The following is a 115,343-nucleotide window of genomic DNA, read 5'->3' as shown; positions in this document are numbered from 1 at the left end:
CACTGTTAATGCCAGTAGAAACTGCATTACCGTTAATCAGCAATTCTGCAGCATTGATCTTGATGTCGGCACCCTGCCCTGCGGAGTAAGTTGCGGTCGATATCTGTGCGCTATTCAGGACACTCAACTTACCCTTGGCAGTGACTTCAATATTACCGGCATTGCCGGTCCCATTATTAGTGGTGCTCAAGAAACCAGTCGATGGCCCGTTAGCCTCTGCACCATCCAATACAATTTCATTGGCAGTGACGCGCACATTGCCGCCATTACCTGCTGTGTAAGTTGATGATGAAACCAGCGCACCATTCAGGATAGCGAGCTTGCCAGCTACATTGATATCAACATTCCCGGCATGGCCAGTATCTTCATTACTCTGGCTGAATATTCCGCTGAGCCTGCCCTGGCCATCCATGCTGATCGCGCCTGCATCAATTTTGATCGCACCTGCATTGCCTGCTGTGAAGGTGGAAGAAGAAATGCGCCCGCCATTTTGTATGCTGAGTTGCTGGCTGGCGGTAATCAGCATGTCGCCAGATTTGCCATTACCTTCTTTGGCATTGCTGAAAATGCCTGTGAGCTGACGGCTGTCCTGAGCATCGATCAATATCTGGCCTGCCTGCACACGTAACAGATTGCCATCCACATTATCACTGACAGTGGTATTGATACTGCCACCATTGAGGATACTCAGGCTGCCATCTGCTTTTGGCAAATCACCATTGAAACCAGCCTCGACCTTGTTTTTTCCGGTAGCGATCACGCGCACTGCGGCACCAGGGGCCAGGATAGTGGCGTCATTGATGCTGATATCACCAGCGGCAAGCGTCAATGACTGTTGAGCACGCAGGCTCAGGCTTGCGCCATCCCTGAATTCAAGAGATGTCGAGTTATTCCCCAGAAAACCGAAAGCCTCTGGTGCCGCAGCGGACAAGGTACTAGCTTTTGCAGTATCAACATAGAAATTACCATCGGAAAATTTAACATAGTCAGCCGTGCTGATATGCAAACCAGCAGGCACATCAACTGCTGCGCCCACACCAAAAATCACACCAGCGGGGTTGATGAAATAAAAATGTGGCTGGCTGCCTGAAGCTACATTCAACTTCAGCAATCCGTTGATATTCGAGGCACTGCCGCCAGTGACGCGGGCAATCACATTTTGCAAGGCAGTCGTGGTGGTAAAAGTGGCTGACTCGCCACTCTCTATACTGAAGTTCTTGAAGCTGTGAAATAAATTGCCGCCTTTTGTTGTTCCCAGATTTTGCGGGACGACAAAATTACCATTGAGATTTTGCACGGGGCCGACAGTACCGTCAGTGACAGCACCCGCCCATGCGACTGCAGACATGTTTCCAAAGGCCAGCAAAATACTTAATTTAAGCACGCCGACAGAATGTGATCGTGATGTGATCATAACCAGCTCCCTACCATGATGAATGGAGCCCAATAAAAAGGGTGATTGAAATTATTATTCTTCATCAACATCAACTGGGCCTTTTGCAATGCCTGCGACTTGCTCGTTGCTGGCTCTGCCAGGTTGCGATAAAACTGTCCCATTAACAGAGTAGCAGCATCATCAGATACTGGCCAGAGTGAACCGAGGGCGCTCCTAGCCCTGGCTTTCAGTGCAGCACCGCTCAGACCCAATGGTGCCCTGTCATCGCCCTCGGCGGTTTCACAGGCGGACAGGGTTAGCAATTCCAGTTCCCGGCTTTTCAGACTGCCTGCTCTCAGGAATAACTGCAGATTATCCATGGTGATGACATCATCATGCGCCATGACAAAAGTGGTATCGGCAGTCCCACCAAAAACCCCATGTGACGCAATATGCACGATCTGGTAATCGCCAGTTTTTACTTTCTGGCTAAAGGCAGCAACGGTAAAGCCTGCGTTGAGGAGAGTCTGGCTGCTGGTGAGTTTTTCCAGTGTACGGATTTCTTCATCAACACCGGCCAGCGCCAGCATTTGCTGCAATTGCTGATGCTGGCCTGGTTTGCTGGTAGCAGATTGCGCTAACTTCCCGGTAATAACTGCATCTGCAGATTTGGGTATATTGCGCAAGCTGCGGGTCAGAACGGCTCTCGCTACTTGTCGCTCATTGATGACGCCGGTCTGCTGGCTGGCACTCAACAATTGCTCGACCATGGCCGTCGGCAGTTTATCTACCACCGCGCCAGGTTCACTCATGCCCGCCAATAAAGTCTTGAAACCACTGGTTTGATGACTGCGGGCATCGGTATTGGTCAGGCTCAAAGCGGGCACGACCGCAATGGCATATTTTTCTATGGCAAAACGCTGCCCGTCATGCAAGGCGGCAAAGGGTAATAAGCGCAAAGCGCCATCGGGCACGATGACCAGGGTGCGTATGTCTTGTTGCGCCAGCTCGGCATCGACTGGTGTCAGCAGGGCTTGATACAGCCGTTTTGCCTGGGGCTGGAACGACAAATTATCTTTCAGGGTGTTACCAAAATCAATGACATCCGCACGCAGCTTGGTTGCTGACATGGGCAAACTGTGGCGATACATGCCCTTGCCGGTTTCCAGCAAAAGTTCCAGCCGGTCCGGCAAAATAATCGGATACAGTATTGCGGTGTCGCTGGCTATGATGGTGCTTTTGCGATTTGCCCTGGCGGTATCGACCGCACAACGGTCGCCGAGATAATCCTGCAACTCGGTTTGTTTCAGCAACTCCAGCACATCGCGGGCGCGGCGCAATTGTGTATTTTTTTGTGAGACATCGAGCTTGTCAGAAGTCTGCAATAACAAATCTGCCAGACCCAGATAAACCGGCTCCAGCGTTTCTCGGAAAGAAGAGCGGCCATCCTGGTATTCCACCGGTATGTCGGCACGTATCGCTTCTATATGCTCAACCGCTCGCTGATAGGCAGCAATGGCCTCGTCAGCTTTGGCCAGTTGTCGCAACACGCGGCCATGACGCCACTCAATATTGATGAGCAAGTCATGTGCTTCCAGACCTTGCGCTACCAGCAGGGCTTGATCTGTCAGCAGCAAAGTATCATCAAAGCGGCGCGCATCTTCGTACAACTGAACCAGTTGATCGATAGCCTCCAGCTGCAATCGGGTCTGGTTTTGTTTGGCAGCCACAACACGCGCATGCTCAAAAGCCTGGAACGCCAATGCCTGCCCGGCTGCGCCCAGCGCTTTGGCTTGTGCACCCAGATTCAAACTATAGCGTGCTGCTTGCGTGCTATTTCCAGCTTGCTGCAAACGCAGCCACAATGTTTGCAGCTTCTTTAACTGCTCAGCAGCAGGCTGTTTTTTTGCATACAGCTTATGCTGATTGAGTTCTGCGCTGATGGCGATTGCCGCATCATTTCCAGCCAGCTTCAATGCATTATCGTAATAATAAGCTGCCTGTTCTATATGGCCCTGTTGCTGCTGCCAGTTTCCAAAGTCTATCGCATAAGCAGCTTTATCGATTTTATTGTCTGCTTTTTCAAAAGCGAAACGCAAATAAGGCTCAGCTCTGGCAGCCTGGTGCGTTTGCCTGTAGCTTTGAGCCAGGGCAGATGCAGCCCTGACTTTATCGCTGTCGGTTCCTGCCTGGGCATAAGCTGTTTGCAAGCTAATCAGTGCCTGGTTGTAATTACCACTGGCACAGTCACGCAAACCCTGCTCTAGCGAACGTTCGCTGGCAAAAGCAACGGGGTTGACGCAACACAGGGCAAACAGGCCAAGCTTCAACATGTGCTTGAAAGCTGGGGCAAAATTCGTTGTCATATGCCGCACTCTCAAAATAGATGGTAAGTTAATTGAAAATGCAGGCCGTGGTCTTGCAAATTGCCGCTATTTTCTCCAGGTAGGCTGATGAGTTTTTTTGCCAGGAACAGGTCTGCACTCCACTTTTGTCTATGCCAGTTCACACCTGCCCCTATGGATGCCAGTCTTTGGGCAGACTCATCCTTGTTGCTGGCGCTTGCCATATCAGTGTATGCAATGAGTTTGAACTGCCCGACATCTTGCCAGGCAGGCAGAGGGTAATGGTATTCCATATTCACTAGCCAGGCACGGTCACGTACGACTGCATTTTCACGGTAGCCACGCACGCTGGCGACGCCACCCAGAGAAAATCGCTCCAGCGGTAACAAACGATCCGGTGTTTGCTGAGCCGATGCCCGCAAGACTATTTGCTGCCCCGCCTGACTCAGGTTTTTTACATATTGCAGTTGCCCGGTCCAGATACGATAGTGTTGTGCCGGAATCTGTGGGCCAGTCTCACTGCTGTCTATATTATTGCGACCAAAGGCAAATAAGCTGCGCAGGGCCAGTGCCTGGGTTTCCCAGCGTTCTGTCCATTCCTGAGAAAAGCGCAGTACCCTGGTTTTTGAATAACCATCAGGCTCACCTGGCGTGAAGGAAAATGCCTCACCCAGCAAACTGGTCTGGCTGTCACGCAGGCTATATACCAGGCCCAGCTCGACTTTTCTTTGCAAGCGGTTCACCAGAGTCTGGCTAAGGCCCAGTTCGTAACCAGAACTACGGCTTTTGATATCCACTGCGGCCAGGGATGCACCGACGACTGAAGAACTGCCCTGATCTATGTTCAGCTTCAGGCTGGTACCTGCACTATTGAGCGGCATGGTCCAGCCCAGATGCACAGGGTCAGCGCCCTCACTATGCGCCACACTGGCTTCCAGATAATCGCCATAGCCACTCAGATTGCGCATCCAGCCACTCACACCCAGCACTTGCGAACCTATTGAGGGTGCCCGATAATTATTGGTATACAGATTCATGCCATAAGCCTTGGCACGTAAGACTTCCATATCCAGTATTGCCATGCCTGGCTGTTCACCGGGAATAATGCGGCTATTGATTTTTTCGAACAGCGGGTCCGTCAGCAATAATTGAAAGCGTTGCTGCAAGACTGGCATATTGAAAGCCTCGTCTTGCCTGAGCAATCTTTGCTGTAAATAGGCTGGCCGTAAATTGCCTTCGCCCCTGATCCTGACTTCACTGATCCGTCCTTCTATCAGACGAACTGGTACTACCCCGGCAGGAAATGGCTCCACTCCTTCTGCTACCTGCAGCGTTGCGCCAGAGTTCAGATAACCGCGTTCTACATACAGGCGCGAGATACGGGTACGCAATTCTTCCAGTTCAGCATAGCTGACGCGCTTGCCGACGTAAGCCTGCACCATTTGCTGCAATTCAGCAGTGCTGATCATGGCATTGCCAGTGAATTGAAATTCAGTCACCAGAACATCCCTGCTTTTTGCCTGTACCGCTGGCAAATTGAACGTGGATGCTGCCTTTGCCTCCTGTGCCAAAGCCACACCAGCCTGCGTGCAAGCCAGAGCCACGCCTGCAGCCATCAAACCCGGGCGCAATACGAGGCAAAGTCGTTTTGCATGATAACAAGAAATTAACATGATGAACGGCCACCATTACTGGTATGGTCATCTGCGGACATAGCCTGACAAATAAAGCGCATGGGAATGGATAAAAAAGAGATGGGCAAGTCTGCTGCAAACCAAAATACAAGGAAATACTGAAACAAAATACGCAATGACCCGGCATGATAAGTCCATTGCTATTTCATTACAACGATACCAAGGTATGGCTTACATTTGGACACATCTGAAACAGGCAGACAAGGCTTTATGGCAAGTGGGAATGGACAGGGGCAAAATTGTCATGGTGAAATGACCATGGCAGCGCAGTTCCCGGCAGGAAATTGTACCGGTACACCTGCGCAACAGTGCTTTAAGATAAGCCTGACACATCATTCAAAACAGGTAGACAAATGCAAACATCCGGCACTCGCTCCATGCAAACTTATCAAGGCAGTTGTCACTGTGGCGCAATACGATTTGAAATTGCCACAGACTTCCCCGAACTGACCATGTGCGACTGTTCTATTTGTCGCCGCAAGAATGCCTTGATGGTGAAAGTGCATGAAAGCCAGTTCAAGCTGCTGACTGGTACAGAATCGCTGAGCGAATACCAGTTCCATAGCCACACTGCCCACCATTATTTTTGCAAAACCTGCGGCATCTATCCTTTTCATCGCAAGCGCGTGACGCCAGACAACTTTGGCATCAATGTATATTGCCTGGAGAATTTTGATCCTGCCGGTATCCCGGTACGCCAGGCAACTGGTGCAAACATGCTTTAAGCTGGCAGCAATTTTTTATACTTCTCTCTATTCAAATCATGCAAACCCAGACCCTGCTTGCTTTCACGACGATTGCCGGATTATCCATACTCAGTCCCGGCCCAGCCATCTTGTTGTCTCTGAAAAATGGTGCCAGCTATGGTACCCGCTCCGTGATGTGGTCTGCCCTGGGGAATGTCAGTGGCATATTTTGCCTGTCAACGACAGCCTTTCTGGGCCTGGGGGCTTTGCTGAATTCTTCTGCCTTCCTGTTTGCGGCAGTCAAGATCATCGGTGCGCTGTATTTGTTTTACATAGGCGTAAAACAATTGCTAGGAAAGGGTAGCGTGCTGGCGCAAGAAACGTCGCACGCGACACTGAGCGAAAAACCCACTAGAAAGAAATTATTTGGTGAAGCTTTTTTGACGGCCTCAACCAATCCCAAGGCATTGATGTTTTTCACGGCACTGTTCCCGCATTTCATTAATCCAAATGAGGCACTGGCGCCGCAGTTTTTCATCCTCATGAGTATCTTCATGGCGATGTCTTATCTGACGCACCTGATGTATGCACAACTGGCAGCACGAGCCATGCATGTACTGGTCAAGCCACGCTTTGTGAAATGGATTAACCGGGTAGTGGGTGCAGCCTTTATTTCCTTTGGCGCGATGTTGCTGAGCTTGCGCAGACAAACCGCCTGAGGCAGCAAGCTTCAGGCCATTAAATCTTTTTCCATGAAGACGCTCAAGGGGTCTTCATCATATGTCCCAAAAGCAGCCCGTTCAGCATAACCGAGGCGAAAATATAAACCCAGTGCCTCGGGCTGCCTGATCCCGGTTTCCAGACGGGCTATGCGTATATCCCGTTCCAGCAATTCCTCTTCGAGTGCACGCATGATGTGCTTGGACAAGCCTCTGCCGCGAAATTCATCAGGCACAAACACGCGCTTGATTTCCCCATAGTTTAGCTGCTCATCGTCATCAAACAGGATAGTCACAGCGCCACAGGCAGCCAGTTGTCCATCTATATGACAACCCAGAAAAATCACATTATCTTGCGCCAGTGCGTCCACACTTAACATGTGATTGCTCTCGGCTGGATACAATCCAGCCATGTAAATGTCAGACATACTCAGCAAACTACCCGCAGCTTCTGAAGCTGGATCTATTCTCTCTATCTTCATGTTCTTTTATGTGACACTTTCCTGCATGTTGAAACTGATCATTTTCTTGAGTTCTGGCACACAAGAACCGCAATTCGTTCCGCATTTGAGTTTGCCCTGCAAGCCTGTCAGAATGTCGGCAGGCAAGCCTTCCATGTCCTTGAGACTTGCCTTGATTTCTGTATCTGTCACGTTCAAACAACTGCAAACAACTTTGCCGCGGGCGGCAAAGCCTTGTGGTGCAGTAGTGCTTGGCATAAGCAACAGGCGCCCCAGTCTGGCAACTGGCTCCTGCGCTTGCAGGAAGTCCTTGAGCCAGCTTTCAGCAGACACATCTCCCGCCAGCGCCACAGCAGCCAGACCACCTTCTTTTACCAGAATATGGCGCGAAACACTGCGGCGCTTGTCGTCATAGCGCAAGATCTCAGCACCCTGTATGCCAAACAACTGCTCGATTTTTTCCAGAACTTCAATTGCTACCGCTTCTTCATTGGCAGCACGGAAGATCACGCCCACTTTATCGCGACCAAATGGTGTGCAGGATGCATAGGCAAACTCGCGCATATAAGGGCGCAAGGCAGTTTGGACGGCATACGCTTCTTCACTATCCAGCCAGGCGAATACCACAAAACGCCATGGTAACTCTGCCTTCAAAATCTTGACGGCGGCGGCTTTCAGTTCTGGTTGTTTTGAGCTGGGATCTATCGCCGGCGAAGTCAGTGCATTCACGCCATAGCTGGCATTGTGGGCATGGCCACGGCCTGATACATATTCTTCACCCCAGTGCATGGCGATAAAGACTTGCCCTGCGCGCTGCTCATCACTTTCCACTACCGGCAAGATAACAGTGCCACGACGACTGCTGACATGCACCAGATCACCAGATTTCAAAAATCGCCTTTGCATGTCGCTGGCTTCCATGCAAATGCCAGGTTCAGAGACATGTGCAAACAACTGCGCAACCGTGCCACTACGGCTCATGCCATGCCACTGGTCACGCAGGCGTCCCGTGTTCAATGAAAATGGATAGCGGGCATCAACACCATCCTTGACAGGCTGATACACAGTATTGATAAAACGTGCGCGCCCATTGGCTGTGGGGAAAATACCGTCTTCATACAAACGTTGTTTACCGGTGCTGGCACCAGTCGGATAAGGCCATTGCTGCGGCCCCTGCTGTTCCAGTATGGCGTATGACAAACCGGTGATATCCAGGTCACGACCACGGGTGCTATCGCGGTGTTCATTCCAGACTTGTTCGTCGCTATCGTACTTGAAGTTTGCTGGTGACTTGCCCAGCAAAGGGGCAAGTGCTTGCGCAAACTGGCTGGCGATTTGCCAATCGTGTTTTGCTTCACCGGGTGCGGGTATAACGGGGCGCACACGGGATATGCGGCGCTCTGAATTGGTGACTGTGCCAGTCTTCTCGGCCCAGGTACTGGCCGGCAGCAAGATATCTGCGTAGGGCACGGTGGCCGTGCTGGCATACGCTTCCTGCACGATGACCAGCTCGGCTTTTTGCAAGGCTTCACGTATCAGGTTTTGCTCAGGCATGGATTGCGCGGGATTGGTACAGACTATCCAGATGATTTTGATATCGCCCTGTCTGACTGCTTCAAACATTTCCACAGCAGTTTTACCTGGTGCAGAAGGCACATCATCAACACCCCAGTAGGCAGAAATTTCTGCCCTGTGCTCAGCATTGGCAAGGTCGCGATGACCCGACATCAGATTGGCCATGCCACCAACTTCACGTCCGCCCATGGCGTTTGGTTGTCCGGTCAAAGAAAACGGACCGGCTCCCGGCTTGCCAATTTGATGGGTAGCCAGATGCAAATTAATCAGTGCCGCATTTTTCGCAGTACCCGCGGATGATTGATTGAGACCCTGGCAATACAGCGACAGGCTGGCTTTGGATTGCCCAAACCAGCGTGCCGCCTGCACCAGATCAGCTTCCTTGATGCCGCAGGTCTTGGCGACGGCTGCTGGTGTGTAATCACGCACAGTTTGCTTGAGTTCGGTAAAACCCTCGGTATGCTCCTGGATATAGGCCAGATCAATTAAATCTTCCCACAGGCACAGATGCAGCATGCCGTTGAACAAGGCAACATCGGTGCCTGGCAATATAGGCAGGAATAAATCCGCTTCACGCGCGGTATCGGTACGGCGCGGGTCGGCAACAATCACTTTCAGGTTTGGATTTTTTTCCCTGGCCTGTTCCAGGCGGCGATACAAGATGGGATGGGCATACGCTGTATTCGAGCCCACGATGAAAATAACTTCTGCGAGATCTATATCTTCATAACAGGCAGGCGGTGCATCCGCACCCAGGGTCTGCTTGTAACCGGCAACCGCGCTTGACATGCACAGGCGCGAGTTGCTGTCTATATTATTGGTGCCTATCAAGCCCTTGGCGAGTTTGTTGAAGACGTAATAGTCTTCCGTCAGCAACTGACCAGAAATATAAAATGCCACACTGTCAGGGCCATGCGTCTTGATGGTGTTCGCAAACTTGCCCGCCATGCTGGCAATGACGCTATCCCAGTCGCTGCGCAGTCGCAACTCTCCACGCATGGTGGGATCGCGCATTTCAGGATACAGCGCCCTGACCTGTTGCTGTATTTTTGCATCTGCAGAAAGATGCAAAGTGCTGCCCTTGCTGCACAGGCGGCCAAAATTGGCGGGATGATCAGTATCACCGCGCACGCCAGTTATCTGCCCGCCATCGCTTTCTATCACTACACCGCAACCAACGCCGCAATAACAACAGGTAGATTTGGTTTCAGTCATACATGCCTTTAAGTGCACGCTGCATCACATACTATGCATAGTATGTGATGCAGCGCATTTTTTCTATGCCTCTATTGCGAGTGTACGTAACTCATTTGCATCCAGATATACCTGATCTGCATCCACCTTCAGACTGAACTTCTGGGTACAGCCCTCATCTGGAGAAATCGCACAACCTGTGGGCAATTCTATGTTCCAGTTATGTAAGGGGCAGGCTACTCTTTCGCCAAAGACTATGCCTTGTGACAAAGGGCCACCTTTGTGCGGGCATTTATCCAGCAGGGCAAAGACCTTGTTTTCTGTATTCCTGAAGATGGCGACATCCGGCTTGGCGGCACGTGCAACCACGCGTGCACCCAATACGGGAATATCTTCTACACGACAAATAACTTGCCATTCCTGACTCATGTTTTTTCCTCTCAAAAAATGGCGTTATGCTGGCAGGCGTTCGAATTGGCGCGTATCGACCTGGGCTTTTTCTGGTTCATGCCATGGATCAGACTCACCTTCCAGTGCAAACAGCAAACGTTGATACAAGTCTTTGCGGCGCTCATGGTCTTCCAATATGATTTTCTTCACATAATCAAGGCCGACACGTGCGAGGTAATGCACGGTGCGCTCAAGGTACCATCCTTCTTCACGGTATAACTGCAAGAAAGCACCGGTATATTCCATGACTTCTTCATGGGTTTTCAGCTTGACCAGGAATTGCGCGACTTCGGTTTTGATACCGCCATTGCCACCTACGTAAATTTCCCAACCGGAATCGACACCAATCACACCGACGTCCTTGATACCTGCCTCGGCGCAATTACGCGGGCAACCTGACACAGCCAGCTTGACCTTGTGTGGCGAATACATGCGTGCCAGTTCGCGTTCCAGTTGCTGCCCCATGAGGGTGGAGTTTTGCGTACCGAAACGGCACCATTCGCTGCCCACACAAGTTTTTACGGTACGCAGACCCTTCGCATAAGCCAGGCCAGATGGCATGCCCAGGTCTTGCCATACGGCGCGCAAATCTTCTTTCTTCACACCCAGCAAGTCAATACGCTGGCCACCGGTGACCTTGACTGTTGGTATCTTGAATTTATCAACGACGTCAGCAATCCGGCGCAATTCGCTGGCATTGGTTTCACCGCCCCACATACGCGGGATAACGGAATAAGTACCATCCTTCTGGATATTTGCATGCGAACGCTCATTGATGAAGCGTGATTGCGGATCATCCTTGGCTTCACGTGGCCAGGTAGAAATCAGGTAGTAATTGATGGCGGGGCGGCAGCTGGAGCAACCATTAGGTGTGCGCCATTCCATGAATTCCTGCACACCAGAGACCGTCAAGAGCTTGTTGGCCTTGATGGCATCACGCACTTGCTGATGGCTATGATCAGTACATGCGCACATGGGTTTGACTTTAGACGCAGTCGAATAGTCGCCACCAGCAGTGAACATGATGATCTGCTCTACCAGACCAGTGCAGGAGCCGCAGGATGCCGATGCCTTGGTATGTTTGCGCACATCATCCAGCGTGAACAGACCTTTTTCCTTGATGGCCTTGACGATAGTGCCTTTGCAAACACCGTTACAGCCACAGACCTCGGCCTCGTCCGGCATGGCAGCAGCCTTGGTGTGGCCTTCATGACCAACGTCGCCGGTATTTGATTCACCAAACATCAGGGAATCGCGGATTTCAGAAATATTCTTGCCTTCGCGCAGCAGTTTAAAATACCAACTGCCATCGACGGTATCACCATACAGGCAGGCACCAATCAGCTTGTCATCCTTAACGACAAGCTTCTTGTAAACACCACCTATGGGGTCAGATAGAATGATTTCTTCAGTGTCTTTGCCCCCCATGAATTCGCCGGCAGAAAACAGATCTATGCCTGTCACTTTCAGTTTTGTGGATGTGACTGAACCCTGGTAGCGGCCTATGCCAAAATTGGCCAGGTGATTGGCGCAGACCTTGGCCATTTCAAACAAAGGCGCAACCAGGCCATATACCGTGCCACGATGATTAACGCATTCACCGACAGAGTAAATGCGCGGGTCATAAGTCTGCATGGTGTCATTGACGATAATACCGCGATTGCAGTACAAGCCTGCAGATTCTGCCAGCGCCGTATTGGGGCGTATGCCAACTGCCATGACGATCAGTTGTGCGGGGATTTCCAGACCATCAGTAAAACGTATGGCTTTGACATGACCAACATCGTCACCAATGATGGCTTCGGTATTTTTTTCCAGCAGGAAGTTCAGGCCACGATCTTCCAGCGATTTTTGCAGCATTTTGCCAGCAACAGGGTCAAGCTGACGCTCCATCAACCAGCCAGGCAAATGCACGACAGAGACACTCATGCCGCGCATTTTCAAGCCATTGGCGGCTTCCAGACCCAGCAGTCCGCCACCGATGACGACAGCATGCGTATGCTTTTCTGCCGCCTCTATCATGGTATTGGTGTCGTAGATATCGCGGTAGGCAATCACGCCTTTGAGATCCTTGCCAGGCACAGGCAGCATGAAGGGAGTCGAGCCAGTTGCCAGCAACAGACGGTCATATTCAGTCTGTGTGCCATCTTCGGCGATCACCAGGCGACGAGCCCTGTCTATCTTGACGATTTTTTTACCGAGATGCAGCGTGATATTATTTTCTTCATACCAGTCAACATCATTGAGCATGATGTCCTTGATGGTTTGCTCACCAGCCAATACAGGTGATAGCAGGATACGGTTGTAATTGGCATAAGGTTCTGCACCAAATACGGTAATGTCATACAGGTCGGGGGCGATCTTGATTAATTCTTCCAGGGTACGCACACCTGCCATACCATTCCCTACCATCACTAGCTTAAGTTTCTTCATGGCTGCTCCTTTGCTTGTCTCCCCAGGCTCTAAGCAAGAGCAATGCCAGTTCATTTTTTTCAGAGGGAAGACCAGGCTGCTTTTATAAGCCTGCACCATTTTGACTACGCATTAATATGGTTTTCACTGCAGAAAACTGACAAATCCCCAGTTGGTGACAATGCCAATGCCACTTTTTGAAGCAAGTCTGCACGCCCCTCACCGGACTCACACAAAATACAGCCATTCTGGTGCATTGCACCATTTAATTCAGATGACGCACAGTTTTCGCGCAGTAAGTTTTGTTTTTAATCACAAAGCAAGGCCGGGACATGCCCATTTTGATGGCACGTCCCTTGCAAGTGGCATGCATGTTCACTATTGGAGCGATCATGCAAAAAACATCTTTCTGGAAAGCCGGGCACACGCCCACCTTATTGGCATCCTTCTTTTATTTCGACCTGAGTTTCATGGTCTGGGTATTGTTGGGGCCACTCGCCATCCAGATTTCCAAGGACCTGGGCCTGACGGCTGCACAAAAGGGCTTGATCGTTGCTACACCATTATTAGCAGGTGCGCTGTTGCGTATCGTCATGGGTGTGCTGGTCGATCATTTAAAGCCCAAGAAAGCCGGTTTGATAGGGCAGATCGTCGTGCTGGCAGGCTTATGCTGGGCATGGCTGGGTAATTTGCACACTTATGAGCAATTGCTATTCCTCGGTGTGATTTTGGGTGTGGCAGGTTCGGCCTTTGCAGTGGCATTGCCGCTGGCATCGCGCTGGTATCCGCCTGAGCATCAGGGCACTGCGCTGGGGATAGCGGGTGCAGGTAATTCTGGCACCGCTTTTGCCGCACTGTTTGCACCCGCACTGGCAATCGCCTTTGGCTGGCAAAATGTGTTTGGCCTGGCGCTGATCCCCTTATTTATAGCACTGGCGGTTTATCTGATCTTTGCCAAAGATGCACCTGGCGATGCGCCTAGCAAATCCCTGACTGAATATCTGGCAGTCTTGAAGGACAAAGACGCCTGGTGGTTCATGTTCTTTTACAGCGTGACCTTTGGTGGTTTTTCTGGTCTGGCATCTTCTCTGACGATTTATTTCAATACGCAATATGGTTTAACGCCAGTGACAGCCGGTTACTTCACTGCTGCCTGCGTCTTTGCAGGTTCACTCGTACGCCCCATGGGTGGCCGTATTGCCGATCGCATAGGCGGCATCAAAACCCTGTCTGTCATGTATACCATCGCCTCTGCCTTCTTGTTCATTGCCTCCATCGGTTTGCAATCTGCGACTGCAGCGGTATGTGTATTCGTGATTGCCATGCTGGCTTTGGGTACGGGCAATGGTGCGGTGTTCCAGCTGGTGCCGCAGCGTTTCCGTAAAGAGATGGGTGTCATGACTGGCCTGGTGGGCATGGCAGGTGGCATAGGCGGTTTTTATCTGGCGGCCAGCATGGGTTATTCACGCCAGATCACCGGCAGTTATCAAATAGGCTTGTCGCTTTTCGCCAGCCTCGCCATCATCGCCTTGCTGGGTTTATCATTGGTCAAGAAACGCTGGCGCACGACCTGGGGCTCTGCCGCCATGACTACTGCAAAAATCTGAATACACAAAATACACAAACATGCCACTGACAGTCAGCACAGGACATCACAGCGTCGCTGGCTTGCGCCCGCGTAATGAGGACTTTGTCGGCATGGTCACGCCAGGCGAACCTGAGCTGTCCTGCAAGGGCATGGTGCTGGCCGTGGCTGACGGCGTCTCTGGCAATGAAGGCGGGCGCGAGGCGGCTGAATATGTGGTACGTGGGTTGCTCACCGATTACTATGCCACGCCCGATACCTGGGAAGTAACGACTGCACTGGACAAGGTACTGGTCGCCATGAATAGCTGGGTGCAGCAGCAAGGCTCAGTACGCCGTGAGCTGGCAGGCATGGCCACCACCATGACTTCTCTGGTCTTACGCGGTCGCATGTATTACAGCGCCCACGTGGGCGACACCCGCTGTTACCTTTTGCGTGACGATGAATTGCAAAAACTGACCCAGGACCATGTCTGGGACAGGCCAGAGATGCAGCATGTGCTGACCCGCGCCATCGGCCTAGACAGCCACCTCGTCATCGATCATGGCATGGGCGAGCTGCGTGTCAACGATGTCTTTTTGCTGGTCTGTGATGGTATCTGGGCCAGCCTCACAGAATATGATCTGACAGATTATTTGAAGCAGGTCAGCACAGGCAAGCTGGGCAGTGAAGCTGCCTGCGAAGCTTTATGTACAGCGGCATTGAAAGCAGGTTCACAAGACAACTGCAGTGCCGTGATAGCACGTATAGACAGCTTACCGGAAGGCGAGCTGCGCGATGCCATCAGCGAACTGCATGCCCTGCCCGTACCGCCACGCCTGAAGCCCGGCCAGACCCTGGATGGCTATGCCATAGAAGAAGTCATGCACACTTCACAGACGACGGTACTGTACCGTGTCAGTGAACCATTCCATCACCGGCAACTGGTGTTAAAAACCCTGCATCCGGACAAGGCCAATGATGTACAGGAACGCTCGGCCTTCGCGCATGAAGCATGGCTGGCCAAGCGCGTCGTGGCTCGCTTCTTCCCTCAGGTTATCACTCCTGATCAGAGAAACTACCTTTACTATCTCTCGACCTGGCATGCCGGTGCATCCCTGCAGCAAAGGCTGGAAGCCGGTCAGCACTTCACCATACCTGAAGCCGTTGCCTACGGCGGCAAACTGGTACGCGCCATCGGTGCGCTGCACAGGCGCAGCATTTTGCACCGGGATATCAAACCTGCCAATGTCCATCTTGGTGATGATGATGAGATCCGCATCCTTGACCTGGGCGTAGCCCAATCCGGTTTTGACAGCCAGGATGGTCAGGGCAATGCCAGCCACAGCATGGCAGGTACGCCCTCATTTCTGGCACCGGAGCAATTCCAGGGTGCTGCACCTTCAAGGTCTACGGATCTGTATGCCACCGGCGTCACGCTCTACTACTTACTGACACGTCACTTTCCCTATGGCGAAGTCGAGCCTTTCCAGCGTCCCAGGTTTGGTGAAGCGACATCACCAGGCCGTTATCGCCCTGACTTGCCGCACTGGCTGGAAAATGTCTTGCTCAAAGCTGTGGCACGTGATGAAGCTGATCGTTTTGAAACTGCAGAAGAGTTTTTGCTGGCATTGGAACGTGGTGCCGCCCATCCCTTGCCGCCCCCGCAAATCAAGCCCCTCGCCCAGCGCGATCCGCTGGCAACCTGGCGCATGCTGGCAGTCTTATCCATTGTCGCCAATGTACTCATGTTATATCTAATAATTGCGCGTTAATATCCTGATACTGGTGCATGCAGTTCATCCCTGTTTTCACCGGACTGATCCCTGCATGCTGGAATAATATGCACATAAATGACATAGTCATTTAAATTACCGGGGGATAAGCTCAGCACGCTTGCCTTTGGCAAATAACTTCACGCAAAATAAACACGATATCCTGAATGACCATGCATCAACTGCATTTCCTATTGCTTACTTAATGATGCCTGCAAACAAAGTCTGCAAACTCCCTGGCTGGCCTTGCTTCCTGTCCATACTCGCGACATGGATGCTGGTGATACTCTTCTTCAGCCTCGCAGATTATGCAGATTTAATAAAAATAGGAAAGCCAAAAACATTTGCGTTCGTACTGGCAATGAGTGCAATCTCATTCTTAAGCTATATCCTGCTGAGCGCGCTCCTGGCAATCATCTTCGAGAACTTGCCTGAGCGCTGGCTGACTGCGAAATACCTGCTCATACTGTATGCGCTGGTGATATTGCTCTTCTTGCCACTGGAGATTTGCTATGAAGTAAGTACAGTCTATCTTTTGATCAAGAAGAAAAGCCCGCCCCCAGTTTTGCTCATGTTGACAGACACGTCAGCCATGGCCTGGTGGTTATTGGGATTTCAGGCCAGTGTTGCCTACTTTATGCAGGTGGCTATTACACTCTGGCAGCGCGGGCGCGAACAGGCTTTACGTACTCAGGACTTGCGCCAGAAAAACCTGATGTTGCGATTATCACTGATGCAGTGTCAGCTTGAGCCTTATTTCCTGCTGAGCTCACTTGATGGCATAGGCAATCTGATAAGGGTAGCTGACCGCAGTCTGGCTACCACAGCATTGGCACGCCTGAGTGATTTATTGCGCTATGTATTGCGCTCGACTGACAATGAAACTCCTTCCATGACTGACGAGATAGGTTTTGCAAAAGCCTATCTGAGCTTGCAGGAGTTACGCTATGGCCAACACCTGCAAGTCAAATGGACATTATCAGATAATGAATGGTGCGCTGTATCCTGCCCTCCCCTGCTACTGCATTCCCTCATAGAACAGGCCCTGCATTGTTCAGTCACGTCAAAGCAGGAAAATCACAACTTACTGTTGAGCCTGGAGCAGAGGGCCAGCATGGTCCAGTGTTGCATTACTGTCGCACTGGAGGCTGCCATAGCATCGCCGGACATGACACAAATCGACTCTGTAAGGGAAAGACTGGCAATACTCTATGCTGGGGCAGCCAGCCTTGACCTGCTGCAAGATAAGGAGCGCATCTGTATCACCATGCTTATCCCCGTAACCGAATTCCAGGATACTTAGACATAACATGGAAATCACTACGCATTCCACCGCAGCAAGCCCGGGCAGTCATTCTGGCAAGCGGGCAGCATATCTTAATTTGCTATTTACTCTGTTGATCTGGTTACTGATTGCCAGTCTGCATGCACTGGCTTCTTATAAAGATGCACTGCGAAACACACTGCGTAACAGCGCAAATGCAAAGGCATCCTTTGACTATATAGCCATACTGCCAGGTTATGCGCTGCTGGCCATAATCAGCTATGGCTTCTACATTGCTTTTTCACGAAAAACCGAAAGCATGCTCAAGACCAGGAATATTCTGATGTCAACCTGCATGATCGTCATACTGGGGCTTCCTGTACTGACCGGCCTGGTGCTATTCATGGAAACTACCTTTAGCCATCCTGATGCGATGAGCATGAAAGCAGGCTTTGACCAGCGTTCCGGTTTTGCTTTTTTTACCGATGCAGTACTATTGTTGTTTGCCTATCTGATGCAAGTCGCCTATGCGTTTGGCTTAAAAGGCCAGGCAGAAAACCTGGCCTATGCACAACAAAGCAATGAAAGCCTTGCTTTAAGACTACGCCTTTTGCAGGGCCAGTTAAAGCCGCACTTTCTTTTCAATGCCCTCAACAGCATCAGCGCACTCGTCAGAACAGCGGACAGGGAACTGGCATCCAGCGCGCTGGAAAAACTGAGTGCCCTGCTACGTTATGTTGTTCATTCAGGAAAACATGAATGGCTGAGTGTTGCTGACGAAATCGCATTCACCAAAGCTTACCTTGATATGCAAATGCTGCGCTATGGTGAGCGAACCAGTATCAGCTGGAATATGCCGGATGAAGCATGGCAAGACCTTGCCTGCCCGCCTTTATTATTCCAGCCACTGGTGGAAAATGCCATTCACCATGGCGTGGAACAAAATCATGAAATTTGTCATTTGCAAATTGGCCTGGCAAAAAAAGGCGATTTGCTGGAGTTTCGCATCACCAACCCGCTGTTCAAGCAGACAAGCAGCAAGAAGGGGCACGGCCTGGGCATATCTGCAAGCCGCGACAGGTTGGCCATCCTGTATGGTCAACAGGCAGCACTGCGTACCGATGTCACAACGGATTCTTATACAGCCATACTCGAATTTCCCGCAATGCATTTGAAGCATGCATGAAACTCATCATCTGCCATACTTATCATGAACAATACTAGCCTTAAAAAAATCTTGCTGGTTGACGATGAATTACCGGCTCTCGTCAATATGCAGTTTGTCTTGTCCGGCAACCCTGACTGGCAACTGGTGGGGAGTTGTTATTCCACCGCACTGGCCAGGGAGTTCATGCAAAAAACGCCAGTAGACCTGATCTTGCTTGATATAGAAATGCCAGAGCAAAACGGTCTGGATTTTGCCAGGGAAATTTGTGCTCGGCCTGATGCACCTCTTATTGTCTTCATCACTGCCTATGATCAGCATGCAGTCAGTGCATTTGATGTATTTGCACTTGATTACCTGCTCAAGCCCTTTGATGATGAAAGATTCAACCTCATGTTGCAAAGAGCCTTGCAATTACTGGAGTTAAAACAAAAGGCAATGAATGCAACAGCGATACAGGATTATCTGCAAGACCGCACTGCATTTGACGAAGGAAAGCGCAGCCCACAATTACAGCAGCTCATCATCAAATCCATAGGCAGTACAGAGCGCGTCAATATCGATGAAGTGATCTGGCTCAGTACTGCCGCCAATTATGTCGAAGTCCATTTGCGTAACCGCGTTGTCCTGCACCGTGCCACCATCACCGCCATGGAGACGCGTCTACCAGAAAATCAATTCATACGACTGCACAGGACAGCCATCGTGCGCTGTGATGCTATCCTCAACCTGAAAGTCAATGCTGACGGCGGCCATCATGTGCAACTGAGCAATGGTGATGAAGTCAGAGTCAGTGAAAGCTATTTGAAAAACCTGAAAAAATTGTTTACTGCCACCTGAACAGATCTGCAAAAAAACAACGCATATCCAGCCCTCATCCCTGCTGCATCCAGTTTCATCACACCCATTTTTCCCCCATCACCTGGCAATTCCGTTTCATCCCTAGTCGATAGTTGATGCATTTCTTTCGTGGCAAAGTCTCTTTCACACCGACTTGCCTTTGAATTTTTTTGATCTTTCCAATACAGGCATGCGCTTGCGTACGTCCCCAATTACTGTCTGCAGTGAACGGGATGGTAGTCAGCATCATCGGGATAGCCCATTTCGCGTTCAATGAAACCCATTAGGAAATTACATGCAAAAACGAAACCATGTATTTAAAAAGAAACTGGTCGCTCACGCACTGACGCTGGCCTTTGGTGCCGGCATACTGAGCATCGCCTTCTCACCTGCCGTGCATGCGCAATCAAATGCTGCCGGCACGGTATATGGCAAGGTCAACGCTGGCTCGGCCACCACGGTGGTATTAAAAAATACGGAAACCAATCTGACCCGCAATGTGGCAATAGATGCGAATGGAAAATTTCAGGCAACTGCGCTACCCATCGGTCATTATCGCGTCAGCCTGATGAAAGACAGCCTCATTGTCTCGACAATGGAACTGGATGTACTTGCCGGCCAGGGTGTGGAAGCGGCATTTAATGAAGAAACCAACGGCATACAGTCAGTCACAGTCGCTGCTACCCGCAAACGTATTGACGTGAGCAATGCCAGCAATGGTGCGACTTTTACCGCGAAGGAACTGGATAAATTACCGATTGCCAAAAACGTCAACTCCATCATACAACTGGCGCCCAATACCACCCGCAGTGACCCAACCTACGCAGGGGGCGCCGCCTTCGCTGGCGGCGGCGCCTCAGAAAACGCCTACTACATCAATGGCATGGTGGTCACTAATCCCTTGACGCAACTGGGCGCGTCAGAATTACCATTTGGTGCAATTTCACAGGCGCAGATATTGGTTGGCGGCTTTGGTGCAGAATTTGGACGATCGGTTGGCGGTATCGTCAATATCACGACCAGAGGCGGCACCAATAACTGGGAGGCAGGTGTCTCTGCCAACATCACGCCTAATTCATTGCGGTCCAGGCGGCTTGACTACTACTACCCTGTCATCGGTGCCAGCAATACCAAGGCGACTGATGGCAGCTTGCGTTTGCGTCGTGAGGACAATACTTTTAATGAACAACAAGTTGGCGCCTATATAGGCGGCCCTGTCATCAAGGATAAACTCTTCATGTTCATTGCCGCTGAAGGCACTCGTTCTGACAATGGCCAGGTCAATAAGGAAAGAACTGCTGTCACCCTCAATGAAAATGGCTGGAGAGAGCAAAAGAATGAGATCAATCGCTACTATGGCAAACTGGACTGGAATATCAATGATGACCACCGTCTTGAATTGACCGCCATCGGTGACAAGACCAAGCATGACAACTCCTACTATTCCTATGACTACGCCAGTCGTGCGCGCGGCAGTGTCGTCAAATCTTCTGAGCATATTGAACTTGATCCTGATGCAAATACAGGTGACAACGGTGCTGATGTACTGAGCCTGCGTTATGTTGGCAATATCACTGATAACTTGACCATCACCGCCATGTACGGGCAAAGCAAGGCCAAGCATGTCTATCAGCCGGTTGGATACAATGCATCCCTGTTTTCCATCACTGCCGATGCCAATAACCGGGTTCCGGGCCTGAACTACAATTCTTCCCAGGGGTATAGCGGCACTCTAAATTTTGACGGTTCTACGGATAGCCTCAAGTCCATGCGCCTTGATCTGGAATACAAGCTGGGCAAGCATTTGATACGTGCAGGCATAGACAACAATGCAGCCGACTCCGTCAACGCAGGCGTGTATAGCGCAGGCGGCGGTGCCTGGACTTACCTGCGTACCACGACACCCAATACGGCAATTGATGTCACTGGTGGTGTCGTCCCTGCGCTCGCACAATATGGCGGACTGGCTGCACAAGGCTATTATGTGCAGAAGGGTTTGTACTCTACTGTCTCCAATGCCTATACCGAACAATCCGCCCAATACATAGAAGACAAATACCAGATAAGCAAAGATGTCTTGCTGACCTTTGGTCTGCGCAATGAACAATTCGCTAATTTGAATCAGGACAAGGTCAAGTTCGTCGACATGAAAAACCAGCTTGCGCCACGCTTTAGCGCAGCATGGGATGTCAATGGCGATTCTTCTTTCAAGGTATTTGGCAGCGCCGGTCGCTATGCCGTACAAATGCCTTCGGTCGTTGCACTGCGCCAGTCAAATGGCTCACTCAATACCAACCAGTATTTTACCTATACAGGTACTGACTCGAATGGTTTACCCACGGGTCTGGTCCCAATTACCGGCGCACTGTCCGGCAATAGCGAATATGGTCAGGCGAAAGATCCCAAAACAATAGCGGCAACCAATCTCAAACCCATGTTCCAGGATGAGTTGACGCTGGGTTTTGAAAAAGCTTACTCGCAAGATTTGAACTTTGGTGCAAAGGTCACGTATCGCAGCTTGCGTTCTACCATTGATGACTTCAGTGATCCACGTGTATTTGAAGACTGGGCAATCCGTAATCATGTCCCTATTGGTGACACCTGGAATTTCTCTGGCGCCGCATTCAATCCGGGTGAAGATAATGATTTCCTGATTGACTTCAAGAGCGGCAAAGGCTATTCGCAAGTACACCTGACTGCAGCAGAAATAGGCATGCCCAAAGTCAAGCGTGTTTACAAGGCGCTGGATCTGTTTGCAGAACATCCTTACCGCAATGGCTGGTATGGCAAGCTCAACTACACCTGGGCACGCAGTGAAGGTAATACTGAAGGCCAGACCCTGTCAGATACAGTAACCGGCCAGGCGGACGTGGCAACTACGCAAACCTGGGATTACAAGGAGTTGATGTACAACGCCAATGGCAAATTACCAAATGACCGCACTCATCAGATAAAAGCCTTTGGTTATTATGACCTGAGCCAGGAACTGACGATAGGTGGCAACTTGCTGATCGCCGCTGGCCGTCCAAGGAATTGCAAAGGCACCCTGCCGAGCGCGGACCCGCGTGCCGTCGCTTATGGCGTCAACTATAACTCGGCACATTTTTATTGCTATGGAGCGACGCCTAAAGACAATGTGGCATCCCCACGAGGCACAGCAGGCAATCTTGAATGGGACAGACGTCTGGACCTGAATCTGACCTATAAACCTCAACAGGTCAAAGGCCTGGTCTTCAAGATGGATATATTCAATGTCTTTAATGCGCAAACCGTGCAAAAGATAGAAGAGCGCTGGAATAACCGCAATGTCCTGCTTAATACCTACGGGCAAGTTCTGAGTCTGACTGCACCACGCAGTGTGCGTCTGGGGGCCGAATACAACTATAAGTTCTGATCAGCGTTTTTTTCATTTTCTCTTTGCGCCCTTGCAGCCATACTGCTTCAGCATAAGCTGTATGTCACTGCAAAACTTTACACGCCCGGTTCGCCGGGCGTTTTTTTGCGTTTTTTTTGCTTTCTTGTTTACCAAGCCTCTCCAGAATGGTATTGCCCTCGCTGTTAATAGTGCATTAACATAAGGCTTGCCACCTCGCCTGTGCTTTACTTTTTCATCATCACTCAAACTTGGCTCTTTTTGCAAACTTGAAACCTGAATATGCCTGACAGCCTCGACCGCCTGACCAAGTTCCTGCGCTTGCGCCGTATCGGTGTGCGGCTGGCCATCAGCTATGGTTTGCTGTTGATTTTATTCAGCATCGTTTTATTGTTGCCAATTTCACAAATTCGCAACATGACTGCGCGCAATGACAAATTTGTCCGCAAAGAAGTGCAAAGTCTCTTGTATGTACAAGAACTGAGTATCTCCACAGAAAATGTAGGCCGGGCCTTGTTGCAATTTCTCACTGTTCCTTATGAGCAACGTGTGCCTGAATACACCATCGTTGATGAAAAAAACCGCCAGATTGATCGCCTGATCGCGTCCCTGGAAGCCTTGCTCAGCGATGATGAACAGTTAAAAAGCCTGAAGCTCCTCAAGGAAAAACGCAGTGTTTATAATAAATATTACCTGGATACCGTCAACCAGTTGGAAGAAGAAGGCCAGGAAGCAGCCAAAGCCAGTTTCATCAAACAGGTAAAACCAGCACTCGATGCCTTGCTGGATCAATCAAAAAGTTTCCTCAAGCGCGAGCAAGAGCTGATCCTGGCCCAGCAGGCACAAGCACAGCAGGAACTGGAAAGAACCGGCATGCTGGTCGCAATCCTGTCCGTCCTGGGCGTTATCATGGCAGCCATACTGGCCTGGCTGACTACCCGCAGTGTCGTCAAACCACTGGCGCGGCTGGAAGCCAGTGCCCGGCAGATTGCCAGGGGCGATTACCAGACCCGCTTCATCCCCAGTAAAACAGAAGAAGTGGCAAGAGTGGGTGAGGCACTCAACACCATGGCCGAGGCCATAGGCATACGCGAACAAACCGTGGAGCGGCTGGCGTATTACGATAGCCTGACTGGTTTGCCCAACCGCACCCTGCTACTGAAAACGCATGAAGGCCAGGGCTTGCCGCATCAGGGTTTCATCCTCATGGACCTGGCACGCCTGAAAGTCATCAATGAGACCCTGGGTTTTGATACGGGTGATACGGTCATCTCGGATATAGCTTTACGCCTCAGGAAAGTGATCGATAACGGTAGTAATACAGGCAAGCCCTGGCTGGCCAGGCTGGCTGGTGGTGCATTTGCGATACTTTGTGCTGACAGTTCCAAAGCCAGTATTGAAGACTTGCATCAGCGCATCGATGCCGCCATGGCCGCTCCCGTCAAATGCGGCAGCCATTCAGTCGATGTCAGCCTGGTATATGGCTTTGCCATCACCGCTGGCACTCCCCTGCCCCTGATGACCCTGGCCAGAAACGCCGAAGTCGCCCTGTATGCAGCCAAACGCAGCGCCAATGCATCTGCCTGGTATACCGATGCACAGGAAGCATCGCGCCTGACCCACCTCAGCCTCTTGTCTGATTTGCGTTCTGCAGTCAGGGAATCAGAATTGCAGATGTGGCTGCAACCCAAACTATCCCTGACAACAGGCAAAGCCTACGGTTTTGAGGCACTGGTACGCTGGCAACATCCTGTACGTGGGTTTATTTCCCCCGCAGAGTTCGTGCCCTTTGCCGAACGTACCGGTTATATCGGCATGCTGACGATGTGGATGCTGGAGCAAGCCATCGTCACCCTCAAGAACTGGCAAGACAAATATCCCGGCCAGACCATTGCTGTCAATGTCAGCACCCATGATTTACGCGACACCAGTTTCCCTGACCAGATAGCGGCACTATTGCGCCAGTATGATCTCAACCCCAAACTGTTGAAGCTCGAAATTACCGAGAGCGGCATCATGGAAGACCCCGGCAGCACCATAGAGTTGCTGAACCGCCTGCGTGCCATAGGCCTGGATTTGTCCATCGATGATTTTGGTACTGGTTATTCTTCCCTCTCTTACTTGCAACGCCTGCCCGTCAGTGAACTGAAGATAGACCGCAGCTTTGTCACTGACATCGACAAACTGCCTGCTACTCAGGGGCTGGTAAAAGCCATTATAGAAATGGGCCATGGCCTGGGCTTGAGCGTGATTGCCGAAGGCATAGAAACCGCCGCCGAACGGGAAAGCCTGCGCCAGCTTGGCTGTGATTCCATGCAAGGCTATTTTGCCAGCAAGCCCCTGTATGGTGAACCCTTGCAAAAATGGCTGGCCAGCCTGTCGACTCATTAGGCCTATGCAAGCACCTGCGTTTCCTGTTGATGAAGCACTACGCCTGCAAACCCTGCATGCCTGCGCCATCCTTGACACACCTGCCGAAGAACGCTTTGACCGCCTGACCCGGCTGGCCCGCCATATGTTCCAGGCCGACATGGCACTGATTTCCCTGATTGATGCTGACCGTCAATGGTTCAAATCCAAACAGGGTCTGGATGCCATTGAAACCCCGCGGAATATCTCTTTTTGCGGCCACGCCATACTCAGCCCGGACATCCTGCATGTGGCAGATGCCAGCAAAGACCCGCGTTTTGCCGACAACCCCATGGTGTGCCAGGAGCCGCATGTACGTTTTTATGCGGGTGCGCCTTTGCATGCGCGCAATGGCCAGCGACTTGGTACCCTGTGCATCGTCGGCAGTGAACCCAGAACACTGAGCAAGCAGGATTTACATGCCTTGCGCGATCTTGCCGATTGTGTGGAACGTGAATTTTTCCGCGAAGAACAACAAAGGCAGCATCATGCCTTGCTGGCCCTGACCACCATCACCTCCCTGTCCTACCAGGACCCGGACACCGCTTTGCAACAAACCCTGACCATGGCCTGCGACTATCTGGGCATGACACATGGGCAGATAAGCCGCTTGCAAAATAACGGGAAAGAAGCACTGCTATATCAATCTGGAACACCCATGCCCGGGAGTATGCAAGCCAGGCCAGTTCACCTGCCCACAGCCGCAAGCCAGGGCCTCATCCATGCCGCCAATCTGGCAGAAAGTGTATACCGCCAGCAAGACTGCTTCGCAGAATATGGCGTGCAAAGTTTCATAGGCTTGCGCCTGCATATCAATGACAAGGAAGATGCCGCGCTGAGTATCTGGCATACCCAGCCCAGACTATTCCCGTTTTCTGACGTGGAAACAGAATTTGTACGCCTGCTGGCAGACTGGGTCAGCGGCGTCATGAAAAGACAGGAACTGGACCGGCAGTTGCAAAGACAACGCGCCCTCAGTGATGCCATTGCCATGGCCCAGGCTTTATTCATACGCGAAACCGACCAGGAAAAAGGCTTTGTATCGCTGCTGGCCGCAATCCTGAAACTGACGAATAGTGCCTATGGCTTTATTTGCGAAGTCAAAAACAAAAGTGCCAGCAACCCTGCCCTGAAAAGCATGATGCTGGCCTGGAACACCGCAACAGAACACATCAGCAGCATCAGCCTGGAAACAGAAGCGAGAGATGCCGCCTGCCTGCAACTGAAATCCAGATATGGCAGTGCGCTCCAGGCGGCCCGCTCAGTCATCGACAATGCCCTGCCTGCAGATGCACTGGACCAGGTTTTCCCTGCACATTTCGAGGCATTGCACAGTTTCCTGTGCATCCCCGTGCAATATGATGGTGAACTGATCGCCCTGGTTGGCATCGCCAACAGAAGCGAGGGATATGATCAGCACATCCGCGAATTTTTAAACCCCTTGTTCAGCACCCTGGGCCAGTTGATCAGTGCTGCACGCGTGCAAAAGCAAAGGCGCGAAACCGAGCGCCAGTTGGCCAATGTCATCAAGGGCACCAATATCGGTACCTGGGAATGCAATATTCTCACTGGCGAAACCATCTATAACGAACGCTGGGCAGAGATGCTGGGCTATACCCTGGCAGAACTGGAACCCACCACGGTTGATACCTGGCTCAATCTATGCCATCCGGAAGATCTGAAAATCACCAGCGGCATGATAGAGCAGCATTTCAGGGGTGAAATCGAATACTTTGATCTCAAGAGCCGCATGCGCCACAAGGATGGCCACTGGATCTGGATACATGACCGCGGCTGTGTCGTCAGCTGGGGGCCAAATGGCGAGCCACTGATCATGTCAGGCAGCCACGCCGACATCACCAAGCAAAAAGCAGCCGAGGCGGAGCTCGCACATACTTATGAATTGCTGGAAAAGTCCAATGCCGCTGCCCGCATAGGCACCTGGGATTTTGAAGTCAAGTCACGCAGACTGCACTGGAGTAAAGTGACCCGGCAAATCCATGATGTAGATGACGATTATGACTGCACTGTCGATAGCGCCATCGCCTTTTACAAGGGTGAAGAAAGCCAGCAAAGAATTCGCGACTTGTTCATCAGGGCGGTGCGTGAAGGTGCTTCCTTTGATACTGAGTTCCGCATCCTCAGTGCACTTGGACATGAACGCTGGGTACACGTCGTTGGCTTCCCGCAATTTGAAGACGGTGTCTGCGTACGTGTGTATGGTACTTTCCAGGATATCAGCGAAAGAAGAGCCGCAGAAGAAAAGCTGCGCGACCAGGCTGCGCATACCAGCGCCATACTGGACAATGTGCTCGACGGCATTATCACCTTTGATGAAGACTATCATATCCTCAGTGCGAACAATGCCGCCGTCCATATTTTTGATTATGATGCGGATGAATTGCCCGGCAAGAATATGCGCCTGCTCATTCCCAATACGACTGAAGATGGAGATCACGATACCCAGCAGCAGGATATATCCGTCATACAGAGCATCATAGGCACCAGCCTTGAAGTCGAGGCAAGCCGTAAGGATGGCAGCAAGTTCCCGCTGGATTTGTCAGTCTCCACGCTCAGCCGTCAGGGCAAACCCCTGTTCATTGCACTCATGCGTGACATCACTGAACGCAAGCGCACAGAAAAAATCAAGAATGAATTCATTTCCACGGTCAGCCATGAATTGCGCACGCCATTGACTTCGATTTCCGGTGCACTGGGCTTGATTTCTGGCGGTGTATTTGGCAGTTATTCAGACCGCATGAAGCAGATGATTGATGTCGCCAATAAAAATTGCCAGCGCTTGACTTTCCTCATCAATGATTTGCTGGATATGGAAAAACTCAGCGCCGGGAAAATGGTGTTTCGCCTGGAGACAAGCAAACTCAGCGAGCTGCTGCATCAGGCAGTGGAGTCTAACCAGACCTTTGGTACTGCACGCGGCGTATCCCTGCGCTTATCAAAACCTGTCCCGGCACTGAACATCACCGTCGATACCCAGCGCTTCATGCAAGTCTTGTCTAACTTGTTGTCAAATGCCATCAAATATTCTCCTGAAAATGATGTGGTCCAGATAGAAGCAGGACAAAGGGGCAAGAAAGTACGCATCAGTGTCATCGACCATGGTGTTGGCATCCCGCATGAATTCCGCGACAGGATATTCCAGAAATTTGCCCAGGCTGATTCTTCCGACACCCGCCAGAATGGTGGCACCGGGCTAGGTCTGGCCATCACCCGTGAGCTGGTAGAAAGAATGGGCGGTGATATAGGTTTTGAATCCATGCCAGGGCAAGCAACCAGGTTTTACATCGATTTACCCATCAATACCTGAATCCCCATATAAGACAGGAGCACGGATGTATATAGGAGAACTCGCGCGCCTGGCAAACGCCTCGGCAAAAGCCATACGCCTGTATGAAAACCTGGGCTTGCTTGGTCAGGTGCAACGTCTGGGGAAATACCGGATTTATACAGAGAGAAATGTCTTGCAGGTGCAGTTGATAAGGCAAGCGCAAAGCCTGGGCTTTCGCCTGTCAGAACTGGCACCCATGCTTCATGCAGCGCATGGAGAACCAGACTGGGCATTGATAGCCCAGCATTTGCACGAAAAGCGTGCAGTCGTGAAAACTGAAATTAAAAAACTTCATGCGCTTGATGCCTGCCTGCTGCAAATGCAGGCAGAAATCCACGACTGCCTGCAGGCGCAACTTACAGCACAACAAGCTGCCTGCACCAGTTTCCCTGTCAATCAACATGTAGATTGATATAGCTTGACTCTGCCCCTAGGGGCAAGGTGCACACTGTAGCCAGGTTCATCAATTTGGATACAGTATGCAAAAAAAACGTGTGTTAGTCATTGCCAGCCATCCCAGCGGCAATAGTTTTGGTTCTGATCTCGCCGACATCTACGTGCAGGCAGCCCGCACAGCAGGACATGATGTGCAGATATTAAGGCTGGATCAGTTGGTGTTTGATCCCATCTTGCATCAAGCCTATAAAGTCATACAGCCTCTGGAGGCCGATCTGCAAATGGCACAGGAGTCCCTGCTATGGGCCGAGCACCTTTGCTTTGTCTTTCCCATCTGGTGGGGAGGCGTGCCTGCACTATTGAAGGGATTTCTGGATCGTGTCTTGCTGCCAGGCTTTGCGTTTAAATACCATCCCGGCAAAAGCTTTCCTGAAGGCTTGTTGAAAGGCCGCTCAGCCCATTTGCTGATCACCATGGATACACCACCCTGGTTTTTTGGCCTGTATTACCGTGCGCCGGGCATACATCAAATGAAGCGTACTGTCCTTGAGTTCTGCGGTATCAAACCTGTGAGCACACTGAGCCTTGGGCCGGTCATCAATTCGCAGCCAGCGCAAAGGCAGAAATGGATAGACAAGACAGTGGCTCTGGCAAGACGCCTATAAACCTAGACCGCCCGCCAGTGTCGCAAAACGCACATGTAAGGTTTTCAATTGCGCTATTGTAAAGAAAGCTCTACCATGGGATTGCCTTAAAGGCATTTCAAAAATGCACTCTCATCTTGCAGCAGATAAACTCAGGCGGGTCATTCATGCGCATCAGGAAAAATGTTCATTTTCACATTTACATCTCTTATTTTTTCACAGGCCTGATACTCATCTTTGCCATTGCCATGGGCACAGTGTTGTTCATGCGCATGAGTAAAATCATCCTGGCCCAGGCCAACACCAGCTATGCCCTGATAGGCAATGAAGTTGCCAGCAATGTCAAAGACATCTATGAGCCAGTCCGTAACCAGACTGAAATTCTGGCGCAGTCACACCCCATCTCAGGCAAGAACCTGAACGAACGCCTGACCCATGTCAATTATCTGGCCAAGGCCATCATCAGCGTCAAATCTGCTACCTCTGCCTATGTCGGTTTTGCCAATGGAGAATTTTTTCTTTTGCGTCAGTATGCCAAGTCCAATGGCAGCAAGGGCATTTTCAAGGCACCAGAAAAAACAGCCTGGATAGTGCAAAGCACCAGCCTGGATGCAGGTAAATTGCAGGAGCATGTAGTCTATCTGGATGACAGGCTCAATGAAATCGAACGCCAGCCTGTTCCCCTGCGTAACTATGACCCCCGCGTGCGCGGCTGGTATGAAACCGCCATGAAAACACCCAGCCAGGCCCATGTATCCGAACCCTATTACTTTTTCACCACCGGCCAGATAGGCGTCACCTATGCACAAAAAATCGTTGATGCTGATGCAGTCGTAGGCATAGACATAGAATTGCCAACCATTCATGAAACCATCAGGAACAGCAGCATCACCCCATCCACCAGAATGGCGCTGATAGACCGCAAGGGCCAGTTACTGGCCTGGCAAAATGGCAAACAGACTATCTACAAACCACAAATTGCCACGCGCCTGGATGGCACGCAAAGCATGCCTACCTTGAAAGAGCAAGATGCACCGGTACTCAATAAAATAAACGACTTGGCTGATGCTGGTGGCCAGAGTAGCCAGGCTCTGGACATGATAGGCAAGACCTGGGCAACTTATCAGGGCAATATACAAATCCCCGGTGGCCAGGACCTGCGCATACTGATTGCCAGCCCTCATGATGAGCTGCTCGCAGGTGTCATCAAGATGCGCAGGCAAAGCATAGCCCTGTTTGCCCTCTTGCTGGTCATAGGCCTGGCCCTGACTGTCTATTTCTCTCGCCTTGCATCCAAGCCGCTGAAACAATTGAATGACGAAGCCAGCAAGATCGCCCGCTTCGATTTCAAGAGCCCCATCAATATCCAGTCACGCATCAAGGAAATTGCCGACCTCAGTAACTCCATGCGCGGCATGAAGGCCACCATACGCTCCTTCCTTGATATCGCCAGCAGCCTTGCATCAGAAACCAATTACGATAAATTGCTGGCGCGGGTATTGAAAGAAATGTCAGAAATCACCGAGGCAAAATCCGGCATCCTCTACCTCTACCAGCCAAAAGACAAAGCCATGCAAGTGGTGCAAGCCTATGTCGATCACGAGGTGCTGGAAACCAGCAAGCAAAGCATCAGCATGGCAGATGAAAACCATCCCGTCATACAAGCCTGCAAATCACGCAGCAGTATTTGCCAGTTGCAGGCAACAGACTTGGCGCTCTACTTCAGCGCACTGCCTGCCACCGACCACACCACCACCCTGATCGCCATCCCTTTAAAAGACAGGAACAACACCCTGGTCGGTGCTATCGCCCTGGTCATCGACGATGCAAACATAGACCCAGGCAGGCAAGCCATGGCCGAGGCAGTGTCTGGCGCGGCCGCAGTCGCCATAGAAAACCAGCGCCTGATACAGGAGCAAAAGGCCCTGCTGGAAGCCTTCATACAACTGATCGCCAGCGCCATCGATGCCAAAAGCCCCTACACCGGCGGCCATTGTCAGCGCGTACCGCTACTGACAAAATTACTGGCACAGGCTGCCTGCAAGGAAACCGAAGGCCCGTTTGCCAGCTTCCAGCTCAGCGATGAAGAATGGGAAGAACTGCACATCGCCGCCTGGCTGCATGACTGCGGCAAAGTCACTACGCCAGAATACATCGTCGACAAAGCGACAAAACTCGAAACCCTGTATGACCGCATCCATGAAATACGCATGCGTTTCGAGGTCTTGAAACGCGATGCGCAAATCGATTACTGGCAAGCCGTGGCTAAGGATGATGCTGGCAATGATGCCGCAGAACTCAAGAAAAAACTCGACGACACCATCGCCCAGCTCGACAGTGATTTCGCCTTCATCGCCGAATGCAATGAAGGCGGCGAATTCATGGCACCCGACAAGATCGCCCGCATACAGGATATCGCCGGCCGCCACTGGCTAAGAACACTGTCTGACCGCATAGGCATTTCCCACGATGAAAAAGAGCGCAAAAACCGCACAACAGAACCCACGCTGCCAGTGCAAGAGCAACTGTTGAGCGACAAAGTTGAACACATCTTCACAAGGTCGCCACGCGATACCATCGCACCAGACAACCCCTGGGGCTTCAAGGTCAAGGTGCCAGAAAACCTGTACAACCGTGGCGAAGTGTATAACCTCACCGTGGCACGTGGCACCCTGTCAGAAGAAGAACGCTACAAGATCAATGAGCACATGATACAAACCATCATGATGCTGGAAAAACTGCCCTTCCCGCGTCACCTCGCCAAAGTGCCGGAAATCGCTGGTGGCCATCATGAAAAAATGGATGGCACAGGCTACCCAAAACGCCTGAACGCCGAACAAATGAGTATCCCTGCCCGCATGATGGCGATCGCCGATATCTTCGAAGCCCTGACCGCCGCCGACCGCCCCTACAAGAAAGGCAAGACCCTGTCAGAAGCCATCAAGATCATGAGCTTCATGAAAAAAGACCAGCATATAGACGCAGAATTATTCGGGCTGTTTTTGAAATCAGGTGCCTATCTGGAATACGGCAGACAGTTTATGAATCCGGATCAGATCGATGAATTTGATATCCATGCCTATGTGTGATTTTAGGTTTCGCATGCATTTTCTTTGATCAAGGGCCTCCCTGCGGAAGCCCTTGATGTTCATGCAAGCAGATTTAATGTTTCAAAACCTTATTTGCTGGCACTCGCCCTGATATAACTATTGATCAGATTCCGGTAATCAGGAATATGATTCGAGAACAGTGTACCCAGACCGATCACATCATTCCTCCAGTCACGGTGCAATTCACCGGCAACCGCAAACCAGCTCGTCAACTGCGCACCTGCTGCCTGCATGCGTTGCAGGGCAGAGTTGCGGGTGATATCGTTGAAAGTACCTGAGGCATCCGTCACCACAAACACTTCGTAACCCTCACCCAGGGCCGACAAGGCAGGGAAAGCCACACACACCTCCGTCACGACACCGGCGATGATGATCTGTTTGCGGCCTGTTGCCTTGACAGCGGCCACAAACTCTTCATTGTCCCAGGCATTGATCTGCCCTGGACGGGCGATGAAAGGCGCGTCCGGGAAAATCTCACGCAGTTCTGGCACCAGCGGGCCATTCGGGCCATCTTCAAAACTCGTGGTCAATATCGTCGGCAAATTAAAATACTTCGCCACATCGGCCAGCGCCAGCACATTGTTCTTGAACTGGTCAGGCTGGATATCGCGCACCAGCGACAGTAAACCAGTCTGGTGATCCACCAGCAGCACCACTGCATCATCTTTATTCAAACGTTTGTAGAGATCGCTTCTAATTTCTTTACTCATTTCATCTTCCTCAAAAAAGTGGGCAGGTCTGCCCAAGTACAAAAATTTTTTATTGCGCAATCCTGCCGAACTGGCCGCTTCTGAAATCCGTAAAAGCCTGGTCTATCTCGGCAGTTGTATTCATCACAAATGGGCCATGCGCCACTACTGGTTCATCAATAGGCTCACCACTCAAGAGCAGCACATGCGCATCTGATTCAGGCTGTAACAGCACATGTTCACCACCCTTGTCCAGCAAGACCATCTGCGCAGGCCCGGCCACCTGCTGACCATTCACCCTGACTGTGCCTTGCAAGACCACCAGCATGGCTGTGCGACCCGCCTGCAAATTCAGGGGCGTGGCCCTGCCCTGGTTCAGCCGCATATCCCAAACATCCATAGGCGTGTGCGTATGTGCAGGCCCATTATTAGCGGCATAGCTACCGGCAATCACCCGCAGGCACCCTGCATCGCCTGGCAAGTCCACTACAGGGATATCCCTGTTCAAAATGCCCTGATAACCTGGCGTAGTCATCTTGTCGCGTGCTGGCAGGTTGACCCACAGTTGCACCATCTCCAGCGTGCCGCCTGTGCGGCTGAATGCTTCTGAATGAAACTCGTCATGCAAGATTCCTGCGCCTGCCGTCATCCACTGCACATCACCTGGGCCTATGGTGCCGCCTGCCCCGCTTGAATCGCGGTGCTCGACTTCACCCTGATAAACAATGGTCACTGTCTCAAAACCACGGTGAGGGTGGCTGCCAACACCGCGCTGACGTTCGCCCGTCATCGGAGCGAATTGTGCAGGACCAGCGTAATCCAGCATCAAAAACGGGCTGATGTGCTGCCCCAGACTGGCATTGGAAAACAAAGTCCGCACCGGAAAACCATCACCAACCCAGTGTTGGCCGCTAGTACCGTAGATACCTAAAACTTGTTTCATGATCTTGTCCTTGCTGGTTGGACACGCTTGGTGTCGATGGAAAGAAGTTTAATTTCTTGCGAAGAATGGCGGTAGTAGGTGAAAATATGATGCAACGTTCTATTTTTAGAACGATGTTATGCATAATAACCAGGAAGAAAGATGTCCACGCCACCAGACTTGAATGACCTCTACTACTTTGCCCAGGTGGTAGACCATCGCGGCTTCGCCCCCGCCGGGCGTGCCATAGGCATACCCAAGTCCAAGCTCAGCCGCCGCATCGCAGAGCTGGAAGAACGCCTGGGCGTGCGCCTGATACAGCGTTCATCCCGCAGCTTTTCTGTGACCGAGATAGGCCAGACTTACTACAGCCATTGCAAGGCCATGCTGGCCGAAGCCAGCGCAGCGCAAGAAGCCATAGACCAGGACAAGGCAGAACCGCAAGGGGTCATACGCCTGAGCTGCCCCATCGCCATGCTGCACGCCCAGGTTGGCACTATCCTGGCCGAGTACATGGTCAGCCACCCACGCGTGACCCTGCAACTCGAAGCCAGTAACCGTCGCGTCGATGTCATTGCAGAAGGTTTTGATCTCGCCATACGCGTGCGCCCGCCACCGCTGGAAGACAGCGAACTGGTCGTCAAGGTATTAGGCACCCGCTGCTGGTGCCTGGCCGCCAGCCCCGCCCTGCTGGAGAAGCTGGGCACGCCACAACAACCCGCAGACCTGGCCAACTACCCCAGCCTGGACCTAGGCCCCGCCCGTGAAGAATACCTTTGGCAACTGGTAGGCGAACAAGGCGAACTACTGACCATGCGCCACACCCCACGCATGATCAGCGACGACATGACCGCACTACGCCAGGCTGCCATCGCTGGCGCAGGCGTCGTGACGCTGCCTGTGATGATGATGGAAGAAGAATTAAAGGATGGCCGTCTGGTACAGCTCATCCCCTACTGGACACTGAAACACGGCATCGTCCACCTGGTGTTTCCATCAAGGCGATGGATAAGACCAGCGGTGCGCAGTTTGATTGATATGCTGGATGAAAAGTTTAAGGACTTGCCGAATAATTAGAAGCGCAAACTATCTTTTGCTGTAAGGCCGACATTAGCCGCGAACAATTGCCTACATACTCATAGCGACGATTCGCGGCTGCAGCCGCTATTACTGGGGGGGGTAACATCTGATTTTTTAATTCACAACGCTGACTTAGTCACAAGGTGCAAATTTTATCCGGACACAAATAGCTTTGTTAGCTATGCGCCTCAATCGTCAAAGTCCAGACTATCCAGAGCATCACTGGCAGAACTGGCTCCAGAGATATAATGTCTGTCGCCCCAGTCACCAGGCACATCTTCCAATGCTTTTCGCAATTTACGGTCTCGTTCAGCGCTATAGATGAATAGAGTGCCTGTCACAATCAAAGCACAAGCACCAAAGTACCATTGCAAGCCCAATAAGCGATAGCCAATGACGCCAATAATTATGCCCGTGGAACAAAACGCCACCCCTAAAAAATCTTTAATTTTCATAAGCAGGTACTCACAGTAATTATCCCGTCGTGATTGCACGATCTGGGCATCCTCTCTATTATTCTAAACCAGCAGATTTTACTATTCTCCTGCGTGATTATGGCCCGCACTTGCAACAACTTTCCTGGGTATGTAAAGATAAGCAAGCACGCTGGCGACAGTATAACTTCCCAACAGCACCGCAAAAGCCGCAGGCATGCGCCATGACCAGTCTGCTGTCGCATGAAAAATCCCGCCCATGATGGCCACGCCAACCAGTGCGCCAATCTGGCGGCTGGCATTGACAGCGGCAGACGCGCTGCCAGCGTAGCGTGCTCCACATACTTGCAACACGGTGGCAGTCATTGCGGGCAAAGCCACACCCACCGAGACATTCATGACAATGACACACAGGGTAAGCAACTGCATCATCAAGGCAGATGCCATATCGCAGCTCAGTGTAGTGAGCAATATGCACAAAGCCATCAGGGCTGCGATGGCAGTGCCAAACAACAACGGGTAACGCGTGCCCACCCGTGCAGAAACCTGGCCCGACAAGAGATTACCCACCATGAAAGAAAACATCATAGGCAGCATTTGCAAACCAGTCTGGCTGGCCGTGATGTGCAATGCATCCTGAAAGAAAATCCCCAGCAAAAAAATTTGTGCAAAGGTAGAAAAACTGATCAGGAAACCTATACCGCTCGCAGCCGAAAAGGTCGCACTGGCAAACAGCGCACGTGGTAGCAAGGGATGAGTGCCACGCAGTTCTTGCACTATTAGCGCCAGCGCACTGATGAACATGCAAGCCAGCAGCCACAGGACGAGTGCAGATTGCCAACCATAAGCAGGGCCTTCGATCAGGATGAAAGTCAGGCTAACCAGCGCAAAGACCAGCAATGCATGGCTGAACAGGGACAGCGGTCTCGGGTGTGCAGGTGCTTTGGGTATCAGTTTCTTTACCATCAACACGCCCAATATCCCCAGCGGGATATTCACCATGAAGATACTGCGCCAGCCAAACTGCTGCACCAGCATGCCACCTATCAACGGGCCACTGCCGCTGGCAACACCAACCAGGGCCGACCATATGCTCAGCATTTTTGTACGCTGCTTCTGCTCCTGGAAAACATGGCTCATGAGGCTCAATGAGGCAGGCATGAACAAGGCAGCCCCGAGGCCCTGCAATAACCGCGCAATGATCAGCAAAGTACCGCTGTCAGCCATGCCGCACAACAGCGAAGCCATGATAAAGATCAGCAAACCAGCCTGGTAAGTCGTCTTTGCGCCCCATCTCTCGGCCAGGGCACCACCAATAAGCAAGAGCGAAGCAAAACTCAGGGTATAAGCATCCACTACCCACACCAGGCGACTCAGTGGCAAAGAAAAATTGCTGGCAATCGCAGGCAATGCGATATTGACCGAAGTCACATCCACCATCGCCATCATGAAACCCAGCGCCAGTGTCAGCAAGATCAAGGCCTCATCCAGCCTGCCCAGGCGCGGGCTGCCTGTCACTGCTACGGCCCCCTCCAATGTCTTGCATTCATGCACCAGATTGATACCACCCTGCCCACCACTTAGCCTGCTCATGAGAATCCCTTTTCGATAAACCTGGGAACATGGTAGTTGCCTTGTGTGATGCAGTAAATACGCATAAGATAAGCAGTCTGATGCAAAAATGCATCACTACAGGACTTACGCAAAACCGCCCCAGCTGCGTTGCAGCGCCTAGCCGTACTAAAGTACTGTCGTCGTTGCTGGCGCCTTGCTGGGACAATTTTGCGTAAGTCCTGACCAAATGTGAACACTGGAGTGGCTTCATAAATCATGGATTGGGACGACACAAGAATTTTTCTGGCGATTTACAGAGCAGGCACCCTGCGCAGTGCAGCGGCGGCACTCAATATCGACCAGGCCACCGCAGGCAGGCGGCTGGCTGCGCTGGAACAGGCTTTGAATGCGCGTCTGTTCTTGCGCACGCCTTCAGGCTATGTGGCAACACCGGCAGGCGAGCATGCACTGGCCGCCGCCGAGATGATGGAAAAAGCCTCCGACAAACTGCAACGCGAAATCGCCGGGATAGATAACCGCCTCTCAGGCGTGGTGCGCGTAGCCACGTCAGACACCATGGCCAGCCACTTCGTCATCCCCGCCATGAAAAAGCTGCACGCCGCCCACCCCGATATCCGCATCGTGCTGAGCACCGCAACACAACTGAGCAACCTCACCCGGCGCGAAGCCGACATAGCCGTGCGCCTCGTCAGGCCCACCGACCCCGACCTCATAGCCCGCCACCTGACCAAACGCAAGCTGGGCCTGTTCGCAGCAAAATCCTACCTGGAAAAACACGAAGTAACAGCAGACAGCAAGGGCCTCGACGGCCACGACATCATCACCTACCAACACCGCATAGTCCCCCGCCACGCAGAAAAAATCTGCGGCCTACCCATCGCCAACGCCCGCGTCACCATGGAAGTCAGCAGCGCCATGATGATGCTGGAAGCCACGCGTGCAGGCATGGGCATAGCAGAACTGGCTGTCCACCTTGCAGAGAACGATCCACTACTCACCCGTCTTTGGCCAGAGAGGGAGGATAGCTACGATGTATGGCTGGTGATGCATGGTGACCTTGCGCGCACTGCGCGGGTCAGGGCTGTTGCTGATGCGATTGTTGGGTGTTTTACGTGGAAAAAGAACGGTTAAGCGGCAAACAAGAAAAACTCTAAGCTTATCAAAGGTTATCGACGATATGGCCTCGCCCTCCTTATATTCCTTCGGGGATCAAAAATAGTGCGTAGAGGATAGCTAGAAGTTAATATTTGTCAAATCACCACAGAACAAACTTGACAATATAATCACACTCAAGGCAGGATGGATAATGTGATCCCGCGGAGGGAATATATTCAAGAAATCTTTGAATGCGCGCGCACTCCTTCTCCGTGCTCGACATGACTACTGGCGATAATTTTTTAAAGCACGAATTATTCAGAGTGTCCTCAAAGTGAATGCTGCGATAGGATAGTTTTTACTAATAATAAGAAAATACAATGCACGTAGCACTTATTTTAAAAACCTTTATTCACTTATAGAGCACATCCTAGGAGAAAAATGAAGAATTCGAACGCACAGAACCATTCCGCGGAAGCTGCTGCATTAGGTTTTACTTTCAAACGTTTTATGCACTACGTGCCCTTCTAGAACAACCCCATGATGATGCTGCGGTGTGCATAGAGCAATTGGATGATGTAGAAGTGCGTACAAATGGCCAGTCTCTACTCACTCAATTAAAACACTCTATATCAACGGCCCCGAATCCAGTAACAATAAAATCCAAAGCACTCTGGAAAACATTAAAAGTATGGATTGACGTTCTTCCAAGATTAGTCATAACAGAAACGAAATTCCAACTTGTTTCTGTTGCGCCACTTGGCAAAGATTCTTTACTTTCTGCATTGATTGATGAAAATCTAGATAGAACCTCTCTACACGACGCACTTGTTAACGAGGCGAATAGAGTTATCACAGATCGTAAAAATGCAGAGTCATCTGGTAAGAAAGGGCCTTTGCCGCACGCAGATAGATTCCAAGAATGTCAAACGTTCCTCAATTTACCTGAAAATCAACGGAAACTAATTCTAAAACGAACAAGTATTCGTGCCGGCACACAAAAAATTAGTGAGATAGAAAATCAAATATCGGCATTACTCATAAACTTTCCTCCAGAAATGCGTGAGCAAATTGCACGTAAATTGCTTGAGTGGTGGGATTTGCAAATGATATTTAGCTTATGTGGGAAGCGCGAGAAATTCATTAATAAAATAGAGGTTCAAACAAAAATAGCTGAAATCGCGGGCGAAATTGAAAGGGATGAACTGCTACCTGATTTCGAAACGGCCATACCACCAAACGAATATCAGTCAGACTCTATGCTGGCTAAACAAGTTGAATTAGTTAATGGAAAAAAAAGTGACCTTCAATATGCAATAAGAGAAGAATGGCGTGCACGCTCCCAACGACATAAGTGGTTGAATGAACGATTGGATATGGGAATGCGAATACAAAAATATGATCAGATTTTAGAAGAAACTTGGTCGGATAAACATATTCGAATGATTGAGGATTGCGAAAACAGTGACGAAAATGAAAAACGTCGCCTCGGGTTGGAGCTATTACGTTGGGTACATGAGCATGCTAACAAAGAAGTACAGCCATTCGCGAACAACTGGAACTCCCCATACTACATTCGAGGAAGTTATCAAGTTCTCGCCATTAATTTAAAGGTAGGATGGCATCCAAATTTTAAAAATTTGTTAGGTAAAAATTCATGATTTTGGCACATGATATGTTCGCAGAGACTAACCCTGCATTTTGCGCTGTCGTTTTAGCCGCATTTTGTAAATCATACCAAAGTCTCAATGATCAAGCACCGACTTTACTCTTGGCCTATCCGGTTCTTCCCATTGTCATGTCAAACGATCTTACTGACACATTTGCAGGAACCAATAAAAGTACAGGCATGCTGGAGTGGATACATCGCAATCCTCAAATTCTAATTGGAATTGCGAAGCGGGTAAATGCAACGTTGCCTTTGACGACTGATGCGATTCAATTCGGATGTCTTATTCAATTACTTAAGGTAAATAATGATGGATCAATTTCTTCAACGAATAAGAGCATCCCAAAAGCCGCAATACAGAGCTCCATCGAATCAAATTTAAAGAAAGCTCGATTAATTGGTAGTTGGTTTGCAGGCATCGGCTCCGCTCGTGCGGTTATGGAAGCTTTAGGAGTGTCGATATGACGCGTTGGAACGTAAAAACAATTTTTTTCCTCGGAATTGAAGACCAGTTTAGTGAAATCCCTCTTGATGTGGGACAAGTCAATATCATTACTGGTGCGTCTGGGACAGGGAAATCGGCTGTAATTAAAGCTCTTGACTATTGCCTAGGCTCGTCCAAATGTGTGCTTCCTATATATGTCCGTCGTCATTGCTTAGCGGTTGGTATGAAATGGGTTCGCAATTCAGATGAAATAATAGTCTGTCGTAAAATTCCACCGATTGGTCAAAACACAAGTGATCACATGTACGTAAGCTCGGGAAAAAATCTTCCTTTACCGAAAATCATCGAACAGTTTGAAGGACGTACAACTGTCGAAGCGGCAAAAGGGATTCTTGAGCGAGCATTTGGCATTGATGACACTGATAAACAATCACCGCAAGGTTCAGAATTATTGGGGCGAGCAACTATACGCCATGTCACTCCGTACCTATTCGTAACCAAAGAGGTAATAGATAGCGAAACAGTTTTATTACACGGTTTAAACGACCCAAAAAAATCAAAAGCGATTATTGCTACCCTCCCATTCTTTCTAGGCGTAAATAACAGTTCAATTACCGCAGCGGAGGCGCGACTACGTCAACTTCGCAAAGCGTTTGAAACTGAAAACTCTAGAGAAAAAGCTCGCAGATCAAATCAAAGTCTTTTAAAGCAAAGAACTCAAATATTGCTTGCAGAAGCACGTGATATCGGACTCATTTCTGAAATACCTGATGACGCTGATGAAAAGGAGCTTGTAAATCTACTTCAAGAAACTGTTGGAAATCAATCAAAACAATTGCAATACCCAGCTGATGGTGACTTAAAAGCATTGTATGAAAAACGCCGCTTAGTATTAACAGAGCTCAATCAAAAAAAGAGGATTTTTCAATCAACAACTATTGCATCTAACGAGTCACAAGGCTATCAGAATGCAGTGAGTCGGCAACTTGAAAAATTACGTATAGCTGAGCATCTAAATTTATCGGATATCCCTACTGAGTGCCCAGTATGTCATGCCCATACTGAAATAGGAATTGTAACGGCACAAGCATTAAAAGCCACGCTTGAAACCATCCGCTCCGAAAATAGTTCAGTCGAGCGAATCCGCCCCCAACTTGATGAACAATTAAATGCCACAAGTGAAAAAATTCAATACTTAAGCATCGAATTAAGAAAGTTAGACGCTGGGATTGCATCAATGTTGGCGAGTCTTCAAGACTCGAAACAATTAATGGACCTCGCGCAAGTACATGCATATTTTCGAGGAAAAGTTAGTTATTTTCTCAACACTATAGATGATAAATTACTGACGCCAGGCAAAGATTTGAGCGACTTGAGCAATGAAATTTCAGAGCTAGAATCGATAATTAACAACGACAGTCACCGAATACGATTAAAAAGAGCTGAATCAGTTATTTCACGAAATGCAACCGAAATTTTTGAAAAACTTCCTAAAGAAGAACCATGTCTAGGTGCCGAACTACAGTTCTCATCTCGTGAGCCCAAAATAAACTTAATAGAGCCTGATCCAAAAGGAGCAATTCTTAATATGGCAGACATCGGCTCGGATCAAAACTATTTAGCGGTCCACATCGCCTTAGCATTCGGATTGCAAAGATACTTCGAAAAAGCTCGTTCGCCAGTTCCTGGACTAATAGTCTTAGACCAGCTTAGCCGTCCATACTTCCCTAATCATGATAGATCAAGCGATGAAGAGATTGATGAAAATGACGATTTAGAAAAATCGGATCCAAATACGACAAGTAACTCGACAGGCAGCGACGTAATTCAAATCAATTCAGATGACGAAGACTTTTATGCAATGAAAAACCATATTGATTTTTTGTTCAGCGAGGTCGCGGCACGAAGTGGTCTTCAGGTTCTTTTAATAGAGCATGCTTACTTTAAAGACGATCCTCGCTATGTTCAAGCAACTAAAGCACGCTGGACACGTGCATCAGGATTAGCCCTAATACCCAAAAACTGGAAACGGAGACAGGACTCAAAATGATTTTATTTAATAACTTCGTTTCTAAATGCCGCAATAAATTTCCAGAGATTTGACGAAATTAATTTTTGAGAAATATGAAAATTAATTGGGATAAAATGAAAAATTTAACGCTACCGAAATGAACCACCTCAGTCCTCCCTAACATCGCATGCAACAGCACATTGCACCCCGCATCCAGGTGTTCTGATTTCACATTTTCAATTTCATTATGACTGATACCATCCTTGCAGGGCACGAAGATCGTGCGGATGCGGCGAGTCTGACTGTGTAGATAATGTCGACTGGATACATCTGGGCAAGCAGCAACGGGCTAAAACCAAGCCCAGGCCGCCATCACTATTGAATAAATCAGGCCTGTTGATCATGCCCCTTAGACATGCCCCTCCGTTTCACATAGGAGGCGCATGTTTGAGGTGTCTGCGGTGGAGACTATACAGTTATCAGCCACCGAAGGACTGGAGGCCATACTGAACTCACATACGGCGTCTGTTCAGGCGTCGAGCAACAATAATGGAGTCATGTGAACGCAGTTGGCTTTTTAAGTCTTGCTGACCGGAATAAAATCAGACAGCATGAGCTTGCCAAATTCTTCAAGCAAGGCTTTTTCGGCATTCATAAAAGTACGGTCAAGTACACTGGTAACTGTCTGTTCTACCGGACAATCAGGGTGATCATCTGCTGCACCCATGGCGTAGATCGCAGGGCGGTCAAGGGCCAGATAGATGTCAAGCACACTGAGCTTTTTCAGATCCGCAATGACTTCCCAGCCACCGCCTCTCCCCTGTGTGGAGCGTACATAGCCGGCATTTCTCAAACCCGACATGGTGCGTCTTACGACGACGGGATTGGTTTTGAGCATTCTCGCAATGTCTTCTGAGGTAGCAGCCCCCTGGCGGCCATAGATATGTATCAGCACATGTAGCATGCGCGCCAGTCGGTAATCGAGTCTCATCTTTATGTCCATTGCCAGTAACTTGATGCGATATCGTAACATATAGAGTTGCAGTATATTTTTTTACATGATATCGTAACTTTAAACATTGCAATATAAGAAAATTACTGCACCGCTTCCCCTCGCGAATGGGAATGCAGTGCGTACCATCTATGAAGTGCTTATGACTAACTTGACATATCGCCAGTTGCAAGCGAACGGCATCACTATGAATGTTGCAGAACAGGGTGAGGGGCCGCTTGTTTTGCTGTGCCACGGTTTTCCGGAGACTTCTTATGCCTGGAGGCACCAGATTCCGGCACTGGCGGCTGCCGGATATCATGCTGTCGCGCCTGACTTGCGTGGCTATGGTGGATCAGACAGGCCAGCCAGGGTGGATCAATATACCTTGATGCATCTGGTGGGCGATATGGTCGGGCTTCTCGATACTCTTGGTGCTAAAGACGCCGTGATCGTTGGAAATGACTGGGGAGCGACACTGGCATGGCAGGCAGCACTGATGCGACCCGACCGTTTTCGCGGCGTGGTTGGAATCGGCGTGCCGCTGATGGGGCAGCCACCCATGCCACCTACAAAATTATTCCCGCAAACGACCGGGGAACTATTTTATACCCTGTACTTTCAGGATGAAGGTGTGGCAGAGAAGGAATTTGAAAAAGACATCGCAAGCACCTTACGCAAAATACTCTGCGCAGCATCCGCTACAGCAGGAAGTGATGAGCAAGGCCAGGCCGCAGCTAATCCCTTCAGCATGGTGTCGCGTGCCAAAGGCTTGCTTGCATCACTGCCTTTACCTCTGGATTTACCGACATGGCTTTCACAAGCTGATCTGGATGAATATGTTAAAGCGTATGCCATCAGTGGCTTTCGCGGCGGCTTGAATTTCTACAGGAATCTGGATAGAAACTGGGAATTACAATCTGCACTGGCGGGAATGCAGGTGAATGTACCTGCACTATATGTAGCAGGTGAAGCAGATGCGGATTTGAACATGCCAGGCATGGAAGAGGTCATCGCAAACATGCCTGCACTGGCACCTATGTTACGCGACTGTATAAGGATACCTGAGTGTGGTCATTGGGTGCCACAAGAAAAACCTGAGGTCGTCAATAAAGCGATTATTGATTTTTTGCGTGAGCTTTAAATAGCAAAAAATTTCCACTTTTCGCCATTGCAACTCACAAAAATAATGCTCGCTGTAAAACTGGTTCAGATCTAAGATCTTCCAGTTTTGTAGCGAGCATAGTTTCAAATCCTGCATAAATCACTTCAGATGTAATACTTCACCACTACAGCCGTCCCCCAACTTTGCATACTCAGCAATGATGAACGATCTGTACTTGGTTAAACATTCAAGCAAGTTCTGCCTGCACTATCATTAACTTTTACAATCACCAGAAATGACAAGCTTTATCTTATTTTCATATTCCATTTCCCATGCAAACCTTTCTACTTCGTTTGCCTGAATAGCCAGCCTCTTTGAAGTCAGTGCGTCTTGTGCTTGTAACAGACATTTATCGGTTGATGGGCTATTTTTGTCCAGCATTGATAGTTCTTGAGCGGTGATTTTATAAGCTTTTGATTTAAGTATTTCCAGCACCTTTTCCTCAGCCACTTTTTCAGCCTCATCATTCTCAGCAAGTTTCTTTACTGGTGCTTCGAAGCACTCGGCTTCCTCAATTTTATTGACATACCAGCTTGTTCCAGAATCAAATGTTCTTAACCAGGCAACCTGCTTCCCTGCATAACCGCCAAAGGAATTTTTGGAGTTGACTTCAAGGCAGGCGCGATTTTTGTAGACATATGATTCTCCCCATTTCGCCGAATCGGGGTCTTTGAGTTTTTCACGAACTGCCCTTCGCATGGCAGTATCAAAAGTTGTGCTATCGCAGGCGCCAAGACAGAGAAGCATTGCTACTAACAGTAATTTAGTCTTCATACTCACTAATCATCCAGAATTGAAATAGTTACCCATACTACACAAAATATATTCATATTCTGAAGATCAAGCCGTATCAAAAATAAATATTTATTTATTAATACCGTGAAATAAAGATCATCACAAGAGAGGAATTCAAAAATAATGTTAAATTCATACGAATTCCTCGATCAAAAAAAATGCAGCAGACACTTTTGATAAATCAGGAATTTAGCAAAATCTGTTTAAGTAAAATAAATTACCCCACCACCCCAGCCCTCCCCAGCATCGCATGCAACAACACATTACACCCCGCCTCCAGGTGTTCTGATTTCGCATCTTCAATTTCATTGTGGCTGATGCCATCCTTGCAGGGCACGAAGATCATGCCGGAGGGGGCCAGTCTGGCGGTGTAGATGGCATCGTGGCCTGCGCCGGAGACTACGTCCATGGTGCTGTAGCCCAGGGTGGCGGTGGCTTCGCGTACGGCGTTGACGCAGTCTGGGTGGAAGGGGCATGGGGGGTAGTAGGAGACGCGTTCTACGCTGATGTTCAGGCCGCTGTCCTTGCTGGTTTTATCGACGAAGGCGAGGATTTCATTGTGCATGGTGTCGAGCAATTCGGACGATACATTGCGCAGGTCTATGCTGAATTTGACTTCGCCGGGGATGACGTTGCGACTGTTAGGGAAAACCTGCACCATGCCTACCGTGCCACGACCATAGGGTGGGTAGCGGTTGCCGATGTTAACGACTTCCTGCATGATTTTGGTAGAGATTTGCAGGGCGTCTTTGCGCAGGGCCATGGGTGTGGGGCCGGCGTGGGCTTCCATGCCGGTGACGACGCAGTCGTACCATGAGAGGCCAAGCACACCGGGGACGACGCCGATGACCTTGTCGGCATCTTCCAGCACCGGGCCTTGTTCTATGTGGGTTTCGAAGTAGGCACCGATGGGGTGCTGCCCTGGTACTTCTGTACCTTTGTAGCCTATGCGTTCCAGTTCATCGCCTACGGTTTTGCCTTCGGTGTCTTTGGCTGCATAGGCGTGTTCAAGTGTGAATGCGCCGCAGAATACGCCTGAACCCATCATGACGGGGACGAAGCGTGAGCCTTCTTCATTGGTCCAGAAGGCGACTTCGATTGGTGCTTCGGTTTCTATGTTGTGGTCATTCAGGGTGCGCACGACTTCGAGTGCGGCCAGCACGCCGTAGTTGCCGTCGAACTTGCCGCCTGTGGGCTGGGTGTCGATATGGCTGCCGGACATGATGGGTGGCAGTGCCGGGTTCTTGCCTGCCCTGCGCATGAAGACATTGCCTATCTGGTCTATGGTGACGGTGAGGCCAGCCTGTTTGGCCCAGGAGACCACGAGGTCACGGCCCTGTTTGTCAAGATCAGTCAGGGCCAGGCGTTTGACTCCGCCTTTGGGGGTGGCACCGATTTGTGCGAGTTCCATCAATGAGGCCCAGAGGCGATTGCCATTGATGCGTAGATTTGCGGTAGTCATGATAAATCCTTCTTGATAATCTCTTATGCGCGCATTCTGTTGAGCGCATGAAACATGGGTGAGAAAGATGGGCGTTTGATATAGCGCCCTGCCCCCATCTCGGCCCTTAAATCACCTTCTTTAAATACCAGCTTGCCACCGCTGATGGTGTGCGTTGGTATGCCTTTGACGGTGCGTCCTTCAAAGACATTGAAGTCGCCTTTGGAGAATTGAGTCTTGGCTGACAGTGTCTTGGTGCCATTGACATCCCACAGCACGATGTCGGCATCTGCGCCTTCGGTAATAACGCCTTTGCGTGGGTAAATATTGAAAATCTGCGCGCAATTGGCGGAAGTGACCTTGACGAATTCTGAGGGTGTCAGGCGGCCAGTGTTGACGCCCGCATCCCACAAGACCATCATGCGCTCTTCTACGCCGCCGCAGCCATTGGGTATTTTGGTGAAGTCATCCTTGCCTGCGGCTTTTTGGGCGGCACAGAAGGTGCAGTGGTCAGTCGCCGTGGTATGCAGGTTGCCGCCTTGCAGGCCTTGCCACAAAGCCTCTTGATGATGGCTGCTGCGGAAAGGTGGGCTCATGACGTGGCCTGCGGACTGGGCAAAGTCCGGGTTCTTGTAGACGCTGTCATCGACTACGAGGTGGCCTGCCAGCACTTCGCCAAACACGCGCTGGCCGTGGGCACGGGCACGGGTGATGGCGTCCAGCGATTCCTGGCAGGATACATGGACGATGTAGAGCGGCGTGTTAAGCACATTGGCAATGGCGATGGCGCGCTGTGCGGCTTCGCCTTCTACCATGGGTGGGCGTGACAGGGGGTGGGACTGTGGGCCTGTCATGCCCTTCTTCATGAGTTCTTGCTGCAGGACGTAAACGAGTTCACCATTTTCTGCATGCACGGTGGGTATGGCACCGAGTTCCAGCGCGCGGGAAAAGCTTTTTACGAGGATTTCATCATCGGCCATGATGGCGTTCTTGTAGGCCATGAAATGCTTGAAGCTGTTGACGCCATGCTCATTGACGAGCTTGCCCATGTCGGCGTGAACGCTGTCATCCCACCAGGTAACGGCGACGTGGAAGGAATAATCGCCAGCAGATTTTTCTGCCCAGCTACGCCAGATGTTGAAAGCTTCCATCAGGCTTTGTTGCGGGTTGGGGATAACGAAGTCGATGATGCTGGTCGTGCCGCCCGCCAGGCCAGCGGCTGTACCCGTAAAGAAATCATCTTGCGTGACCGTGCCCATGAATGGCAATTGCATATGGGTGTGCGGATCTATGCCGCCGGGCATGACGTAGAGGCCGCCAGCGTCTATGATTTCTGCACCGGCAGGTGCTTCGAGGTTGTCGCCTACGGCGATGATCTTGCCATTGTCGCAAAGGACATCGGCTTTAAATTCGCGGTCTGCGTTGACGACAGTGCCGCCGCGTATCAGGATGGTCATGGCAGTTCCTTCGTTAATTCATTGGGTGTGTAAATCACAGGGGTCGTTTCTCGCAGGTTGGGCATCGCTTTATCTGCCCAACACTCGGCTTTCAAAAACGTATACGTTATTTCAGGCCCAGTGTTGGGCTGGTGAAGCGTAGCCCAACCTACATCGTCAACACCTACTCCGTGATTTCGCACATTCAAAATTCAAACCTTCTTACCACTCATCAAACCCATATACACGACACCGGACAAGGCGAGGCCGACGAACCAGGCGTAGGTGTAGATGGTTTTTAATACTTCTGGAATAGCCGGGAAACTGGCAGGGAAAGCCGCATTCAAAAAACCCGGGATATTCGGCAAGACGCCGATCACAAAAGCGATCACGGCTGCCATGTTCCAACCATTTTTATAGCTGTACTTGCCTTCATCCTGGTACAGGGCTGCGACATCAATTTCTGTCTTGCGGATGAAGTAATAATCAATGATCAAAATACCGGCGATGGGGCCAAGCAAGGCGGAATAGCCGATCAGCCAGGTAAAGATATAGCCCTGAGTGGATTCCAAAATCTTCCACGGCATCATGATGAGGGCGATGGATGCGGTGATATAGCCACCGGTCTTATACGAGATCAGCTTGGGGTTCAGGGCTGAGAAATCATATGCCGGGCCAACAAGGTTGGCGGCCAGGTTGACGGATACCGTGTCTATCAGCAAGATCAGCAAGGCGATCAATACGGCAATGCCCGTCATGCGGCTGGCGAGGTCTACTGGGTCCCACAGGGCTTTGCCGTACAAAACCACGGTTGCAGAAGTGACGATCACGGCCAGCAGCGCCAGCAAGCCCATGGGTGCAGGCAAGCCTATGGTCTGGCCGAGTATCTGGTCTTTTTGTGATTTGGCGAAACGGGTAAAGTCAGGGATGTTCAAGGCCAGGGTAGCCCAGAAGCCGACCATGGCTGTCAGTGAAGGCCAGAAGGTGCTCCAGAACTGCCCGGCTTTTTTACCTCCCTCAACAAATTGGGAAGGTTGATCAAGTAAAGGGCCAAAGCCGCCCGCCTTGTTATAGACCCAGCCCAGCAAGACGAAGCAGATGACAATCTTCAAAGGAGCGGTATAGGTTTCCAGCTTGCGTATGGATTCCATGCCGTGGAAGATATACCAGAATTGTATGGCCCAGAAAATCAGGAAACAAATCAACTGCGCGGCATTGATGCCCAGGCCAGCGATATTGTCGCCACCCAGAGGATGGCCGATCATGACCCCACCCAGGGTATAAATCATTTGCCCACCAAACCAAGTTTGTATGCCATACCAGCCGCAGGCGACGATGGCACGCATGAGGGCAGGCAAACGTGCACCGCGCACACCAAAGGAAGTGCGTGCCAGCACCGCATAAGGAATACCATATTTGGCACCGGCATGGCCTATCAGCAACATGGGGACAAGCACAATGGCATTGGCAATAAACACGGTCACCACCGCCTGATAACCCGACATGCCACCTTCGATCAGGCTTGCCGCCAGAGTATAGGCCGGGATACACATGACCATGCCGACCCACAAAGCGGCAAAGTGATACCAGCGCCAAGTGCGCTGTGCTTCTGAAGTAGGTGCTAAATCTTCATTCCAAAGTTGCCCGCTTTGTGTCTGCATATACTCTCCATTAGGTGTCAGCAAGTGAATTAGCGATACATTCAAGACCTCTCAACACAGAGGCACAGAGACACAGAGGGTTCACAGAGAAGAACATGAAGAAAACCATGTAATTCTCTTGCACCTCTCTGTGTATCAATACTCAGATACTGAATGATCTTTATATATCTACTTTATAGCAGATTTATAGCAAACTTCGTTCCAACATCAACATCTAACAACACTTAGAAATTCAATAAGAGCCAAGCGCCCAATGCTGTCTTGAATTCTCTTGCATTTCTCAGTGCTTTCTCTGTGTCTCTGTGCCTCTGTGGTGAGTGGTTTTAAACCTATTTCAACACCGCACGCGGGTTGCGTGGGTCTTGCGTCCAGTTCATATATGGCTTGCCAGTTGCCTGGGGCACCATGGTGATGCACTGTTCTACCGGGCAGGTGATCTGGCAAAGGTTGCAGCCTACGCATTCTTCCTTGATGACTTCGTATTTGCGGGTGCCGTTGTCTGCAATCAACTGCGCAATCGACTGGTGCGAAGTGTCTTCACAGGCGATGTAGCAGCGGCCGCATTGTATGCATTTGTCCTGGTCGATCTCGGCAATGACGGCATAATTCATGTCCAGGTATTTCCAGTCTGTCGTATTGGCGACGGCTTTACCGGCAAAGTCACTGATGCGTTCATAGCCTTTTTCGTCCATCCAGCGTGACAGGCCGTCTGTCATTTCCTTGACGATGCGGAAACCGTGCAACATGGCAGCGGTACATACCTGCACCGAGCCTGCACCCAGCGCCAGGAACTCTGCTGCATCACGCCAGTTGCCGATGCCGCCTATGCCTGAGATGGGCAGGCCCTTGGTGGCCGGGTCACGGGCGATCTCTGCCACCATGTTCAAAGCGATAGGCTTGACTGCGCTGCCGCAATAACCACCATGCGTGCTTTGCGTACCGACGATGGGGCGGGCGATCATCTGGTCAAGGTCTATCGACGTGATGGAGTTGATGGTATTGATCAGAGATACTGCATCGGCACCGCCATTGAAGGCAGCGCGGGCTGGTACGCGCACATCGGTGATGTTGGGTGTGAGCTTGACGATGACAGGCAACGAGCAATATTTTTTGCACCAGCGTGTGATCATCTCCACATATTCTGGTACCTGCCCTACGGCTGCGCCCATGCCGCGTTCTGGCATGCCGTGCGGGCAGCCGAAATTGAGTTCTATGCCGTCTGCGCCCGTCGCTTCTACCAATGGCAGGATGCGTGCCCAGCTTTCTTCTTCGCAGGGGTACATCAGCGACACGATCATGGCGCGGTCTGGCCAGTCTTTTTTGACCTGGGTGATTTCGCGCAGGTTGATTTCCAGGCTGCGGTCGGTGATCAGTTCTATGTTGTTGAAGCCGATGACTTCGCGGTTCTTGCCAAAGTGGGCGGAATAACGTGAAGAGACATTGACCGGTGGCGGATCTTCACCCAGGGTTTTCCAGACCACGCCGCCCCAGCCTGCTTCAAAAGCGCGGATAACGTTATAGGCCTTGTCGGTCGGTGGTGCAGAAGCCAGCCAGAAAGGATTGGGTGCCTTGATACCAGCAAAATTAATCGAGAGGTCAGCCATATTACACCTTCGCTTTCAAATCATTATCAATCGCCAGCGCTGCCAGCTTGCCATGTTGGACTGCCTGTACGGTCAGGTCCTGCCCGTCGGCGATACAATCGCCACCGGCATAAATGCCGGATACGCTGGTGCGGTACTGCGCATCCACATGGATTTTGTCATTCTGCTTTTGCAGGTCTTTTGCCAGTGCATCTGAAAGGCTGCTGTTGTCCATGCATTGACCGATAGCTTTGAAAACGGCCTGTGCGGGGATGTCGATAGTGGCGCCGCTGGTTTGCAATTTGCCGCCCACTTCTTTGGTACGGGCAAAGCGCATGCCGCTGACCTTGCCTTCTGCATCACGCAAGACTTCTTGCGGTTGCGCCCAGGTGACGATACGCACCTGATTGGCTTTGGCGATGTCTTGTTCATGGTGGGTGGCAGACATATGCTCTGCACCACGGCGGTACACGAGGGTAACCTGCTCTGCACCAAGGCGGGCGATTTGCACTGCCATGTCGATGGCGGTATTACCAGCACCGATAACCACGCATTGCTTGGGCACGGGTAACTTAGTCAGGTCTTCTGCCTGGCGCAACTCGGCGATGTAATCTACCGCCGCCATCAGACCGGGCGCATCTTCACCTGTCAGGCCTAACTGGCGACTTGCACCGAGGCCGAGGCCAAGGAAGACTGCATCATAATCACGGCGCAAATCTGCCAGTTGCAGGTTCTTGCCAAGTACCTGCTCATGCTTGACGGTGATGCCGCCAATTTGCAGCAGGAATTCCACCTCGCGCTGGGCGCTGTCTTCTGTCAGTTTGTATTTTGCGATACCGTATTCATTGAGGCCACCAGATTTTTTCTTTGCTTCAAAAATCACTACATCATGGCCCAAGGTAGCGAGCCTGTGCGCACAGGATAAACCTGCTGGCCCACCACCAACGATGGCGATCTTTTTACCAGTACTGGCATCGCGCTGGAAAGGATGCTGCTCAAACTTGGCATTGTCGAGTGCAAAGCGTTGCAGCAGACCGATCTTGACTGGTGCGCCTTCTGCATCATGATTGCGCACGCAGGCATGCTCGCACAAAATCTCGGTCGGGCAAACGCGTGAGCAGCTTGCGCCGAGTATGTTTTGATCGAGAATGACCTTGGCTGCGCCATTGATATTGCCGACAGCAATATTCTGGATAAAGCTGGGCACATCAATTTCTGACGGGCAGATGCGTGTGCAGGGAGCGTCGTAACAATAGAGGCAACGATCACTTTCTATCGCTGCCTGGCGCTTGTTCAGTGCCGGATTCAAATCAGTGAAATGCGAACGCAGCGTTTCCTGACTTTCTTCTGCCTGGGGTAAATGCTTAAGGGCTTCCAACATGGTGGCTCCAATCGATCTTGAGAATTCTTTTTACAAGCAATTTTCGTGACAGCTAATTTACTATTTCAGGACTTACGAAAAATTGTCCCAGCAAGGCGCAACGACGAAGACAGTACTTTAGTACGGCTAGGAGCTGCAACGCCGCTGGGGCGATTTTCTCGTATGTCCGGCGTTTATTTATTTTGAGGGAAGGAGAATTCTGCCCCCTTACTAATACTGTCAGGCCAGCGCTGCATGACTGCTTTCACACGGGTATAGAAGCGCACGCCCTCGGGGCCATAGATATGATGGTCGCCAAACAGGCTGCGTTTCCAGCCACCAAAACTATGGAAGGCCATGGGCACAGGCAGTGGCACATTCACGCCGACCATGCCGACTTGTATCATGCGCACGAATTCACGTGCTGTGCCGCCATCGCGTGTGAATACTGCCACGCCATTGCCGTATTCATGTTTGTTGATGAGGTCTGCTGCTGCTTCCATGTCTGGTACGCGCACTACGCACAATACCGGGCCAAAAATTTCTTGTTTATAGACTGTCATTTCTGGTGTCACATGATCGAACAGGCTGCCGCCGCAGAAGAAGCCTTGTTCATGTCCCGGCACTTTAAAGTTGCGGCCATCGACAACAAGTTTTGCACCTTCTGACACGCCTTCACCGATCAGGCTTTCTATACGTTCCTTGGCAGCATGGGTAATAACCGGGCCCATTTCTGCATCCGGCACCAGACCGTTATTGATCTTGAGGGATTTAACACGTGCTGCCATGGCGTCAACCAGGGCATCGGCAGCAGAACCAACGGCGACGGCCACCGAGATGGCCATGCAACGTTCACCGGCAGAACCATAGGCTGCACCCATCAGTGCATCGACTGCCATTTCGAGATCAGCATCAGGCATGACGACCATATGATTTTTTGCACCGCCCAATGCCTGCACGCGTTTTCCATTCGCGCAACCACGCGCATAGATTGCCTGCGCAATCGGGGTGGAGCCAACGAAGCTGATGGCCTGGATTTCAGGATGATCAAGCAAGGCATCAACGACAGTTTTATCACCCTGTACGACGTTGAAAACACCATCCGGCAAACCCGCCTGCTTGAGCAGTTTTGCATGCAACAAGGATGCAGATGGATCACGCTCGGACGGTTTCAAGATAAAGGTATTGCCGCAAGCAATAGCGATAGGGAACATCCACATCGGCACCATGACGGGGAAGTTGAAAGGCGTGATACCAGCCACGACACCCAGCGGCTGGCGCATGCTGCAAGCGTCTATGCCACGGGCGATCTGTTCGGAATATTCACCCTTCAACAACTGTGGTATGCCTATCGCAAACTCCACCACTTCTATGCCGCGTGCGACTTCGCCCTTGGCATCGGCCAGGGTCTTGCCATGTTCCTTGGTCAGCAGATTGGCGAATTCATCGGTGTGCTGTTGCAGCAGGTTCAGGTAAGCCATGAGCACGCGGGCACGTGACAGGGCTGGCGTGTTTGACCAGGCAGGAAAAGCTTTTGCAGCGGCGGCAACTGCCAGGTTAACGTCCTGCTCGCTGCCCAGTGCTACCTGGCCTTGCACGGAACCGAGTGCAGGATTATAGATATCGGCAAAGCGTGGCTGCATGCTTTGCTGCAGTTCGCCGTTGATGTAATGATTGACTTGATATGTGGTCATGATGTTCGCCGGATTAATCGAGGTGTTTCAAAATATCGTGCAGTTTGCCGAACAACTGGTCTACGTGTTTTTTCTCCAAAATCAATGGAGGTGACATGGCGATGATGTCGCCTGTCGTGCGTACCAGTACACCTTCGGCAAAGGCTTTCTTGTAGGCTGCCATGGCGCGTGCGCCAACCTTGCCTGGCATGGATTCCAGTTCTATCGCACCGATGAGGCCGACATTGCGCAAGTCGATGACGTGTGGCAAGCCTTTCAGTGAATGCAGGCCGTCTTCCCAATAGGCTGTCATGCTTTGTGCATGTTCCAGCACTTTTTCTTCCTTGAATACTTTAAGGGAAGCAAGGCTGGCAGCAACTGCCAGCGGGTGACCGGAATAGGTATAACCGTGGAACAGTTCTATGCCTGCAGGGCCTTCCATTAAGGCATCGTATATTTTTTGATGGCTGAACACTGCGCCCATAGGAACGACACCATTGGTCAGACCCTTGGCCGTCGTCATGAAATCAGGCGTGACGCCAAAAAAGTCAGATGCAAACGGTGTACCCATGCGGCCAAAGCCGGTGATGACTTCATCAAATATCAGCAGGATGCCATGCTTGTCGCACAGTTCGCGCAGGCGTTTCAGATAACCTTTTGACGGCAGGATGACGCCGGCAGAACCAGCCAGCGGTTCGACGATGACGGCAGCGATGGTGGAAATGTCGTGCAGGGCAATCAGGCGTTCTAGTTCATCTGCCAGATGTGTGCCGTATTCTGGCAAGCCACGGGTGAAGGCATTTTTTTCGAGGTTGTGCGTATGTGGCAGGTAATCAACACCGGCCAGCAAGGTGCCAAACTGTTTGCGGTTGGCTGGCAGGCCGCCGAGTGACATGCCGCCAAAGCCTACGCCGTGATATGCGCGTTCGCGGCTGATGAAGCGGGTGCGCTGGGCTTCGCCACGGCTGCGGTGGTAGGCCAGTACCATTTTCATGGCGGTATCGACTGCTTCCGAGCCGGAATTGGTATAAAACACCTGGCCAAATTTGTGGCCGCTATAGTCTATCAACTGCTCTGCCAGCTCAAAGGCTTGCGGATGACCGATCTGGAAGGCGGGTGCGTAATCTAGGGTCGCCACGGCATCTTGTACCGCTTTCACCACAGTTGGGTGGGAATGGCCCAGCGGCACGCACCACAGGCCTGCCGTACCGTCGAGTATCTCGCGGCCATTCTGGTCGCGGTAGTACATGCCAGAGGCAGAAGCCACCAGACGCGGGGCCTCTTTATAGTCACGGTTGGCCGTGAAAGGCATCCAGTAGGAATTGAGTTGTTGTTTGCTGAGCATGGGCTTCTCCTTGACACTGAAAACAATTTACCAAGTGGTAAAAATATGCTGAAATGCTAAATAAGCATATGCAGTAATGACATATACAGCCAGTTTAATTTCATCCAACCGTATTGGTAGCCAGAACAACACAGTTGTGTTGGACTGTCACAAAACCGCCCCAGCGGCGTTACAGCTCCTAGCCGTACTAAAGTACTGTCTTCGTCGCTGTGCCTTGCTGGGACAATTTTGTGACAGTCCAACTAGACTTGGGCATGTTCAGCGAGGAGCAAGCATGGACGCCGTAAAAGAACAGCAGGTAGTAGAGCAAAGTCCCATCTGGCCGCAACTGTCACTGGAGCGCAGCCGCCAGGCCAGCCTGGTCGACCAGATCGTGCAGGAGGTAACAAGGCTGGTGCGTCAGAACGACCTGGCGCAGGGCAGCAAGATGCCGTCTGTGCGACAGTTTGCCAAATGCAATGCGGTCAGTACCTTTACAGTTGTGGAATCTTACGAGCGGCTGATCACCCTGGGCTTGCTGAGTTCACGCCGTGGCTCTGGTTATTTTGTCACCAAACCGGCCTGTACACCGCAGCCCATGGCGCAAGCCGTCATACCCAGCGCGCTGGATGCGCTTAGCCCCGATCTGTATTCTGGCGTGTCCAGTGCCCTGCCGGTAGGTTCTGGCTGGCTACCGCCAGAATGGTATGGCGATGATATTTTGCTGGATGCCTTGAAGCAATCGATGCGCATCCCTACCCAGCGCCTGCGTGGCTATGGCAACCCTCTGGGTTTCCCCAGCTTGCGCCAGCACCTGGCCAGCAGCCTTTCGCAGGAACTGTTCAGCGTTGATTCTGAACAGATATTGCTGACCCATGGCGCTACCCATGGCTTTGACCTCATCCTGCGCACGCTGTGCAAGCCTGGCGATACTGTACTGGTTGAAGACCCGGGTTATAGCAATCTGCTATCCCTGATACGTCATCACGGCTGCATACCTATAGGCATAGCCCGCGATGAAAAAGGCCTGAACCTCGACAGCCTGATGGAAAAGGCACTGCTGCATCAGCCCAAGCTGATGTTTGTGAATACGGTCTTGCAAAACCCGCTGGGCACCAGCCTGAGCCAGGCACAGGCGCACCGCCTGCTGGCTCTGGCAGAACAATTTGATTTCTGGCTGGTGGAAGATGATATCTACCGCGAACTATGCCCGCGCCCCGAACCTTCACTGGCGGCAATGGATGGTTTGCGCCGCGTGATACGGGTGGGCAGTTTTTCCAAGACGCTGTCCCCTACCCTGCGTGTAGGCTCGGTCTGCGCATCACATTCGCTGATCGGTGAATTGCTGAGGGTGAAGATGCTGGCAGGTTTGACGACATCAGAAATCAATGAACGCGCCGTGCTGCATGCGATCAGTTCGCGCCTGTACCGGCGCATGCTGGAAAAGCTTAAACGGCAGTTGGAAACCTCGCGCAATGCCAGCATGGATTTATTATTGGCAGCAGGTCTCACACCACTGGCAGAACCACGCGGCGGCATGTTCATCAGTGCGGGCTGGAAAGACAGCAAGGCCAGTGCCAGTGAGATTTCACGCCAGGCTTTGCAGGAAGGTATTTTGCTGGCACCGGACGAATTCTTTAGCCTGCGCGCCAGCGACCACCCCTGGTTCCGTTTCAATATCGCTTATAGCGGCGATGAAGCATTGAAAAACTTTTTGATGAAGCAGCGTCATGGATAGAGCGCCAGACAAACTCACGCGTTCACGCGATGCGCTGCAAGCACGCATCATGCAGGCGGCAGTCGAGGTATTTGCCGAGTCCGGTTATGCAGGCACGGCGCTGGCATCTATAGCCGAACGGGCTGGCTTGTCGAAGCAGAATTTACTGTATTACTTCCCGACCAAGCAAATCCTGTATGAAAAGGTGCTGGACCAGGTGCTCGATCAGTGGCTGGACCGCATGAATATACTGGCAGACCCCGAGCAAGATCCGGCGACACTGTTACGCAATTACATACGTGCCAAACTTCGTTTTTCACGTGAGCAGCCACAAGCCTCACGCGTGTATGCGATGGAAGTCATCAGCGGTGCGCCTGTTTATGCCGAGACCATGCGCAATAAGATACTACCCTTATTGCAAAAGGATATAGCCGTTTTTGAAGCCTGGATGGCGGCAGGGAAAATTGCCGCCGTCAATACCACTCATTTATTATTTGCCATCTGGGCCATGACGCAATCCTATGCTGACTTTGCCTCTCAGATGAGTCTGGTATTGGGGCATAGCCCTCTGGATGAAAATGATTTTACAGAAGCAGAAACCATGATCGTCGAGATGGTACTAAGCCGGGTTTGTTAATGACAGCGAAGGACAGTGAGCGCCAATGAGCGCGAGTTGCAGTCCTTAACAATTGTTATTGCGCCAGAGTGGTGCATCGCTGGGCTATCTGTTAAATTACCAGTCAGGAGTGAGCTGACTTTATTGCTGAGTGCACAAAGTTAGTCTTTTTTACTGGAGGCACTATGTCTGGCATGACTGCACAAAAGATGCTGATGCTGCGCTGTATTTCATGCTTATATTTATTGAGTTTCAGCGCTTTGCTGCAAGCGCAAAATTTACCGCAATGCCCTTCCCGCCCTGTCGTCCTGGCCTTGCAGGAACTGGGGCAGTTTTATCGCGCAGGCGTGGGCCTGGACAAGGATATGGCCGATGAATTTGCCGTGCGCAGCGGTTGTAAATTCGAGACACCGGTATTACCACGGACCCGCACCTGGCATGAGATAGAGGCTGGCCGGGTTGATATGGCCTTGTCGGCATTGAAAACGAGTGAGCGTGCCGAAAAATTCTGGCTCTTCCCCTATCTGCAGTCGCGCCTGCAAGTCGTCATTCACAAGGATAAGGCGGCCACAGTCAAATCCCAGGAAGATTTCCTGAAACAGGATAACTTGTTCATGGGCGCTGTGCGCAGTTTCAATCATGGTTATAACGAAGCTTTCATCCAGCAATTGCGCAAGCTAAACCGGGTAGTCGATGTCAATGACAGCGAGCGCCTGTATGCTATGCTGGAAGCACGACGCTTTGACGCTGTCATAGGCTTGCCACTGATCTATAACGCTTACCTGGACAGGGCGCAAATGGAAAGCAAATACAAAGCCATAGACTGGAGCCCGGAACATCTGAAAGGATATGCGCATCTGGTACTCACCAGGAAGAATTTCTCAGAAACAGAAGCCCAGAAATGGAATCAATTACTGCTAGCCATGATCAAGGATGGCACCATGTTGCGACTCTTGAAAAAATACGTCAGCAAGACAGAGGCCGAGAAGATGCTGGAATAATTCTTCTCTATTAATTTCGATTACAATCACTCAGGTAGCCTGGTGATACAGCTTGGTGATACAGTACCTGCAAAGCGGTGCAATTGATCGGGGGAGTGTATGAATCACGAACAGGGATCAGAAGAAGACTGGATCATCGAAGATGAAAAGGATGATCAATCACAGCAACAGCTTGATACCTCATTTGAATCACATCCCTGGCGCTTGCTCATCGTTGACGATGAAGAAGATATTCATGCCGTCACCCGCCTGGCCTTGAGCAATATTGTATTCAAGGGCAGACCTCTGGAAATACTCTCAGCCCACAGCGCCTCTGAAGCCTTCGATATCCTCAGCAAAGAAAACGACATCAACCTGATCTTGCTGGACGTGGTCATGGAAACCGATGACGCCGGTTTGCGACTGGTCAAACGCATACGCGAAGAACTCAAGAATCAACTGGTGCGCATCGTACTGCGCACAGGCCAGCCGGGCCAGGCCCCCGAGAAAAGCGTCATCGTTGACTATGACATCAACGACTACAAAACCAAGACAGAACTGACTACCCAGCGCCTGTTTACCACGGTGATTGCCTCTTTGCGCGCCTATGAAGGCCTGCTGTCGATAGAGCGCAGCCGCATAGGTCTGACACGCATCTTGCAGGCATCGGCAAATTTGTATGAGCTGAAGTCCCTGAAGGAATTTGCCTCTGGCGTGCTGAATCAGATCGGTGCCATACTCGATGTGGGTGCGGATGGGGTTTTATGCCTGTCGCGCAATGCCGGGCTGCGCTCTGGTGACCGGCTGCAAACCAGCATCATTGCAGCGACTGGTACTTACAGCGATTTTTCTGGTTTGAACAGCCTGCCTGCTGATTGTGAATGGACAGCCATCGTCGAAAAAGCGTTTACGGAAAAGAAAAGCCAGTTCCAGCATCCGGCTGATGTCTTGTTCATCCACACCCGGCAGGGGCATGAATTTGCCATCCTGGTGACGCCACCCTGGCCGCTGGGGCAAATGCAACGTGATTTGCTGGAATTATTCTGTGACCGCATTGCCGCAGCCTTTGACAATCGTTACCTCAATGAACAATTGCAAAAAGCCCAGGAAGCCTCGGTCGTTGCACTGACGGACCTGGCAGAATCACGCGATGCCGATACTGGCGGTCATGTGCAACGTGTATGCAGGCTGACCAATGCGATAGCCAGTGAGCTGAAGAAACGCAATAATTTCGAGACTGATCTGACCCCACAATTCATGGAAATGGTGGGCATCGCCAGTATCCTGCACGACGTGGGCAAGGTGGCGACACCAGATGCTGTATTGCTGAAAGCTGGCGGCCATGACAAGAGCGAGCGCATCATCATGGAATACCATGCGCTGGCAGGCGAGACTGTACTGGCACGCGCAGCCACCATGGTTGAAGGCGTCAGCTACCTGACTTATGGCTCGCAGATCGCAGGCAGCCATCATGAGCATTTTGATGGACAAGGCTATCCACGCCAGTTGAAAGGCGAAGAAATCCCGCTTTCAGCGCGCATAGTCGCCGTGGTTGATGTATTTGATGCCTTGTTACACCGCCGCCCCTACAAGGAACCCTGGACACTGGCAGACACCATTGCCTACATCAAAGCCAGAAGCGGCACACAGTTTGACCCTCTGGTAGTCGATGCACTGCTGCACTTCATACAGACAGAAAACCCGGACTGGATTGCAGGCGGCGAGCATTGAGATCAATCAGTTGTGGCAGTTCTTCACAGACTTTGGTGCATCACTGGCCAGCGCCTGAATGATAGGGCACTGCGCCTGCTGCGTCGAGGAGGCACATTGCTGTATCAACTGCGTCAGCATCTCTTCCATCCTGTGCAAATCCGCCAGTTTGGCCTGTACCTGCAGCAGGCGTTCATGCGCGACGTCGCGTATGGCTTGTCTGTCGTTACCATCTTCCAGCATGAGCAGGTTGGCGATTTCATCAAGACTGAAACCCAGTTCCTGCGCCCTTTTGATAAAGCGTATGCGCTCTGCCAGGCTGGCTGGGTAGGTTCTGAAGCCGCTGGCAACCTCGGGCACAGGCAGCAAATTGCGGCGCTGGTAATAGCGTATGGTTTCTACGCCCACTCCTGCGGCCTTGGCCAGTTGGCCTATCGTATATTGATCCACATCAAGCATCGTTAAAAAGTCCTTGACTCTGTTCTTGGGTACGGAGTCTATGATAAGGCAATATCATTTTATCTGTACGGGAGCATCATCCATGACCCAGGATCACACCACCCACCAGCATGGCGGCAGTTGCTGCGGGCATAAGCATGAGGCGCAGGCGACCACGATTGAGGAAAAAAAATACACTGACCCCGTCTGCGGCATGCAAGTTAGCAAGAACACTGAAAAAACTGCCCGCTTTCAAGGTGTTGCCTATTATTTTTGCAGCACATCCTGCGTCAGCAAATTCACTGCTGCACCAGAAAACTATGTCAAGGCAAAGAAAGTCATAGGCCTGGGTAAAGTTAACAACAATGTCATGCAAAGCGATGCGGACGGTGAACACAAAGACCCGGTCTGCGGCATGCGTGTTAATGGGCAAAGCCCGCACCAGTTTATTCATGCAGGGCAAAGCTATTATTTTTGTTGCAAGGCTTGTCTGGACAAATTCAGCAAAGACCCTGTTGCCTGGCTGGACCCAGCCAAGCGCCCCGCCCCTAAACCGGTAGCCAAAGATGCGATTTTCACCTGCCCCATGCACCTGGAGATAGAGCAAGTTGGCCCCGGCACATGCCCGCTGTGTGGCATGGCGCTGGAACCGAAAGAAGCCTCGGCAGAAGAAGATACCAGTGAGCTGGATGATATGTGGCGGCGCTTCAAGTTCAGCCTGGCTCTCAGCCTGCCGCTACTCATCATGACCATGGGCGATATGTTGCCTGGCGTGTCATTTCACAGCATCTTGGGCATGACAGCCTTCAACTGGCTGCAATTCATCCTGGCGACGCCAGTCGTGCTATGGGCTGGCTTGCCATTTTTTGAGCGTGCACTGGCCTCTTTCAAAACCAGGCATCTGAATATGTTCAGCCTGATAGGAGTGGGCACGGCAGCCGCTTATCTGTTCAGCCTGGTGGCGCTCTTGCTGCCGGGTGTATTGCCCGTCGCCTTCAAGATGGATGGCATGGCACCGCTGTATTTTGAAGCGGCTGCGGTCATCATTTGCCTGGTCTTGTTGGGGCAGGTCCTGGAATTGCGTGCACGCTCACAAACCAATGCGGCAATCAAGGCCCTGCTGGGCCTGACGCCAGCGACTGCAATACGCATTGCTGCCGACGGCAGTGAGGCTGAAATTGCCCTGGATGCGGTACAAACGGGCGACAGTTTGCGCGTCAAGCCCGGCGCGCACATACCAGTTGATGGTGTGGTGCTGGATGGGCATAGCAATGTCGATGAAGCCATGCTGACAGGTGAAGCACTACCTGTCAGCAAACAGGCTGGCGATAAAGTCAGCGCCGGCACAATCAACCAGCAAGGCAGTTTCAGCATGCGAGCCGAGCGTATAGGCAAGGACACTTTGCTGGCCAGCATTATCAATCTGGTGAATCAGGCAGGACGTTCACGCGCACCGATACAAAAGCTGGCTGACCAGGTATCTGGCTGGTTTGTGCCGGGCGTGATTGCCGCAGCCGTGCTGGCCTTTGTCGCATGGGCAGTCTGGGGGCCAGCACCGGGGATGGCAAATGGCTTGATGGCAGCAGTCTCAGTATTGATCATCGCCTGCCCTTGTGCACTGGGCCTGGCAACACCGATATCGGTAACGGTAGGTATAGGCCGCGGTGCTCGTGACGGGGTATTGATCAAGGATGCTGAAGCACTGGAAAGACTGGAAAAAATCGATACCCTGCTGATAGACAAAACCGGTACGCTGACTGAAGGCAAGCCAAGCTTGCAAAGTTTTAGCGTTGCCACTGGCGAGTCAGAAACTGATTTACTGGCACTGGCCATGGCGCTGGAACAACGCAGTGAGCATCCGGTTGCCCATGCCATCGTCAGCTATGCAGAATCCAGAGGCAGCAAGACAGCAGACATCAGCAATTTCACCTCCATTACCGGCAAGGGTGTCAGTGCAATATTTGATGGCAAGACAGTCTTGCTGGGTAATCCTGCGCTATTGAAAGGACAGGCAATAGACATCACAGGCTTTGCACAACAAGTCACGGATTTGCAGACGCTGGGCCATACCGTGATGTTGATGGCAGTGGATCAAAAAGCAGTGGCCTTGCTGAGCGTGGCAGACAAGATCAAGAGCAGCAGCAAGGAAGCCATAGTGCAATTGCAGCAGCAGGGCATGCAGGTCATCGTCCTGACCGGAGACAATGCGATCACTGCACAAGCGGTGGCAAGGCAATTGGGACTGGATGATGTACGGGCTGATTTGCTGCCCGCAGACAAATTCCGCATCGTGCAGGAATTGCAGGCGCAGGGCCGCGTAGTTGCCATGGCAGGCGACGGCATCAATGATGCACCGGCACTGGCGCAGGCCGACGTAGGCATAGCAATGGGGAGTGGCACTGATATCGCCATGCATAGCGCCCATGTCGTGCTGGTGAAAGGTGACTTGCGCGGCATTGTCAAGGCAAGATCATTGAGCCAGCATGCCATGAAAAACATACGGCAAAACCTATTCTTTGCCTTTGCCTATAATTTTATAGGCGTGCCTGTCGCTGCCGGGCTTTTGTATCCCTGGTTTGGAATTTTACTCAGCCCCATGATAGCCAGTGCGGCCATGAGCCTGAGTTCGGTATCAGTCATCAGCAATGCGCTGCGCCTGCGGCACGCCAAACTATAGTATTGACTCGTCAGGAACAGGTAAAATACGCGCCTGTTCCTGCCAGCACCTGGCATTGCTTTAGTAATCAAGAAAAATTCATGCGTATTTCCACACTGGCTGTTGTTATCGCCACCCTGCTTATTTTACCTGTTCTGCCTGTCCATGCTGCCGACAAAGCCAAACCGGCTAACAAAAAAACTGTAGAAAAACCTGTCAGCGTTACCGTCTATGCTGCTGGTGATATCGCCGATTGCAAGAGAAAACCTCCTCTGGAAAGCATGGCGGCCAGAACGGCAGAATTAATTGCTGCTGGTTTGGCCAAAGACAGCACAGCTAGAGCAATAACGCTGGGTGACAATACTTATCCGGTCGGCAAACCCGAAGAGTTCAACAAGTGTTATGAACCGACCTGGGGGCGCTTCAAGGATAAAACCCTGCCCTCGCCTGGCAACCATGATTACGGCATGCCCAAGGCACTGGGTTATTACAATTATTTTGGAGATCTGGCGGGGCCAGACAGACGGGGCTACTATGCGACGCAATTGGGCAAGTGGCTGATTCTTTCACTCAATAGCAATCTCGATAAAACCCAGATGCAGGTTCAATTGGAATGGTTGAAGGCAGAACTGGCCAGCAACAAGCTAAGCTGCACGCTGGCCTTCTGGCATCACCCCGTTTACAGCTCAGGCGGCCACGGCAATAATAAAAACATGCAGGAAGCCTGGGCCATGCTGGTGGCGGCAAAGGCTGACATCGTGCTGACGTCACACGACCATGACTACGAACGCTTCGTGCCGCTGGATGCCAATGGCGACAGGGATGACAAGAACGGCATACGCAGCTTTGTCGTTGGTACCGGCGGTGCCAAACTGACACCGATGTTCCTGCCCAAAAGTGCCAGCGAGGTCCGCGATAATTCTACCTATGGCGTATTAAAGCTTAGCCTGCATGACAAATCTTATGAATGGGAATTTTTGCCCGTGCCCGGGCAAAGCTTTAGCGACAAGGGCAAGGCAGCCTGCCACTGACCTCATTCAAGACCAGTTAAACGTCATGACTACTGTACGACTCTCTGGTTCAAAGAATACGATGATGCCCGGGCCGTAATCGCCATAAACGTCAGCATCAAGTTCGCAGACAAAATAAAAGCGACGGCCATCAGGCATGCTGGGGTAAACATCTTCGGCATTATCGATATTCAAAGGCACAGCACCGGATGTGCCGCTGCTGGCCCAGTTGTCAAAGGCGGCGCTGCCACCAATCTGATTCAAGAGATTAAATGGTTCTGTTTCATCCCAGGGACAGGGCAGGCATCCATGCGCCAGAAATTCAGCTTTTTTTGCCTGGTAGGCCTGTTCAGTTACCCGATAGTGTTTTTCTATGACAGCGCGCTCTGCTTCGTCTTGAACACCTTCATCCAGTTCAAGTTGAAAGTAGCGCCAGTCGCCCAGCCAGTGATAGCGGTTATCAGCATCAAGGTGAAAAGCCAGCCAGTTGGCCTGCACAAAACCGGCATGATATTGCCCGGTACTTTGTCCGACGATGCCGTCTTCCGGCTCATAAGGATTGACCACATGTACCCAGCCCTGCCATGCCGGGTTGACTACCGATAAATCGACTGAAACCAGCGGCATCAAATGCCGTCTGTGTTTTTGCACAGGGTCGGCAAATACATCGTCATCTGCCGGGTGCATACGTAGATAAGTTTGGGGATAAAGGACGTCGACTATCATTGTTGCCATCAGCTAAAACGCAAAAATACAAAAATGCCAAGCGTACAACATATCAACTATGTTGATTTTAAAGGCCATCACCGCCATGCTCACCCCATCCCACCAAGCTACCTACAGGGGACGCAACTTAGGTACGCCATCTGCTGATGCCTCTCCATCTGCAACTATCTGCTCCAGCACGGCGCGCATAGCTTTGACCTTGCTTGCACCCAAACGTTCGCTCAGCCGGTGTTCAAATTCCCGGTGGAATGCCTGAGCCACTTCCATCAGTGCCAGCGCGCGCGGTGTCAGGTGCAGCAGACGCACCCGTGCATCGTTCACATCATCTTCACGCTGAACATAGGCTTTCTGCACCATGTCATTGATGATCTTCAAGGCACCCTGCGGCGTCATTGCCAGGCTGTCTGCGACTTGCTTCAGGTTTTGTGGATTATTCTTCAGCAAACGAAAAACATAGCCAAAAGAACTTCCTATATCAGCGTATCCCTGTTCTGCCAGGTGCTGGTGCAATTGTTCCTTGAAACTGCCAAATGCCAGATTCAGCAGCACACCCAGATCAGTATTTTCTTGCATGGTAATTTAATTCACCTTAGTTTATAATCTTTGGTGAATTATATCACAAGAGAAAATCATGAACCTGATCGAAGCGTCGTCCGCCAAAGTTTTTACCATGCATGAAGCCATATTTACCGGCCTTGCCTCACCCAGCCGGGGCTCTCACGAAAATTCAGCCTGGATTGTTGAATTGAGTTCCAACAAACCCGGTGCAACCCATGAACTTACGAGGGAAGAGATATTTATCTGTCTTGCTGGTACTGCCAAAGTGAGCATGAGAGATGAGCATATCAGTCTGAGTGCCGGGGCCTGCCTGATCGTACCAGCGCATACGCGATTCTCTCTCAGCAAGACGAGCGAAGAGAATTTTCGGGCCGTTGCGATCTTGCCTGTGGGTGCAGAGGCAATACTGGAAAACGGCCAGGCTTTTGTGCCGCCATGGGCGCTTTGATACGCTCTCCCTAGCCTCTGTCAACATATCAGCCTGACAATATCAAGCGTATCCGGAATATGAAATGGATGATATCGCCCATATGAAATTCAAATAATGATTCCGGATTTTTTTGCACTATACTCAAGTACGGCCCAACGACTTGATGGCATTGCTGCGTCAAGTCGTGATTTCCCGCGTCCGCCAGGCGCATACTGGAGTCGTCATGCATATAGAAGAAACCCTCAGGCTGGATTTCAAGGACGTTTTGATACGCCCCAAGCGTTCTACCCTCACCTCCCGCTCTCAAGTCAACCTGGAACGTGAATTCGTTTTCCATCATTCCCGCAAGACTTATCACGGCATTCCCATTATTGCTGCCAATATGGATTCCACTGGCACCATGGAGATGGCCGCCGCACTGGACCCGCATCAATTGTCGGTTGCCCTGCACAAGCATTATGATGAAGACGCGCTGGTCGAGTATTTTTCTGCCCTGCAAAAGAAATCGACAGCCTTTTACTCCATGGGCATTACCCAGTCTGATTTCGAGAAATTCTCGGCTGTCATGGCGCGCGCGCAAAATGCCATAGAGTATGTTTGTATAGACGTGGCTAATGGCTATACCGAAGGCTTTATCAACTTCGTCAAAAAAGTACGCACTACTTACCCGCATCTGACCATCATGGCAGGCAATGTGGTGACTGGCGATATTACGGAAGAACTAATACTGGCCGGTGCTGATATCGTCAAGGTGGGCATAGGCCCTGGTTCAGTCTGTACGACGCGCAAGATGACGGGCGTAGGTTACCCACAATTATCCGCCGTCATAGAATGCGCTGACGCTGCGCATGGCCTGGGTGGCCAGATTTGCGCCGATGGTGGCTGCGTCGTGCCTGGTGATCTGGCAAAGGCCTTTGGTGCCGGTGCCGACTTCATCATGCTGGGTGGCATGCTGGCTGGCCATGATGAATGCGCCGGTGACCTGGTAGAGCGCGATGGGCAGCAATTCAAGCGTTTCTATGGCATGAGCAGCCGCGCTGCCATGGATAAATATGCCGGTGGTGTCGCCAAATACCGAGCCTCTGAAGGTAAGGAAGTGCTGATTCCCTATCGTGGTGCAGTAGAAAACACTTTGCAGGACATACTGGGTGGTGTGCGCTCAGCTTGCACCTATGTCGGTGCGCACAAACTGAAGGAACTGACCAAGCGCACGACCTTCATCCGCGTTACACAGCAACTCAACGAAGTGTTTGGCAAATCCTGAATTTCATTTCAGGAAATGTAGTTTAGCTTCAGTATTCAAAGCCAGCTTCAACAGAAGCTGGCTTTTTTATTATCTTTTTAGGAATTTAGATCATGTGATGTGGATTTGGCACAGTTCCTGCATACCCATATACGAAGAAAGTATTTTTGATACGTGAATTTTCATGATTTCATTCAGTTATGTGATTTGAATATTGCTATGCCGGTATATCCATGGCAGGATAGCCGTTCGCATTCGTGAAAATTTTCACAGCAGCGGATAAATCAATGGTGCACCAAAATAATGCAACCCAATCTGGCTTGCACTACTTTGTGGCACATGGTGCAATTCGCTGTGCCAGTACGTTGCTTCGTTTAACTTTAGCTTTAACACGGTTTTTTGCCTGGGGTGATATGAAAACGGTAGTCATTAAAAAAACAGGGAAGTTGACATTTCTTACTTTTAGTCTGGCATCCAGTGCGCTGCTGATTTCGGCTTGCCAAAAAACGCCAGAACCATCCCCCGCTGCCAGTGCACATGAAGCACCCACTTCCAGCGCCATGCCCACTGGCCTGGTAAAAAATCCCGTCAAACACGGTGATACTGCCGACGTCACCAAGTGGATGGATATGGCATCCAACAAAAGTGCGGCACAAATAGCCAAAGAAGAAAAACTGGCAAAAGAAGCCAAGGAAGCGAAAGAGGCTAAAGAAGCCAAAGATGCCAAGGAAGCAAAACTGGCCGCAGAAGCCAAAGCACTGGCTGCCAAGGCCAAGGATGCTCCCAAGGTTGCTTCAGCCACGGCGGTAGCTCCTGCCCCAGTACCAACGCCTGCACCAAAACCAGTTGAGACGCCGCCACCTGTGGTTGCTGCCGCTCCCAAGCCAGCACCAGCTCCTGCCCCGGTAGAAAACCTGACACTGAAAGTCGTCTCCAGTGTGCAACCTAAATATCCCAACACGGCTGTACGCGCTGGCGTGACTTCTGGTGTGGTGAGTGCCCGCGTGCATATTGATACGGATGGCAAGGTATCTCACGTCGATATCGTCAAGGCCAATCCACCCAAGCATTTTGACAAGGAAGTGATAGCCGCAGCATCACAGTGGAAATATGCGCCTATATCCAAGCCACTGACTACCTTGCTGGAATTTAATTTCAAGCTGGATAATTAAAAATTCCTTGAAAATTCTTTAAAAATTCAGCATTCAAAAAAAGCCAGTCTGATTTTCGTCAGGCTGGCTTTTTTAATACTTATTTAATGCTTATTTAAAAACATGAGCAACTCAGCCCAAACGCAAAGCCTGGCGCTGGCCCTGATTGGCGGCTTCCGTTTTGTTGAATTTGCTGGTCTTGTGGACCTTGCTGCCGTCTGTCATGCCATTGACCTTGAAAACACCCACGACCTGATTTAAATTATCCGCCTGCTCCAGCAAGCTTTGGGCTGCTGCTGCAGCCTCTTCGACCAGGGCGGCATTATGCTGGGTTACCTGATCCATCTGGGTAATCGCCACATTCACTTGTTCTATGCCGCGGCTTTGTTCGCCGCCTGCCGCTGCGATTTCACTCATGATCTCGGCCACCTGTTTCACCGAGGTGACGATCTGGTCCATAGTGACACCTGTTTCATCCACCAGTGCCGTACCTGCATCGACTTTGGAAACCGAGTCACCGATCAATTGCTTGATTTCTTTGGCAGCACTGGCCGACCTTTGTGCAAGATTGCGCACTTCCGATGCAACCACAGCAAAACCACGCCCCTGCTCACCAGCCCTGGCAGCTTCGACTGCCGCGTTCAGCGCCAGGATATTGGTCTGGAAGGCGATACCATCAATGACGCCTATGATGTCAACGATTTTGCGTGAGCTATCCTTGATGGCTCCCATGGTGCTGACCATTTGCCCAACCACATCCCCGCCCTTGCTGGCAAAGTCTGAGGAAGACATGACCAGTTGATTGGCCTGCGATGCGCTGGCTGCATTATGTTGTACGGTAGAAGTCAGTTCCTCCATGGACGACGCTGTTTCTTCGAGTGAACTGGCCTGGCTTTCTGTCCGTTCTGACAAATCCAGGTTGCCCACCGCAATTTCATTCGAAGCGGTAAAGATAGTGTCGGTACTGGTCCTCACCTGGCTGACGATATTGATCAGACTCTGGTTCATATTGAACAAGGCCTGCAGCAATTCACCAGCTTCATCCCTGGATGTGATCTGGATACTTTGGCGCAAGTCACCCGCTGCAATATTATTCGCAATTTCAACGGCATAATTCAATGGCCGCGAAATGCTGCGTACCAGCCAGATACCCATGGCAGACGCAAACAGCACGGACAAAGCAATGAAGATGGCGGCAAAGACCTGGAAACTCTGGAAGAAGCTTTGTGAAGACTCATACTCTTTCTTGCCTACATTCAGTTGCAATTGTATGAGTGCATCCATGGATTCCTTCATCCCCAAAAACAAGGGGTCGACCTTGCTATGGAATAATTTGGAAGCACCATCGATATCCTTGCTCTTCAATGCTGCCAGGGCTGGATTCAAACCCTCTTCCAGGAATTGTTTGCGTTTGGCTGCAAACTGATCAGCCAAGATTTTTTCTTCTGGTGTCAGATAAGTGGCCATGTACTCTGACCAGACCTTGCTGGCCTCGACCTTACCTTTTTCAACCGTCGCAATGTGGGACTCGATTTTATCTTGCTCATCGGTCATGGCTTTGGCAATGATGACCTGGTTTCGCATGATGGTTCGCATGACGGCATCAAGTTGCCCCAGGGCGACCAGCCTGTCGTCATACACGGTTTTGATGGAATTGTTGCTGGCATTCAGGCTCAGAAATCCGGCAGAACCTATCGCCAGAACGAGCACTGACAATAGGATAAAACTGAAAATGAGCTTGGTCCTGATGCGAATATCCTGGAACATACTGGCCTCCGTAACGTCGGGCGGATGATGATGAAACATGATTAAAACGTATGGCCTGCCTGGCAAGCTAATGTAAGTGCAGGGCAAACGGGGACAAGCGCATCAGGGCTGGCCTGATGCGTGATTTGACTTTAAATGCTAAAAGGCAATAACTCAAGGCATGACAAGTAATTCAACAATGCTGAGCTATTTTCCCCACAAAGTATGAAAAATTGTTTCCATACAAAAATATCTGTATGAAAATTGAGAAATGTGGAAATTATTTTGCCTGATTATCTATATCGTCGGCTGCCAGCTTGCGTAAGACCTGGGCAGCTGCCATCAGACCGAAAGAAGCAGTGACAACAATGGATGAGCCAAAACCGGCGCAATTCAAGCCAGTAACACCGCCGCTGGCATTAGTACCAGCATCAGCGCCGACTGCACAGGCCTCTGCCGTCTCAGGAACGCTGAGTGCTTCCATGGAAAACACTGCATCAATACCAAATTTGCTTTTTGCACCACGCGGGAAACCGTGGTTTTGACGCAGGCGCTTGCGCACCAGTGCCAGCAGAGGTTCTTGCTCAGTGCGCGAGAGATCACGTATTTCTATCTTGCCGGGATCAGTCTGGCCACCTGCGGCGCCTATGGTAATCAGCGGTATCGCATGCAGACGGCAATAGGCAATCAGGGCGGTCTTGGCTTTGACATTGTCTATTGCGTCAATCACATAATCAAAACCCGGCTGGCCCAGCATGGCATCAAGATTGTCTGGCGTGACAAAGTCTTCGACTTCATTCACCTTGCAATAGGGATTGATCAGGGCGATGCGCTCAGCCAGTGCGGTGACCTTGGCTTTGCCTACAGTGTCGGTATTGGCCTGTATCTGACGGTTGATATTCGATTCAGCCACATTGTCCAGGTCTATCATGGTGATACGGCCTATGGCACTGCGCGCCAATGCCTCTACTACCCAGGAACCAACTCCACCCACGCCAATGACGCAAACATGCGCCTGCTTGAAACGCTCAAGACCTGCAGCTCCATATAAACGGGCAATACCACCGAAGCGGCGTTCAAAATCGATATCTATTACATCTTGCATAAGAAAATTGCGCCGAAAGGCTGGACATTGTAAGCAGGCGCTATTTTACTTGATGCAGTGAAAGGCCGCGCTTTAGCGTCCGGCTTTGCGCTTCAAATCAGAGAATAGCGAAAATACCCATGGCCGGGTCGCCATCAACAAGGCCATGCCCTGCCTTTGTTCCGATGACAGGCTGGCATCGATATCTGCCAACTCGTTAAATTCAGTTAACAATCGTGCCATTTTTCTTTGTAAAACAGCAATCGAAGCTGCGCTGAGTTCGCGGGTTTCAAAACGCAAAATTGCCTGTTCATTATGAAAATCGTTCTGCAAGAATTCTTCCATGACCTTGGACTGGTATTTTCTGCGTATAGGCCCGTTCTCACGCCATTGCAGAGTGGTATGGGTTAATAACTTGATGCGGTTATGCGGATGCAATTCAATCAGCTCAAGACGCTCGAGCTTCATCAGTAACTGCAATAGCTCAGTTTCTGCGATATCGAATTGCCTGGCAATTTCCCTGACTTGCCACTGGTTCAGCAAGAGGTAAAACACGCCCAGCAACCTGGGTTCATCAGCCAGCGTCTGTTCCTGTGCATCGGATAGTTCGCCCTTCAACTCTTGCTGGCCACGTGCCAGCCTTGCCAGCTCAAGAAAATCCAGCTCCAGCAACTGGCATATCGCTTCCAGCCTGCGCACCGTAAATGTCGATTCTGAAAACAGGCGCTTCACACTGGCTTCGCTGATGTCCAGATGCGCGGCCAATTGTGCGTAGGTCAGGCCTTTTTGCTTGAGGTGCTTTTTCAGGGCAATCGTGATTTGTTGAGTCAGGTTCATGGCATTCCCGTTCTCTCTGTGAAAGATAGCTTACGTCAAGTATCGATATTTAATACTATTTTTTATTAGATTGTATATCAATACCTTAAATCGCAAAATAATATCTTCAACATCAGGAGAACCACTATGCTCGAAGCTATCCCGTCCAATTCGCTGAGTGTCAACGACGTACATTCCGCACTCAACCTCACAGCTGTTCATCGCATCGTCGAAATCAGCAGCCTGCCGCAGCTTGCCGCAACTTTGGCTGAAGCAAGAAATAATGGCAAAAAAATTGCCATCAGCGCCGCCCGTCATGCCATGGGTGGTCAACAGTTTGCTGAGGATGCAGTCTTGCTGGACATGCGTGGCATGAATAAAGTGCTGGCCTTTGACCGTGAGCAGGGCATAGTCACGGTAGAGGCTGGCATACAATGGCCAGCCCTGATTGACTACCTGGAAGTCGCACAAAAAGACAGCCAGCAGCAATGGAGCATACGACAAAAACAAACTGGTGCCGACGACCTCAGCATAGGTGGCTGCCTGTCAGCCAATGTACATGGGCGTGGCCTGCAGATGCGCCCCTTTATCGGCGATGTAGAAAGCTTTAGCCTGCTTGATGCGCAAGGCAATTTGCAGCATTGCAGTCGCGATAGCAATAGCCATTTGTTCAGACTGGTCATAGGCGGGTATGGCATGTTTGGTGTCATCACCAAAGTCAGCTTGCGCTTGTCGGCCCGACAAAAAATGCGCCGTGATGTCAGCATCATTTCGCTGGATGACTTGATGCCTGCGTTTGAGGAACGCATGGATGCAGGCTACGTCTATGGGGACTTCCAGTTCGCCATAGACCCAGCCAGCCCTGATTTTCTGCAACGTGGCGTATTTTCCTGCTATTGCCCGGTCGCGGACTCCAGCAGCATACGGGAGGAGCATGCACTCAGCGATGAACAATGGCAGCAATTGCTGACACTCGCCCATGTCGACAAGAGCCGCGCCTTTGATTGCTATGCCCAGCACTATATGGCCAGTTCAGGTCAGATTTACTGGTGTGACAGGCTGCAACAGACTACTTATCTGGATGGATACCACGACAAGATAGATGCTCTGCTCGGTCATCATGGTTCAGAAATGATAGGCGAATTGTATGTACCCAGGGCTGAACTGCCCGCCTTCATGCGCGATGCAGCGCAGGATTTTCGTCAACATGGTGTTGACCTTATCTATGGCACCGTGCGTTTGATAGAAGCGGACACAGAAAGCTTTTTACCCTGGGCCAGACAAGACTATGCCTGCGTCATCTTCAATCTGCATACTGAACATACAGAAAGCGGTGTCACGGCAACTGCCTCAGCCTTCCGCCGCCTGATAGACCTGGCGATCAAGCGCAATGGCAGTTTTTATCTAACCTATGGGCGCTTTGCCACAGCGGAACAGATCCGCCACTGCTATCCGAATTTTGTGAACTTCCTAGCTTATAAGCGTCGATTGGACCCTGAGCTGCTGTTCCAGAGTACCTGGTTCCAGCATCATGCCGCGATGTTTGCAAGGTTTGTCACTAGCCTGGAGCAGGCAGCATGAAGGCGGATCAGGCGAGTAACACTGCGCTCATCGTTGCGGCCGGCGTGCAGATGCTGGCGCGTGATCCTGGGTATCGCGGCCTTGTGCCAAATACGATGGCGACAAATGGTCAACGACTCATGCGGGCCAGCCACCCACGTCTGGCTAATCTGATTGCGCGCCACTGGTTTCGTACCCTGGCTTATGCAGCAGAAAAAATGACACTGCCAGGCATCTTGCTGCATTATGTCTTGCGTAAAAGAGTCATCCGGGATTATGTCGCGCAAGCTGTCGCCAATGGCACGCAGCAGATCATTTTGACCGGTGCGGGTTACGACACACTATGCATGGAACTGGCTGAGCAGCATGAAGGTTTAAGGCTGATAGAAATCGACCACCCGGCAACCCAGGCTGTCAAACGCGCGGCTTCTGCGACCACAGGCACAAATCGCATCTACTATATTGCTGCCGAACTGGGCACACAATCCATGACAAAAGTGCTGAACTCTTGTCCGCACTTTGATGCCAGCCTGAAGACCCTGTTTATTGCAGAAGGCTTGTTCATGTATCTGAAGACCAGCGACATTGCCCGGCTATTGCAGCAAATGAAAATAGCGGCTCAAGATGTTTCAGTGATTTTCACCTGGATGGAAATCCAGGCAGATGGCCGACCCAACTTCCGGCCTGCCAGCAAAATCATTGACTTTTTTCTCAGGAAAAAAAACGAACCCTTTTTGTCCGGTATGGCGCAGGACCAGCTTGGCACATTTTTGCAGCCAATTGGCTTTCATCTGCAAGATTTGAAAGCAAGCTCAGCAGCAACTCAGGTGGCTAGTCAGTTGGCCAGACAGAACCAGCCCATTGCCGGGGAATATATTTGCCTGGCAGAAAGTGTGGGCATGAATTTGATATGACGCAAGCATGGCCAGCCTGTCTATTGCATAATAAGCATATCAACATAGCTGAAGTGAACATGACTACTTTATTCGACAGTGCCCCGGGCTTTGACCAGCCGCTGGCCGTACTCAAGCATTGCCATGACCGCATACGCAAACAACTGGCGACCATGAGCAAATTACTGGAACATTTGCCCAGCCACGGTGCAGACCAGGATGCCCGTCAGGCGGCGCAAGCCATCTTGAATTATTTCACTAAGGCAGCGCCCTTTCATCATGAGGATGAAGAAATCAATTTATTGCCAGAGCTGCAAGTGACTGCAAAGGATGAAGATGCTGCCTTGCTGGCAAGCCTGTTGCCAAAAATACTGAGCCAGCATGAAGAAATGGCTGCGCAATGGCAAGAGCTGGAAAAACAGTTAAATGCGATTGTGCGCGCAGATGATGGAGCACCTGCCAGCCTGTCGGCAGCTGCAGTGCAACTGTTCAATGACTTATATACCGAACACATGCAAACCGAAGAAACCCAGATCGCCCCCATGGCGAAGCGCCTGTTTTCTGCAGCACAAATGGCAGCACTGGGTACAGCAATGCAGGCAAGGCGAGGCATCGCCGCATAAAACATCGTTAACAATTTCTGAATAATTGATGAAGGAAAACCATGTCCGTAGCAGATATCCGCACCGACTATAAAAAAGCCAGCCTGGCTGAAGCAGATGTAACATCCGACCCGTTCAGCCAGTTTGCCAACTGGTTTGACCAGGCTTTGAAAGCCGATGTAGCAGAACCAAATGCCATGTCCCTGTCCACCGTAAATGCAGAAGGCAAACCCAGCTCACGTATTGTTCTCATCAAGGAATTTGATCAACGTGGTTTTTCCTGGTTCACCAATTACGATAGTGCCAAAGGCCAGGACCTGGACAGTAATCCCCATGCAGCCCTGCTGTTTTTCTGGACTGCGCTTGAGCGCCAGGTACGTATAGAAGGCCGTATAGAAAAACTCAGTGATGCTGAAAATGATACTTACTTCAATAGCCGCCCGCTGGGCAGCCGTCAAAGCGCGCTGGCTTCTCAACAAAGCCAGCCTATCGCTGACCGCGAAGCCCTTGAACAAAAACTGACTGCCGTGGTGGCAGAATTTGGCGAACATCCACCACGCCCTGCCCATTGGGGTGGATATCGCCTGTTGCCAGAACGCGTAGAATTCTGGCAAGGCCGCAGTTCGCGTCTGCATGACCGCATCATCTATACCCGTGATGACAATGGCACATGGAAGATATCCCGCCTGCAGCCCTGAGCTTAATTGAACTTATTTGATGTTATTTAGCACCTCTGACTATCTCCCGAGAAGAGATAGTCAGAAAGACAATTTGGCATGATGGTTTACAGACCATGTTATGCTCAGTGTTTTTTACCGACACTGAAGTCCATGCCCAAGAAAAAGATCTTGTTATTGAGCGTTTCTGCTGGCGCAGGCCACAAGCGTGCTGCCCAGGCCATACAGGCTACTGCGCTGCAACACGCTGCCGACACTGAAGTCCTGCATCTGGACGTGATGGATTTTGTCACTGCCGGGTTTCGTAAAATCTATACCGACTTTTATATCAAGCTGGTCAATAAGGCGCCGACCTTATGGGGCTATCTTTACCATGCCTCCAATGAAGCGCAGTCTGACAGCACCATGGAAAAACTCAGGCGTGGCATAGAACGCCTGAATGCCCGCCCTTTGCTGCAGGCTATTGCTGATTTTGCACCTGATGTTATCGTCTGCACCCATTTCCTGCCGGCAGAGATGTTGTCACGTCTTTTGCGCAAGGAGAGGCTGCATTGCCCGGTCTGGGTACAGGTCACCGACTTTGATTTACACAGGATGTGGGTGCACGAGCACATGGCAGGCTATTTTGCGGCCAGCGAAGAAGTGGCAGACCGCATGCGCATCAATGGCATACCGGCTGAACGCATCCATGTCACGGGCATCCCCATCATGCCAGCCTTTACCCAAGTGCTGGACAGGAAAACCTGCGCGGCAGAATTCAAGCTTGATCCGGCACTGCAAACCTTCATGCTGATGGGCGGTGGTGCTGGCCTTGGTGGTCTGGACGAGGTTGCTGAACGCCTGTTGTCCCTGCCTGGTAATTTCCAGCTTATCGTATTGGCCGGTAAAAACGCCCCTGCCCTGCAGGCCTTGCAAAAGCTGGCCTTGCGTTATCCAGGGCGCTTATTACCCCAGGGTTTCACTGACCAGGTAGAGCGCCTGATGGCTTGCGCCGATCTGGTGATTACCAAGCCCGGTGGCCTGACCACATCTGAATGCCTGGCCATGGGCCTGCCCATGATCGTCAACTCGCCGATCCCCGGACAAGAAGAACGCAATGCCGACTTTTTGCTGGAACAAGGTGTTGCACTGAAAGCCTATGACGACGTAAGCCTTGCTTATCGCCTGAATTATCTGTTGCAGCACCCGGATAAATTGAGCGACATGCATGTGAAGGCGCAGGCTCTGGGTCGTCCACAGGCAGCCATACAGGTCTTGCAAACCATACTGGATACACCAGTCTGAGAGCAGGGTTGATGATGAAATCTGCTAACAACTCAGCTACGAACTCTGCTAATAACGCATTCAAAGCATTCCTGGCCTGCTTTATTTTTGTATGCGTGCTGGCGCTATTCTTTGCACAGGTAGAAATCCAGATAGAAGGTAGCGGCGGCTGGGCTGCCAATTTGCCTACCTGGCGTATAGAAAAGCACTGGCTGCTGGACATCTTCTGGGGTGGCAGGGCCATGACGGGCTACCATGCCTGGGTCTTCCCTTTCATCAGCCTGTTTTTCCATTTTCCCTTTGTCATGCTGCAGCAATGGTCGGTAAAACTTGAATGCCGCGCCATTGCCAGTATCATGACGTTTTGGGTGGCTGAGGATTTTTTATGGTTCGTCCTGAATCCGGCTTATGGTATTGCGCGTTTCAATGCCCATGATGTGCCCTGGCATATCCACTGGTTGCTGGGTGTCCCCACCGACTATTGGGTAGGATTTATAGGCGCGACTTTTCTCTATCTTTATTCGTATAAACAACATGTTCAACAAGTCCGGCAAAATGCCAAATAAGCGTAGCAGCAGTACTCTGGCGGTTCTGTCTTGCGCTGCACTGTTATTGACGATGAATATCGCCAGTGCGCAGGACAGCCGTCCAGCAGACTGGGCTACTCCTGTGGCAGAAGCGCAAAACCTTTATCGTGTGAACCAGGACTTTTACCGCAGCGCCCAGCTCAGCAGTAAAGATGTCGCCCTGTTACAGTCACTGGGTATTAAAACCGTGGTCAGCCTGCGCTCTTTTCATTCAGACGACAAGGTATTCAAGGATTCCAGCATCAAGCTGCAGCGCATAGGCATCAATACCTGGAGCATCAATGACCAGAATGTCGTCTCTGCCCTGCGAGCGATCAAGGCCGCTGAAAAAGACGGGCCGGTACTCCTGCATTGCATGCACGGTGCTGACCGCACCGGACTGGTGACAGCCATGTACCGCATCCTGTATCAGGCCTGGACCAAGGAAAAAGCACTGGAAGAGCTGATGAAAGGTGGTTATGGCTACCACAGCATGTGGAAGAATATCCCTGAATACCTGAAAAAAGTGAATATAGAAAAAATACGTGAAGGCGTGAATAAACCATGAAGCATAAAGCTGTCTTAATTGGCATCACTTCCGGCCTGCTGCTGGCCACTGCCGCCCATGCAGCACAGCTCGATGCCAGCAAATTCAATGAAACCGAAGTGCAGTTGATAGACCAGAGCAAACCTGACAGCAACGGCAAGACTTTTGCAGCAGGCACTATCCTGAATGCCCCGCTTGCCAAAGTCTGTGCGACGATACAGGCATATGAAGACTACCCCAGTTTCATGCCCAATACAGCCAAGGCCAAAGTCACGCGCCAGCCAGACGAATCTGCACTGGTGGATTTCACCCTGAATCTGCCGCTGGGCAAAGTCAAAAAATACCGGCTGAAAATGACGCCAAAAGTCAGCCCTGTCACTTGCCATCTGAGCTGGAAATTACAGCCCTGGGAAGGATTGAAACAAGAGGAAACCATTGCCGATACATCTGGTTATTGGGAGCTGTCTGCACTCACCAGCAACCCTGGCAAGACCGTCGTCAGATACCAGGTATTTACTGACCCCGGTCCTGTACCCATGGGCCTGGGCTGGATCGTTGACAGCATGAGCAAGGACAGCATCCCTAAAATGATGGATGCGCTGAGAAACAAGCTACGCTAAAAAAACAGCGGGAGTCTATGACTCCCCCTGTTTTTTTGATCAGGTAAGTTCAAGTTGCCGTGCCGGGACTGGCGTTGACATTGGCATTGGCAGCATTGTTGCCAGACACAATGACCGGGTCGGTAATAATGGTGCTCGCCTTAGCTGCGTCATCACCAGATGGCTTTGGCACTTTCTCCGGGATTTTAAAGCCCGCATAAGTACCTGAGCTCATGCCCAGCAAGGTAAGGATACTGCCATCGAAATCAGGCATGCTGACATGCTGTATCACATAGACAAAAAACAGTACACCAAACAGGACATTAAAGACCAATAACTGAAAACGATAAAGCGCGATGCCTTGCGCATCAGTGATGATATCGTCAAAAAAACCACCGCTCTCACCAAATTCACTCTCCTTGCTGGAATCCACACCTGCCGCAGTCAGATAAGTCGCGCTGCCTATCCCCATCAGGCCCAATGCCTGGGCAGAGATATCGGGAATACCTTCCTGCACTATCCATAGCCAGACATAAGAAGCAAACACGATGAAAAACCACCATGCCATCTGCACCCTGGACAGGCTATAAGAACGCTTGATAACGGGCAAAGTACCAGTATCCCGCAACATGCCAGAATCACGGCCAAGTCGCAGCAAAGCAAAAGCCACGGCAATAATAAAAACAAAGCCGATCATGATATTGGCTGGTTGCAAAATCTGGTAACGAAAAGTGCCTGTCGCCAGCACAGTATTACCCGCGCCATTATTAAAGCTGACGCTGAATGGTAAATCGCGACGGAAATTATTCTTGAGTTCACGCCAGGGTGAGCCCATCATTGCCTCGCGTTGCACCTCGCTATTATTGCCGTCTTGCTGGGGCAGGAAAAAACTTAGCTTATTCATGCCGGGGTCTGGATTGCAATCCAGAGGCTTCAATTGCGTCAGCACGCCACCGATACGCAGTTCCACCATATTGAACTGGTCTTTGAGGACAGTGCTGCAAACACCGGGGATGGCGATTTGAAATGATTGATTCAAATGCAGAGGGACAGGTTCGTCTGTCTTGCTGACTGTCGTATTGACGTTATTACTGGCACTGTTACTGGCGCTATTATTGACATTGGCCTGCACAGTCGCCGCAAACATCAACAATACACTGCATAGCAATTTCTTAAAAAAATCAGGCATCTGCTTTCCCCCATTTCGATTTTATTCAATCTTCAGAGGGGAATAATAGCAAAAAATAAACTCAATAGTTTAATTTTCTGGCAAGAACAACACCAAGAAAGAGCGCCGTGAAACGTTTAAGCCAGACTACGAATTTCTTGGTTCAACATCAGACGCGCGGCATAAGATTGCAAAGCCTCAAGCCCTGGTTCCTTGCGCGGCCAGCCCAGCTCCACACCATCATTGGCAAAACGGGGCAGGACGTGCAAATGCAGATGGGGCACGGTTTGCCAGCCAGCTTCGCGATTGGCCTGCAAGATGGTCATGCCGTCCGGCTGGAATTCCTCTTGCACCGCTCTGGCAATTGCGTGGGCGGCACGCATCATTGCCATGGCGGTGGCAGCATCCGCATCCATCAGGGTGACATAGGGCAGCTTGCTGGCCACCAGCACGTGGCCAGGATTGACTTGCCCTGCATCCATGAAAGCAAAGACCAGGGCATCTTCATACACTTTGGCGCAGGGTAGTTCGCCGGAGATGAGTCTCTCAAATATGGTAGGCATACTCCGGTCTGCCTTAGCCTATCAGTTTGCTGGCAAACATCTTTCTCGCCTTGGCAACTTTGGGAGCCACCACGAAAGAGCAATAACCCTGCTGTGGATTCTGGCGGAAATAATTCTGATGATAATCCTCGGCGATATAAAACATAGGCGCCTGGCTGACTTCGGTGACGATGGCATCATCCCAGACCATGGCCATTTCCTTGACGACTTGTTCAGCCAATGCCTGCTGTTGCGCATCGTGGTAGAAAATGACAGAGCGATACTGCGTGCCCGCATCATTGCCCTGGCGATTCAAAGTCGTGGGGTCATGAATGGTGAAGAATATTTCCAGCAAATCACGGTAGCTGACGATGGCAGGATCAAAAGTCAGGCGTACTACTTCTGCATGGCCAGTCTTGCCGGTACAGATTTGCTCGTACGTAGGTTGATGCACCGCGCCACCGGAATAGCCGGACTCTACTTTCAATACTCCGCGAATTTGCTGGAATACGGCTTCAGTACACCAAAAACAGCCGCCTCCCAGAGTGGCAAATTCAGTTCTTGTCGTGCTCATGATGTTCTCCTTGTGTATACAGACTTAGTCTGTATGGAGATCATTTTCTTACATTTATGAAATTTTTGCCAACAAGCTGACAAATTTTCTGTCAATCAGCTTCAAGTGCCGACGAGAAGCTCATCCTTTTGAATTTCATCCTTCTCCCATACACGCTCTATTTCAAGCAGAAAACGCGTGCTGTCCTGATAAGCGACACTATGATTCAGGCGCTGGAACTTCCCCTCGCTTTCCAGTATAAAACTGGGGAAGCCCTGGGCACCAACCTGGCGCAGCAACTGGTGTGCAGTCTGCACTTGTGCTGGCAAATCTGCATGTGCTTTGGCATAAGCTGCATTGAATGCGCTGGCGCTCAGTCCCAGTTCTGTTGCGAGTCGCTGTAAAACCTGCATGTCACTGATATCAGCCGCATCTACATAATGGGCGTGCTGGACTTTCTCCAGCATCTGCCAGGCGGCATACCCTGATGCATCAGCCTGGCTCATCACAGCAGTTGCTGAAGGCACGGAGTAATAAACCAGCTCATCTATCGTCCTGACTCTGTCCAGGTAGGCATCTCCAAAAGCCATGCCAGACAAAGTAGCGATGTGCTGGTCAGCAGCAATAATATGTTCACGATAGCTGGGTGGGATGGCATTTGGTTGGGCAAACAGCAAACCCGGGTGGAAGACCAGAGGCAGTTTGCCATCGAAATGGGCCTCAAGCTGTTTCAGCAAAGGGCTGACGGCATAACACCAGCCACATAAGGGGTCAAAAATCATATGTAGTCTGATGCTCATGCCTTACTCCTGTTTTGGATATCTACCGCTATTCTAAGCAAGTGGCAACAACAGAAAAAGCGCGTATGATGGAAAGCATCTTTCGGTAAAACAGAACAATCTCATTGATATTTTTCGACCATGCATTTTGATCAATTACGCCGCATGGCTTTGTTTGCACAGGTAGTACGCTATGGCTCTTTCTCTGCTGCCAGCCGGGCGCTGGACCTGGCTACCTCGGTATTGAGCGCCGCCGTCTCGCAACTGGAGAATGAACTGGGCGTGCGACTGTTGCACAGAACCACACGCCGCCTGTCGCTGACCGAGGTTGGCCAGGATTATTACCAGCAATGCCTGGCCATGATGGCGGCAGCAGAAACTGCGCAAGACCTGATTGCCGAAAGCTCGGGCGAAATAGCTGGCCGCCTGCGCATTTCGGCGTCCTCAGATGTTGCAGAAAACATCCTCTTGCCTGCACTGCATCCACTGACCAAAGCCCATCCCAAATTATTGCTGGACATACAGGTGGCAGACAATATCGTGGATATGGCAAGCCAGCAAATTGATTTATCGATACGTTCTGGCTGGATGCGCGACTCATCCCTGGTGGCTCGCAAGTTATCCGACTTGCATGAGGTACTGGTCGCCTCACCTGCTTATCTGAAAAAATCAGGGATGCCACAAACCCCGGAAGATTTGAATCGCTATCAAATCATTGCAATGACACGCCTTAGTGACCCGACCATACTGAGCTTGAAGAATGCCGAGGGCGTAACGGTCAAAGTCAGCCTGGCACCGTCAGCGATGACAGATAGCGTGCGCCTGCTGACACATATGGCGGCCGAAGGCATGGGCCTGGCACGCCTGCCCAGCTATGCAGTCAGCAATGATTTGCGCTCGGGAAGACTGGTGGCGGTGCTGGAAGACTGGCAACTCCCCGGGGCGGGTATTTTCGCCGTTACCCTTAAGCGTGGTTTGCAGCCACAAAAAGTCAGGGCAGCCATTGAGGCACTGACACAATTCCTGAATATGGGCCAGGCAATACACGACTGATTTTTTGCCCCCAGGAACAGTACAGAAGGCAAATGTCAATTACTGGTATTTGCCTGGTGAATCGCGAAAATGCAGGTCAAAAATAATTTCATGTTATCTTTTCCCTGTCACGGGCATTTGAAGATGGCCCAGCCACTCACGCAGATATCATGAAACGAACAAGCCTCTCCACTCATCACATCTCACCATCAGGTCGGTCGATAGCAGCGCCAGGAAAACCGGGCGCAAGCAAACTCCCGGCCTATTCATCTGCCTTGCCGCTTTTGCTGACTTTGCTCCTGGCCGCCTGTGGTGGTGACAACTCATCAGTCACACAGTCAGGCAAGACAGCCATGGCAGGGCCGCCGCCAGTCAGCACTGCGAGCCAGCCAGTCATGCAGCTTGGTGACGCCCTGACTTTCGAGCAATATTTCAAGCAATACCAGGCACTCAGTAAAAACAGCACTATCCTGTTGCAGCCCGCACCGGCACCAGCTTCTGCCCTGCCCGCTCTGGTGCTGGATACGCAAAGCCGGGAAATGGTGAGGAATGCCTACAATACCCTGTACGCACAGTCAGAAAATGTAGCGATGGGCTGGACCGGTGACTACGCTAGTGGAAAAGCGGGCACTGTCAGCACGCAATACCAGGATGCCACCCTGTTGCGCATCAACCTGATCCGCGCCCTGGCGGGCGTGCCGGCGAGCGTGGTTTTCGACCCGGCATATTCTGCCAAGAGCCAGCAGGCTGCGTTCATGATGAGTGCCAATAGCCAACTTTCCCATAGCCCGCCTTCAAGCTGGAAATTCTATACCGCCGATGGTGCCGAAGCAGCAGGCAACTCCAACCTGGCCCTGGGCAATGCGGGTGCTGATGCCATTTCTTCTGGCTACCTGGGAGATAGCGGCAGCAATAATACTGCCGTTGGTCACCGCCGGTGGTTGTTGCATCCACAAACCCAGAACATGGGTTCAGGCAGCGTCCCGGGCACTGCTGGCAATAACTCTCTTTACTCCGCCAACTCACTCTGGGTGTTTGATAAAAATGCGTCTGCTCAGCGGCCTCAGGTGCGCGACGATTTCATCGCCTGGCCACCCAAAGGCTATGTGCCCTACCCTGTGGTATATGGTCGCTGGTCTTTCTCGTATAAAGATGCAGATTTTTCCAGTGCCAAGGTCAGCATCAGTAAAGCCGGAGTCAACATCCCTGTGACTATGGAAGCTCAGGCCAAGGGATATGGCGAGAACACGATAGTCTGGTTATTGCAAGGTACAACAGACAGCAGCAAGGCTAGCCGGCCAGCAGCAGACGATACTTATTCAGTGACGGTCGCTGATGTGCGCGTCTCAGGTGTGGCCCAGACATTCAACTATAAGGTCATTGTCTTTGATCCCGAGACTGTGACACCTGGTGCCGAGACTGCGCAAGTTTCTGCAAACGCCAGCGCCAATGTAAATGCACCGCTGCTTTTCCAGGTCAAGCCGGTAGCAGATGCATCAGCCTATGGCTTGAAGACATATCGCAGAGCTGCTCTGACAGACACCTGGACAGTCAAGAACGCCGTAGGTAGCTGGACTGCTGCGACGGCCCCCAATTATTCTGCATTTGGCAGCAATAATTTCATCCTCTTCCATGGTGATTTTGGGCTGCAAACCCTGGGCTACAATAACAAGCTGCTGGTGACTGAAGGTGGCCAGGTAGAATTTGACAAGACCATGGGCTATGCCACGCCCGGAGAATATTTGCGGGTGCAAGTATCGACCAATGAGGGTGCCAGCTGGGCTGACGTATATTCAGAAAAAGGAACTTCCAGTCCGCAAGCGCTTAGCCATATCAAGCTGGACCTGGGCAAGTATGTGGGTAGCACGCTCAACTTCCGTTTTGCAGTGACGATGGATTCTGGCTCCTCTGTCTATACGACACCTGGCATCTCTGGATGGCAGTTCAGCAATATCAAATTTACTAATGTGGCGCAATTGATTGATGAGCAAACCGGCTTCATTAACGGCAATCAAGGCAGTACCAGCCTGGTATTTACCAAGGCTGGTGATTATCTCGCCATAGCCCGCAGCCAATATCAGGGTCGTTTCTTTTCTGACTGGGGCAAACCTTATTTCTTTACCGTCAGCTCCACGGGCTTTGATGGCAATCTGGCGAGCTATACCATCACCAGAACGAACGCTGGTTTTACCATTACCGACAAGTCTGGCAATGGCGCAAGCCAGACTGTCCCCGCGTCTGCACGGATAGCCTTCAAAGATGTGACTGTCGCCTTTGATATAGAAGGAAAACCGGGACAGGCATATCGTATTTACCAGGCAGCATTTGGTCGCGTGCCTGATCTTGCAGGACTGGGCTACTGGATCAAGGAAATGGACAAAGGCACCAACCTGCTCAATGTCGCGGCAAGTTTCATGCAGTCTGCTGAGTTCAAGAGTCTATATGGAGCCAACCCATCTACCGACAGTTTCCTGACAACCCTATACAGAAACATCCTGGGTCGTCAACCCGATCAGGCGGGCTTTGATTACTGGAAAGCCGAGGTACAAGCCAACCGCATCAATCTGGCTGGCGTCCTGGCAAGCTTTACCGAAAGCCAGGAAAACAAGGCCAAAACCGCAACAGCCACACAATATGGCATCGCTTATGTTCCCTACCTTCAATAAGCAAGACACTGCAAATAATTACCCCCCACATCAAGGACCACGACAGCTTGCTGATCATTTTGGCAAGCTGCTCGCAAATTTAGAATAAAACTGCGCAAACGTGAAAAACTGTAACTTTGCAGCCGAAAGATTACACAAACTTACACAAGAGAAGTGCAGTAAATAATTGATATACGACTAAAATATTCGTCTCGAATTTACTACTGGCAACAAACTAAATGTTGTCCGTAAGACAGTCAGTTAATGCCCGCGGATATCCAGGATATAGCTAATGGATAACGGGATTTAACTAATAAATACTACCGCCTCGCTTTTCAATAAGAACACCATGTTAATTGACGTTATCAAAAACGGCTTCAGAACTATCTTCAGAATGCGCCATGAACGCGAACTGCCACCACCTGGCCCAAAACCAGCGTTTGGCAGTACCGTCGTCTACAAACGCCTGAAGATGCAATTAATCGTACCTATTGATTATGAACAATGGGACTGGCTAACCGGGAAAGGCTGGCGCACGCTGGACATGCGCTCCAACCGCCGCCGCTATTTCAAAATACCGCGCAAAGCGGTTACCCGCCTCTTGCATGCCGATGAAGTTGAGCGTGAAGTTTTGCTTTTGCAAATCCTGCAACACCGCTATGACAGGTCACGCCTGCATTGATTCAAGCAAAGCATATTGCCCTCACGGCAAGAGACCTTGTAGTTTATAGCAAAGTCATCTTGTAAAGCCTTTAAGAAAATGAATTTTTGGCAAGCACATAATATTCATTTTCTTGGCTAGCATCATCAAAAATTAAAATCCTGACAATACTCAAGCAGGCTGCAAGCGGTTAAAATGCCGACATGCAAAATATAAGTCAAGACGCTGAGGTTCAGAACGAAGACGATCTCGCTCTGCAGACCTATTTCAAGCCTGGTATTACTCCCGAAGACGTTTCCGCTGTATTCCCCCTGAAGCGCGCCCAGCCTGTATTACAGGCTTTTACGGCTTTGTTTCATGGTGGTTTCAACGGCGTATTGTTGCGCCTGCTGGTTTTGCGGGAGTTGGCAGCGGATGTGGAAACACCTTCGCTAAGCCGGGCCGATATCAATGCAAAACTCGGTTATCTCGAAGCAGATGCCTTGGAGACGGTATTGTCGCGCCTGCGCTCTACCGGCTTGCTGATCTGGGATGCCAGCCAGTCTGTCTATCGCATTGCGCCAACTGCGCGCAATGTACTGGCAGCGATAGAGTCCTTGCTGCAAGTTGAAGAAAACAATGACCAGGCTGAGATGAGTTATATGCTCACCCAGGTCGCAGGTGCCCAGGCCGTGGGTGGCGTCTCGGTAGAACAATTGCATCACTTGCTGGGTCGGCTGATAGAGCTGACCGAAGAATTCTCGGATGCGATCGCCTCCGGTTCAGAGTTCCAGTTACGCACTGCCCAGCAAAAATGGCATACCGCCTGTGACTGGGTAGAAAAAGGTTCAGAGATCATCCATGCCATCACGAATGACAGTCGGGCTGATGCAGCAACCCACAGGGCGGCGCAGGCCATAGGCCGTGCCCAGAGTGCCTTGCTGAATATGCAGGGCATGTTCTCACGCGCGCTGAACCAGATTGAGCGCCAGCGTGTGCATCTGGGTCAGTCTGGTTTATCGACCACCGATATCAAAACCTGGCTGCTGCAAAAAGACGATCTGGCAGCACTGGCTGACGATGCACTGGCAAAACCGGTGACGCCGATGTTTATCACGCCTTCAGAAATGATAGACGTGGCCGAGAGTGAACTGCTGAGCCACCGCGTGTCTGCGCTTGCCGGTGCCCTGCCTGCCGGTGAAAATGCACCCTCGATTGCCAATGATGATAGCGATGCCCTGCATGAGCTTGATCACTGGCTGGCCTTGCTGACTGAGGCCGATGCATCAGAAAAACCCATCTCTCTGCAAGATCTTTTATTACCTTCGAATTTTTCGATTGCTTCTTACCGTGCCTCCATGCTGCCTTTGCTGGGCGACCCCAACGAATCTGCCTTGCAAGGGGCAACCGGAATACTGGCACGCCTGCCGCTGGTCTTTAACTCCAAAGACAAAATGCACAAGGTGCATGATGAGCATGTCGCGGCCATGTCGATTGCCAGCCTGAGCGCCTCCGATGCTGCCAATGCGGTCCAGCCTGCACGCAAAGCGAAGCCAACTGCATCTGCTGAACCATCTGAACCATCTGCACCACCTGTAGAGACAAGAGAAACACCATGATCGAAGATGCACAAATCCTGATCGCCCGCTTGCTGGCGCACCAGACCCTGCGCCGTGAAGACAAGCTGGTTAAGCGCGCCTTGTCGGATGAATTGTTCCGTACCGAGATAGACACACGCCTGAAAGCCTGCGGCATGAAGTTTGTTGATAACGTGTATGCCGACTATGTCACCCTGGCACTGACACGCGATAGCGAATCCAAGGTATTCGGCACCAAAGAAACCTGGCAAAACAATAATTTCGGCCTGGCCCGCGACGGTGTGGCCCTGCTGGTGGTGTTGTGGTCGCTGATTATTTTGCCCAAGCGTGAACGCCAGGAAGCCCATCAACTGGCAGAAGAAGACCAGAACGATATGTTCGGCAAGGACAAGCCCATGCCGCGCGCGGAAGACACCTCGATAGGTATTTCTTACCGTGCCCTGCTGGCTGACTTTGGTGAAAAGCTGGGCAAGAAAACCCGCATGGACATGAACCTGGGCCAGTTGGCACGCGTAGGTTTTATTGAGCGCAAGGCAGACCTGATTTTAGAAGGACCACTGCTGGATTTGCTGATGGATACCGATACCCTGAAAGACCGCATCATCAATGGTGCGCTGTCAGATATTTTCCAGATCCCGGTACCACGTACACCAGCCATCATCGTCCCTGCTGTTGCACCTGAAGTTGCGCCTGAAGTTGAAGCCGAAATATCTGCTGAAACAAATGAAGCAAGCGTGGAAACTCCCGTTGCTGCTACCGATACCAGCGCAGACACAGTAGCCGGTCCTGGCGCAAATACCGACACCAATACCGAAAAAGAATAAGCACCATGTTTCATATCAAATCGCTGGAACTTGTCCATTGGGATTATTGGCAACGCATCAAGAACATCCCTCTGGATGCCAAGATCATTACCATCGCCGGGCAAAATGGATCGGGTAAAACCACACTGCTGGACGCCTTGCGCACCCTGTTTGGCCTGGAATGTTCGATGGGGCGATCATACAAACATTACGCCCGCCATTCTGGCCAGCAAACAGCCTGGATACGTGCGGTAGTCGATAACAGCGCAGTTGGGCCACAGATTTCCAACCGCCCTTTCCGCATGTCCGGCCTGTATGAAGATGAGGTCACGCTGTTTTGCAAAATAGAAAAAAATGGCGGTGACTGGAAGCGTCAGTACCTCATGCGCAGCGGCAAGACCGAGATAGAAGAAATACAGGAAGCCAATGACTGGCTGGGTGTGGAAAGTTATCGCAAGCGCCTGTCACATGCGGGCTTGTCGAATGCCATGGGCAAGGTGCTGGCACTGGAACAGGGTGAGACTGACAAGCTGTGTGAATACGCACCGCGCCAGTTACTGGACCTGGTGTTCCAGGTGTTTGGCGACAAGGAAGTCCTGGATGCCTATGATGACGCCAAGCGCCATCAACGCGATACCGAAACTGAATTGCAGCGTTTTGAAACCGAGCTGGAAGGTGCAAAAACCAATCTGGAAGGCTTGCGCCTGCGCGTCGCCAATTACCACCAGTACGAAAGCCTCAACAAGGAAAAGCGCGATCTGCAGGAAGAAATACTGCCTACCCTGCAATACCATGAAGCATTGGAAAAAGCGGGTACGACCAGCCAGGCCCTGCGTGCCAGCAAACGTTTTTTAAAGACGCAAGACCATGCCCTGTCTGACCGTCGCCAGCACCTGGCGCAACAGGCGCAGCAAGTGTCCGATGCCAAACAGGCAGAAGCCGCACTGGAAGCGGAAGAATCATCCTTGCGTGAAAAGCTGGGGCAGATCAACAGCAAACTGAAGCCACAAGAAAGCCTGCTGGAACAAAAAGCCCGTTTGCAAAAACTGGCTGCTGAAGCAGATGCCGATGTCGCCAATATTGCAGATGACCTGGAGAAAAAAGAAGCCGAACTGTCACGCCAAAAGCTGGAACGCGATGCCCTGACCCAGCGTATCGCTGGCGAAATGGAAACCATCGCCGCCCTGCAAGGCAAGTCTGCCCTGCCTGATCCTGAGAATGTGCGCCAAATGCGCCGTGCACTGACGGATGCGAATATCCCGCACTGCATGTTGCCTGAGATCGTCGAAGTTACCGATCCCAAATGGCAGGCCGCAGTGGAAGGTGTGTTGCGCGGCTATACCTCAGTCATCTTGCTGGACAAGGCAACTGATGCCGCCGCCGCTTACCGCATTGGTGAAAAGCAGCGCTACAGCCACTTCATTGTGCCTGACCGTATCAGTGCACCCGTGGTCAAGGACCAGAGCCTGCTGTCTGTCGTCAACTTCACTGGCCAGGCACCTGGCTGGCTGATAGAACAGTTGCAGCGCATCGATACCGTAGGCTCCATTGAACTGGGCATGAAGTTGCCTAAGAATCAGGAATGGATTACGCCTGATGCCTATCATTTCGAACGCCGTGGTGGTCGCTCCTTATTCGTCGAAGTATCGCGCTATCGCTTTGGTAATGCGGGCCGCACGCAGCGCCTGGAAGCCCTGCTGAAGTCTTTGCCACGCCTGCAGTCGCAAGAAGATGTGCTGACCATGCAGATCAGCAAACTCGCAGGTGACATCAGCGCCTACAAGGCGCGCCTGGCAGGTGTCGATGCGGCGAAAGAACTGAGTGCCCGCCATGCCGAATTTGAAGAAGCCAGTCGCAATACCCAGCCACTGAAACAGCAGCGCATGGAAGTCGGCGGTCGCCTCGGTGAAATTGCACCTTTGCTGAAAGCAGCTACCGAACAACGCTCGGTCGCTCATTTGAAATGGGAGCAGGCAAAAGCGGCGATTGCCGATGCCGAAGCCCAATTGCGCACATCAGAAAAACGCCACGCCGATGAACGCAAAGACCAGTTTGAGACCCTGCGCGCCATGCGCGATACCTGGCATACCCTGCCACATAACTGGAAACGTTCCTCCCACCGCAAGGAACTGGTGGCCGAGCATGAAAACGTCCACCAGATAGAATTGCGCATACGCAGCCTGACGAATAATCTGGCGCGTGATGACTGGGAAACCGACTCTACCGTGGTCGATCAGTACACCCGCCTGAACGCCCTGCTGCAAGGCCGCCAGGCTGAGACTGATGAACGTCGCTATCAGAATAATCGTGCGATAGAAGCTACCGTGAATGCCCGCGCCGCCTATATGGACAGGCTGCGCTTCACGATCAAGTCGTATAGCAAGAACATCAAGCAACTCGGTGAGCTGGCTGGTATAGAAGTACATACCGACCCGGTCAAGCTGGAAAATGACGACATACAACTGGCCCAGGCTGGCTTGCATGTACGCTTCAAGTTTGATGGCAAGGGCCCGATAGGCATGAACGACGGCGAAGCATCAGGCGGCCAGCAAGTCATGAAGTCACTGATCCTGCTGATAGGCCTGTTGAAATCTGACGATGGCTCAGGCGGCTTTGTCTTCATCGATGAACCTTTCGCCCATCTGGATATACGCAATATCCAGCTGGTGGGTGAGTTCCTGAAAAATACCGATGCCCAGTACCTGATGACGACGCCGCTGACGCATAACACTGACGTCTACGATCCATCAGAACTGACGCTGATCACCAGCAAGAAGAAAAAAGATACGGAATGGGCCCAGCCTATTTTTGTCTTGCAAAGAAAAACCGAGAAAAACAAGGCGAGCAAAGCTTCATGAATATTATTCAGTCACTCATGTTGGCAGCTACATTTTTTATCCTGTCTATCAGCCATGCCGGGGAAATTCATCAATGGCGTGATAAGGATGGCCGCCTACATTTTGGTGATCAGCAAAATGCCCCCAAGGATAGCAAGATAATTCTCAATAGCGCCAAAGCAAGTGATAGTCCTGCATCAACTGCTGATGCAGATAAAACTGGAAATGATAAAACCCTGGGCGCTTTACCAATCAAGCCGCAAATCCAGTCTGGCAATATCTATGCAAAAGACAAGGCTTATGAAAAAGGTGCACCTGCCGGCATCACACCTGAAAAACTCACGCAATGCACTGCCATGGTGCGCGAGCATTTCAATCATGAAAATTCACCCGGTGAAATCCGTGCCTTCTTTGTCAAACTGGAATCTGCATGTCCCAAAACCGGCTTCATCTGCAAATCATACAAACTCAGCCCGCAAAAGAACCTCTGCGAACCTGTGCAATACAAGGATGGCGATAATCGGGTCAGCCACGAGGTATACAATTCTTAATCAACTATTTACTGCTGCCTGTTCAAGAAATGCACATGCCAGAACATGTGCGTCGAGTATTTGCTACACTTACCAGACAGATTTGCATGCTGTATAGTAAAGAGTCACCATAAAATCGACACCACTATCGAGACCAACAGGAACAAGCATGCGCAACAAGAAAAAAAGCAAAGCGACAAAGCAAGTCCACAGCAAGCCTTCAGAAAATAACACTCACTCCCCTATTCTAAAACCCGCAACTGCGCAAAGCCATTCTGCCAGCTGCAAAAACTGCGGCGCAACGCTGACCGGCAATTATTGCCAGTCTTGCGGCCAGCCTGCCCATGTGCACCGTTCCATGACGCATATGTTTGAAGAAGTCTTGCATGGCATATTTCATTTCGATCACAAACTCTGGCGCACCCTGCCTGCGCTGATACTCAGGCCAGGCAAACTTACCCGTGAATATATTGCTGGCAAGCGCCATAGCTACGTGTCACCGCTGGCGCTGTTGTTGTTCCTGATCGTTGCCATGTTCTTTGTCTTTTCATTGACAATGAAAGATCCGTTAACCGGGCTGAAAGGTAATTACAAATCCAGGGATGAACTGGTAGTGGAAATCTACGAAACAAAAGAAACTCTGAACAAACTCACATTGCCGCAAGAAAAACCGGCCGCATCACTGCCAGACGAAAATCCGGACAGCATCCAGAAAAAACTGAGCAAGCTTGAGGCCGCGCTGGCAGAACAAAACCGGCTTCTTGCAAAAGAAGAAAAAGAGCAATTGGAAGCAGCGGCGGAAGATAAAAAAAACAGTAGTGGATATGACATCACACAGGTGAAATGGATAAAAAAAGTCCTGGACCGTGCCGAAAAGAATCAGGCCCTGACTTTCTACAAAATGAAGGCCAATGCGGCCAAACTGGCTTTCCTGCTGATGCCGATTTCCCTGCCGTTTCTTTGGCTATTATTTGTATTCAAACGGCGTTATAACTTGTTTGATCATGCGGTATTCTCGCTGTACTCATTGTCTTTCATGAGTATATTATTCATGTGCATTGCGATACTGGGCAAACTTAATCTTACAACCATCGCCGGTTTGCTATTTGCCTTTGTCCCGCCTGTGCATATGTTTGTGCAATTGCGCGATGCCTATGAACTGGGATTTTTTGCCAGCCTGTGGCGCACGGCAGCCTTGATATGCATTGCCGCCTCATCACTGATGATTTACACAATGATAGTCGCTGGCATGAGTCTTTAAGAACGGCAAAAGCAGCTAGGCCGCATCCTTGTGCCTGGCTGCGAATGGCAGACATAAATCATGCAATTTCAATCGCAGGGAACGTGACTGTGCAGCTTTGCCATAACCCACCCGTCCCATGAAACAGCAGTTTTTCAATATGGAGGGATGGCAAAATGCAGCCAGGTTTTGCTGTAAATCCTGCATTTGCTCCTGTATGCCAACGGTGCTGCTACAAGTGCGCCCTGCCTTGACGTACCAGTTGAAAATCAAGGGTGTCATTTCTGGCTGCAGTTGTATGCCCAGTTGCGTTGCCGTCAGCCAGAAGCTTTGCAGGCTGCGACCGGCAGCAACAAAATCTTCTACTGTTTGCGGTTCTTTCTTTGCCACGATCATGAAATGTGTCGCGCAAAACAGTGCGGGAATCAGATCAAGTTGCAGACGTGGCAGCCAGGTGCCCGCCATATAACGGTTCATCCAGTTGACCCGCTGCCAGCTATGCATGGCCCATCGCATCAGTAATAGCCCCAGCTTGTCCATGCCTATGGCCTGGTCGGGTATGCGGTCGTCACTGAATTGTTTGCCCCAGTCTATGACTTTCTTATGTGTCGGAAAAGCTTCCGGCATGGTCAGGCGAATTTTTGCATTACTCCATAATAATTTCGCCATCTTCCAGCGCTGCTTCCAGCCACCAAACCAGCATATGGTGAAATTATCCCCGACAGCCTGCTCCAGAGCCAGTTGATGCTCTGCCTGCAAAGCCCGCGTAGAGAGCGCCCGCCTTTGCACGCTTCTTTTTTCTATCTCTGCCACCAGAGGATGAGGAATACTGGCATCCACAGGTAAGAGCGTGACCTGATAGCTGATTGCCCTGCTATTGTCTTGCTGGCTGTCGCTGTCTATGCGCAAGAATTCTGCCTGCCGCTGCTGATGGCTGGCAGCCAGGCTGATGTTTTCCAGCAATGCCCCCAGGGCGATCTGGCTGGGGCGGCCATCGATATCATAGACAACCGTGTCCCTGGTATCAAAGGCATGGATGATGAAGACTTCTTCTGAAATAATTTCAAAACGCCAGCTTTGCACATTGTCGCCACTGGGTGCCCAGCGTGCCTTGTCGAGTACGTATTCAAGCGGGCTCATGCTGCCTTTCTGCTGTCACCAGTTTCTGGCCCAGCATGCGTCTGGCGATGGCCAGCTTTATTTTTTGCAGAGGATTGCGGTTGCCACCAGGCAGCCAGGTTTTCTTTAACTCTTGCCTGTATGCGTCATAGTGTATACCACGTGGTGCACAAACAACTTTGCCGCGGCCTAAAAGAATTTTTGCTGCCTCTGTCGCAGCCACACCCGCACACAACTGGCATGCCATTACCGTAGATGGGCCCTTCTTCAGATCCAGCCTGACGCGGCTGGGGTCAACCAGATAAGTGCCATGCAGGCGGGCCGGTGCCAGGCCCAGCAAGAAGCGTATGCCTTGCTCAAATTCTGACTGACCCTGCATCTGGAAATAATCATCAAAGCTCATCTTGCCAGGCATGAAAGACAGTACCGCGGTGCCCATACCCAGAGGGGCGGCTGTGACTGCGGGTATGCCTTTACGATAGCAGGCTGCGAACACCGCACGGCGGGTATCAAAGGCAAAAAAATCCAGGCTATCAATATAAATATCAACACCGTCCAGAAAGGCATCCATATTGCCCGCGCCCACTCCTTGCGGAAATACTTCGATCTGCAAGTCAGGATTGATATCTTTGGCCATGGCTTGCATGACTTGCGCCTTGTCTTTCCCCAGTGTGGACTGCATGGCACCGGCCTGCCGATTCATATTGGGCAAATCAAACTGATCGAAGTCGGCGATATGAAAAGCACCAATACCCAGCCTGGCCAGCGTCAGCAAATGGGCGCCGCCAACGCCACCCATACCGGCAATTGCCGCCCTCTTGCCACGCAGCTGCGCTTGCTCTGTCTCTGTAAACCAGCCCAGGTTGCGGGAAAAAGCCTGGTCATAATCGAAAGCAGATGCATTACTGTCCTGTCCATTGCTGACCAGCATGTTGAGTTGCTGTTCCATGTTTTTACTCACTCATGCTACGCAAACGGCATGCCAGGCTGAATTCTTCCTGAGGTGAAAACAGATAGGGATAGAAGGAGCGTTCCTTCTCAGCCAGCTCTGGCTTGCCACCAAACTGCTGCACCAGCATGTCAACATAATTCAAGTCTATACCCAGCAAGACCGACGGTGCCTGGATTTGCTGATTGTCACGAACCTCACTCAAAACGGTGAAATTGAGCATGCGCTCATAAAACGCCACATGCCTGGGGTTCACCTCTATGCAGATGTAGTTGTAATGACGCACTTTGAAAGCCCAGATTTCGGCGATATGGAACAGAGATGCCAGCACACTCTTGGATTTGACTTCCTTTTCTATCGCCAGCTTGGTGAACTGGCATATCTTCGCCCCCTTGCGACGCAAACTGTCGAGCTCGAACTGATACAGGCTATCAAGCGGCAAGCCCTCTTCAGAGTCAAATTGCACACTGAGCGTGCCGACTATGCGGTTTTCTATCGTAGCCTGCAGGCTCAGGATGTTCATGGGCTTACGCAACTCATGGCTGACAGGTTTGCCATAGCCCCGTGAAGAGAAACGCTGGTTCACCAGCATGCTGATGGATTCATGGTCATTACTGGAATTCACCAGCTTGACCTTGAAGCCGGAATTTTGCCTGTCTGGCCAGGGATATACCGGTGGCTGCCGCGTGAAAGCACCGTCCTTATCTTTGCGGGGAGCATCAAGCGGCCTACCGATAATGGTATTTGTCTGTGCAAGTGAGTGCATGATCTTATCCAGGATATTAAGCGGTTGTAGGAGAAAAGAAAGCTTTCCTGTGGCGTGCGCACCCACTTTTGGAAGCAGAAGTATCGTTTCTGCCCGGTAAGTATATTCATGCTCAGATAAAATTAATAAGCTAAAATAGACAAGCGATGTGCCAATCCAGCCATAACTTGTAAGCAAATTTATGTAATCAAATGTTACCAGTTCGTTTTGATCTCTTATATCTGGAAGGCTGCCTGCCAGGTGCTGCACTGACCAGCATTGATGCCGTGACTGCTGGCAATACCTTCTGGAGCTTGCGGCATCCAGAAAAACTCAGCAGTATGGGTGCTCGCGCTCTGCCATTTCGCTGGCGCGTCATTGACGTCCAAGGCAAGCCTCTGCAATTGCCATGGCTGGCAAATCTGATGGCGCCGGGCTTTGATGATACGGATGAATACCTGCCTGCCCGGCAAACAGTGCTGGTTGTACCTGGCCTGCAAATGGCCAGCATTTATGACCTGGAAAAACGCGTCAAAACCGGCAGCGCAGAAAAAGCATTGCTGCAGGCACGCTATCAGTCCGGCGGCGTCATTGCCGCCAGCTATAACGCCACGGCCTTTCTGGCAGAAGCAGGCTTGCTTGATCACAAGCAAGCTGCCATGAGCTGGATGATGAGCGGCTGGCTGGCAGATAACTACCCACATGTTTTATTGAATTTGCGACATGAAGTAGTGGTCGATGGCAATATCTATACCACTGGTGCACCAGCCAGCAATTACCGCCTGATTTATGAAGTCATGCGCCAGTATTATGGCGATGCGCTGAGCAATAGTGCGATAGATGCCACCTATTATCAGGAAGAGCGCTACAAGATCAGTGCCGACATGAACCAGGTCTTATCTACTAAAGCCCGTGACGGCATCGTCTTCAAGGCGCGCGCATGGCTGGAAGCCGATCTCAGGCGCGTCTATAATTTGCAAGACGTTGCGCAAGCTGCTGCCGTCAGCCCGCGCACGATCAACCGCTATTTCAATGAAGTACTGGGCATGTCGCCCTTATCCTATCTGCAAAAACTGCGCATACAAAGAGCCAAGCAATTACTGGAAATCAGCATGCTTGATATCAGCGCCATTGTTGAGCAATGCGGCTACCGCGACAATAGCTCGTTTTGCCGCCTGTTCAAGAGGGAAACCAAGTTAAGCCCGCTGCAATTCCGGCGTCGCTTCAATTTCCGTACAGACAAGCGCTGGTGGCGTGCCAGCGACACTACCTCTTATGAGGCTAAATGATTTATCCTGCGCCAGTTTACATGGCGGATGTATTAAAGCAGACTGAGCTTGCAAGCATTTTGTCCTGACAAAGAAATGGAAAACTGAATCATGTTAATCAACTGCGTTACTTATCAAGAAGGCCGCAAACTATCCGATATTTCGGTAGCGGCCATCAGCGACTATGTACAACATAAGGAGCAGTTTGTCTGGGTCGCCTTGCGTGATGCCTCGGATGAAGAATTACAGGAAATGCAGGTGGAATTTGATTTGCATGAACTGGCCGTAGAAGATGCCCGCCACGGCTATCAAAGGCCGAAAATTGAAGAGTATGGCGACTCGCTATTTGCCGTCATCCATACCGTTGAAATGCTGGAAGGTGAGTTGAATATAGGTGAACTCAACCTCTTTGTCGGTGAAAATTATGTGCTGTCTGTGCGTAACCGTTGCCAGCAAAATTTCCTCGGTGTACGCCAGCGTTGCGAACGTGAACCACATCTGCTCAAGCATGGTTCCTCATTTGTGTTTTATGCGCTGATTGATGCTGTGGTTGACCGTTACTTCCCCGTTATAGAGGCACTGGAAGAAGAACTTGAGCTCATCGAAGAACAGATTTTTACCAAGGGCAGTGAACGGGCAAACATCCAGCGCCTGTACCAGCTCAAGCGCAAGATCATGGTGGTCAAACATGCGGTCACTCCTTTAATGGAAGCATGCGGTAAATTATTCGGTGGCCGCGTACCAGCACTGTGTGTAAATACCCAGGAATATTTCCGCGATGTATATGATCACCTGTACCGTATCAATACCTCGATAGAAACCATACGTGACACCATCAGCACGGCGATACAGGTGAATTTATCCATGGTTGCCATAGATGAGAGTGAAGTCAATAAACGCCTGGCCGCCGGTGCTGCAATTTTTGCAGTACCCACCGCTTTTGCCGGTATCTGGGGAATGAACTTCAAGGCTATGCCAGAACTGGAATGGGCTTATGGCTATCCCATGGCAATAAGCATCATGTTCTCTGCCTGCGCTTATTTATACTACCGCTTCCGCAAGAGCGGATGGTTGTAGCAAGATGCAGCTTCAGGAGCATCGCCATTTTCCATGGCGATGCCTGCACAGTTGATGTTATTCAAATGGCGGTGCTTTCACTGCACGCATGGCATTCTCCAGCGTCGCAGTGCTTAAAGGCTCAATAAAGCCCTTGATACCTGCTGTCTGCGCGGCTGGATCACTTGCAGGCATTTTGAGCAATGCTGTTTTGATCTCTGCCGCCACATCCTTATTCGCATGTGGCAGGGCAATGACGAAATATTCAGGATACAGTTCTGTCGTCAGTAAAAACGGGAATTTGCTATCCTTGCGTTCATCCAGGATAGTGAAATCATCGAGCTTGATTTTACCTTCCTTGGCCATGTTTTCCAGTATGCCGGTACGGACAAAGGCAGCACTGGATTTTCCTGACTGTACAGCGAGAATGGAGTCGTCCTGGCTGGTCGTTGTGAAAAGACCATAGTCGCGTCTGGGTTGCATGCCCTTTTGGGAAAAATGATAGACCTGGAACAGATACCCACCCGCTGATTGTATGCCCAGGGCACTGATGGGCTTGCCCTTCAGGTCTTCTATCTTGCTGATACTGCCGCCTTTTTTAACCACGACAACACCACCAAATACCGAACCCTGCTTGCCATTCAAGGATGCCAGCAAAGTTGCGCCCAGCTTTACTTTCAGCATCAGAGTCTGGTTGGGATTGGCGAGTATGAAATCAACTTTTTTGGCACTGGCATCACCAAATACCTTGGACACTTCCATGGGGACAATTTCTACTTCCTTGCCCGTGGTCTTGCTCAGATATTTACCCAGATCTTGCCATTGGTTGAGTGTTTCCTGCGTGGAGCGCGGGGCATTGACGCCCAGCTTATAGGGTTCTGCACTGCTGGCTGTCATTGCACCAGACAGTAGCATCATGAAGCCAGCAATTTTTATCAGAAATAGGCGTGTACTGTTCATTATTTGCACCTTTGTCATCAAGAATTAAACGATTTCAATTGCAACAGATAAAGCGCGACACTGATCAAGGCGGATGTTGAGCTGGCAGATCAGATGGACAGCATAGCACCAAGCATGAAAATGGCATAAGCAAATATGAAAACCAGGCTTGTTTCTACCCGGGCTTGATAATACTAGCGATTGGTTATTTCCCTGACACTTTGCAGGTGGGCGATGCGTTGCTCATTCAATTCCAGCAGGCATAAGAAACGTCTGTGGGATGTACCCGTCCCCCCTGCTGCCAGGTTTGCCTGCAACTCACATTGCTCTGCACGGTAAAGCAAATATTGCTTGCTTGAAGATAGCAATTTACCCTTCACACGCGCACGGTTGGTAGCAGTATCGTCCCATAGGCCCACAGATATCAGAGTTTCAGCTTCCGCCTGCCTGAGCGTGATATTGCTTTGCGCGACGCGCTTTTCCAGACATTCCCGCGCGTCTGCCTGCCCGCCAAGCGAGAAGCAGTCTTCGCCAGAAGCCGCACGCTGGGCCTGTGCGCCTGCACTCAACATGATCAGGGGTAAAAATAAAAGAGATTGCAATACGCGCATGTCATCATCACTCTGGTCAGATAATTCGAATACCGGTTCAAATAGTTAGAACTCATTTCATAAATAGCCCGGCTCATATCCAGCTTTATATTATAAAATCCACACTTTGTTGACACTATTTTCTTTGCATGGGAGATAGCGCAGCGATCAGACACCATCATTAAAAAAGAGAGCGCATTTATGAGCCCGGACTTAGGGACTGCCGCAGAAGTGGCGTCAGAAATAATACTGGTCAAAGAAGCAGAAAAAGCCAGCCATCATGCAACGGGTGCAGAAAACCACGGCCATACCTGCGCCAATTGCAACACCAGCCTGCAAGGCAGCTTTTGCCATGCCTGCGGCCAGGCTGCCCATATCCATCGCTCGCTACTGCATTTGATCGAAGAACTCCTGCATGGTCTGCTTCACTTCGAGACCAAGGCCTGGAGAACTGTTCCGGCATTGATCTTCTCGCCAGGAAAATTGACCCGCAATTACATCGCAGGCCAGCGTACACGCTATGTCTCGCCGCTGGCTTTATTCTTGTTTTTGATCTTTCTGATGTTCTTTGTGTTTTCGTTCACCAGCAATAACCCGCTTAACAGCATTTCTGACCAGCCTCATACCAGGGAAGGCATCAGCAAGGTCTTGCAGGAAAACAAGGTAAAGCTGGTATCACTGCAAGATCAGCGAGCAAAACTTCCCGCAGGAGATGCCAAACTGGAAGACCTGAAAGAAGACATTACTGAACTTGAACTGGAAATCACTGGTTTGCAAAGCTCTCTGAATTTGCTGACAACGCCAGACACAAAAAAAGAAAGTGAAAAATCAGAGCCCGAAAGCAATCGCCTGGCTGAAATTGCGCAAACAATAGACAAGAAACTGGATGGGAAAAATGTGAGCTTCTCATCCCCCCAGGTAGAGAAAAAGGTCAGGCATGCTCTCAAAACACCTGAACTGACCTTATACAAGATAAAGAGCAATGCCTCAAAACTGTCCTTCCTGCTGATGCCAATCTCATTGCCTTTCTTATGGCTGATGTTCATCTTCAAGCGTCGATATGGCATGTTCGACCATGCCGTGTTTTCGCTTTACTCACTGTCTTTCATGGCTTTGCTCTTAATAGTGGCAGCGATATTGAACACTTTCAGCTTTTCGATGACGGCATTGCTGCTGGTTATTTTTGTACCGCCTGTCCATATATTCCGGCAATTGCGCAGTGCTTATGAGCTTGGTATTTTCGCCAGTTTGTGGCGCACCTTTGCCCTGCTCCTGATCGCAGCATGTTCATTACTCATTTATTTATTGCTGATCGTCGTGCTCAGCGCCTGATTATCATGTGACCGGAAATGCCTGCTGCTTCAGCAGGTTTCCCAGATCACCTGATTGCGGCCATGGCTCTTGGCCTGATACAGAGCCTTGTCGGCCCGCTCAAGCAAGCGGCCCAGCCTGTCATCTTCTGCTCTGTAGATGGCAATCCCTATGCTGACCGTCAGAGAAAAAGTCTCGCCAGAGGCAGAACTCAGAGGCATGGATTGAATATGGTCGCGTATGCGTTCAGCCACCAGCATGGCTTCAGGGCGGTCGGCCTGCTGCAACAGCACGCAAAATTCTTCACCGCCAAGACGGCCAAACAAGTCAGATTCGCGCAGTTCGACTTTGACGGTTTCAGCAAAATGTATTAATGCCTGGTCACCGCACTGATGGCCGTATTCATCATTGATGTTTTTGAAGAAGTCCAGATCCAGCATCATCAGGGTCATCTGGGTCTGATAGCGCTGGCAGCTTTTGAATATGTGCTCGGCATGCTCAAGAAAAGCCCTGCGGTTGGCTATGCCCGTCAGTGAATCAGTAGTTGCCAATCTTTGCAACTCCCTTTCCAGCATCTTGCGCTGGGTCACATCGCGGCATATACCTTCTACGCCTGCAAATTTACCATCATCATCAAACAAGGCCTGGCTATTGACCGAGATATCGATGACGCGGCCATCCTTGCTGACCATCTGGCCAGGGAAATCATTCACCATGCCATGCATCATGATTTCTTTTTTGAAGGCGTCCCGGTCTGAAGCGCTGGGATACAGTGCTTCAGCAGGCTTGCCTTCTATTTCTTCAGGTGCATATCCCAAAATCTTGCTGACAGCCGGGCTGACTTTTTGCACGACCCCATGGACATCGGTACGGTAATACACGTCTTGCATGTTCTCAAACAAACGCCGGAAATTGAATTCGCTGAGGCGTAATTGTTCGTCCATTTCATTGTGTTGCGTCATATCCATGCCACTGATCATGACGGCATCCCTGCCTTCAAACTGGATGCCGCGGCTAATCACCAGCAACATGCGAAAATTGCCTTTGCTGGTACGTACACGGAATTTACTATTGGCATTGGCCCAGTTATCGCCCTGCTTTTTCAAGCGGCCTTGCGAGCGTGGCTGGTCCAGGGGATGGACATATTCGTCGACAGACCTGCCAAGCAAGAGCTGTTCATCGCTGGCTTCCAGTAATTGAAGTGCAGCGGGATTGAGCTTTGCCAATTTGCCATCAACCACGATTGCGACTGCAACCGGCAAGATATCAAACAGGTAAGCATATTGATTTTCTTTGCTCAAGAGTGTTCCTATCGCTGCTTTGCCAGAGTCCAGAAGTACAGACCCATCGCTATATTTTACTGCTGAGCATAGGGGAGTAAAGTAATAAAATGCAATACTTGCAGAAGTTTTTTGCATGTTGACTGTAATTGACACATTGATGAATAAAAACATATGCCAGCAAGTACACATTTTTTACCCTATCATTTCACTGCCTTTCGATACGTCACTTAGCGTACATAAATCGCACTTAACATCGTACCTGACATAGCAACCGAGATAGCAACTGAGACAGCAACCAGCATAGCAATTAAGCCTTTATCGCCGGTCAAGACCCTGACAGGCTTTTTATTGAATCATCCAGGACTAACCATGAAAAAACGAATGCCCACCATCCCAGCCCCCATGCGTAGACTGTTTTTACTGACTTGCCTTGCAGCGACCACCGCCCTGCCTGCCCTGCCTGCCTTTGCAGTTGAAAAAACTGCACAAGCCAAGCTGGTCGTGGTTTTGGTTGTTGACGGCTTGCCACAAGAGCAAGTAGTGCGTTATCGCGATCAATTTGCTCAGGGTGGCTTTCGCCGTCTGCTTGATCAGGGAGCCTGGTTCTCCGACGGGCATCAGGCGCATGGCATTACCGTCACTGCAGTCGGCCATTCTGCCGTATTGACGGGTGCGTATCCCTATCAGCACGGCATCGTTGGCAATAACTGGATAGACCCGGTGACGCTGGCATCGGTATATTGCACAGAAGACAAAAATCACACGTATATAGGCGAGGAAACCAAGGGCAGCGATGGAACCTCCCCTGCCAATCTGCGTGTCAGCACGCTGGGTGATGAATTACGCTACTCGAATGGTGAACGCAGCAAAGTAGTGACAGTATCCGGCAAGGACAGGGGTGCGATCCTGCTGGCCGGTAAAACTGGCACGGCGTATATGTACATGAGCAAGACTGGCAATTTTGCCAGTTCCACCTATTACATGAAGTCTCATCCACAATGGGTGCAGCAATACCACGCAGGCAAACCGCAAGACCGCTTTTATGGCAAGGAATGGCGACCTTTGCTGCCTGACGCGGCTTACTCTGGTGACGCAGACGATGAACTGGTCATCAATCAAAAGGAAAAAGAAAAACGCTTCCCCTTTGTCTACACCAGCAAGTCTGGCAAACCCGATGCTGATTACTACAAGGACCTGTACACTGGTCCCTATGTCGACGAAATGACCCTGGATTTTGCCCGCGCAGCGATAGAAGGTGAAAAACTGGGACAAAACCCTGCTGGTGTACCTGATGTGCTGGGTGTCAGCCTGTCCAGCCATGACTATGTCAATCACAGCTTTGGCCCTGAGAGCCGCATGTCGCATGACCATTTGCAAAGACTGGATAGAATGCTGGCAAATTTCTTCACCTACCTCGACAAGCGTGTAGGCATGGACAATACCATCGTGATACTGACGGCAGATCATGGTTTCCCGAATGTGCCAGAGTTTTCACAATCCATCAAACGCGATGCACAACGTCTGGACAGCAAGAAGATGCTGGCCGACCTGAACCAGCATCTGACGGATAAGTTTGGGCAAAAAGACCTGGTTCGCAAATGGTCCGCTCCCAACTTTTTGCTTGACTATAAGCTGATAGAGCAAAAAAACCTGAGGCGTGATGATGTGGAAAACGCCGCTGCAAGATTTTTGCTGGACCTGCCCGGCGTTGCCAACAGCTTTACCCGTACCCAGTTTGAAAATGGTAGTTTGCCACGCACACGCATGGGTACGCTGGTACAACGTGCATGGCACAGGCAACGTTCTGGCGATGTCATGGTTGTCACCAAGCCTTATTGGTATTTTGGCAGCGAAGCACATGGCACTTCGCATGGCTCACCGTATATCTACGACACCAATGTACCGCTGATGTTGATGGGCAAACCCTTCAAAGCCGGTGCCTATGGCCAGTATGCTGAAGTCATGGATATTGCACCAACACTGGCGCATTTGTTGCGCTTGCGCCCACCTTCTGGTTCTGAAGGACGTGTACTGACTGAGATATTGCGCTGAACAATCACTTCATACCAGGTAATTGAACGAAAAAAAACCGCATGAAAGTCATGCGGTTTTTTTCTGCTTCGTGGCGCTGATGTTAATCAGCCTTACGATAATTATTCAACATAGGATAACTTCTCGCATACAGAGAAAACAGGAAAGCCGCCAGCAAGGCAAAACCGGCAAAGAAGAACATCTGGAAAGCCGTGACGCTCATACCAGTAGACTTGATTTGCTCGGTCACTGCTTCACTCTTGACACTGGAGTTGGCCAGCAAGACCCACAAGTTACCTATGGTGACTGACAGGTTCCAGAAACTCATGATCACACCCTTCATCGCCAGCGGTGCCTGACTATAGGCAAATTCCAGACCTGTAGTGGATACCAGCACTTCGCCAAAGGTCAGCAAGGCATATGGCAGAATTTGCCAGGTAATTTCCAGAGCATTGCCGCCATCAATGGCCAACTGCATGAAGCCAACTACTATCCAGGCCAGACCAGCAAAAGCGATACCGGCGCCCATGCGACGCAAGGCAGTCAATTCAACGCCACTACGTTTCAATAAAGGATACAAGACCAGGTTATTGAAAGGGATGAGCAACATCACCAGCAATGGGTTCAAAGCCTGCATTTGCGCAGACTGGAACCATGAAGGCTTGGTCATCTGATCTGCCTGCAAGACCCAGGTCGATGCCTTTTGATCAAACAAGGACCAGAATGGTGTCACCAGGGCAAACACCACCAGTATGCGCAAGACCGAACGTACGCCATCAACTGCCACATCAGGATGAATACCGCGAGCGCGTTCCAGTTGCATCCAGGCACCCATGCCACCAAAGCCCAGGACCAGCACCAGCGCCAGACACAGTGCCGCAACTATGCCGACTTTAGGGATCAAAAACAAAGAACCTACTGCCAGCAAGGCGCCGGCCACTGCCATGAAATAACCGCTTTTTGCCTGACCAGGCACATCGGTAGTCAATGCAGTACGTACCACGTTCAGGAAAGAATGCGGATCACGTGGTGCTGGTGCTACGTGAACGTATTTGGTACGGCCAGACCAGAAAATAATGGTCGCGATCAACATCAGCAAACCCGGGATACCAAAAGCGATACTGGCTCCGAATTCCTTGAGGAAGATAGGCATCAGCAAAGAGGCAAAGAAAGAACCAAAGTTGATAATCCAGTAAAAACCATCAAATACTTTTTGCGCCAGGGAGCGATTCGATTGATCAAACTGGTCACCAACAAAGGAAGTTACCAGCGGTTTGATCCCCCCTGACCCCAGGGCGATCAGGAATAGCCCGGTATAAAATCCATTGCGGTTATTCTCAAAGATAGCCAGGCAGGCATGGCCACAGCAATACACCAGGCTCAACCAGAAAACGGTATTGTATTTACCAAAGAAGCGGTCGGCGAGCCAGCCACCCAGCAAGGGGAAGAAATATACGCCGATGACGAAAGTATGGAATACCTCTTTTGCCATACCCTTGCGCAGTTCTTCCGGCATGGATAACAGCAGGCTGGTAATCAGGAAAGGCGTGAGGATATTGCGCATGCCATAAAAGCTGAAGCGCTCACAGCCCTCATTGGCGATGATATAGGGTATTTGCTTTGGCATCCGCGCTTTTTCAGCGCCATCCACAGCCACGGATTGAGTCATTCGTCTCTCCTGTCAATTGTTTTTCACAGCGTCAGCAAACATCTCTTTTGAAGGTGCATTTGCTTATTGGAATTATGGATAGGTGTTTCTTGTATTTCTCTGCATTTTCCTAGGTATAAATTGGATATATCTGGAAAAACAGTGGGCGAAGTATCCAGATTTGTGAGGGGGTAGTCAAGCCTGAAAACATGCCTGATTGCCAGAGAAAAGCAGTGCACGGAAACCCATCTGTTGCAGGATTTTAAAATAATGCCAAACAGCCATCAAAATGAAGACTTATGCAAATTGCCAGTCAGGCTGCAAGCCTCGTGGATGCTGGCTTTGTGCAGTGCGGAAATAAAAAACTTATGGATGCTTATTGATACGGTTATGAATACAATTTCAGCAAATTATTTTTTTATCCAACACAATAAATTTCGCCCTCAAAATGAAAATGCCCACTTCAGAAGTGGGCATTTCTTGCATCAGCCTGCGGCAGGTTTGCCGCTGATTTTACGCCATGCCTTAAACGGCAGACGGTAGATAAAGCGCAACATGATCAGTGTCAGCAAGGCTTCAACAAAGGTCGCGATGAAGGCAAAGAAAGTATTCCAGCGCGATTCACGGCTGCGGAACTTGGCCAGCATGCGGTCACGGCTGATTTCTATACTGTCATAGAAAGTTGGCACTACCAGCAAGGTCAGGAAAGTGGAAGTGATGGTGCCGCCAATAATCGCAATCGCCAGTGGACGATAGAACTCGCCGCCCTCACCCAGGCCTATGGCCACAGGCAGCATACCGGCAATCAGCGCAAAGGTCGTCATCAAAATAGGGCGCAGGCGCTTGCGGCCAGCATACATGAGTGACTCTTCGCGATCATAGCCTTCTTCTTCGCGCTTCCTGGCACAATCGAGCAAGAGAATCGCATTCTTGGCGACCAGTCCCATGAGCATGATGATGCCGATGAAACTCATCAGGTTCAGTGTACCCTTGGTTAACAGCAGAGCGACTACCACGCCTATCAGGCTCAAAGGCAGGGACAGCATAACAGCAATAGGCGCCGTGAAAGAACCAAACTGCATGACCAGGATCAGGTACATCAGGCCTATGCCAGATACCAGGGCGATAGTCATTTCGGTAAACAATTCTTTTTGCGAACGTGCCGCACCACTCAGCTCTATGCCGAAACCGGCCGGGAAGTTCATGGCTTTGGCAAGCTTCATTGCTTCAGTCGTGATTTCACCCGAAGATTTCCCTTGTGCATTGGCCGATACTTCTATCATGCGTTTGCCATCGGTATGCTGGATCTTGGCTGGTCCCTTGCCCATAGTGATCTTGGCGATTTGCTCCAGAGGCACCATCTTGTCGCTACCAGCCACGGCAATAGGCAGACGTTCTATGTTTTCTGCACTGATCCTGTCATCCGGATGCAGGCGCACTGCCACGTCACGCGCTTCACCGGTAGGGTCAACCCAGTCACCAATCTCGACACCGGCAAACGCCACACGCAAGGCCTGGGCTGCATCATTGACCGAAATACCAAGAGAGTTTGCCAGCCCACGATCCAGCTCTATCTGCAATTCGTCTTTGGGATCTTGCTCAGACAAACCTACATCCACCGCGCCTGGTACTTTGCTGAGTTGCCCCATGAAATCTGTCGCAATCTCAGTCAGTTTTCTTGAGTCCGGGCCGGAGAACCTGATTTGCACAGGCTTTCTGGCACCATTACTGAGATCATCCTGGACCACATACTCAGCACCGATGATATTGGCGACCAGCTTGCGCAGCTCGACACCCACCTCGGTTGCTGAGCGCTTACGCTCAGTACTCTTGCCGATATCCACATAAACACGTCCACCACCACTGTTAATGACACTATTGGTGGCCTTGGTTTCTTTCAGGGTACGTGCCAGCTCAGCGGCTTTCTCGACTTTCATGCGGCCATATTCGAGGCTGGAACTGGATGGTGTGCGCACGTCTATCACCAGCGTGCCATTGTCCGAGACTGGCAGGAAACTGGTGCCGCCCTTGGCCGCATGCAAGGCAATGGCGCCAGCAAAACTGAGTGCAGCGATCAGGGCCATCCAGATACGGTGATGCAAGGCCCAGGCGATCACATTGCCGTAGCGGTCAGCCTGATGATCAAACCAGGTATTGAACTTGGCCAGTACCAGACTGATGCCGCGCTTGGGTTCCAGATGATGGCCTATAGGGTCGCCCCAGTAGGCAGACAACATGGGATCAAGCGTGAAAGAGATAAACAGACTGACCAGGACAGAGCTCGCAACTGTCAGCGCAAACGGCCTGAACCATTCACCAGAAACACCAGGCATGAAAGCCACAGGAATAAACACGGCAATGATAGAGAACGTGGTTGCGGCAACTGCCAGGCCAATTTCCTTGGTGCCATTACTGGCAGCAGTGCGGCGATCTGAACCCATTTCCATATGACGCACGATGTTTTCGCGCACCACAATCGCATCATCAATCAGCACACCAATTGCCAGCGACAAGCCCAGTAAGGTCATGAAGTTCAGGGTAAAGCCGCATAGCCAGACGGCGATGAAAGCTGCAATTACGGAGGTTGGCAAGCTCATGGCTGTAATCAGGGTGGAGCGCCAGGAATTCAGGAAGACATACACCACAAAAATCGTCAACACTGCACCAAACATCAGGGACTCGATGACGTTATTCAGGCTGGATTGTGCGTCCTTGCCGCCATCCTGTGTGACTTCCAGCTTGCTGCCTTTTGGCAGGTTCTTGTTGATTTCATCGATCAGGTCGCGCACTTTATTGGCTACCGTCACGGTACTGGCATCACGCGAGCGAGTCACTGAAATACCGACATTGGGATTGCCATTGCGTACACTGAAGCCGCCTATCTCGGCAAAGCTGTCGGCAATTTCAGCGACTTGCGCCAGCCTGACCAGGTCAGTGCCACGGCGCTTGATGACGATATTCTGGAATTCTGCCGGTGATTCTATGCGGCCTATCAGGCGTATGCTTTGCTCATCCAGCTTGCCACTCACCTTACCCACAGGTGCAGTGGTATTTTGATTGCGCAATGCGGTGACCACTTCGCCAACCGAGACATTGTATTCACGCAATTTTTGCGCATGCAATAACACAGTCAACTCACGACGCAGGGAACCATTCACGCTGACAGTAGCAACGCCGTCTATGCCACGAAACTTGTCGGACAATTCATCTTCTGCCAGGCGTGAAATCTCGGCATGGCTGAGCGTACTGGAAGACAAGGCCATCTGCATGATGGGCTGTGCCGAGGGATCACTGCGCTGGAGTATGGGCTCGCGCATTTCTATCGGTAATTTATAGCGTACCGAGGCAATGGCATTACGCACTTCGTCTGAGGCTTCGATCAGGTTTTTATTGAAATTAAAAACAATCACGACTTGCGCACGGCCTTCAAATGCCGTTGAGCGTACCTGATAGACACCGGTAATGCTTTGCAGAGATTTTTCCAGACGATTGATGATCTCGCGCTCCACCGTTTCTGGTGATGCACCTGGATAAGGAATACTGACCACCAGCACTGGCTCTTCCACATCGGGAATCTGGTTGACCTTGAGTTTTTTCAGCGCCAGCAAACCCATGCACATAAGGGCGATGATGATCACGATCATCGCGACCGGACGCTTAATACTGAAATCAGAAAGGAACATGATTTATTTCCCTTGTGGATTGGCAGTTGCCGTGCTGGAAGCAGAACTCACCGAGCTTGCTGATGCTGGCGTTGCCGCCGTTGTTGGACTTGCCGCAGTTGCCGCCGTTGCTGGCAGCTCGGCACCAGCCGTCGCCACCATCTTCACTTTTTGTCCATCCACCAAAGTGGAAACCGGGTTACGTATGACTTTGTCGCCGTCGACCAGACCGCTACGAATTTCAAAATCACCGCGACGTGGGTCACGTTCACCAACCACAATACTGATTTTGTTGAGGATGCCATCCTTGATGCGCCAGGCATAGGCCTTATCGCCATCACGCAGCAAGGCTGAGCTCTTGATCATCAGGGTCTGGGTAGAACCTGTTTCTATGCGTCCCTCTGCATACAGGCCGGACACCCGTGGTGGCGTGGCATCAGCAAAGGCTACCAGCACTTCGACCTGCCTGGTGGTGGCATTTGCTGCCATATCCACACGTTTCACCTTGCCTGCAAAAACCTGGTCACCATAACCATTGACACGGAAACTGACAGTCTGGCCTATCTTGACATTATTGACCTTGTCCGCCGACAGCAAGCCTTCAAAACGCATGCTGGTCGGGTCGATGACCTTGACCAGCTCCTTGCCTATCTGGGCTGTGTCACCAGCAGAAACCTTGCGTTCGCTGACGACGCCATCAAAGGGGGCACGCACTTCTGTACGCTGCATTTGCTGGCGTGCCTGCGCTGAACGTGCCTTGGCAGCCACCAGATCACTCTGGGCATTATTGCGGCGGATTTCTGCATCTTCCAGTTGCTGGGTCGATGTCATGCCGGATGCGCGCAAAGTCTTCAGGCGCTGGAATTGTCTCTCGGCCTGCTCCAGCGACTGGGCAGATGCCCTGGCCGCTTCTTCCGCCGAATTGCGGCTGTCACGAATTGATGTGTCGTCCAGGCGCACCAGTAAATCACCACGCTTAACCGTCTCGCCATTTTCTTTCAATACTTGCAAGACCACCGTAGACAATTCCGAGCGCAAGTCAGCCTTGCGTTCTGGTTGTATGGAACCAGTAATCACAGGTCCGGAGGACAGTGCGCTGTTTTGTATGACTTGCAAATCTTCTTGCGTCACCAGCAAGGGCTGGTCTGGTATTTTGGCAGCACCAGACTTGGCGCTCGCTGAACCTGCACTTGCCTTGGTCTGATCCGAATCCTTGCCATCTTTTCCTCCCTTACTGCATGCCGTCAATGCCAGGGCAAGGGATAGAAAAATCAGACTGGGTCGCAACATGGTGAATCTCCGTATATTTATAATAAATGTTTGTCTAAGAAGCTGATTTGTAACAAAAAGTTCTAATTCTTGCCAAGTATCCATGAGCATGTATGTAAGTGTCAATCATGCATTACCTGCTTGCAACATTAGCTAAATATAAGCGAGTTTCTTGCAATGTCAGCATAAGTCCGGTAGGCTCCCGCCTCCTGCGTATCTACCAAGCTGCTTATTGTGTCTGTTACTGTGTTCACCCCTGCTTCACCACCTGTTTTATTGATCGTCACTGATGTTTTTGGCAACACACCTGCGATTGCCAGCTTTGCACGACAATTTCCTGTGCCCTGTCTGATTGCATCACCTTTTAGCGGTGAGAAAACACAATATCCGGCAGAAACCCTGGCCTATCATGCTTTTATTGCTGAAGGCGGGGTGGGTGCCTATGCAGAACACCTTGCCCAATTGATAGAAGCAAATCAGTCCAGCCTGCGTTACGCCATAGGTTTTAGTGCGGGTGCCAGTGCCCTGTGGCTTAACAGTACCAATCCAGCCATGGCGAGTCTGCAACAAACCATATTGTTTTACGGTTCACGCATACGCGATTATCGCGATGTACAGCCTGCTTGCCCTACGCGCCTGATATTTGCGGAGCAGGAAGCCGCATTCGAACCAGCAGAACTGGTGGCCGATTTAAGGCAGCGCAACCATGATGCTGAGCTAGTCAAAGGCAGCAAACATGGTTTTATGAACCCCTATTCAGCCGGTTTTTGCCTGAAAACCCAGGAACGCTTTATGAAAGAACTACTTGATATGACACAAATCAGTGTCGCAGCCTGAGTCTCTAACATGCGCATAGCCAGCAGGCAAGATTGAGTTTCGCCCCCTCTTACCCTATACTTCGCACGCGTGACACAATCACCGCCTTGTGTTTTTGATTACACCAACCAGTGATCAGGGACTGTTTTACTTGCATGACAACACCACCACTTATTTAATAACTTTTTTGCGGCACCAGTGCATCTGCCTGATCTGGCAGCTCGTCTGGTTGATCCGCGCGGAGCCATAAGCATGACCGCCTTTGTATTTAATGAAATCAATTTCGACGACCACGAACAAGTCGTGTTCGCATCTGAAGCCAAATCTGGCTTGAAAGCCATCATCGCAGTCCATAACACCAATCTCGGCCCGGCCATGGGTGGCTGCCGCATGTGGAATTATGCAGATGAAGCCGAAGCTGTACGTGATGTATTGCGCCTGTCGCGCGGCATGACCTACAAGAACGCAGTTGCTGGCCTGCCTATCGGCGGCGGCAAAAGCGTCATCATCGGCAACCCAAAAACTGACAAGACCCCTGCCCTGTTTGAAGCCCTGGGTGAAGCCCTGGAGCGCCTCGGCGGCCGTTATGTCACAGCAGAAGACGTAGGCACCAGCCCGGCAGACATGGCTAATGTTGCCAGCAAAACCAAATACGTAGCTGGTCTGGGTGACCGTGGCGACCCATCCCCATACACAGCACTGGGCTGCTTCGTCGGTGCCCAGGCTGCGGTGAAACACCATTTCAAACGCGACAGCTTTGATGGTCTGACCGTGGCCCTGCAAGGTCTGGGTCATGTAGGTTATGACTATGCACGCCAGTTGAAAGAAGCCGGTGCCAAACTCATCGTCACCGATATCGACCAGGCTGCACTGAAACGTGCGCAAGAAGAACTGGGTGCAGAAGTCGTCGCCATCGACGCCATCTATGATGTACAAGCCGATATCTATGCACCATGCGCCCTCGGTGCAACACTGAACCCGGACACATTGTCACGTCTGAAAGCAAAGATCGTTGCTGGTGGTGCCAACAACCAGCTGGCAACACCAGAGATGGGGGAAATCTGCCGTCAAAAAGGTATCCTGTATGCACCAGACTTTGTCATCAATGCCGGTGGCATCATCAAGGTTTGCTATGAATACCTGAACACACCAGAAGACGGCATGGTTGCCCATGTTCGCCGTATCGGTGAAACCCTTGCAGAAGTATTTGCCCGCGCTGATGCAGAAGGCTTGCCGACCAGCGTTATCGCTGACCGTATTGCTGAAGCGAAATTCAAGAAATAAATTCCTCGCTGACGCAGGCTCAAAAGCCACCAGACTGATGTTCTGGTGGCTTTTTTTGTTTTTCGCATTGTATCTACCGTAATCGCAAACATCTGTATCTACAGGCGCAATATCAACAGGCATATTCTATCTGGAAGGCAGGTTTTCTTATCCAACCGGAGAATACGAATGACGATGTTATCGAATATACGCATGCTGACCCACTATAAAGCCTGGGCAGACGACAAGATGTTTTCCATGTTAAGTGCCTTGCCAGAGGAAGAGGTATTGCGCCCTCGCCTGACCCGATTTGGCAATATGCTGCATACTCTGAACCACGTATATGTCATCGACGATATTTTTCGCGCCCATTTGCAAGGACAGTTGCATGAGTATCAGGACCGCAATACTGAAACTACGCCAGCACTGAATGATCTCTGGAATGCATCTCGACAAATGAATCAGTGGTACCGGGATTTCACGCAAGACTTGAATAAAGATGATCTGGAGCGCGTCATCCATTTCAATTTCATTGGCGGTGGTGAGGGCATCATGAGTTGCCAGGAAATGCTGCTACACGTCGTCAATCATGCCACCTATCATCGCGGCTTTGTCGGCGACATGATGTACCAGGCCAAGGTCATGCCACAATCAACCGACCTGACGGTATTCGTCAGGGACGTGCTCAGAGCATGAAACTTTTATGTGAATCCAGGGTCAATGAAGTGCGTGCTTGAAACGTATTGCTTTCAAGCTTACACTCATCACTATCTATAGCGCCCCCGAAGATCATGACCATACTCACTACTGCACGCCTGCGCCTGGAACCAATGAACGACAGCCACTTTGACGGCCTGTTCCGTATGAACAGCCAGCCAGAAGTGATGCAATACATTACCGGCAAACCAGATACGCCTGAGGATACGCAGTCCATGATAGATCGTGTCAAGGCACGCTGGATAGAGTATGGTTTTTCATGGTGGAGTTTCATAGAACTCGAGAGCAATGAAATCATCGGTGCAGGCTGCATACAATACCTGGGGCGCGACCCAGCCAATCCTCTGGAGACTGGCTGGCGTCTGCGCAAGGAAAGCTGGAACAAGGGTTATGCATCAGAAGCCGCGCAAGCCATGGTGGCATTTGCATTTGAAAATCTCAAGACAGAATCTCTGTGTGCAGTCTGTCACCAGGATAATCAAGCATCATCGAATGTCATGAAAAAACTGGGCATGCAATATCGCGGCATAGAACGCTGGTATGACATGGATACGGCTGTGTATTCCATGGATA

General features: G+C 50.9%; 91 protein-coding genes (2 of these 91 running past the window's edge). 52 read left to right on the top strand and 39 right to left on the bottom strand.

All coding sequences use genetic code 11. The annotated features are described in order from the left end of the window. The 3 genes in view from DFR42_RS14895 to DFR42_RS14885 are tightly spaced (at most 11 nt apart) and all read right to left on the bottom strand, a layout consistent with a single transcriptional unit that may run on beyond the window. On the bottom strand, window positions 1-1,414 hold the 5' portion of the coding sequence (locus DFR42_RS14895; RefSeq protein ID WP_110255782.1) for a beta strand repeat-containing protein. Its footprint begins 1,769 nt before the window's first position; the window shows 1,414 of its 3,183 coding nt (coding positions 1-1,414); it begins with the start codon at window positions 1,412-1,414; its stop codon lies off the left edge, out of view. Beyond that, the gene (locus DFR42_RS14890) at window positions 1,411-3,741 is read right to left on the bottom strand and encodes a CHAT domain-containing protein (RefSeq protein ID WP_110255781.1); all 2,331 of its coding nucleotides are present in this window, start codon (window positions 3,739-3,741) and stop codon (window positions 1,411-1,413) included. The genes DFR42_RS14895 and DFR42_RS14890 overlap by 4 nt, the downstream gene beginning before the upstream one ends. Before the next feature lie 11 nt (window positions 3,742-3,752). Next, window positions 3,753-5,393 carry a ShlB/FhaC/HecB family hemolysin secretion/activation protein gene (locus DFR42_RS14885; protein ID WP_110255780.1) on the bottom strand — a complete coding sequence of 547 codons (1,641 nt, stop codon included), beginning with the start codon at window positions 5,391-5,393 and terminating at the stop codon, window positions 3,753-3,755. Between the two features lie 374 nt (window positions 5,394-5,767). Here DFR42_RS14885 and DFR42_RS14880 point away from each other — a divergent pair, with 374 nt between their 5' ends. Then, window positions 5,768-6,139, top strand: a complete 372-nt coding sequence (locus DFR42_RS14880) for a GFA family protein (protein ID WP_245936984.1) — start codon at window positions 5,768-5,770, stop codon at window positions 6,137-6,139. A gap of 38 nt (window positions 6,140-6,177) precedes the next feature. Beyond that, window positions 6,178-6,819: a LysE family translocator gene (locus DFR42_RS14875; RefSeq protein ID WP_110255778.1), complete on the top strand. Its 642-nt coding sequence runs from the start codon at window positions 6,178-6,180 to the stop codon at window positions 6,817-6,819. Window positions 6,820-6,830: 11 nt separating this feature from the next. Here the strand turns inward: DFR42_RS14875 and DFR42_RS14870 are convergent, their stop codons facing one another. The 4 genes from DFR42_RS14870 to nirB form a co-directional block, all read right to left on the bottom strand. After that, window positions 6,831-7,232 carry a GNAT family N-acetyltransferase gene (locus DFR42_RS14870; protein ID WP_342766850.1) on the bottom strand — a complete coding sequence of 134 codons (402 nt, stop codon included), beginning with the start codon at window positions 7,230-7,232 and terminating at the stop codon, window positions 6,831-6,833. 75 nt (window positions 7,233-7,307) lie between these two features. Then, complete coding sequence (locus DFR42_RS14865) at window positions 7,308-10,070, bottom strand: nitrate reductase (RefSeq protein ID WP_110255776.1); 2,763 nt, start codon at window positions 10,068-10,070, stop codon at window positions 7,308-7,310. Window positions 10,071-10,133: 63 nt separating this feature from the next. Continuing rightward, the gene (gene nirD / locus DFR42_RS14860) at window positions 10,134-10,478 is read right to left on the bottom strand and encodes a nitrite reductase small subunit NirD (protein ID WP_110255775.1); all 345 of its coding nucleotides are present in this window, start codon (window positions 10,476-10,478) and stop codon (window positions 10,134-10,136) included. Between the two features lie 24 nt (window positions 10,479-10,502). Further along, window positions 10,503-12,932, bottom strand: a complete 2,430-nt coding sequence (nirB, locus tag DFR42_RS14855; RefSeq protein WP_110255774.1) for a nitrite reductase large subunit NirB — start codon at window positions 12,930-12,932, stop codon at window positions 10,503-10,505. Window positions 12,933-13,303: 371 nt separating this feature from the next. Between nirB and DFR42_RS14850 the strand changes: the two genes are divergently transcribed. From DFR42_RS14850 to DFR42_RS14795, 11 genes are all read left to right on the top strand, one after another. Next, window positions 13,304-14,518, top strand: a complete 1,215-nt coding sequence (locus tag DFR42_RS14850) for a nitrate/nitrite transporter (RefSeq protein WP_110255896.1) — start codon at window positions 13,304-13,306, stop codon at window positions 14,516-14,518. A gap of 19 nt (window positions 14,519-14,537) precedes the next feature. Further along, window positions 14,538-16,250 (top strand): bifunctional protein-serine/threonine kinase/phosphatase, encoded by a 1,713-nt coding sequence (locus tag DFR42_RS14845; RefSeq protein WP_110255773.1) that lies wholly within the window; start codon window positions 14,538-14,540, stop codon window positions 16,248-16,250. Window positions 16,251-16,611: 361 nt separating this feature from the next. Beyond that, complete coding sequence (locus tag DFR42_RS14840; protein WP_170133538.1) at window positions 16,612-17,553, top strand: sensor histidine kinase; 942 nt, start codon at window positions 16,612-16,614, stop codon at window positions 17,551-17,553. Between the two features lie 7 nt (window positions 17,554-17,560). Next, window positions 17,561-18,700: a sensor histidine kinase gene (locus DFR42_RS14835; protein ID WP_110255771.1), complete on the top strand. Its 1,140-nt coding sequence runs from the start codon at window positions 17,561-17,563 to the stop codon at window positions 18,698-18,700. Window positions 18,701-18,724: 24 nt separating this feature from the next. Continuing rightward, window positions 18,725-19,519: a LytR/AlgR family response regulator transcription factor gene (locus DFR42_RS14830; RefSeq protein ID WP_110255770.1), complete on the top strand. Its 795-nt coding sequence runs from the start codon at window positions 18,725-18,727 to the stop codon at window positions 19,517-19,519. Window positions 19,520-19,814: 295 nt separating this feature from the next. Further along, window positions 19,815-22,913: a TonB-dependent receptor gene (locus DFR42_RS14820; protein ID WP_110255768.1), complete on the top strand. Its 3,099-nt coding sequence runs from the start codon at window positions 19,815-19,817 to the stop codon at window positions 22,911-22,913. A 261-nt stretch (window positions 22,914-23,174) separates the two neighbouring features. Next, window positions 23,175-25,283, top strand: a complete 2,109-nt coding sequence (locus DFR42_RS14815; RefSeq protein WP_110255767.1) for a putative bifunctional diguanylate cyclase/phosphodiesterase — start codon at window positions 23,175-23,177, stop codon at window positions 25,281-25,283. 4 nt (window positions 25,284-25,287) lie between these two features. Beyond that, the gene (locus DFR42_RS14810) at window positions 25,288-28,629 is read left to right on the top strand and encodes a PAS domain S-box protein (protein ID WP_110255766.1); all 3,342 of its coding nucleotides are present in this window, start codon (window positions 25,288-25,290) and stop codon (window positions 28,627-28,629) included. Window positions 28,630-28,654: 25 nt separating this feature from the next. Next, complete coding sequence (locus tag DFR42_RS14805; protein ID WP_110255765.1) at window positions 28,655-29,062, top strand: MerR family transcriptional regulator; 408 nt, start codon at window positions 28,655-28,657, stop codon at window positions 29,060-29,062. Between the two features lie 67 nt (window positions 29,063-29,129). Then, window positions 29,130-29,711 carry an NAD(P)H-dependent oxidoreductase gene (locus DFR42_RS14800; RefSeq protein ID WP_110255764.1) on the top strand — a complete coding sequence of 194 codons (582 nt, stop codon included), beginning with the start codon at window positions 29,130-29,132 and terminating at the stop codon, window positions 29,709-29,711. Between the two features lie 146 nt (window positions 29,712-29,857). After that, window positions 29,858-32,779: an HD domain-containing phosphohydrolase gene (locus tag DFR42_RS14795; RefSeq protein WP_110255763.1), complete on the top strand. Its 2,922-nt coding sequence runs from the start codon at window positions 29,858-29,860 to the stop codon at window positions 32,777-32,779. A gap of 89 nt (window positions 32,780-32,868) precedes the next feature. Here the strand turns inward: DFR42_RS14795 and ycaC are convergent, their stop codons facing one another. Next, the gene (ycaC, locus tag DFR42_RS14790) at window positions 32,869-33,510 is read right to left on the bottom strand and encodes an isochorismate family cysteine hydrolase YcaC (RefSeq protein WP_110255895.1); all 642 of its coding nucleotides are present in this window, start codon (window positions 33,508-33,510) and stop codon (window positions 32,869-32,871) included. A 49-nt stretch (window positions 33,511-33,559) separates the two neighbouring features. Then, window positions 33,560-34,432, bottom strand: coding sequence for a pirin family protein (locus DFR42_RS14785; RefSeq protein ID WP_110255762.1), 873 nt, complete (start codon window positions 34,430-34,432; stop codon window positions 33,560-33,562). Window positions 34,433-34,573: 141 nt separating this feature from the next. Between DFR42_RS14785 and DFR42_RS14780 the strand changes: the two genes are divergently transcribed. Beyond that, window positions 34,574-35,488, top strand: coding sequence for a LysR family transcriptional regulator (locus DFR42_RS14780; protein WP_110255761.1), 915 nt, complete (start codon window positions 34,574-34,576; stop codon window positions 35,486-35,488). Window positions 35,489-35,679: 191 nt separating this feature from the next. Here DFR42_RS14780 and DFR42_RS14775 read toward each other — a convergent pair whose 3' ends face one another. Then, window positions 35,680-35,946 carry a hypothetical protein gene (locus DFR42_RS14775; RefSeq protein WP_110255760.1) on the bottom strand — a complete coding sequence of 89 codons (267 nt, stop codon included), beginning with the start codon at window positions 35,944-35,946 and terminating at the stop codon, window positions 35,680-35,682. An 81-nt stretch (window positions 35,947-36,027) separates the two neighbouring features. Then, a complete protein-coding gene (locus DFR42_RS14770) occupies window positions 36,028-37,518 on the bottom strand; it encodes an MFS transporter (protein WP_110255759.1) in 1,491 nt (496 codons plus the stop codon). A 237-nt stretch (window positions 37,519-37,755) separates the two neighbouring features. On the opposite strand from DFR42_RS14770, the gene DFR42_RS14765 reads away from it, so the two are divergent. From DFR42_RS14765 to DFR42_RS14750, 4 genes are all read left to right on the top strand, one after another. Further along, window positions 37,756-38,631, top strand: coding sequence for a LysR family transcriptional regulator (locus tag DFR42_RS14765; protein ID WP_110255758.1), 876 nt, complete (start codon window positions 37,756-37,758; stop codon window positions 38,629-38,631). Between the two features lie 533 nt (window positions 38,632-39,164). Continuing rightward, window positions 39,165-40,256: an ABC-three component system protein gene (locus DFR42_RS14760; RefSeq protein ID WP_110255757.1), complete on the top strand. Its 1,092-nt coding sequence runs from the start codon at window positions 39,165-39,167 to the stop codon at window positions 40,254-40,256. After that, window positions 40,253-40,729: a three component ABC system middle component gene (locus tag DFR42_RS14755; protein ID WP_110255756.1), complete on the top strand. Its 477-nt coding sequence runs from the start codon at window positions 40,253-40,255 to the stop codon at window positions 40,727-40,729. Before DFR42_RS14760 ends, DFR42_RS14755 begins: the two co-directional genes overlap by 4 nt. Beyond that, window positions 40,726-42,759, top strand: coding sequence for a DUF3732 domain-containing protein (locus DFR42_RS14750; protein WP_110255755.1), 2,034 nt, complete (start codon window positions 40,726-40,728; stop codon window positions 42,757-42,759). The genes DFR42_RS14755 and DFR42_RS14750 overlap by 4 nt, the downstream gene beginning before the upstream one ends. A 538-nt stretch (window positions 42,760-43,297) precedes the next feature. Here DFR42_RS14750 and DFR42_RS14740 read toward each other — a convergent pair. After that, window positions 43,298-43,711 (bottom strand): Rrf2 family transcriptional regulator, encoded by a 414-nt coding sequence (locus DFR42_RS14740; protein WP_110255894.1) that lies wholly within the window; start codon window positions 43,709-43,711, stop codon window positions 43,298-43,300. A 163-nt stretch (window positions 43,712-43,874) separates the two neighbouring features. On the opposite strand from DFR42_RS14740, the gene DFR42_RS14735 reads away from it, so the two are divergent. Further along, complete coding sequence (locus tag DFR42_RS14735) at window positions 43,875-44,855, top strand: alpha/beta fold hydrolase (RefSeq protein ID WP_110255754.1); 981 nt, start codon at window positions 43,875-43,877, stop codon at window positions 44,853-44,855. A 234-nt stretch (window positions 44,856-45,089) separates the two neighbouring features. Here the strand turns inward: DFR42_RS14735 and DFR42_RS14730 are convergent, their stop codons facing one another. The 8 genes from DFR42_RS14730 to aptA form a co-directional block, all read right to left on the bottom strand. Further along, window positions 45,090-45,650 (bottom strand): hypothetical protein, encoded by a 561-nt coding sequence (locus tag DFR42_RS14730; RefSeq protein WP_110255753.1) that lies wholly within the window; start codon window positions 45,648-45,650, stop codon window positions 45,090-45,092. Window positions 45,651-45,888: 238 nt separating this feature from the next. After that, entirely contained in the window at window positions 45,889-47,133 is a 1,245-nt protein-coding gene (locus tag DFR42_RS14725) for a Zn-dependent hydrolase (protein ID WP_110255752.1), read from the bottom strand. Window positions 47,134-47,156: 23 nt separating this feature from the next. Next, entirely contained in the window at window positions 47,157-48,569 is a 1,413-nt protein-coding gene (gene hydA, locus DFR42_RS14720) for a dihydropyrimidinase (protein ID WP_110255751.1), read from the bottom strand. A 191-nt stretch (window positions 48,570-48,760) separates the two neighbouring features. Beyond that, a complete protein-coding gene (locus DFR42_RS14715) occupies window positions 48,761-50,209 on the bottom strand; it encodes an NCS1 family nucleobase:cation symporter-1 (RefSeq protein ID WP_110255750.1) in 1,449 nt (482 codons plus the stop codon). Window positions 50,210-50,538: 329 nt separating this feature from the next. Then, window positions 50,539-51,813 (bottom strand): NAD-dependent dihydropyrimidine dehydrogenase subunit PreA, encoded by a 1,275-nt coding sequence (gene preA / locus DFR42_RS14710; RefSeq protein WP_110255749.1) that lies wholly within the window; start codon window positions 51,811-51,813, stop codon window positions 50,539-50,541. Window position 51,814: 1 nt separating this feature from the next. Next, complete coding sequence (locus DFR42_RS14705) at window positions 51,815-53,173, bottom strand: NAD(P)-dependent oxidoreductase (RefSeq protein ID WP_110255748.1); 1,359 nt, start codon at window positions 53,171-53,173, stop codon at window positions 51,815-51,817. Window positions 53,174-53,346: 173 nt separating this feature from the next. After that, window positions 53,347-54,846, bottom strand: coding sequence for a CoA-acylating methylmalonate-semialdehyde dehydrogenase (locus DFR42_RS14700; protein WP_110255747.1), 1,500 nt, complete (start codon window positions 54,844-54,846; stop codon window positions 53,347-53,349). Between the two features lie 13 nt (window positions 54,847-54,859). Beyond that, window positions 54,860-56,170: an omega-aminotransferase AptA gene (gene aptA, locus DFR42_RS14695; RefSeq protein ID WP_245936982.1), complete on the bottom strand. Its 1,311-nt coding sequence runs from the start codon at window positions 56,168-56,170 to the stop codon at window positions 54,860-54,862. 274 nt (window positions 56,171-56,444) lie between these two features. Between aptA and DFR42_RS14690 the strand changes: the two genes are divergently transcribed. From DFR42_RS14690 to DFR42_RS14675, 4 genes are all read left to right on the top strand, one after another. Then, window positions 56,445-57,887, top strand: a complete 1,443-nt coding sequence (locus DFR42_RS14690) for an aminotransferase-like domain-containing protein (RefSeq protein ID WP_110255746.1) — start codon at window positions 56,445-56,447, stop codon at window positions 57,885-57,887. Further along, window positions 57,880-58,503: a TetR/AcrR family transcriptional regulator gene (locus DFR42_RS14685; protein ID WP_110255745.1), complete on the top strand. Its 624-nt coding sequence runs from the start codon at window positions 57,880-57,882 to the stop codon at window positions 58,501-58,503. Before DFR42_RS14690 ends, DFR42_RS14685 begins: the two co-directional genes overlap by 8 nt. Window positions 58,504-58,667: 164 nt before the next feature. After that, window positions 58,668-59,483 carry a substrate-binding periplasmic protein gene (locus tag DFR42_RS14680; RefSeq protein ID WP_110255744.1) on the top strand — a complete coding sequence of 272 codons (816 nt, stop codon included), beginning with the start codon at window positions 58,668-58,670 and terminating at the stop codon, window positions 59,481-59,483. Window positions 59,484-59,582: 99 nt separating this feature from the next. Continuing rightward, the gene (locus DFR42_RS14675; protein ID WP_110255743.1) at window positions 59,583-61,193 is read left to right on the top strand and encodes a DUF3369 domain-containing protein; all 1,611 of its coding nucleotides are present in this window, start codon (window positions 59,583-59,585) and stop codon (window positions 61,191-61,193) included. Window positions 61,194-61,199: 6 nt separating this feature from the next. On the opposite strand, the gene DFR42_RS14670 is transcribed toward DFR42_RS14675, so the two are convergent. Further along, a complete protein-coding gene (locus DFR42_RS14670; protein WP_110255742.1) occupies window positions 61,200-61,631 on the bottom strand; it encodes a MerR family transcriptional regulator in 432 nt (143 codons plus the stop codon). A gap of 82 nt (window positions 61,632-61,713) precedes the next feature. On the opposite strand from DFR42_RS14670, the gene DFR42_RS14665 reads away from it, so the two are divergent. Both DFR42_RS14665 and DFR42_RS14660 read left to right on the top strand, forming a co-directional pair. Next, window positions 61,714-64,287: a heavy metal translocating P-type ATPase gene (locus tag DFR42_RS14665; protein WP_110255741.1), complete on the top strand. Its 2,574-nt coding sequence runs from the start codon at window positions 61,714-61,716 to the stop codon at window positions 64,285-64,287. A gap of 80 nt (window positions 64,288-64,367) precedes the next feature. Next, a complete protein-coding gene (locus DFR42_RS14660) occupies window positions 64,368-65,297 on the top strand; it encodes a metallophosphoesterase family protein (RefSeq protein WP_110255892.1) in 930 nt (309 codons plus the stop codon). A 6-nt stretch (window positions 65,298-65,303) separates the two neighbouring features. Here the strand turns inward: DFR42_RS14660 and DFR42_RS14655 are convergent, their stop codons facing one another. Together DFR42_RS14655 and DFR42_RS14650 are read right to left on the bottom strand one after the other, a co-directional pair. Then, entirely contained in the window at window positions 65,304-65,963 is a 660-nt protein-coding gene (locus DFR42_RS14655) for a hypothetical protein (protein ID WP_110255740.1), read from the bottom strand. 150 nt (window positions 65,964-66,113) lie between these two features. Continuing rightward, window positions 66,114-66,575: a MarR family winged helix-turn-helix transcriptional regulator gene (locus tag DFR42_RS14650; protein WP_110255739.1), complete on the bottom strand. Its 462-nt coding sequence runs from the start codon at window positions 66,573-66,575 to the stop codon at window positions 66,114-66,116. A 58-nt stretch (window positions 66,576-66,633) separates the two neighbouring features. Here DFR42_RS14650 and DFR42_RS14645 point away from each other — a divergent pair, with 58 nt between their 5' ends. The 3 genes from DFR42_RS14645 to DFR42_RS14630 all read left to right on the top strand — a co-directional run bounded on the left by DFR42_RS14645 (window position 66,634) and on the right by DFR42_RS14630 (window position 69,405). Continuing rightward, window positions 66,634-67,008 carry a cupin domain-containing protein gene (locus DFR42_RS14645; RefSeq protein WP_211324313.1) on the top strand — a complete coding sequence of 125 codons (375 nt, stop codon included), beginning with the start codon at window positions 66,634-66,636 and terminating at the stop codon, window positions 67,006-67,008. Between the two features lie 205 nt (window positions 67,009-67,213). Further along, window positions 67,214-68,254, top strand: a complete 1,041-nt coding sequence (locus DFR42_RS14635; protein WP_110255737.1) for a GMP reductase — start codon at window positions 67,214-67,216, stop codon at window positions 68,252-68,254. A gap of 425 nt (window positions 68,255-68,679) precedes the next feature. Then, window positions 68,680-69,405: an energy transducer TonB gene (locus DFR42_RS14630; RefSeq protein WP_146218858.1), complete on the top strand. Its 726-nt coding sequence runs from the start codon at window positions 68,680-68,682 to the stop codon at window positions 69,403-69,405. Between the two features lie 111 nt (window positions 69,406-69,516). On the opposite strand, the gene DFR42_RS29905 is transcribed toward DFR42_RS14630, so the two are convergent. The 3 genes from DFR42_RS29905 to DFR42_RS14615 all read right to left on the bottom strand — a co-directional run bounded on the left by DFR42_RS29905 (window position 69,517) and on the right by DFR42_RS14615 (window position 73,051). Next, window positions 69,517-71,151 (bottom strand): methyl-accepting chemotaxis protein, encoded by a 1,635-nt coding sequence (locus tag DFR42_RS29905; protein WP_110255735.1) that lies wholly within the window; start codon window positions 71,149-71,151, stop codon window positions 69,517-69,519. A 259-nt stretch (window positions 71,152-71,410) separates the two neighbouring features. Further along, a complete protein-coding gene (tcdA, locus tag DFR42_RS14620) occupies window positions 71,411-72,235 on the bottom strand; it encodes a tRNA cyclic N6-threonylcarbamoyladenosine(37) synthase TcdA (RefSeq protein ID WP_110255734.1) in 825 nt (274 codons plus the stop codon). A gap of 72 nt (window positions 72,236-72,307) precedes the next feature. Beyond that, entirely contained in the window at window positions 72,308-73,051 is a 744-nt protein-coding gene (locus tag DFR42_RS14615) for a helix-turn-helix domain-containing protein (protein ID WP_110255733.1), read from the bottom strand. Between the two features lie 126 nt (window positions 73,052-73,177). Here DFR42_RS14615 and DFR42_RS14610 point away from each other — a divergent pair, with 126 nt between their 5' ends. The 8 genes from DFR42_RS14610 (at window position 73,178) to DFR42_RS14575 (ending at window position 79,758) form a co-directional block, all read left to right on the top strand. Next, window positions 73,178-74,611, top strand: coding sequence for an FAD-binding oxidoreductase (locus DFR42_RS14610; RefSeq protein ID WP_110255732.1), 1,434 nt, complete (start codon window positions 73,178-73,180; stop codon window positions 74,609-74,611). Next, window positions 74,608-75,504 carry a class I SAM-dependent methyltransferase gene (locus DFR42_RS14605; RefSeq protein ID WP_110255731.1) on the top strand — a complete coding sequence of 299 codons (897 nt, stop codon included), beginning with the start codon at window positions 74,608-74,610 and terminating at the stop codon, window positions 75,502-75,504. Before DFR42_RS14610 ends, DFR42_RS14605 begins: the two co-directional genes overlap by 4 nt. A 59-nt stretch (window positions 75,505-75,563) precedes the next feature. Then, a complete protein-coding gene (locus DFR42_RS14600) occupies window positions 75,564-76,106 on the top strand; it encodes a hemerythrin domain-containing protein (protein ID WP_110255890.1) in 543 nt (180 codons plus the stop codon). A 41-nt stretch (window positions 76,107-76,147) separates the two neighbouring features. After that, the gene (pdxH, locus tag DFR42_RS14595) at window positions 76,148-76,783 is read left to right on the top strand and encodes a pyridoxamine 5'-phosphate oxidase (protein WP_110255730.1); all 636 of its coding nucleotides are present in this window, start codon (window positions 76,148-76,150) and stop codon (window positions 76,781-76,783) included. 132 nt (window positions 76,784-76,915) lie between these two features. Continuing rightward, entirely contained in the window at window positions 76,916-78,046 is a 1,131-nt protein-coding gene (locus tag DFR42_RS14590; protein WP_110255729.1) for an MGDG synthase family glycosyltransferase, read from the top strand. An 11-nt stretch (window positions 78,047-78,057) separates the two neighbouring features. After that, window positions 78,058-78,591 (top strand): hypothetical protein, encoded by a 534-nt coding sequence (locus DFR42_RS14585; protein WP_245936981.1) that lies wholly within the window; start codon window positions 78,058-78,060, stop codon window positions 78,589-78,591. Then, complete coding sequence (locus DFR42_RS14580) at window positions 78,560-79,159, top strand: dual specificity protein phosphatase family protein (protein WP_245936980.1); 600 nt, start codon at window positions 78,560-78,562, stop codon at window positions 79,157-79,159. Before DFR42_RS14585 ends, DFR42_RS14580 begins: the two co-directional genes overlap by 32 nt. After that, entirely contained in the window at window positions 79,156-79,758 is a 603-nt protein-coding gene (locus DFR42_RS14575; protein ID WP_110255728.1) for an SRPBCC family protein, read from the top strand. The genes DFR42_RS14580 and DFR42_RS14575 overlap by 4 nt, the downstream gene beginning before the upstream one ends. A 49-nt stretch (window positions 79,759-79,807) precedes the next feature. Here the strand turns inward: DFR42_RS14575 and DFR42_RS14570 are convergent, their stop codons facing one another. The 4 genes from DFR42_RS14570 to DFR42_RS14555 all read right to left on the bottom strand — a co-directional run bounded on the left by DFR42_RS14570 (window position 79,808) and on the right by DFR42_RS14555 (window position 82,800). Beyond that, complete coding sequence (locus DFR42_RS14570; RefSeq protein ID WP_110255727.1) at window positions 79,808-80,926, bottom strand: hypothetical protein; 1,119 nt, start codon at window positions 80,924-80,926, stop codon at window positions 79,808-79,810. A 116-nt stretch (window positions 80,927-81,042) separates the two neighbouring features. Beyond that, window positions 81,043-81,468, bottom strand: a complete 426-nt coding sequence (locus DFR42_RS14565) for an HIT family protein (protein ID WP_110255726.1) — start codon at window positions 81,466-81,468, stop codon at window positions 81,043-81,045. A 13-nt stretch (window positions 81,469-81,481) separates the two neighbouring features. Continuing rightward, window positions 81,482-82,021 carry a peptide-methionine (S)-S-oxide reductase MsrA gene (msrA, locus tag DFR42_RS14560; protein WP_110255725.1) on the bottom strand — a complete coding sequence of 180 codons (540 nt, stop codon included), beginning with the start codon at window positions 82,019-82,021 and terminating at the stop codon, window positions 81,482-81,484. Between the two features lie 101 nt (window positions 82,022-82,122). Continuing rightward, on the bottom strand, window positions 82,123-82,800 hold the full coding sequence (locus tag DFR42_RS14555; RefSeq protein WP_110255724.1) for a DsbA family protein: 678 nt from the start codon (window positions 82,798-82,800) through the stop codon (window positions 82,123-82,125). Between the two features lie 120 nt (window positions 82,801-82,920). Between DFR42_RS14555 and DFR42_RS14550 the strand changes: the two genes are divergently transcribed. The 8 genes from DFR42_RS14550 to DFR42_RS14515 all read left to right on the top strand — a co-directional run bounded on the left by DFR42_RS14550 (window position 82,921) and on the right by DFR42_RS14515 (window position 94,125). After that, on the top strand, window positions 82,921-83,832 hold the full coding sequence (locus DFR42_RS14550) for a LysR family transcriptional regulator (RefSeq protein WP_110255723.1): 912 nt from the start codon (window positions 82,921-82,923) through the stop codon (window positions 83,830-83,832). A gap of 149 nt (window positions 83,833-83,981) precedes the next feature. Beyond that, complete coding sequence (locus DFR42_RS14545; protein WP_110255722.1) at window positions 83,982-86,477, top strand: DUF4214 domain-containing protein; 2,496 nt, start codon at window positions 83,982-83,984, stop codon at window positions 86,475-86,477. Between the two features lie 328 nt (window positions 86,478-86,805). After that, window positions 86,806-87,138, top strand: coding sequence for a hypothetical protein (locus tag DFR42_RS14540; RefSeq protein WP_146218857.1), 333 nt, complete (start codon window positions 86,806-86,808; stop codon window positions 87,136-87,138). A gap of 182 nt (window positions 87,139-87,320) precedes the next feature. Beyond that, complete coding sequence (locus DFR42_RS14535; RefSeq protein ID WP_245936979.1) at window positions 87,321-88,715, top strand: hypothetical protein; 1,395 nt, start codon at window positions 87,321-87,323, stop codon at window positions 88,713-88,715. Beyond that, entirely contained in the window at window positions 88,712-89,518 is an 807-nt protein-coding gene (locus DFR42_RS14530) for a hypothetical protein (protein WP_110255720.1), read from the top strand. Before DFR42_RS14535 ends, DFR42_RS14530 begins: the two co-directional genes overlap by 4 nt. Before the next feature lie 5 nt (window positions 89,519-89,523). Next, window positions 89,524-92,355, top strand: coding sequence for an ATP-binding protein (locus DFR42_RS14525; protein WP_110255719.1), 2,832 nt, complete (start codon window positions 89,524-89,526; stop codon window positions 92,353-92,355). Then, window positions 92,352-92,885: a DUF4124 domain-containing protein gene (locus DFR42_RS14520; RefSeq protein ID WP_170133536.1), complete on the top strand. Its 534-nt coding sequence runs from the start codon at window positions 92,352-92,354 to the stop codon at window positions 92,883-92,885. The genes DFR42_RS14525 and DFR42_RS14520 overlap by 4 nt, the downstream gene beginning before the upstream one ends. Before the next feature lie 148 nt (window positions 92,886-93,033). Then, window positions 93,034-94,125: a DUF3667 domain-containing protein gene (locus DFR42_RS14515; protein ID WP_110255717.1), complete on the top strand. Its 1,092-nt coding sequence runs from the start codon at window positions 93,034-93,036 to the stop codon at window positions 94,123-94,125. Between the two features lie 15 nt (window positions 94,126-94,140). Here DFR42_RS14515 and DFR42_RS14510 read toward each other — a convergent pair whose 3' ends face one another. From DFR42_RS14510 to DFR42_RS14500, 3 genes are read right to left on the bottom strand one after another with little or no spacing between them, the layout of a single operon-like run. Beyond that, window positions 94,141-95,244, bottom strand: a complete 1,104-nt coding sequence (locus DFR42_RS14510) for a nitroreductase family protein (protein ID WP_110255716.1) — start codon at window positions 95,242-95,244, stop codon at window positions 94,141-94,143. Further along, the gene (locus tag DFR42_RS14505; RefSeq protein ID WP_110255715.1) at window positions 95,231-96,172 is read right to left on the bottom strand and encodes a ThiF family adenylyltransferase; all 942 of its coding nucleotides are present in this window, start codon (window positions 96,170-96,172) and stop codon (window positions 95,231-95,233) included. Before DFR42_RS14505 ends, DFR42_RS14510 begins: the two co-directional genes overlap by 14 nt. 4 nt (window positions 96,173-96,176) lie before the next feature. After that, window positions 96,177-96,938 (bottom strand): N-acyl amino acid synthase FeeM domain-containing protein, encoded by a 762-nt coding sequence (locus DFR42_RS14500; protein ID WP_110255714.1) that lies wholly within the window; start codon window positions 96,936-96,938, stop codon window positions 96,177-96,179. A gap of 191 nt (window positions 96,939-97,129) precedes the next feature. Here DFR42_RS14500 and DFR42_RS14495 point away from each other — a divergent pair, with 191 nt between their 5' ends. Both DFR42_RS14495 and corA read left to right on the top strand, forming a co-directional pair. After that, window positions 97,130-98,206 carry a GlxA family transcriptional regulator gene (locus DFR42_RS14495; RefSeq protein ID WP_110255713.1) on the top strand — a complete coding sequence of 359 codons (1,077 nt, stop codon included), beginning with the start codon at window positions 97,130-97,132 and terminating at the stop codon, window positions 98,204-98,206. A gap of 90 nt (window positions 98,207-98,296) precedes the next feature. Further along, window positions 98,297-99,262: a magnesium/cobalt transporter CorA gene (gene corA, locus DFR42_RS14490; RefSeq protein WP_110255712.1), complete on the top strand. Its 966-nt coding sequence runs from the start codon at window positions 98,297-98,299 to the stop codon at window positions 99,260-99,262. A 57-nt stretch (window positions 99,263-99,319) separates the two neighbouring features. Here the strand turns inward: corA and DFR42_RS14485 are convergent, their stop codons facing one another. Next, window positions 99,320-100,201 (bottom strand): phosphate/phosphite/phosphonate ABC transporter substrate-binding protein, encoded by an 882-nt coding sequence (locus DFR42_RS14485; RefSeq protein WP_170133535.1) that lies wholly within the window; start codon window positions 100,199-100,201, stop codon window positions 99,320-99,322. A gap of 173 nt (window positions 100,202-100,374) precedes the next feature. After that, window positions 100,375-100,791 (bottom strand): lysozyme inhibitor LprI family protein, encoded by a 417-nt coding sequence (locus DFR42_RS14480; RefSeq protein WP_110255710.1) that lies wholly within the window; start codon window positions 100,789-100,791, stop codon window positions 100,375-100,377. Between the two features lie 180 nt (window positions 100,792-100,971). Here DFR42_RS14480 and DFR42_RS14475 point away from each other — a divergent pair, with 180 nt between their 5' ends. Continuing rightward, on the top strand, window positions 100,972-102,102 hold the full coding sequence (locus tag DFR42_RS14475) for a DUF3667 domain-containing protein (protein ID WP_110255709.1): 1,131 nt from the start codon (window positions 100,972-100,974) through the stop codon (window positions 102,100-102,102). Window positions 102,103-102,131: 29 nt separating this feature from the next. On the opposite strand, the gene DFR42_RS14470 is transcribed toward DFR42_RS14475, so the two are convergent. Further along, window positions 102,132-103,382, bottom strand: coding sequence for a sensor domain-containing diguanylate cyclase (locus tag DFR42_RS14470; protein ID WP_245936978.1), 1,251 nt, complete (start codon window positions 103,380-103,382; stop codon window positions 102,132-102,134). A gap of 351 nt (window positions 103,383-103,733) precedes the next feature. Between DFR42_RS14470 and DFR42_RS14465 the strand changes: the two genes are divergently transcribed. Then, a complete protein-coding gene (locus DFR42_RS14465) occupies window positions 103,734-105,416 on the top strand; it encodes an alkaline phosphatase family protein (RefSeq protein ID WP_245936977.1) in 1,683 nt (560 codons plus the stop codon). Window positions 105,417-105,498: 82 nt separating this feature from the next. Here the strand turns inward: DFR42_RS14465 and DFR42_RS14460 are convergent, their stop codons facing one another. The 3 genes from DFR42_RS14460 to DFR42_RS14450 all read right to left on the bottom strand — a co-directional run bounded on the left by DFR42_RS14460 (window position 105,499) and on the right by DFR42_RS14450 (window position 111,995). Next, window positions 105,499-107,064 (bottom strand): POT-type proton-dependent oligopeptide transporter, encoded by a 1,566-nt coding sequence (locus tag DFR42_RS14460; protein ID WP_245936976.1) that lies wholly within the window; start codon window positions 107,062-107,064, stop codon window positions 105,499-105,501. Window positions 107,065-107,528: 464 nt separating this feature from the next. Continuing rightward, entirely contained in the window at window positions 107,529-110,726 is a 3,198-nt protein-coding gene (locus DFR42_RS14455; protein ID WP_110255708.1) for an efflux RND transporter permease subunit, read from the bottom strand. Between the two features lie 3 nt (window positions 110,727-110,729). Further along, complete coding sequence (locus DFR42_RS14450) at window positions 110,730-111,995, bottom strand: efflux RND transporter periplasmic adaptor subunit (protein ID WP_110255707.1); 1,266 nt, start codon at window positions 111,993-111,995, stop codon at window positions 110,730-110,732. 213 nt (window positions 111,996-112,208) lie between these two features. On the opposite strand from DFR42_RS14450, the gene DFR42_RS14445 reads away from it, so the two are divergent. From DFR42_RS14445 to DFR42_RS14430, 4 genes are all read left to right on the top strand, one after another. After that, window positions 112,209-112,811: a dienelactone hydrolase family protein gene (locus DFR42_RS14445; protein WP_146218856.1), complete on the top strand. Its 603-nt coding sequence runs from the start codon at window positions 112,209-112,211 to the stop codon at window positions 112,809-112,811. 231 nt (window positions 112,812-113,042) lie between these two features. Beyond that, window positions 113,043-114,074: a Glu/Leu/Phe/Val family dehydrogenase gene (locus DFR42_RS14440; RefSeq protein WP_110255884.1), complete on the top strand. Its 1,032-nt coding sequence runs from the start codon at window positions 113,043-113,045 to the stop codon at window positions 114,072-114,074. A 168-nt stretch (window positions 114,075-114,242) separates the two neighbouring features. After that, complete coding sequence (locus tag DFR42_RS14435) at window positions 114,243-114,749, top strand: DinB family protein (protein WP_110255705.1); 507 nt, start codon at window positions 114,243-114,245, stop codon at window positions 114,747-114,749. Window positions 114,750-114,844: 95 nt separating this feature from the next. Next, window positions 114,845-115,343, top strand: the 5' portion of a protein-coding gene (locus DFR42_RS14430) for a GNAT family N-acetyltransferase (protein ID WP_110255704.1). Its footprint extends 29 nt past the window's final position; only the first 499 of its 528 coding nucleotides appear in the window; its start codon is at window positions 114,845-114,847; its stop codon lies off the right edge, out of view.

The sequence above is a fragment of the Undibacterium pigrum genome, from assembly GCF_003201815.1.
Lineage (GTDB): Bacteria > Pseudomonadota > Gammaproteobacteria > Burkholderiales > Burkholderiaceae_D > Undibacterium > Undibacterium pigrum.
Note: the sequence above shows the minus strand (reverse complement) of the source record. Positions and strands in the feature narration are given on the sequence as shown.

What these genes read in the sequence shown, in the direction of transcription:
- DFR42_RS14890 (WP_110255781.1), bottom strand. Translation starts at nt 3,741, where the DNA reads ATGACAACGAATTTTGCCCCAGCTTTCAAGCACATGTTGAAGCTTGGC.
- DFR42_RS14885 (WP_110255780.1), bottom strand. Translation starts at nt 5,393, where the DNA reads ATGTTAATTTCTTGTTATCATGCAAAACGACTTTGCCTCGTATTGCGC.
- DFR42_RS14880 (WP_245936984.1), top strand. Translation starts at nt 5,768, where the DNA reads ATGCAAACATCCGGCACTCGCTCCATGCAAACTTATCAAGGCAGTTGT.
- DFR42_RS14875 (WP_110255778.1), top strand. Translation starts at nt 6,178, where the DNA reads ATGCAAACCCAGACCCTGCTTGCTTTCACGACGATTGCCGGATTATCC.
- DFR42_RS14870 (WP_342766850.1), bottom strand. Translation starts at nt 7,232, where the DNA reads ATGGCTGGATTGTATCCAGCCGAGAGCAATCACATGTTAAGTGTGGAC.
- DFR42_RS14865 (WP_110255776.1), bottom strand. Translation starts at nt 10,070, where the DNA reads ATGACTGAAACCAAATCTACCTGTTGTTATTGCGGCGTTGGTTGCGGT.
- nirD (WP_110255775.1), bottom strand. Translation starts at nt 10,478, where the DNA reads ATGAGTCAGGAATGGCAAGTTATTTGTCGTGTAGAAGATATTCCCGTA.
- nirB (WP_110255774.1), bottom strand. Translation starts at nt 12,932, where the DNA reads ATGAAGAAACTTAAGCTAGTGATGGTAGGGAATGGTATGGCAGGTGTG.
- DFR42_RS14850 (WP_110255896.1), top strand. Translation starts at nt 13,304, where the DNA reads ATGCAAAAAACATCTTTCTGGAAAGCCGGGCACACGCCCACCTTATTG.
- DFR42_RS14845 (WP_110255773.1), top strand. Translation starts at nt 14,538, where the DNA reads ATGCCACTGACAGTCAGCACAGGACATCACAGCGTCGCTGGCTTGCGC.
- DFR42_RS14840 (WP_170133538.1), top strand. Translation starts at nt 16,612, where the DNA reads ATGAGTGCAATCTCATTCTTAAGCTATATCCTGCTGAGCGCGCTCCTG.
- DFR42_RS14835 (WP_110255771.1), top strand. Translation starts at nt 17,561, where the DNA reads ATGGAAATCACTACGCATTCCACCGCAGCAAGCCCGGGCAGTCATTCT.
- DFR42_RS14830 (WP_110255770.1), top strand. Translation starts at nt 18,725, where the DNA reads ATGAACAATACTAGCCTTAAAAAAATCTTGCTGGTTGACGATGAATTA.
- DFR42_RS14820 (WP_110255768.1), top strand. Translation starts at nt 19,815, where the DNA reads ATGCAAAAACGAAACCATGTATTTAAAAAGAAACTGGTCGCTCACGCA.
- DFR42_RS14815 (WP_110255767.1), top strand. Translation starts at nt 23,175, where the DNA reads ATGCCTGACAGCCTCGACCGCCTGACCAAGTTCCTGCGCTTGCGCCGT.
- DFR42_RS14810 (WP_110255766.1), top strand. Translation starts at nt 25,288, where the DNA reads ATGCAAGCACCTGCGTTTCCTGTTGATGAAGCACTACGCCTGCAAACC.
- DFR42_RS14805 (WP_110255765.1), top strand. Translation starts at nt 28,655, where the DNA reads ATGTATATAGGAGAACTCGCGCGCCTGGCAAACGCCTCGGCAAAAGCC.
- DFR42_RS14800 (WP_110255764.1), top strand. Translation starts at nt 29,130, where the DNA reads ATGCAAAAAAAACGTGTGTTAGTCATTGCCAGCCATCCCAGCGGCAAT.
- DFR42_RS14795 (WP_110255763.1), top strand. Translation starts at nt 29,858, where the DNA reads ATGCGCATCAGGAAAAATGTTCATTTTCACATTTACATCTCTTATTTT.
- ycaC (WP_110255895.1), bottom strand. Translation starts at nt 33,510, where the DNA reads ATGAGTAAAGAAATTAGAAGCGATCTCTACAAACGTTTGAATAAAGAT.
- DFR42_RS14785 (WP_110255762.1), bottom strand. Translation starts at nt 34,432, where the DNA reads ATGAAACAAGTTTTAGGTATCTACGGTACTAGCGGCCAACACTGGGTT.
- DFR42_RS14780 (WP_110255761.1), top strand. Translation starts at nt 34,574, where the DNA reads ATGTCCACGCCACCAGACTTGAATGACCTCTACTACTTTGCCCAGGTG.
- DFR42_RS14775 (WP_110255760.1), bottom strand. Translation starts at nt 35,946, where the DNA reads ATGAAAATTAAAGATTTTTTAGGGGTGGCGTTTTGTTCCACGGGCATA.
- DFR42_RS14770 (WP_110255759.1), bottom strand. Translation starts at nt 37,518, where the DNA reads ATGAGCAGGCTAAGTGGTGGGCAGGGTGGTATCAATCTGGTGCATGAA.
- DFR42_RS14765 (WP_110255758.1), top strand. Translation starts at nt 37,756, where the DNA reads ATGGATTGGGACGACACAAGAATTTTTCTGGCGATTTACAGAGCAGGC.
- DFR42_RS14755 (WP_110255756.1), top strand. Translation starts at nt 40,253, where the DNA reads ATGATTTTGGCACATGATATGTTCGCAGAGACTAACCCTGCATTTTGC.
- DFR42_RS14750 (WP_110255755.1), top strand. Translation starts at nt 40,726, where the DNA reads ATGACGCGTTGGAACGTAAAAACAATTTTTTTCCTCGGAATTGAAGAC.
- DFR42_RS14740 (WP_110255894.1), bottom strand. Translation starts at nt 43,711, where the DNA reads ATGAGACTCGATTACCGACTGGCGCGCATGCTACATGTGCTGATACAT.
- DFR42_RS14735 (WP_110255754.1), top strand. Translation starts at nt 43,875, where the DNA reads ATGACTAACTTGACATATCGCCAGTTGCAAGCGAACGGCATCACTATG.
- DFR42_RS14730 (WP_110255753.1), bottom strand. Translation starts at nt 45,650, where the DNA reads ATGAAGACTAAATTACTGTTAGTAGCAATGCTTCTCTGTCTTGGCGCC.
- DFR42_RS14725 (WP_110255752.1), bottom strand. Translation starts at nt 47,133, where the DNA reads ATGACTACCGCAAATCTACGCATCAATGGCAATCGCCTCTGGGCCTCA.
- hydA (WP_110255751.1), bottom strand. Translation starts at nt 48,569, where the DNA reads ATGACCATCCTGATACGCGGCGGCACTGTCGTCAACGCAGACCGCGAA.
- DFR42_RS14715 (WP_110255750.1), bottom strand. Translation starts at nt 50,209, where the DNA reads ATGCAGACACAAAGCGGGCAACTTTGGAATGAAGATTTAGCACCTACT.
- preA (WP_110255749.1), bottom strand. Translation starts at nt 51,813, where the DNA reads ATGGCTGACCTCTCGATTAATTTTGCTGGTATCAAGGCACCCAATCCT.
- DFR42_RS14705 (WP_110255748.1), bottom strand. Translation starts at nt 53,173, where the DNA reads ATGTTGGAAGCCCTTAAGCATTTACCCCAGGCAGAAGAAAGTCAGGAA.
- DFR42_RS14700 (WP_110255747.1), bottom strand. Translation starts at nt 54,846, where the DNA reads ATGACCACATATCAAGTCAATCATTACATCAACGGCGAACTGCAGCAA.
- aptA (WP_245936982.1), bottom strand. Translation starts at nt 56,170, where the DNA reads ATGCTCAGCAAACAACAACTCAATTCCTACTGGATGCCTTTCACGGCC.
- DFR42_RS14690 (WP_110255746.1), top strand. Translation starts at nt 56,445, where the DNA reads ATGGACGCCGTAAAAGAACAGCAGGTAGTAGAGCAAAGTCCCATCTGG.
- DFR42_RS14685 (WP_110255745.1), top strand. Translation starts at nt 57,880, where the DNA reads ATGGATAGAGCGCCAGACAAACTCACGCGTTCACGCGATGCGCTGCAA.
- DFR42_RS14680 (WP_110255744.1), top strand. Translation starts at nt 58,668, where the DNA reads ATGTCTGGCATGACTGCACAAAAGATGCTGATGCTGCGCTGTATTTCA.
- DFR42_RS14675 (WP_110255743.1), top strand. Translation starts at nt 59,583, where the DNA reads ATGAATCACGAACAGGGATCAGAAGAAGACTGGATCATCGAAGATGAA.
- DFR42_RS14670 (WP_110255742.1), bottom strand. Translation starts at nt 61,631, where the DNA reads ATGCTTGATGTGGATCAATATACGATAGGCCAACTGGCCAAGGCCGCA.
- DFR42_RS14665 (WP_110255741.1), top strand. Translation starts at nt 61,714, where the DNA reads ATGACCCAGGATCACACCACCCACCAGCATGGCGGCAGTTGCTGCGGG.
- DFR42_RS14660 (WP_110255892.1), top strand. Translation starts at nt 64,368, where the DNA reads ATGCGTATTTCCACACTGGCTGTTGTTATCGCCACCCTGCTTATTTTA.
- DFR42_RS14655 (WP_110255740.1), bottom strand. Translation starts at nt 65,963, where the DNA reads ATGCACCCGGCAGATGACGATGTATTTGCCGACCCTGTGCAAAAACAC.
- DFR42_RS14650 (WP_110255739.1), bottom strand. Translation starts at nt 66,575, where the DNA reads ATGCAAGAAAATACTGATCTGGGTGTGCTGCTGAATCTGGCATTTGGC.
- DFR42_RS14645 (WP_211324313.1), top strand. Translation starts at nt 66,634, where the DNA reads ATGAACCTGATCGAAGCGTCGTCCGCCAAAGTTTTTACCATGCATGAA.
- DFR42_RS14635 (WP_110255737.1), top strand. Translation starts at nt 67,214, where the DNA reads ATGCATATAGAAGAAACCCTCAGGCTGGATTTCAAGGACGTTTTGATA.
- DFR42_RS29905 (WP_110255735.1), bottom strand. Translation starts at nt 71,151, where the DNA reads ATGTTCCAGGATATTCGCATCAGGACCAAGCTCATTTTCAGTTTTATC.
- tcdA (WP_110255734.1), bottom strand. Translation starts at nt 72,235, where the DNA reads ATGCAAGATGTAATAGATATCGATTTTGAACGCCGCTTCGGTGGTATT.
- DFR42_RS14615 (WP_110255733.1), bottom strand. Translation starts at nt 73,051, where the DNA reads ATGAACCTGACTCAACAAATCACGATTGCCCTGAAAAAGCACCTCAAG.
- DFR42_RS14610 (WP_110255732.1), top strand. Translation starts at nt 73,178, where the DNA reads ATGCTCGAAGCTATCCCGTCCAATTCGCTGAGTGTCAACGACGTACAT.
- DFR42_RS14605 (WP_110255731.1), top strand. Translation starts at nt 74,608, where the DNA reads ATGAAGGCGGATCAGGCGAGTAACACTGCGCTCATCGTTGCGGCCGGC.
- DFR42_RS14600 (WP_110255890.1), top strand. Translation starts at nt 75,564, where the DNA reads ATGACTACTTTATTCGACAGTGCCCCGGGCTTTGACCAGCCGCTGGCC.
- pdxH (WP_110255730.1), top strand. Translation starts at nt 76,148, where the DNA reads ATGTCCGTAGCAGATATCCGCACCGACTATAAAAAAGCCAGCCTGGCT.
- DFR42_RS14590 (WP_110255729.1), top strand. Translation starts at nt 76,916, where the DNA reads ATGCCCAAGAAAAAGATCTTGTTATTGAGCGTTTCTGCTGGCGCAGGC.
- DFR42_RS14585 (WP_245936981.1), top strand. Translation starts at nt 78,058, where the DNA reads ATGATGAAATCTGCTAACAACTCAGCTACGAACTCTGCTAATAACGCA.
- DFR42_RS14580 (WP_245936980.1), top strand. Translation starts at nt 78,560, where the DNA reads ATGTTCAACAAGTCCGGCAAAATGCCAAATAAGCGTAGCAGCAGTACT.
- DFR42_RS14575 (WP_110255728.1), top strand. Translation starts at nt 79,156, where the DNA reads ATGAAGCATAAAGCTGTCTTAATTGGCATCACTTCCGGCCTGCTGCTG.
- DFR42_RS14570 (WP_110255727.1), bottom strand. Translation starts at nt 80,926, where the DNA reads ATGCCTGATTTTTTTAAGAAATTGCTATGCAGTGTATTGTTGATGTTT.
- DFR42_RS14565 (WP_110255726.1), bottom strand. Translation starts at nt 81,468, where the DNA reads ATGCCTACCATATTTGAGAGACTCATCTCCGGCGAACTACCCTGCGCC.
- msrA (WP_110255725.1), bottom strand. Translation starts at nt 82,021, where the DNA reads ATGAGCACGACAAGAACTGAATTTGCCACTCTGGGAGGCGGCTGTTTT.
- DFR42_RS14555 (WP_110255724.1), bottom strand. Translation starts at nt 82,800, where the DNA reads ATGAGCATCAGACTACATATGATTTTTGACCCCTTATGTGGCTGGTGT.
- DFR42_RS14550 (WP_110255723.1), top strand. Translation starts at nt 82,921, where the DNA reads ATGCATTTTGATCAATTACGCCGCATGGCTTTGTTTGCACAGGTAGTA.
- DFR42_RS14545 (WP_110255722.1), top strand. Translation starts at nt 83,982, where the DNA reads ATGAAACGAACAAGCCTCTCCACTCATCACATCTCACCATCAGGTCGG.
- DFR42_RS14540 (WP_146218857.1), top strand. Translation starts at nt 86,806, where the DNA reads ATGTTAATTGACGTTATCAAAAACGGCTTCAGAACTATCTTCAGAATG.
- DFR42_RS14535 (WP_245936979.1), top strand. Translation starts at nt 87,321, where the DNA reads ATGCAAAATATAAGTCAAGACGCTGAGGTTCAGAACGAAGACGATCTC.
- DFR42_RS14530 (WP_110255720.1), top strand. Translation starts at nt 88,712, where the DNA reads ATGATCGAAGATGCACAAATCCTGATCGCCCGCTTGCTGGCGCACCAG.
- DFR42_RS14525 (WP_110255719.1), top strand. Translation starts at nt 89,524, where the DNA reads ATGTTTCATATCAAATCGCTGGAACTTGTCCATTGGGATTATTGGCAA.
- DFR42_RS14520 (WP_170133536.1), top strand. Translation starts at nt 92,352, where the DNA reads ATGAATATTATTCAGTCACTCATGTTGGCAGCTACATTTTTTATCCTG.
- DFR42_RS14515 (WP_110255717.1), top strand. Translation starts at nt 93,034, where the DNA reads ATGCGCAACAAGAAAAAAAGCAAAGCGACAAAGCAAGTCCACAGCAAG.
- DFR42_RS14510 (WP_110255716.1), bottom strand. Translation starts at nt 95,244, where the DNA reads ATGAGCCCGCTTGAATACGTACTCGACAAGGCACGCTGGGCACCCAGT.
- DFR42_RS14505 (WP_110255715.1), bottom strand. Translation starts at nt 96,172, where the DNA reads ATGGAACAGCAACTCAACATGCTGGTCAGCAATGGACAGGACAGTAAT.
- DFR42_RS14500 (WP_110255714.1), bottom strand. Translation starts at nt 96,938, where the DNA reads ATGCACTCACTTGCACAGACAAATACCATTATCGGTAGGCCGCTTGAT.
- DFR42_RS14495 (WP_110255713.1), top strand. Translation starts at nt 97,130, where the DNA reads ATGTTACCAGTTCGTTTTGATCTCTTATATCTGGAAGGCTGCCTGCCA.
- corA (WP_110255712.1), top strand. Translation starts at nt 98,297, where the DNA reads ATGTTAATCAACTGCGTTACTTATCAAGAAGGCCGCAAACTATCCGAT.
- DFR42_RS14485 (WP_170133535.1), bottom strand. Translation starts at nt 100,201, where the DNA reads ATGAACAGTACACGCCTATTTCTGATAAAAATTGCTGGCTTCATGATG.
- DFR42_RS14480 (WP_110255710.1), bottom strand. Translation starts at nt 100,791, where the DNA reads ATGCGCGTATTGCAATCTCTTTTATTTTTACCCCTGATCATGTTGAGT.
- DFR42_RS14475 (WP_110255709.1), top strand. Translation starts at nt 100,972, where the DNA reads ATGAGCCCGGACTTAGGGACTGCCGCAGAAGTGGCGTCAGAAATAATA.
- DFR42_RS14465 (WP_245936977.1), top strand. Translation starts at nt 103,734, where the DNA reads ATGAAAAAACGAATGCCCACCATCCCAGCCCCCATGCGTAGACTGTTT.
- DFR42_RS14460 (WP_245936976.1), bottom strand. Translation starts at nt 107,064, where the DNA reads ATGACTCAATCCGTGGCTGTGGATGGCGCTGAAAAAGCGCGGATGCCA.
- DFR42_RS14455 (WP_110255708.1), bottom strand. Translation starts at nt 110,726, where the DNA reads ATGTTCCTTTCTGATTTCAGTATTAAGCGTCCGGTCGCGATGATCGTG.
- DFR42_RS14450 (WP_110255707.1), bottom strand. Translation starts at nt 111,995, where the DNA reads ATGTTGCGACCCAGTCTGATTTTTCTATCCCTTGCCCTGGCATTGACG.
- DFR42_RS14440 (WP_110255884.1), top strand. Translation starts at nt 113,043, where the DNA reads ATGACCGCCTTTGTATTTAATGAAATCAATTTCGACGACCACGAACAA.
- DFR42_RS14435 (WP_110255705.1), top strand. Translation starts at nt 114,243, where the DNA reads ATGACGATGTTATCGAATATACGCATGCTGACCCACTATAAAGCCTGG.